Below are 115,343 nucleotides of genomic sequence, written 5' to 3' on the forward strand. Positions count from 1 at the left end.
ATATGAACACACTGATGACGGTTGCCATTATCGGTGCAGCTGCTATAGGAGAATGGAGCGAAGGCGCTGTTGTTGTGTTGCTCTTTGCCATTAGCGAAGCGTTAGAACGCTACTCTATGCAGAAAGCACGTCAGTCGATCCGTTCACTTATGGATATTGCTCCCAAGGAAGCGCTAATTCGACGTGGTTCTGCTGAGATGACCATAAGTGTTGATGATATTCAGGTTGGAGATGTAATGATCGTTAAGCCAGGACAAAAATTGGCTATGGATGGAGTTGTAATACAAGGAACGTCAACGCTAAATCAGGCAGCAATCACGGGAGAATCAGTTCCGGTCGCTAAAACTGTGGACGATGAGGTGTTTGCCGGAACACTAAACGAAGAAGGGCTGCTTGAAGTCAGAGTTACCAAGCATGTAGAAGATACGACTATATCTAAAATTATTCATCTCGTGGAAGAGGCTCAGGCTGAACGAGCACCATCTCAAGCTTTTGTCGATCGGTTCGCAAATTACTATACGCCTGCGATTATGGTGTTGGCTTTGGGTATCGCCATTATTCCGCCTTTGCTAGGTGGGGACTGGGGAGACTGGATATATCGTGGGTTGTCCTTGCTTGTAGTAGGGTGTCCTTGTGCACTGGTCATTTCTACCCCGATTTCTATTGTTACTGCAATTGGGAATGCCGCGAAAAACGGTGTATTGATTAAAGGTGGTATCCATCTCGAAGAAGCTGGGCGCATTTCGGCTGTTGCATTTGATAAAACAGGTACCCTTACTAAAGGATTTCCGGAGGTAACGGATATTACTGTATTTGGAGAACATATTGAGAGCGATATGCTTTCCATTGCTGCTGTAATTGAAAAAGGATCACAACATCCACTAGCATCAGCAATTGTGCGCAAAGCGGAACAAATGGGAGCCGACCTCTCCATTTCAGTTGAGCACTTTCAGTCAATCACAGGGAAAGGCGTCAAAGCTTCGGTGGGACAACAGCTATATTATATTGGTAGCCCTAAGCTTTTTGATGAATTGGAAGCTGAGGTATCCAGTCCAATATGTCAACAAATTATCACGCTTCAGACTCAAGGGAAAACGGTAATGGTGCTGGGGACACAACACGAAGTCCTTGCCTTAATTGCGGTTGCCGATGCCGTACGTGATTCGAGTAAGGCTGTAATTAATGAATTGCATTCTATCGGTGTAAAAAAGACGATCATGCTCACTGGTGACAACCAAGCGACAGCTAACGCAATTGGGCAGCAGTTAGGTGTGGCAGAAATTAAAGCGGATCTATTACCTCAGGACAAATTGGATTACATTAAGAAACTCCGCAGTGAATACTCTCATGTAGCGATGGTGGGTGACGGAGTAAATGATGCGCCTGCACTCGCTGCTTCCACTGTGGGTATAGCCATGGGAGGCGCAGGTACGGATACTGCTCTAGAGACTGCTGATATTGCACTGATGGCAGATGATTTAAGAAAATTGCCTTACACAATCCGGTTAAGCAAAAAAACACTGTCTATTATCAAACAAAACGTAGCCTTTTCCTTAGGAATAAAATTGCTAGCGTTAATACTTATCGTTCCCGGATGGCTTACCTTATGGCTTGCGATTCTGGCTGATATGGGGGCAACTTTGATTGTAACCCTGAACAGCTTAAGGCTTTTAAAAATACAAAAACAAAAGTAATACGATCCGACCGCTGAAAGGCGGTTTTTTTTGTAACTGCTATACTCCTTACTTACAATTGAATTGAACTACCCTACTTGTTAGGTTGACGAAAAACAGCCGACTAATTAGTCGGCTGTCTACTTGAATTATAATATTGCGTTCTATTGGGTCTACAACAAACTTATGCTTCTAGCATTAATTAAAGCATGAAACTCTTAGAACGGCCAATGTACGAAAAACTAAGGGTTGAGTAACATGAATAAATCTCTAAAGAGATGGTTTTACTGTGCCGACACCAGTCAAAACTCAGTTATACAACTGTAATAGTCCCATAATACATATACATCCCACAATTGAAATGATATGTTCCAGGTTTCAAATCATCTAAAGTAATGTAGTTATCTCCCTTTTCAAGGTAAACATCAATATCTAGATCTGTAGACTCAACACTTTTTATACAAGTATAACCTGTTTTTTTTATGAAATTTATTTTTGTTGGAACACCGGCTTTGACGACAATATTTTCTTGGCTAAAACCATTGGATTTTACATCCACTGAAATAACTTGGTAGTCTGTATTTTCTTGATTTGAACTATGTTCATTACTTTGAGAAGAAACTACAGAGGTTCGATTATCATGATACTGATTAAATAGCAGCAAACCCACTGAAACAGTTCCAAAGGCTACCGTAATTATACCCGCAATAAAAGGTATGCTGATCCCACTACTTTTTGTTTTATTGGTTTTAACTGCATCTAAACTTGTTAATTGAAGAACAACACAAAATATAAGGATAAATACGATATCAATAAACAATGCCATGATATAGGTGAAACCAAGCATAGATCCGAGCATGGCTCCCATCATTCCACCCATGATTCCAGCTAACATGCCATCTAACGATGCCAGTACACTAATAGGCTTTCCTGTAAAGTAACCGATCCCCAAACCGAATAAAATAGCGATGATGGAAGGGACAGCCAAGTCGTGATCAAACACAATACCTAGTTGAAAACCAAGGGCAAGACTAGACATCATTCCGATGCTCATGGCAATCATCATTCCAGGCATACCTTTGACTCTATCCTTACGTCTATAGGTATTCAGCACGACGTATCCGGACAAAACGATAATCATTACTATGCTTAATAATGTAAGTAACATTATAATAAGCCTCCCGATATATAAAATTTTAAATAATCATGTACTACACATTGTAGTGCATTTACAAAAAGAATACAGTTTAAATTCGAAAAATTCAGTGATTGTTCAAAAAAAATCCGGTATTTGCACATAGTTATAGACAAATGTACATTGAAGTTCTCGACTTTTGATAAAAAAAGTAGAGAGAACGGATATACAGTATAGGACTGATAAAAAATAGAGAATACATTTCCATTTATTTTTATAACAAAATTATATAGATATGCTTACCGATATCCTCTAATATCTGTATCAATTGTTTTCCGATCCCTTGCCGCGAGGATCACGATGAATTTAAATGGAGAGGTCACCGACACCGTTATAAGCGCTTCTTGAGCTATATGAATTGATAGAATCCCAACCTACCACTAGACTATTCTGTTCGGCTACAAGTACTGAGTAACGCCCCTGGTGCTTGTTAAACCATTCTGACATGTAAGCTTCATCTTTGATATCTGTTTCTAGCGTGGCAATGCGGTCTTCAATACCTTGGTTATAGATAGTTAAAATCCTTCTCAGAGCGTCTTCGGCAGCTTGCCGCTGAATTATCATGTTGATCAATCCTATATTTTGTTGTGTATATGTTTATATATCACAATGTAATTTGAAATGGGAAGGGGATTGAAAAAAAACATTTGCATTTTGCAAATAATAAGGGTATAACTATAACAAGAGGTGAGGTCATTGGAAAACAACGTAAGAGAGATGTTTCAGATCATGACACGACGTTTTGGAATACTGGATAAAAACTGCTGCACCGCAGGAGGGCTGGATATTTCACTTGTTCAAAGTCATATCATTTATGAAATTGATCGTAAGCCTAATCCATCCATTCAGCAGGTGGCAGATGCACTCTCCATTGACATCACGACGTTTAGCCGCCAGGTTCAAAGTCTCGTAAAGTTGGGTTTGGTTCAAAAAACGCCTTTACATGAAGATCGACGGATTTACATCTTATCCTTGACTACACAAGGTAAGTTTGTTGCTACGGTCATTGATGAGCAGATGAATGATTATTTAAAAGAAGTCTTTTCGCATATGTCTGAATTTGAACGGGATATGGTGATTAACGCCGTCAAACTGTTAAATGAAAGTATGGCAAAATCAAGCGTATGCTGTACACCACTGGGATAGTACTTATCCCGTTTATTTTATAAAATACTTGCAAAATGCAACTAATTATGAGGAGGAAACTAAAATGATTAAACATATTCCTGTGAACCAAGTGAGCTGCTGCGAAGCACCAGTACAAGAGAAGGGCAAATTACCTGTTGTAATCATTGGAGCTGGACCGGTTGGTCTTGCGGCAGCAGCACAACTCATATCAAAAGGTGAGCCGTTTATGTTGTTTGAAGCTGGAGATGAAGTGGGGGCAAACATTCGAAAATGGGAACATGTACGACTGTTCTCGCCATGGCAGTATAACATCGATAAAGCTGCTAAAGAGTTGCTGCAAAAGGCGAATTGGGTTGCTCCACAGAACGAAACAATCCCAACGGGTAAGGAGGTTATTGAGCATTATCTAAAACCTTTGGCTGCGCTACCTGAAATAAGTCCAAATGTGCATTTGAATACGAAAGTTACCGCGATCAGTCGTAAAGGGTTAAGTAAGGTGAAAACAAATGGGCGTGAGAAACTGCCGTTTGTGATCCATGTTGAACAAAGCAGATCTTCGTTTATTTATGAAGCGCGGGCTGTTATCGATGCGTCTGGGACATGGTCCAATCCCAACCCGCTTCGTTCAGACGGTGTATTTTCAGAAGAGGAAATAGCACTAAAAAGTCACATTTCATATGGCATTCCTGCGGTATTAGGAAAAGAGAGAAATCGTTATAGCGGAAAGAAGGTGCTTGTTGTAGGGAGCGGACATTCTGCGATTAACACGTTGCTTGAACTTGCCCGGCTTCAAAAAGAGGAGTCGGGAACTGAGATCGTTTGGGCTATTCGCAAATCAAATATTGAGAATGTTTATGGCGGACGAGAATTAGATGGGCTTCAGGCAAGGGGAGAACTGGGTAATCGGATTCAAAAAGTGGTTGAATCCGGTGCAGTAAAGGTCCTGACAGCATTTCATATTGAAAAGCTCCAAAAACAAGGTGAACAGATCCAGGTTTCCGGAACCATTGAAGATGAACAACTGGTTATTGATCACATCGATGAAATTGTAGGTAATACAGGTTCTCGCCCTGACTTATCAATGGTGCGAGAAGTAAGGGTATTAACCGACCCAAGCTTAGAATGTGTTTATGAACTTGCACCATTAATTGACCCCAATGTACACAGCTGCGGTACAGTTCGACCACATGGCGAAAAAGAACTCCGTCAACCAGAAAAGAACTTTTATATCGTAGGTGCCAAAAGTTATGGAAGAGCGCCAACCTTCCTCATGGCAACGGGATATGAGCAAGTCAGATCCATTGTAGCAGCACTAGTGGGAGATATGGAATCAGCGCAAAAAGTAGAACTGGAACTGCCGGAGACGGGGGTTTGTAGTCTAGGTGCGAGTAGCACGGAAAGCTGCTGTGAACCGGTTCAAGTGAAGGAAACAACTTCGGATTGCTGCTCACCTTCAAAAACGGGAAAAGCAGGATCAAATTCTTGCTGCTGATAATCAAGAATGTAGAGCTACTGCACCCGAATCGTGATGCAGTAGCTTTTTTATAGAAGGAGGGAGAAAAATGAAAAACTTGGTATATGATTGCATCGTTATTGGTGGTGGTCAATCCGGTTTGGCAGCAGCCTATTACTTACAGGAAGCTAAACGGAACTTTATCATCCTTGAAAAAAGTGAAGAGCATTTAGGATCTTGGGCAAATTACTATGATAGCTTAACGTTGTTCTCACCTGCACCGTATTCCTCATTGCCAGGACTCCCATTTCCAGGCGGTGCAAATGTTTATCCGACCAGAGATGAGGTTGTTCAATACTTAAAGTCTTATGCGGCTACATACCATTTTCCCATACACTCAAGGCAAGAAGTAATCAAAGTGGATAAGGAAAGTAATATCTATACAGTCCATACCTCAAGCGGAGAACAGTTTCGTACACAGTCCATCATTTGTGCAAGCGGGGCATTCGTGAATCCTCATATTCCAGACATTCCTGGCATGCATGAATTTAAGGGGGAATTGCTTCATGCGAAGGACTACCGAAATGAGAAAGAGTTTAAAAACAAACGGATCATTGTTGTGGGAGGAGGCAATTCGGCGGTCCAAATAGCGGTTGAACTTGCTAAGACGGCGCATGTAACGATTGCATCCAGAAGCCCGATCAAATTCAAGCCGCAGGTTATTGCAGGGAAAGATATTCACTTTTGGCTAACCATACTTAGGCTTGATCAATCCAATTGGGGCAAACGATTATTGCAAAAAAGCAGTGACGGTGTCCTTGATACCGGTATCTATAAAAATGCTATCGATCAAGGTAAGCCGGATGCCAAACTGATGTTTAAAGCTTTTACGGGAAATGGGATAGTGTGGGCAGATGAGACTCGTGAAAATGTGGATACCGTTATTTTTGCCACAGGGTATATTCCGAATTTCGAATATCTTAGTGGATTGAATGTTCTTGACGCATCAGGTGTACTTTTAAAACAAAGCGATGAAAGAATTCATTTTGTAGGTATACCGTGGCAGACCTCTTTTGCTTCTGCGACGATTCGAGGCTCAGGGAAAGATGCGAAAAAAGCTGTACATTCGCTTGTGAAAAGATTGTGAGCTATCGAATCTCAGGAGGATGTTATAATTGGTGATTATAACTATTCTTGAGGTGACTATAATGAAGGGCACACTTTTGTATACCGCAGCACAACTTAATGATGCAATTTTAAAACAATAGCACGTAGAGGTATATTAGCATGATGAATTATTAGATCAAGGTGGAGTCATTGAGTATCAAATTAAAGATATAGTTAAGATAAAAGACGGTCATTATTTTATGAAGTCAAAATGTGAATTTCTAGTTCGTGAGTAAAGTCGGTATTCTTTATTGCCGACTTTTTTGATGCACTAAAATCCTTTATATTCGTGATTGCTTATATAAGTGGTTTGTTATATGCTTATATCATTAAATGAAGCCGACAAGACTAATCACAGGGGGTGTACATATGGAACAAAGAATTCAGGAGATGGCTGAGGCGTATAAGTTATTTGCTGATAAAACACGTTTGACCATAATAGCGCTACTTCAGGAACAGGAACTTTGTGTATGTGATATCACAGACATTATTGGCATGTCACAACCAAACGCCAGTCAGCATCTTCGAAAACTAAAGGCAGCCGGTTTCCTTAATGAAAAGAAAAAAGGGCAGTGGGTCTACTACTCTCTTAATCCAGATGCAGAAGCATATGTTCAGTGTGTGTATCCGTATCTGCCATCCATGAAAGAAAAAATAGCAGGATTGAAAAACTGCTGCGGTCCTCAGGAGGAAGCATGACCATTATCGCGATATTAATCTTTTTGCTAACACTGACTTTTGTGATTTGGCAACCTAAGGGACTTAATATTGGATGGTCAGCTGGAGCTGTCCTTGCACTTCTTTTTGGAGTCGTGAGTCTATCCGATGTAGGTACGGTTACAGGGATTGTATGGAACGCCACGCTTGCTTTTGTAGCTATTATTTTAATTTCACTGATTTTAGATGAAATTGGATTTTTTGAATGGGCTGCTCTACACATGGCAAGGCTCGCAAGAGGTAATGGCAAGCTGATGTTCGTTTATGTTGTGCTGCTTGGGGCAGGGGTGGCAGCGTTCTTTGCAAATGACGGAGCCGCACTGATCTTAACGCCCATTGTGCTTGCTATGGTCCGAGCGCTCAAATTTGATCAAAAGATGATTTTACCTTTTATTATCGCTAGTGGTTTCATTGCAGATACAACTTCACTTCCGCTCGTCGTGAGCAACCTCGTCAATATCGTTTCTGCCGATTACTTTGGTATTGGCTTTGTGGAGTATGCAAGTCGTATGATTGTTCCGAATTTCTTTTCAATATTTGCAAGTCTTCTGGTCCTGTTCTTGTTCTTTAGAAAGAATATTCCAGGGAACTACGAAGTCAGTCAGCTCAAAAAGCCAGCCGAAGCGATCAAGGATAAGAAACTGTTCAACATATCTTGGGTGATCTTAGTCGTACTACTGATTGCTTACTTGATGAGCGAGTTCATTCAAGTTCCGGTGTCTGTTATCGCTGGGGTTATAGCCATCTTGTTTATATTAGCTGCAAGGCGGAGTCACGCTATTCAAACATGGAAGCTCATTAAAGGAGCTCCATGGGCAGTCGTGATTTTCTCCATTGGTATGTACGTGGTCGTTTATGGACTGCGAAATGTGGGATTGACAGATGAACTGGGGAAGGTCATTCAAGCTATTGCCGACCAAGGGCTCTACATCTCCACACTGGGTATGGGCTTTCTAGCTGCAGTATTGTCTTCGGTTATGAACAATATGCCGACGGTGATGATTGATGCGCTTGCTATTGATGGAACCAGCACGCAAGGTGTCATCCGGGAATCGCTGATTTATGCCAATATTATTGGCAGTGACTTGGGTCCCAAAATCACACCGATTGGATCGCTCGCCACACTTTTGTGGCTACATGTACTGTCCCGCAAAGATGTAAAAATCACGTGGGGAAGTTATTTCAAAATCGGAATTGTGCTCACCATTCCAACGCTCTTTATCACGTTAACAGGACTGTATTTGTGGTTACACTTGATTCATTCAACAAACATAAACGTTTGGTTAATGATTGCCGTAATCACAGTAGCATTGGTTGTTGTTGCTGTGATCATAAAAACGTTGATTAACTCAAAAATGAGCGAAGCGAAAATACAAGTAAGCCAAACCAAAGACAAAGGAGATCAATAATCATGAACAACAAACCACTTGTTTACTTTTTGTGTACAGGAAACTCTTGCAGAAGCCAAATCGCCGATGGATTTTTAAAGGCACTTGGTAGTGACAAATATGAGGTGAGAAGTGCTGGGTTAGATCCACATGGCTTAAATCCTCGTGCTGTTCAAACGATGAAAGAAGCTGGAATCGATATTTCGAGTCATACATCCGATGTGATTGATCCTGAGATTTTAAAACAAGCAGACTACATCATCACGCTTTGTGGTCATGCTAACGATAATTGTCCAGTTGTACGTAATGATAAAGCTGAAAGATGGCACTGGGGCTTCGAGGATCCAGCCAAGGCGACAGGTACAGAGGAAGAAATCACAGCTACATTTGCTGAGGTTCGTGATTCAATTAAAGCTCGCATTGAGCAATTCTTGAAAGAAGGTAAGTAAAATGGATCATGCCGAAAAGAAATACCATGCCCTTATTGCTGAACAAGTATTTATGGGCGGAGCTGCCGACGTAGAGGCAATGGTTCTGAACGAAGGCATTGAGGTCGTGGTGGATCTTCGGGAGGAAGCAACAGAGGGCGCGTATCCAGCAGATCATGTGAAGTGGGTAAAAGTTCCGCTTGATGACAACACGAAAGAAAACGAAGCCGAACTTTTTAAACAAGCGATTGATGAGGTTGTTGGAGCGTATAACGCCGGTAAGAAAGTTGCTTTTCACTGTGGGGGAGGCAAGGGTAGAACGGGGACCGTCGCAGCTGGAACACTGTTAGAACTAGGATTAGCCAGTACAATTGAGGATGCTGAGTTAAAGGCAAAACACATCAGAAGTATCATTAATATTAAACCAATTCAAAAGGAATTATTAAATAAAATATTCTGAAACAAGGATTTTAATCATTACGCTAACGGGAAGCGATGGCCTAATAAAACTAAGAAAGCAGCTGATCAATATGATCGGCTGTTTTTGTTCATCTAACGGACATTTTAACAGAACAACTCCTTTATACATAAAACTCACCCATATGAGGAAAAATAAAAAATTCCAACTATGAGGTGATTGCATTTGATAAAGCTAATTTTTTGACAATCGTTTTAGCGCTCGGGTTATCTTCGCTAATCAAAACTCCAGCTAAACGAGAAGAAACTCTGTCTGTATAACACACAACGCAATGCTCGTTAATCCAGAACACTCTTCGTCAAAATATCGCGACAACCTTTTGTACGCGAACCTCCACGTGTTACCGATCCAAGGTTCGGATAATCTTAAGGCTGAATTTATTTTAGAAATGACAATGATGAAAAGAGAGTGGCCAGAAACAGTTGGAATGACGTTTCAACGAAGTCTTAATGGATATAAGGTAGATGATATTGATGTGATTACTACTTAGTGGAGTGGATCATCACGTATAATAAGTTCAATCAATAGCTCTATCGGGTGGTTATTAAGATATTCACTGATATGTCAGGAAGAATTGATCCTTTCTTGAACGTTTAGGGGCGAATACGTGACCGTCATTGAATTGTTTAAAGTCAAAGATATAATAATTTTAAATATTAGATTTTGCAGTTACTTGGAGCGCACATCGAACCGACCAATCGGGAAGTTTACTGAGCAGTGGTCACTTTTGCGAATTACTTTGTGAAATATTTCTCTTTTGTGGGTGTTGAGCTCATTGACTGGCCAAACCTGATATCGAATGTAATGTAGGGCAAGTGTTTCAGAAATCTAGCAACATCTTAGTACAATAATTAAACGGATTTTGAAGGGAGGCAGGGAAGAGATGAGCATTGACACGGTACTGTGGAGCAGGCTTGTGACAGGGATGACCCTGGGGTTCCACGTCATATTCGCGACGATTGGCGTCGGTGTGCCCCTTATGATCGCTATTGCGGAGTTTGTAGGTATTCGCAAAAAAGATAACCACTACATCTTGATGGCAAAGAGGTGGTCGAGAGGTTTTGTTATTTCTGTGGCAGTTGGTGTGGTGACAGGTACGGCGATTTCGCTGCAACTAGCCTTGGTATGGCCTAATTTTATGAAGCTGGCAGGGAACGTGATTGCACTGCCATTATTTATGGAAGTGTTCGCTTTCTTTTTTGAAGCGATTTTCCTAGGCATTTATTTGTATACGTGGGATCGCTTCAAAAATCCATACATACATTGGCTGCTCACGATTCCGATTGTCGCGGGAGCAGGAATGTCCGCGGTCTTTATCACAACGGTGAATGGATTCATGAACCAACCTGGTGGATTTACGATGGAAGGAGGACTCTTCACAGCTGTTGACCCAATTCAAGCAATGCTGAATACAGCCACGTTCTCCAAGGTGTTCCATGTTTTAAGTTCCGCCTACTTAACTGGTGCTGCGCTGTTAGCAGGAATTGCGGCTTTTACGATGCTGAGAAAGGGCGTATCTGGATACCACAAAAAAGCTCTGAAGCTAATGATGGCTGTTGTGATGTTGTTTGGGTTACTCAACACATTAGCCGGAGATGTCTCCGCTAAATTTCTAGCCGAACATCAGCCGGAGAAGCTGGCTGCTGCAGAATGGCATTTCGAGACCGAAAGTGGTGCGGATCTGATTCTGCTAGGCTGGCTTAATGCAGAGCATGAAATTATAGGGGCGCTTCACTTGCCGAAACTTCTCAGCTTTCTGGCTTTTGGAGATTTCAACTCAGAAGTGACGGGGCTAAATGAATTTCCCCTGGATGAGCAGCCGCCGCTACTTGTGCATTATTTGTTTGACATGATGGCTGGAATCGGATTTGCGTTGCTTTGCATCTCCATGTTGTATTTTCTGTTTGTATTCTGGAAAAAACGTAATGAAGTTAACAAGTGGCTACTGCGGATTATTGCTTTGGGCGCGCCACTCGCATTTTTAGGGGTTGAGCTAGGATGGTTTTACGCGGAAATCGGAAGGCAGCCATGGATTATCCGAGGATATATGCGCGTAGAAGAGGCGGCTACGACATCACCAAGTGTAAGAATTCTTTTCTTCCTCTTCTCGTTGTTGTATATCGTATTGGGTACCGTGTGTGTTCTCGTACTTCGACGCCTATTCAAAAATAATCCAGCTGAAACTGAGATGGAGAAGTGGATGCAGCATGTAGGCGACAAAACAACGGTAAAGGGTGAGCACACACAATGAGTTACGAGTTGATTGGAATTTCGGTGCTCTGGTTGTTCTTGTATGGATACTTAATTATAGCTTCGATTGATTTTGGAGCAGGGTTCTTTGCCTTTTATGCACGATTGACGAAACAGGACCATTTGATCAATCGCCTGATTTCCCGTTATTTATCACCCGTATGGGAGATCACCAACGTGTTCTTTGTTTTCTTTTACATCGGCATTATCGGTTTCTTTCCAGATACGGCCTATTATTACGGCTCAGCTCTAATCGTTCCTGGCAGCATTGCCGTTGTTTTGCTCGCCATTCGGGGTTCGTTTTATGCTTTTGAAAATTATGGATCGAAAAACAACATCGTATATCTGTTTTTATATGGCGCTACGGGTTTGCTGATTCCTGCATCGTTGTCAGTGGCACTGACACTGTCTGAAGGCGGTTTTATTTTGCAGCAAGGTGAGACGGTTTCCCTGAATTATTGGGCCCTGTTTACCAATCCGTTATCTTGGAGCATCGTAGGGCTGGCCATCGTATCCGTTTTGTTCATTAGCGGCTCATTTCTAGCCTTCTATGCCTCTAGGGCAGAGGATCACGCTGCGTTAAAGCTGATGCGCACTTATGCACTGTTCTGGAGTACGCCGACGATTATCATCGCGCTCACTGCATTCATCTATTTAGGTCAACACAATGAACGCCATTTTCAAAATATGATGGATTTATGGTGGCTGCTCGCGCTTTCGGTTGCATTCTTCATGGTCGCCATGTGGCTGTTATATAACGGACGCCGTTACGGACTAGCATTCATATGTGTAATGCTGCAATTTTTCTGTGCCTTCTTCGCTTATGGCATTGGTCAGTATCCGTACATTCTTGACCCATATATTACGATTCAGAACAGCGTCACTTCACCATCGATGGGCTTCGCACTCGTTGTTGTGTTTATCGGCGGGATGTGTCTGTTGATACCGTCTCTGATTCTGGTCTTCAAACTTTTCCTGTTTGACGCGGATTATGTGAAGGGCAAACGAAAGTAGTTTCTTCAAGAGTGCATGTGTGGGTGTACCCTCGCATGCCATAAACACCAAGGAGGGGAAGAGTTGAAGAAGAAGAGAAAGAACAAAGGCATCATTTCTCAACAAATGTCTTTACAGCGAAATCGTCTTGTTCTCCTTGCGGTCATGTCGACCGCACTTGGCGTTGCTATCGTGAGTCAGGCTGCACTTCTGGCCGAAGTGGTACAGCGGATTTTCGTGGAGAAGTCGTCTTTTACTTCTGTTGCCATGTTGCTCGGCATATTGTTGTCCGTCATGGCTCTACGCACGGCGTTGTCGTATGCAAACGGAAAAGTTGGCTTGCAGATGGCGGCGACTGCCAAGACGAATATGCGAGCAGCCGTACTGCAGAACTTGATCCATGCTTCAATGTCGTCAACTCTTCACGGGCAAACGGGTGGAAAGGTGAGTGTCGCTTTGGATGCAGTAGATGAGGCTGACAGTTATTTCAGTCAGTACATGCCACGTATGCTGGAAGCCGCAATCATTCCGATTTTAATTCTAATCATTACATTCATCGAGCACCCCAATTCGGGATGGATTATGTTATTTACCGCTCCGTTTATCCCGCTGTTCATGATTCTTGTGGGACTACGAACAAAAAACAAATCAGAAGAAAAATATGAGCAATTGGCTGAGTTTTCCGGTACTTTTCTGGATTCGCTTCAAGGGCTGGTTAGCTTGAAAATATTTGGACGGGCCCATCATCAGAAGCGGGTCATCGAACGCAGCAGCCTAGGTTACCGTGATGCTACGATGGATATTTTAAAAATCGCTTTTACGAATACGTTCATGCTGGAATCGATTGTCATGCTAAGCATCGGCGTTATCGCTCTCGAACTGGCCATTCAGCTGCTCGTCTTCAAATCCATGTCGTTTCACACCGCCTTTCTGGTATTGTTGCTAGTTCCAGAGTTCTATACCTTACTGAAGAATACCGGAACGGCTTTTCATAGCGGGAGAACGAGTATGGGGGCGATTCGCAGAGTTGAAAAGTTGCTGGTTGAAACGGACGACGATCGAAATACACAAACTGAGGGGGAACTGGGGGCACATCCAAGCAGTAACCAGGCCCTAAAAGAACTGTCGCAAGAGTACGAGACATCTCATGAAAATCTATTACCCCTGCCACCAACCATCGAACTGGATCATGTCCGTTTTCAGTATAGGAGCGATTCATTTGAGCTTCAAACGAAGAAGATCTCGATTACTCCGGGAGAACATATCGCCATTGTTGGACAAAGTGGTTCAGGCAAAACAACCTTGTTACATCTCATTGCTGGTTTACTGAAACCAGCGTCAGGCAAGGTCCTTATCAACGGAAATTCAGTCACGACACATGATGAGTCTGCATGGTTCGAGTACGTTAGTTATATTACGCAACACCCGTATATTTTCGCAGGTACGTTCGCTGATAATATTGCCATCGGTACCCGCCGAGACGTGTCTCGAGAGGAAATCGAGCAAGCAGCGGTGGACGCAGGGCTTGCTGCGGTTGTTGCTCAATTCGAACAGGGGTTTGATACCTTTGTGGGCGAAGGCGGCAGGGGGCTCTCTGGCGGGGAGAAGCAAAGGCTTGCTCTGGCAAGGGCTTTTCTGAAGCGATCTGCCATTATATTGTTTGACGAACCTACAGTTGGACTTGATTTACAAACCGAGCGTGTGTTGCAACGCTCCATCGCTACTTTGGCAAAAACAGCGACGATGATTACGGTGGCTCACCGATTATATACGATTCAACAAGCTGACAACATTTTATTTATGCAGCAAGGAGTGTTGGTCGATTCCGGATCACACGCTGAACTGCTGGAACGCTTGCCGCAGTATGCCGAAATGGTCGATCTTCAACGAAAAGGGGGATTCGCGTGAGCGAACTGACTATTTTATCAAAAGCGATGCTTGGGGAGCGAAAAGACATTCTTCTTTCCATATTGGGAGGATTAATTGCCGGCATCGCTGGTGTGGCTCTTTTTTCCGCAAGTGGATACATGATTTCACAAACCGTTTTTGCGCCGCCGCTTTATACATTAATTGTGCTTACTTCGTTGGTCAAACTCCTTGGTTTCCTTCGAGCGGCGAGTCGTTACGCAGAACGCTTATATTCCCATCGTGCGACGTTCTCCATGCTCAGCCGTTTGCGTACATCCTTTTTTGCCAAATTGATCCCACTAGCACCTGGTGTGCTGAATAAAAAGCGAAGCGGGGATCTGCTAGCTCGAATCGTCGGCGATGTTGAAAGTTTGCAAAATTACTTTTTGCGGGTAGCTTATCCGCCAGTGATTGTGGTCATGGTCTTTCTGGCTACGATGCTGTTCACTGCTTCATTTTCAATCTGGATTGCGTGTTTGTTCGTACTTGGAATGCTGGCAACGGCACTGATTGTGCCTGGAATCGTTTTGTTAGGACAGCGAAAAACACAGGGGCGCGTCCGTAAACAGCGGGCACAACTGTCAACAGAAGTTACGGAGGTGTTGTACGGATTCCGGGACTTGAAAGTATACGGACAGATGGCACAGGGCGAACAGAAGCTCCAGCACATCTCCGCAGCATTAGCAGCTGAGCAGCAACGTGCAGCAGGGAACTTGTTGCGTGGTCAATCGATACATGCCTTTGTTACGTTTCTGATTTCATGGGGAGTGCTGGCGCTTGGCGGCTATTTAATCATGGATGGAGCGCTTGCTGGCGTATTTTTGGCCATGCTGGTGATGGCCTCATTAACGGTATTTGAAGAAGCGGCGGCCATGGCAACATTACCTGTGTATAAGCAGGATAGCGAGCATGCGGCCAAACGTTTAACGGAAACGGTAGTTGCCTCCGCCACGCTGTCATCACAACAACCGATCGGAAAAGTGTCCACGGATCATCCCGCCTCGATCGAACTATCTGGAGTTACATTTCAATATGAGGGGGAATGGAGGCCAGCGCTCAAAGAAATCTCATTGCACTTTCCTGCAGGTTCCAAAACAGCGATTGTTGGGCCGAGTGGGTCGGGAAAATCAACGCTAATCGATTTGATTCTGAAACTTCGTACACCAATGGCTGGAGATATTCGATTGAACGACGTTTCGATGGATGAACTGAATGAGACGAGCCTTTGGGAAATGGCGAATGTTGTATTACAACAAAATCATTTCTTTCGGGGAACGATTCGTGACAATCTGCTCCTCAGTCGTGGAGATCATACCGACAAGCATTTGTTGGACGTACTTGCCAAAGTTCAATTGTCCAGGATTTCTTTAACGGATCTAGTGCTCGAAAAAGGGGAGAATTTATCCGAGGGCGAGAAGCAGCGTATCGCTCTGGCTCGGGCTTTACTCCGTCAGGGAAGAGTATGGCTATTGGATGAACCGACCTCCTCCCTGGATTACGTGACAGAACAAAGGGTGATGACACATCTATACGAACAAGCAGCCGGAGATACGCTATTGCTGATCTGTCATCGGCTTACCGGATTGGAACAAATGGACCGGATCGTCGTCATGGAGCAAGGCAGAATTGTAGAAACGGGATCGTATGCAGAATTAATGATGCAACAAGGCTATTTCTATGAAATGAAGCAGATCGAACGGCAAATGGTTGGAGGAGGTGCAGAGACATGATCCATGTTCATAAACGAATTTTGTTGGTAGACGACGAGAGCCGAATTCGTGCATTGCTGAAGAAGTATTTGGAGAAAGAGAACTTCATCGTAGAAGAGGCCGATAGTGGGGGAGAAGCCATTCGGAATTGTTATATCAATGGTGGAAATTATAATCTCATGGTGTTGGATTGGTTGCTTCCTGACATGAGCGGCATTGAAATTTGCGAATATATAAAATACTACCATCAGGGCCTTCCAATTGTCATGTTATCCGGGCGTTCGGAAGAAAGGGATCGACTCGAAGGCTTTAGAGCAGGAGCTGATGATTACGTGGTCAAACCATTTAGCCCAAGAGAAGTCGTACTGCGAATCCAAAGCATTCTGGCTCGGATGGAGGGAACGTCCTTTTTTGAATTCAACAATCCTTCAGACAGCGAAATTCTGATTTCAGACCTTATTATTCAGCCTTCCGCTCGACGTGTTCTGGTGCATAAGAGCGAAGTTCATTTAACGCCAAAAGAATACGATCTGCTCTATTTTCTGGTCACGCATCAAGAGACCGCCTTTTCAAGGGAGGAATTGCTTAAAGAAGTATGGACGTCGTCCCATCAAAAGATTTATGATCAACGTACGGTAGATACCCACATCAAGCAATTACGGGAGAAGCTATTTTTTCATTCTCCTAAAGGAGACGAGTTCATTCGGACCGTATGGGGATACGGCTATATGGTCTGCAGTACAGATAAGACGTAGCCATAACTAGAACAAATGAGCTAAATCATTAGAATCTTGCTCAAATCTTACGAATTGCAATTCATCATATTTATAGCTAACCAACCATTATAATAGAAGAACACTTCGAATGTTAAGGTGCGAACACGATGAGTTATTTTGATTAGATATCTATCTAATGAATATTCAACAGTTCTTTAAACCATAGGAGGCCGCCGATCAACATGAACGGTGGTCTTTGTTCAACTAACGGGAAGGTTAGTTCAATGAAATGAAGCATAACAGTGGTCATAGCCCCGTCAAGTAGACAATAAAAAAGAGATTTTATCAAGCGGCGACTTTTTCACAAACTCAATCGGGGAGAGGTCGCCCAGTTTGTTTTGGAAACGTTCCATGTTGTAAAACGAAATATACTCCGTAATTTGGCTCCTTGCTTGCTCCGGATTCTGAGGTCTCTCCAAATACAACTTCTCCGTCTTTAAGTGGGAGAAAAACGACTCAATATAAGCATTGTCATAGCAGTTTCCACGCCGGGAATGACTTCCTGTAAGCTTCTTCTCTTCCAGTAACTTGGCATAGGTTTGTGTTGTATACTGAAACCCTTGGTCCGAGTGGAGCAAAGAAGGTCCACATTTCAGTTTCTTCACTGAGTCCGTAACGAGTTTTAAGTCATTTCGCTCAGATAGTTCCCACGCTACAATTTCATTGTTGTACAGATCCATCACCACGGAGAGATAAGCAAAATCATGCCCAATCCGGACATATGTAATATCCGTCACGAGCTTCTGCACAGGAGCTGTCGCTGAGAATTCCCGATTTAGGACATTACGGAACAGAACGGACGGTTTCCGGCCAGCAAATTGGCGTTTCTTTCGAATCACGGAACGAATCTGATGTTCTCTCATTAAGCGGCGTACCTTTTTGTGATTCACTACAAGGCCTTCTTTGCCTAACGCGGTTCGCATGCCTTTGTAGCCGAAATAAGGATGAAGGCGATGAATGCCTAAAATATGTGCCTTTAGATCTGCATCCCGATCTGCTCGTTTCTCTCTAAGGGCAGCATTTTTTTTCCATTTGTAGTAACCTGCTCGCGAAATTCCAGCCAATTTACACAGCAAAACCACAGGTGCCCTCGTGCTTATTTCTCGAACGGACTGGTACCGGACTTCGAAATCCAACTTTCCTCTCCGTGCAAATTTGGATTGAGCTTTTTTTAGATATTCTACCTGTGCTTTCAGAAAAGCATTTTCTTCTTCTGCACTACTAAAATGCTTCTTCGTCCAACGTCCATGGTAATCCTCGAAACTTTCTCCATTTTGGCTTTTACGAAACGAACCCATGTGATAATCTGGCTCTCACTCTCAATCCCAAACTTTGTCATGATCCGACTGTACGCCCAACCTTCTTCCACTCGCAGACGAACGGCTTCTTTCTTCGTTTCTTCGCTTTATCGATTAAAGGTATGGCCTTTCTTCGCTGACATAACAAAAATCCCCTCCGGTATCCAGTGTTTGAGTTCATTGTAACATGTCCTCTTTTTTCACTGTCTACCATGAGGGGATAATACCAGCAGGGAATATTTTTTTTGATAATTTCACTTTTATTCCTCCTATTGTTTCAAATATGAACGCATGTGCTTTTATTCATCTATCTACCAATATGAAGGTTATCGTTTAAATGTAAATAAAAATCTAGGAATATGTATATTAAAAGTAAAGAAGAGTGCTTGTCACGTACACGAGTGCTCATTTTTTGAATAATGTCTGGATTAACCTAGAAAGGGTAGGGCATTGTTCAAAACAACACCCTACCCTACACACTTAATTCAGCGGATCAGTATTAATGATGCTCATGAAGAGCCCAGTGAGGTGCCTCATAATGATCATGATCACCGTGTCGATCATAATGTCCAGGTATTGAGATCCAATGGTATCCGTGTGGGATATGTCCTTGTGGTGGTTCACCTGAGAGAGTTTCCATTTTTCCTTCATAATAACCAGTATGCGCTTCTTCATGTTGCGCTAAGTCAAAATGGCCATTGTGAAGTCTCACTTCGTAATGCTCAGGGATGGAAATTTCTTGCATAAAAATCATCCTTTCAAATGGGAGTCAAGACATATTATTGTTAACTGATTATTTTTTAATTCAAGGTTAAATTTGCTAGTCAATTTATTACGAAAACAACAAAATCTTAGATTTATGGAACAAAGAGATGTTTGATTTATCTTTAAATATCATTTGCATAACTTTCATTCATATGGTGGACATTAGAACCATCCATACAATAAAAAAAACCCATAATTGTATGAGTGATTGCCGCATATAAGGAGAGAGCAAATGTCCAGTTATAATGAAAGTCATGATCATACACACAGTCATGGACAATCAGCTAACAGAAAAGTACTTTTAGTCTCATTATTGTCATAACAGGTTATATGCTTGTGGAGGCATTTGGTGGATTTATTACGAACAGCTTAGCCCTACTATCGGATGCAGGGCATATGTTGTCCGATTCTATTGCACTTGGTGTAGCACTGCTTGCATTTACCTTTAGTGAAAAAAAAGTAAATACCGGGAAAACATATGGTTACCGTCGTTTTGAGATTTTAGCAGCTGCATTGAATGGCATCACTCTAATTGTGGTTTCTCTGTATATTTTCTTCGAGGCTATCAACCGATTCATCAGTCCGCCAGAAGTTGCTACATTAGGAATGCTAATCATCAGCGTAATTGGTTTGCTAGTTAACATCTTAGTTGCTTGGGTGATGATGCGCAAAAGCGATACCGAAAACAATTTAAATATGCGTGGTGCCTACCTTCACGTTATCAGTGACATGTTAGGTTCCATCGGCGCAATAGCGGCGGCCCTGCTCATGATGTTCTTTAACTGGAGCTGGGCAGACCCTCTTGCAAGCGTTATTGTTGCAGCTTTGGTTCTACGTAGTGGATACTATGTGACGAAGTCAGCATTAAATGTATTAATGGAAGGAACACCGGCTAGAACAAGTTGACGGTGTTAAAGGAGTGCATGACGTACACGTGTGGTCGATCACCAGTAGCTTTAATGTCCTGACGGGCCACGTCGTCGTAGAAGGAAATCAGAATGTATATGAAACTGAAGTACTCCTACAGAAGGTTGAACATATGCTTGAACATAAAGGGATTAAACACGTGACTCTACAAGTTGAATCAGAAAAACATTTGCATGATTCTTCTGTCTTATGCGTTGTCAAAGCAGATCAGCCTGATGCACATGCTCATCATAGTCATTGATTACCTTGGATTTGTAAGGGCAAATTAATATACTAGCGAGGTTTGTTCCTAATGAAGGAACAAACCTCGTTTTATTTCTAGTTTCTTCCTCAATCATTGGATACCATAGATGAACAAATAACAATCTACAAGTGAATATATGAAAGAACTTTTCAATAGAATTATTAAATATTAATTTTCCAGTTCAAAAGATAAAGTTGATACTTTGTTTGGAATTTTGTCGAATTCACCTCGTTGAATGAATACATGTTCATATGATAGTCTAAACAAGAAGATTCGTCAGGTATGAATGACTGTGGCTGGCGCGATACTTAAATAAAAGGAGGGTAGTGAATGCGTAGATATACAGTATACATGTCTCTACTTACTATAATCCTGATTCTGTCAGGGTGTAGTACACCAATGGCTGGAACAGGGGGTGTTTCGGATATGCAGATCAAGGTTGAACAAGAATCTGAGGATGAATCCCGTATTGAAGTAATTCTCGATGAGTCGATCATTAGTGATGGTTCATGGGTTATGTTTGAGATATGGAGCGCTGAGACTAATGGTTCCGTATGGCTCCAAGCTGCCTATGAAGGTGAAGGGATATACTCGACAGAAACGAAATTGTTATCAAGCAATGACTACACATTATTGGGGCACTTTTATGCCGCTGGTGGATTCCACTTTTCAAGACAGTATGACTCTACAGTAAATTAAATGACTTATTTTATCCCTAGGAAGGTGGGCTCATTCTTCATGAACATCCGTAAATCAACAATACTATTGGCTCTGATTATATCTTTTAGTTTTCTTTTTTTGTTTCCATCTAACTCATATGCACATACCAAGCTGGAATCTTCTTCCCCAAAAGTCGGCGAGGTGGTCACAACGAATCTAGATGTGATCACACTTCAATTCAACACAAAGATTGAGGTGTTAAGTTCGTTTAAATTGTTGGATGAACGAGAAAAAGAAGTCCCATTGGATTCTACTGAAATTAAGGATAATACCATGATCAGGCACATCAGTACAGGAAGCAGTCTTGAAAACGGGAACTACACGATTAAGTGGAAGATTGTTGGTAAGGATGGTCATCCTATTGAAGGAGACTACCCATTTCAAGTGAATCTTCCTATTCAGCCTCCTGTGAGTGATGAAATAGCAACGAATGACATGACCCCAAATAATCCGCAAACTACTCCTGAGTTTACATCGACTGCACCATCTGAAGGTGAAGAGTTAACTCAGAATTCATCCAACTCTAATGCTTTGTGGTATTTTGCTATTGGATTAGCTGTGATTTTGATAATTATTGATCTTTCCAGACGATTTGTAAGAAGGAGAAAATCATGAACTGGTATTGGTTAGGAGAGCCATTTCTTTACATTTTTTTAGCATTATTATTGGGTACGATAATCCTTCCACGAATCCATCCTAATATTCAGGTGCCTAAAATGAAAATGGTTTGGGTCGTTACAGGGATCATTATATTCTCATTTTTTCCGGTTCTTCGGATTATTGTTTTTTTCGCAAATGACACAAACTGGTTCATCATATTTAGAAGTGTTATGCTTTCATTTGCAGAAGGAAAAGCATATATGTGGACATTGATATTCTCAATCTTGTTCATGATGATGATTTTCACGAAAAGACAAATGAGTCGTGTTCACACAGTGGCACTATTACTGATAGCGATTGGGCTTATAGCTACTTTATCCTGGTCAAGCCATTCTTCTTCCTATTTTGGGATGGTCGGTTTTTGGAATCATTTCATTCATTTGTTCTCTGTAACGATTTGGGCGGGGATTTTGATGGTCGCTGGTAGATACATGCCGAATAGCGCCGATAACTGGAAAGCATTTCTTTCTTGGTATCATCCATTTGCGGTAGTAGTGATGATCATGATTCTTCTTTCTGGCCTCTTTCTAAATTTCAGAACGGATCCAGACTATGTTAACTCATGGGTTACTTCGTACGGGCAAGCATTACTTATGAAACATCTATTAATTGTTCCACTCTTAATAATGGCCTTTTTCAACGGGTTTATAATGAAACGCAGAATTAAAAATAATGCCCATTTCAATCCTAAAACATGGCTAATGGCAGAAGGTATTTTAATTTTGGTCATTTATATCATCACCGGTTTTTTGAATCAACAACCAGCACCACATGAACTGAACCCCGAAACCATGAAACTATCTGCTTCAGGTTTGTACAATTGGTTTAACCAGGGAGGTCCCATCTTGTACCCTGTTCAGTTTCATGTTCAAACCTTTACAGTATTTATGTATCTATTGGCCTTGGGTACAATTATCGCCATGTACGTCGTTTTAAAACAAAATAAGAATGTATATGCAGCTGTGGCCTTTGGTGTATTATTTAGTCTAGTGTCATTTGTTGGCTTCATACATTCCGTATCCTAATTTAGTCCGAGAGATTGCAAAAAAATGCTGAGACAGATGACTATTCTTATCCAGGATGATTACCTTTTTAACTTAAATTTCCTGGTACAACAGTTCTACGGTGAGAGGTTCACCGAGTCAGAGCGTGATGTCAGAGAGTCATACCCACGCATTGAAGCGATTAATCCTATGACCAACAAGAATTAAAAGAATGGAGAAAAAGTAGACGAGCCATACAACAATATACTACAGTGTGTAGGGTTACAAATTTTTAATCTTTTTTGACATTCAATAACAGATATTCACCTTCAAAGGAGGAGTAAACTTTTGAAAAGAGTATTTATGATTGCCCTTGGTGCTATATTTATGTTCTCTAACATAGAGTCTGTGTCGGCAAACGAGGTACGTATTGAGACAGAAGTAAATGAAGTGATAGGCACTCCATACCGTCTGGGGGGGACAAGCACTTCAGGATTTGACTGTTCTGGCTTTATTTTATATATTATGAACAAGTACAACATTGATTTGCCGCGCACTTCACAAATGCAAGCGAAATCGGGGATTAAGGTTGAGATGGAAGACCTGAGAACAGGTGACCTTGTATTCTTTAATACGAGCGGGCGAGGAATTTCACATGCTGGTATTTACATCGGAGACAATTCTTTTGCTCATTCCTCAAGTAGTAGGGGAGTTACAATTAGCCGGCTAAGTGAAAAGTATTATAAAGAGCGGTATGTGACGGCAAGAAGAGTCGTTTCACAAAATAACTCCAACAAGATGACAAAAGAAATGCATTAGTAACAGCGTTAGAACTGGATTGATCGACAGGTGATCCGATCTAAATATAAAGTCATGTGTAAAGAACTACAATATGTAGTTCTTTTTTTGCTGCATTTACCCCACAATCGACTAGAAAAAATATAGCTGAAGAATAAAGCATCTGTCAAAGATATAATTAAAGTCCTTGAAAAGACTTCATGACCCCGCTTTTTATGGGAAGGTTTAGATCATGTTGCGGACGATGCGAATTCGTCGCACGACACTAAATTCCACAAAGCTAAAGCCAATCTAGAATATAGGGAATCCAAAAATATAAGTATCTGCTCACAATAAGACCTGCGAAAATAATTAGCAATGTCAGTATACAAAATGAAGTCATTAGAGTAATTAAGGCTGTACTGTCTAACAAATAAACAATTGAAGTTGATCTGTCCTTCCATTATAGAGACTTCAAATGGTACAACCTGTCGCTTGGTGAACCCATTATCCTCTAAATCGTGATTTTTTTTGCTACTGGTTTTAACGTGTTGATTAATGGATAGATATTATTGAGGCGTTTAAAGAAGGGGAGATTGAGCACTCGGAGGGGGTATCTGTAGCCGAGGGGCTTTATTTCGTTGGTTTACCATGGCAGACCTTTTGAGAATACAATGGTTGGATGGGGTCAATATGTTACTCAGATGAATTGAGCAGAGTTAACTATATTCATCTATGTAACATATCTTAATCGTAATCCTTTCGTTTTTTTGACCTTTACTATAAAATAAGTAGTAATGGTGAATAGGAAGGTGATTTATAAGATGACCAGAAAGCCACCCTTATCGAAGATTGTGATACTACATGTCTTGGCTCTCAGGATGATTATAAACAAGCTAAGACTCAAATGATTGAAGAACATGTGGCAGTTCAAGTGGCAGACTGGTTTAAGGCATTTAGTGATCCTACTCGAGTTAAAATAATACATGCTTTATTACAGAGAGAACTATGTGTTCATGATCTTACTGTTCTTCTTGAAATGGGACAGTCCGCGATTTCTCACCAGCTGCGTTATTTAAGAAATATGAGAATCGTTAAGCGCCGAAAAGAGGGAAAGACTGTTTTTTATTCATTAGATGATACTCATATTGAACAAATATTCACACAAACTCTTCAGCATACTATGCATGAAAATTAAACATTAAAGGTATCTGCTTATGGCAGGTGCTTTTTTATTTTGATCTCATACGATTTATTGACAATTAAATTTTCATTTGCGTATAATGAGTTTATATACAAACGTATGAGCATTTGTTCATATATCGAAATTGAATTTATCTCTGGAGAGGAGTGAGCGTTATATGGAAGCACAGCAACAGAAGGTCAGAAAAGACTTAATATTAGATGGTTTAGACTGCGCGAACTGTGCTATGAAGATTGAGAACGGCGTTAAGAAAATTGATGGAGTTAGTACTTGTTCTGTAAATTTCGTAACTAAAACTTTAACTTTAGAGACTGATGAGGGAAGAGCAGAAAGTATTGTATCAAAAGCCAAAGAAAAGGTGAAGACATTAGAGCCTCATATACGTGTAATTGAAAAAGGTGAATCTTCATCAAGAAGTGGCTCCAAAGGTACAGAAGAACATCATAGTCATGAAGATGCTCACGATCATGCCCACGACCATGGAAATGAGAACACCAAACGTATGTTAACCCGGTTAATTATTGGTACTCTTATTGCTGCTGGTGCGTGGTTCTCTTCTTTTTCTGGCTATATAGAGTTCTCACTGTTCGCATTAGCTTATATCATAATTGGTGGCGACATTGTATTCAGAGCAATCAAAAATCTTGTCAGGGGTCAAGTTTTTGATGAAAACTTTTTGATGGCCATTGCAACGGTGGGAGCTTTTGCGATACAAGAATATCCCGAAGGTGTAGCCGTCATGTTGTTTTATCAAGTAGGAGAGATGTTCCAAAGCATTGCTGTAAATCGTTCTCGAAAATCGATCAGTTCACTCCTGGATATCCGTCCAGACTACGCAAACTTAAAAATAGGTGACGAAATAGAACGTGTATCTCCTGAAGAAGTGAAGATCGGAGACATCATTTTAGTAAAGCCTGGTGAAAGGGTTCCGTTAGATGGCAAAGTCATTGAAGGTGTATCTGCTATGGATACTTCTGCTCTAACTGGAGAATCTGTTCCAAGAGAAGTGGAGCCAGGTCATGATGTGCTCAGTGGCTTTATAAACAAAAATGGTGTGTTAACGATAGAAGTAGCGAAGGAGTTTGCTGAATCAACTGTATCCAAAATATTAGATTTGGTTCAGAATGCCAGCAGCAAGAAAGCACCAACAGAGAACTTCATCACAAAGTTTGCTCGCTATTATACACCAGTAGTAGTGATCATTGCTGTACTGCTTGCTGTGGTACCTCCTCTCATTGTAAGTGGAGCTACTTTCTCAGAATGGATTTACCGTGCACTTATATTTTTAGTTATCTCTTGCCCTTGCGCATTGGTGGTCTCCATTCCACTTGGCTTCTTTGGAGGAATCGGTGCAGCATCAAAGAATGGAGTGTTGGTTAAAGGGAGTAACTACTTGGAAGCCCTAAATGATGTGAAATATGTCGTCTTTGATAAGACGGGAACCCTAACTAAGGGAGCATTTACGGTTACAAGCATTCAAACTGGAGGGCATATTTCTAAAGAGCAACTCTTGAAATATGCAGCTTATGCAGAAGCTCACTCAACTCATCCCATCGCCGAATCCATTAGAGCTGCTTATGGTGAAAGTATAAATGAGAACGAGTTAGTGGAGTATAATGAGATTTCAGGACATGGTATTAAGGTTAAGGTCGATGGAAAAGAAGTACTTGCTGGTAATGCAAAACTAATGGTTAAGGAACAAATTCGTTATGATCAACCAGCTGACTTAGGTACAATAGTGCACTTGAGCATTGATAATGAATATGCAGGGTATATCGTCATTTCTGATGAGGTGAAAGAAGATTCCTTAGAAGCCATTCAATCATTGAAAAAGCTTGGAATTAAAAAAACAGTCATGCTCACTGGTGATTCAAAAATAGTGGGAGAAGCGGTTGGACGCCAGCTTGGAGTAGACCAAGTGCATGCAGAGTTGCTCCCACAAAACAAAGTAGAAGAAATTGAAAAATTAGATCAAGAAAAAGCGTCAAAAGAGAAAATCGCGTTTGTTGGTGATGGAATTAATGATACGCCGGTATTGGCGAGGGCAGATGTAGGAATTGCTATGGGCGGACTTGGATCTGATGCTGCTATTGAGGCAGCAGATATAGTCATTATGACTGATGAGCCGTCAAAGATTACAACGGCTATTAGGATAGCAAAAAGGACAAGAAGAATAGTGTGGCAGAACATTATTTTTGCTCTCGGAGTGAAGGTGGTTTTCTTGCTCCTTGGTGCATTTGGTATTGCAACGATGTGGGAAGCGGTATTCTCAGACGTTGGTGTCACTTTGTTGGCTGTATTAAATGCAGTACGAATACTGAAAAGTTCATAAGCATAATTAGGCTTCGACAGAACACCTTAAGTAAACAGGCGAGGGTTACAACTTGTCTTTTCTTAAGGTGTTTTTTTATGGGAGAATTCTTTGGGAAGATCACGCCGTTAAAGTGTTTATTTTAGCAGCTTAGTTGCTCTTTTCTTTTGTCATATCACAAACACTAATCTTTAAAAGGTTCATGTTTTGTTTACAATCAAATCATCCTTAGATCATGGTGATTGACTAGACTAAGGTTGTTTACTTTGTGTACAGGACTTTAGCAAGCGATTTGCATTATGTTACTAACAATTAGATCGACTGTGAACCTACACTTACATAGAGAATTCTAAATAAGTTAACGCTCTTTTAATTGATCTTCTCTGCTGTCAGATAAGATAATAATTTCTGTTTATATGTCGTCGCAAAAGTTGACAAGGTAGTGATAAATAAACTACATTATGTAGGGTAACAAAATTTTAATAATTTCGCCATGTCTCGAATGCAATTATTGATAATTTTAGAGTTTTTAGTAACTTTGTGGCGATGTAGGACAAGCAGCGTTCTATCAATCATAAGGCCATTAAACTCAATGAAAGAAATAATTCAAATCTAAAATATGTACAAGGATGGGAATTAAGTTGAAAAAGACAGCAACTGCACTTGCAATAAGTTTGATTACAATCACAATTCTTAGTCCTGCTTATAGTCATGCAGCATCAGGCATTAGTGATATTGATAATGAGTTGGAAAAGCTCAAACAACAGTCTAATTCGGCAATATCGGAACAGGAAAAAGCTGAAAAGAAGAAGAAGGAAGCCGTTTACTATAAGCAAAAGCAAGAGACATATTTGAAGAGCATCATGAAGCAAATAGAAAATGTAAGTAACGAGCTTGCAACTGTCTCTTACAATATTGAAACAACGGAAGAAAATTTACGCTTTACAAAAAAAGAGTTGGAAGCTGCAGAAGAAAGAATTGATGCTCGTGAGGACGTACTAGCATCCCGAGTGCGTTTGATGTACACCGATGGTACAATTTCCTATTTGGATGTGCTGTTATCATCTACTAGTTTTATTGACTTCCTTCAGCGTATGGATTCTCTGAAAATGATTGTGGACCAAGACCAGAATCTATTAGTTGAGCATAAGAAAGATAAGCAGCTTGTTGTAGAGAAGAAGCAACAGCTTGATAGGCAGTATGCGGAACATAAGCGGCTATATGTAGAGAAGAAAGCCCACAAGACAGAGCTCGCTAGTAAGGAGCAAGAGAAGCAGAAGCTTATTCTTGGATACGAGAAAGAGATTGAAACACAAAGTGAGCTCAGTGATAGGCAAGATCAAATGCTAGTTGAAATTGCGTTAAAGCGGTCGGCACTGGTTCAAGAAAAAAATACGCTGAAAGAAGAGCAGGCTGCAAGAGCTGCAAAAGCTAAAGCAGCTGCAGAAGAGGCTGAAAGAAGAGAAAAACTACAGAAGGTTTCTAGCTCTAGCACTAAATCAAGCTCCAGCAGTTCTTCCAATGGAAGCGGAGTGTTAGGGATGCCAATTCAAGGTGCAACCATTTCATCAAACTTTGGACCACGTGTCCACCCCATAACAGGTGAGTTAGGAAAAATGCATAATGGGACTGATTTTGCTGCTCCTCAGGGTACGAGTATATATGCTGCAGAAGATGGGGTTGTCATTATGGCAGAATGGTATGGCGGATATGGCAATACAGTTATCGTCGATCATGGGGATGGTTTATGGACTCTATATCCTCACATTAGGGAGAACGGTATTCAAGTAAAAGAAGGTGAATCAGTATCCCGAGGTAAAAAAATCGCAGAAGTAGGTTCAACAGGGAATTCAACAGGTCCACATCTGCACTTTGAAGTCCGTGTGAATGGAACTCCACAGAACCCATTAAGCTATTTATAGAGCATTAGTTCAAAAGGTCTTTGCAATGATTATTATTCGTACTAATGATAACAAGGATTACAGGTAGGAATATTTCGGATAGTAGGATAGTTAAAAAGTGCGTTGCAAGAGGTTGAACCTCTTGCAACGCACTTTTTAACATAGATTGGGTCATATTAATCTGAAGATTTGATTGTGATTGCTTAGTTAAATTGGCATTGAACTTTAATTAGTTTAAACTATAGTTTGTAGTTGGAAACAGAAATAGTAAATAAGAACGAAACTTTTCTGGAAGAGGTAGCTAAAATATGCGAGTAAAGAGATTCCATCTAGATGAAGAAGGTATCAATAAATTTTTTGGTTCTTTAGAAGCCAAAATTATGGAGATTTTGTGGAACAATAGCAAGATGACAATTAAACAAGTCCATGAGTTAATAAATGCAGAATCCCCCATCTCATTGAACGCAGTCATGACGGTAATGACAAGACTGACTGATAAAGATTATTTAATAAAAGAATCAAGTGGCCGGGGAAGAACGAGATTAACTTTTTTCTCAGCACCTACAACTAAAGAAGAATTTATTCAGGCGCAAACCCAAGCAGTCACTGATGGACTGATTGCTGACTTTGGTTCATATATGGTTCGTAATTTAATTGAAAGTTTGGACAAAGCCGACCCTGAGCTGATTCAACAACTAGAAAACAAATTGAAGGAATTAAAAAATGAATAGTTATTCGAAGATACTAATTGACCCAAAGCGGGCTTTGTTCGTGGCGATAGTTATATGCAGTTTGGTTATTTTTCAGATGGGCTATGTTATATATCATCAGCTTCAAGATGTACCAAGTAACGATAATATAATTTTATTGCTTCAGGCTACTATTACGGATATGTTTGTGAATCATGTAACTACCGAAATGATTATCAATGCTTTTATTGCCTTTTCAGTTATAACCTTTGGGTATCAAGTATTTAATCAATATTTACGTTATATGAATATGAAGAAACTCCTTTTCCAGATGGAGAAGTTAGAGTTATCTAATGGGTATTCAGAAAAATACAACTCCCTAAAAATAAAAATAAAAGTGGTATCACATCCAAACAAAATAGCAATGTCAGCTGGATTCTTTAAATCAGACATTATCCTTTCAACGAGTCTATTAGATCAATTTAATGATGAGGAAATTAGGGCAATTATTTACCATGAATATTATCATTGTACAAAACGTCATCCCTTTTACACGGTTATTTTAAAAATATTATCTGAATGTTATATTTTTTTGCCGGTAATAAAAAAATTAGCTAGCTACTATGAAGTTGAAATGGAATTAAAAGCAGATCAATTTGTAATAAATAAAATGAAAAGTACAAGACAGATAGGAAACGTTTTATTGAGTCTGATTAAGGAACATAAAAGGGAACCGATGCTTAAAGGTGTTCATTTAGCTCATGTAGCTATAAATTATCGACTGCAACAGATTATTTATCCTAATGCCAAGCTAACTGTCCCTATTTTAGAGACACATACGATTCTCGTCTCTATGATCACACCGATCGTTATGGGAATAATTCTGATAATCGACTGTGCCTAATATATATCTAAGTGAAAGCTTGTAACCTCATGACTTGAAGTTCTCGTTATTAAAAAGAATCGTGTGGGTGACCTCCCGAGAGTTAAACGTATGGCTACATCGGCAGATGGTGGTCCCTATCGCGAAGTAACCGTTGTGCATAGCGAAAAAAACTATGGTGCGCCGTCATTCCTCAAAGTAAATAAACGATTTTTTTCCTTATAGAAAAATGTGTAAATTCAAGTTGGTGTTTCCCTGGAAACTGGAGTGAGTTATCCCGTCGAACTAAAGATGAAAGCCATAGAAATGAGATTGGCGAGGTACCCTTGAAAGAAGTTATGAAAAAGCTGAATATACGGAATATCATATCTGAAAACGTGGATGGGGTAAGAAGAAGTTCATCGTCTGGAGCAACCCATAGGCAAGCATTATAAACTATGGCAAGTTGCACTCAACACAGGTTTCGATATAGATATCTTAGGATCACTGCTTGCTTCGATCAGAAGGTTTCATAATCTTTTAATTAATGATATTTCGTACTATGTCCAATATGTAAGATGAAACCTAAACTAGAAGATATTCCTAATGGAGTCGCTATTTTAGCGGCTTTTTTATGTTATCGGTACAAGTTCGTGTCCCGAGCCAAGGGTAAGAACTTGTACCGATTACCGATAAGGACAAGAACTTTTGATCCCATTATTTTCAATTATTTTTAGGATTGTTGTTGCGCTGATTGCGCAATTTACTGCACATAACTCAAGTTAGGCGTAGTTTATTTGAATTTCTTGCTAATATATCGACATAGTCTCTATCTCTACAACCGTGAACACTACATAACAAAATATTATTTTAATCTTCAAATTACTCTTCAACATAGAATGCTCCTGTTGGCGTGAATTTTCAAGGTGAACTTGAAGTTCAATATTCCTTTTGCTGAATCATGATAAAATAGATTTGTAGAGAAATTTGTTAGACTACGACTTGAGGGGGATAAAATGGAGACAGAGTTGATTTCCATAAGAGAAGAATACGAAGAACTTATTGGCCTAGCTTCCAACGCAACAGGAGTTGATAAAAGGCGCAGAGGATTTGCATTCGAGCGATTACTGTATAAGCTTTTTAATTTTGAACAACTTGAACCGCGCACAGGATACAGACCTTTGGGTGAGCAAATTGATGGCTCTATTTATCTTGACGGACGTATATATCTACTGGAAGCCAAGTGGCATGCAGAGCCACTACCAGCTTCAACCCTCTACCAGTTCAAAGGCAAGGTCGAAGGTAAGTTGGCAGGTACAATTGGAATATTTATTTCAATGTCAGGATATGCAGAAGACGCCGTTGATGCACTAGTTTTAGGTAAGACGCTAAATATTATTTTACTCGACCAAAGAGACTTAGATGTTGCTATAGCTCGTAGTCTTGGATTTACAAATGTTCTCAAACGTAAGCTTCGTATGGCTGCTGAGGAAGGAGCTATTTATTTCCCTTCTGAAGGTGAGATCGTGACCGCTGAAAAGAAAAAACTCGTAGAGATCGATCTTCTTCATTATGACCATGTCTCAGGTGGGGTAGTGACTACGCAAGCAATTGATGCAACTACAGCTGATTTATTAATTGTATGCGAAGGTGATACTGACCGTGAAATAATTGCCCTACTGTCTGAAAGGATTCTAGGTAAAGCGGGTTCAAATCGGTCAATTAAAATTACTGTTGCAAGGGGCAAGATCACAATTCCCCGTGTAGCGAATGCTTTGTGGAATACTTTTTATTCAGAATCTAAGGTCTTAATAGTGACCGATGGTGATGATGATCCTGTTAGGACAAAAGAAATGTTGCAGAAAGGCCTCGAATTTAACGAGTGGATTGCTGCTATCCCTAATCCTTCTATTGAAGTATGGCTTGACCTCGACGTTAGTCTGATGAAAAAATGGAGATTAGAGCATCGCCTTGAGCAATGTCGTCAAGCAGCGAGTAATTTAGAAATTGAAGAATTGCTGAAGAGAGATGAGCAGTTTGCTTTATTCCACGATGCAATCCTCGGGAAATGAGAGATCTTACTAGGTGAGAACTAGGAAATACTGCTGTTATAGAACCTTTATAATTTATTCAGGTAATTAAGAAACGATAATTGAAGGCTGATGCAAAGATGTTCTCACTGCATGTATCTCGCTAATTTTATTTTAAAGGAGTAATACATAATGAAACTATCAAAAGTCAAAGTTCTTAATTTCCGTAACTTAAAATGTATTGATATCAGTTTAAATAGAATTACGATTCTAATCGGTGAAAATAATAGTGGAAAAAGTAATTTACTAAAAGCCATCACACTTCCATTTTTAAACGACGAGGTAGGAAATTTAAGTAAAAAATTAGGATGGCATGACATAAATAATTCAGCTAAGGAAATGTATTTTAACTTTTTAAAGACAAACAAAGAACGAATAACGAACCAAGAAATAAACATAGAAGAGTTTATTAAGATTGTGCCTATAGTTACAGTAGATGTATCATTTTCTCCTGATGGATCAGACGAATATTACATACATAAATGGATTACTGCTATGGATGAAGAAGTGCCACAATACAGTATTCAATATAAATATGCTGTACAAGACCACCAAAAACTATTAGAACTAGTTACTAATATTCTGATGACGAACTCATCCATTGATAATATTAAAATGAACCTCCTACCCATTGAGTTTTACAAATATACGATACAAGTACCTCTCACAGAAGATCCAGTATCCTTTAGTGATCTTATTAATTTCAAATATAACTCCCTCGCTGCGGAGAGAGACGATTTTTCAATTAAGAATAACCAGTTAGGTTCTAGAGCTTTAGTGAATTTATTACAAAACAAGCTTAGTGATGAGCAGAAGGTAGCTGTAGAAAAATCTTATGAGGACTTTTTCTCAGATCTCAAGCACATCAGTAAATTAGAGGGAGTTTTTAATTGGCAAGAAGATTCTGCCTTAGAGAACGCAAAAGACTTTTTCAAAGAAATTACATTGCTCCCGAATATGCCAAGCATGGGTTCATTATTGAACAATCTAAGACTCGGTTTTGGCGAAGAATATTTGAACACTCAAGGATTAGGTTACCGTAACTTAATTTATTTGCTTGTGATGATAAATTCTTTAAAAGTACATACCGACAGTGCTTTAAATATATTAACAATTGAGGAGCCTGAGGCACATTTATGTGTCAGTAATGAGCATCTCCTTGCCAGTTTTTTTAATTCGATTTTGAATTCGAGTAGTAACTTACAGTTGTTCCTCTCAACACATAGCACAGAATTTGTTAATAAACTCGAATTACAAAACGTTGTTGTTTTAGCAAATGGATCTGCATTTTCTTTAAAGGACACAATTACCTCACAAGAATTGAACTATTTAGCCAAAAAGCCTAACTTAGATTTTCTAAAGTTTCTTTTCTCTAGAAATTGCATTTTAGTAGAGGGGCCCACTGAAGAGATGCTTATAAAGGCATACCTGAGTTCTAATGCTAATTCCTTGTACGATATAGAGGTTATAGCCTTGCATAAAGGCTTCACTAAGATGTTGGACATTTGGCTTAAAATAAACCAGTATACTACCAGTAGAATAGGAATTATTAGGGATTATGATGACCAACCAAATGCACAAATAAATCATGAAAGATATAATGAGTATTCAAACATATATGTAACGACAACAACTGAATATACTCTAGAACCAGAGTTCGTAAAGACGAGCACTAATTTTAAGAAAATGAATGAGTATTTTACTCAAAATCACGGGTGGGAGAAGTGCACAAGCCCTGAGGAGTTATCAGAACGTTGGAGATCGGCAAAAGCTTCTACTATGTTGAGGTTTTGTAGGGATTTTGGTAAAAATGAGCTTACCAATATAGTGCTACCTAAGCACATAGCTAATGTTCTTGAATTCTTAAAAAGTGGAGAGAAAAAATGAATATAATAGTTGCTGGAGCTGGGGCTGGGAAAACAACCTCTATGGCTAGTCATATTCTGAACCGGTTGGAAAAAGTTGAGGATGGAAAGATACTCTACGTAATTACTTACACTAATTCTGCAAAGAATAAAATTCGAGAATTGATTATTGAGAATAAAGGGATCATCCCGAAACAATTACGAATTGAAACCATCCATGCTTTCCTTCTCCATGAAGTCATTTACCCATTTCATCATTTACTATTCGAAGGACATTTTAATAGTGTTTCATATATAAATTTACCTACAAATAGAGCATTCTCTGCTGGGAAATTAAAGGAACTAAAACAAAATAATTATATCCACGTAGAGAAAGTGACGGAAACTGCTAAATGGATTCTGTGCAAGAAGACTGGTGACAATAGGTTAATTAAAGAGAAACGCGAAAAAATCATCAATACCATTTCAAGATATTTAGATTGTGTTTATATTGATGAGGCTCAAGACATGGATGAACATATGACTCAGATAGTCAAACTTTTAGATAATAAAGGGTTATATATATTCTTAATTGGAGATCCGAAGCAAGATTTACGTGGTCGTAATTTTTTCTCAAATTTGGTCATACAACATCAAGAGGCGGTTGTCTATGAACCTACTAATCATAGAAGTCCACTATCACATGTTAATTTCTCGAATCATTACATTCCTTTTGAACAAAAGCAAATTCCACTATCTAAGATAGAAGGGGAAATAAAATTTGTGCTCGAAAAAGAGATTGAATCAAGCGAAGATTTCTTTAATAACCAAAATTGGGATAGGATTTATATATATCAAAAAAACAATCGATTTAACACTCATGAAAAAGATAAAGCTAGCAATCATAATTTGATTTTTGAACTCGAGAAACTAATTTCTAGAACAACTGATAATGAGAAAGAAAGAAAATTAATTCAGTATGAATTGCTAAAAGATATTTTCTCTAGACTAAAAGATTCCAACAATAACGAAATATTATTACTCATAGAGAAAGTTTTAAATTTGAAATTGAACTCACAAGACAAAGCCAAGATACATGATTCATTGAAGATTGCTAATGAAAAATCCCATTCACCAGGTATTTTGGTAAACTCAATTGACTCTATAAAAGGACTAGAAGGAGAAAAGTGTTTATTCATTGTTACTACAGAAATTGCAGAGTATTTGCTTGGTATAAAAAAAGATCAGAATAAAATGATGAATTATCTATATGTAGCGCTCACAAGATCAAAGAGAGAACTTGTGCTATTTATCACCCTAGAGGTACACCTGAAATATACAATCCAAAACTGGGAGGCCTTTCTTTCTAGTAAAAAAATAAGTAAATACATCTCAGTTCCATTAGCGCCCTAGGAAGATTATTTAAATAACATGAAAGGGAAAAATAGAGTAATAATTGTACGATCAAAAAATCATACAGAGGAAGTGTTAACTTGATTAAAGAATACATAATACCCAATATTTCTATATATTTGGATTTGATAAGAACTAATGATTTTCACAATTATATTTTCAGAGGACAAAACGAAGCTTACAACGGAATTCAAGCTAGTGGTTTTAGATCATATTCAGGTAGCGCAGAGGCAAGTAAATATTATGATATTGAGGAAATGAAAAAGCAATTCTATAGTAAAGTAGTTAGAAAAATATCAGAAGAAGAGAAACAATATTTTTTAGCATTTTGCCAACATCACGGCTTACCTACAAATTTGGTTGACTTCACTACATCTCCTTTGGTCGCTCTATTCTTTGCTTGTTACGGAAAAGACCAACTTACTAGTAATGAAGCAGAAATCTACCTTATTAATAAGAAAAAGTTGATTGATATTACTCCATTACTTCTGCAGAATGAGAATTTTTTTGAATTGTTAATTCAAACTAAAGATGCTCAATTAAAGTTGTTTTCCAATTTACGAAAAATGTTCGCAAATCAAGCTCATGATTTGCCAAATTATATTAACAAACTGATCGAATGCTATGAATTAAACAATATAGATATCGATGGCGAAGAGCTGACTGAGAGTGTAGATCTGGATGAAGAATTCTTAGAGGATGATTATGACAATCTGAAAAAACTTACTGATTTTAAAGGGAAAAACGACGTTATCGAACTTTATTACTTTCTCGCTAATGAGATTTATGACGAAAATATTACTCATGGGGAAGTATATCACTTAAATAATGCAGAGTATTATTCTAATGAGGAACTGGGTATAAGAGTCTTTTTTGCTTTATTAATAAATTTGCTTCAGCTCCAATATAGAAACATTGATAAGCCCCTTAAACTGGATCTTAATGTTTACTTCACTTATCAACCTCCAGATCTTTTTGATAGAATTATTAATCAAAAGGGAATGTTCATTTACCAATTATATTTGTCAAAAACGGATGAACATAATAAACATAGAATGCTACGTTTTCAATCTATACAACCGGATTTTATTATTAAGATTCAGAATCATCAGGCAATTTTAAATGAACTCAACTTATTAGGAATAAATATCGAAAGTATTTATGGAGATTTTGATAACATTGCTAAATCGATTAAATTTAATCAACAGTATACTTTGAATTCTTAAAAAGAAAAGTCACAATTTAACGAAGTGAACTTTTTAATAATGTTAAGAAGATCATTTTTGACTTATTATTTAGAGACTAAGAGCATCTAACAGATCTAAGTAGTGGGGTCTAGCACATTCCTCCAAAAAAAAGAAACGTAAAGCTTAGATCCCTAGAAAGCTGCCGTTAGGCAGCTTCTTTGTTTTTTCTTTACTCAGATGATGAATAAATTTAATTTGAACCGTCAATACCATTCACTATCTTAAAAAAGGAGTAAACACATAGTGAGCATAGATAAAATAAGTCATTTTGTTCAATCACCCCACTACGAGGAGATGTTTTTCTCTGGAGCTAAAGTAAATATTCTAAGACAACTAATCAGTGAATATCAGGCTTCTCTTGGATTACAGCGGCTTGAGTGGGCTGAGCGGAATGTGGTCGGCAAATTCATTGCAACTAAACATTACGATTTGAATAATGATCAGTTATATGAGCTACTAGATAGTCATGGTGTGCTCCCTAAGACTGTTCGAATTAAATGGAATAGTTTAAATGAGCTGGAACAACACTCACTTCAGGAGAACTGTTTAGCCAGCAAGCCATACTTAAAATTCACTCCAAAGAGGATCAATCAAGAGGAACGTGATGGGGGACACATCAGCTACAGAAATGACTTGGTGAACTATGGCATAGACGGGTTATTAGCTAATTGGAAACAACAAAAATGGATCTACTCTAGGTTGTTTGATCAATGGAATGCTTTACGTGTTTCTGCTCTAACGGAGATGCTTAAGACCAAACAAATCACGATATCCCTGTCTGAAGGAAAGCTAAGTGTAGTTATACCTGATCCATGCGTCGATACTAACGCTGCATTTCAATGGGGAGGAACAGAACTACTACAGCGATGTGGAAAGATTGATATGGAACAAGTAAAGTTATTAGCAGCCAAAGGCTACTATTCGATGACTGAGGTTCAGAAACACTTAAAGGTAGTGGATGTAAGGACAAAGTATATTCTCCTGACATTAACAAGTGAACGTAATATGATGGAGGGAATGATTCAACAATCTAACCGGTATTCTTGGGTGAATCTACGTAGCCAAAAGGGATGGGAAGTTTAAATTGAATATGTAATAAAAAGCCGACGTCTAAAGACATCGGCTTTTTAGTTTAGTTATCAAAAATTTCAGATAAGAGCAGGTTAACCTTTTTGAGATCAGAAGACTTCATTGGCCAGAGCTTCTCATTGATCTCGTTTAATAGCTTTTCCTTGTCATTGTTTCCAACTTTAACATACTTACTGTAATGAAAAAGTTCGTGGACACTAACTTGGAGCGCATCTGCAATCTTTTGAAGGTTTAACAAGGTTATGTTTTTCTCGGCACGCTCAACGCCCCCAATATAGGAGAAGTGGAAGCCCGCCATTTCTCCTAATTCTTCCTGCGAATATCCTTGTTTTTTCCGTAATTCCCGGACACGTTGTCCCACTAATCTTAATACAGGTTCGTTCATTGCTACACCTCTAATTTAGTCTAAACAATGCGAAACCCTCGATACATTAATGTATATAGATTATTTTTAAAAAATGATAAGTTTATATATCATTTCAAATGGACATAAATAATAGGGGAGGTGGAGAGGATGAATGAAAAACTCAAACTCAAAGCAGGTATTGAAATTGCTACGGTAACGGCAAATGGAATTTTGTTTAACGGAAGAATGTATACCAATCGAGAAGTGATCAAAAAGAAGTGGTTTGACGCAGCTAGAGATCAAGGAGAGTGGAAGATTCCAATTGTTCATATCAAAGACTATCAAGAAGCAATTCTGATCATTTCTATAAAGTTTCAAGAGGTCAGTGTCGCTACATGGGTAAGCTTAGAAAAGAGAAACGTAAAGGATGTGAATGAGTACCACGATCGATTGAATCAACTAAAGCAGCTTAAGAAAAGCATTAGAAAACAGATAAACTAAATATAGAAAAAAAGCCTTGCTTAAAGCGAACAAGGCCCAATAGATCTATTATTTATTCATGTAAGCTCGACAAAATAAAGTACTTCTCAAGAGATTCAATATTTCGTTGGGCTAGCTGCTGTTTCAAATTGCGGATATTATTTGTTTCTGCATACTGAAAACCAAAAGAATGAGTAAGCTGGCGAACAGTAACCTCTGAAGTTCCAAATTTAGAAGCGTATTTTTTAACCATTGCCTGAATAGTACGCTTTGAAATTCGTTGACCATGTGATTCTCCGTTAGGTTTTGCTAAAAATAAGGCCGCCTCATCAGGATTAGGGGCATAAGTGCCAATTCTAACTTTCAAGTACTCATACAAAAAAGTTTTGGCACTTTCTCCAAACATGATTCGATGTTTCTTTCTTACTTGTGACTGTTGCCTGGTCACCATAACGTAGCCATCTTGGATGCAAATATCATTGAGATCCAGATTGACAATATCACTTACTAAGATTCCAGATTCCAATAACAAGGTGATGATGCTAACATCCCGGTTTCGATTTTGGTTATGAAACCATTGTGCTTGAGGATTATTTAGTTTTGACACGTCTTGTTGAACAAACTTAACGAATGCAGGGATTTCGTTGACACGTAGAATTTTGTCCTGCAATTGATGTGCGACTTCACTAGTGTTTTTAGGTCTTTTCATGGTAAAACTAGCAAAAACATTACGTCTTAAAATAGGGTTGCCGTCGTTATCAAATTCTTGATGTAGGGACCCAAACATGGATCGTAACGATAGAATTTTCCGGCACATAGAGGAATGTTGTAATTTCTTGGAATACGTTAAGTGATTCATATATTGTTTTACATGATCTGCATTTATATCATTAAACAAAGCTAAAGTCAGCTTACTTATTTCAACATGTGGCCATAGTTTTGGCGATATCCAGTTAAAGAATATACCAAAATCTCTTACGTACTCTAAAGCAGAAGAGGGAGAAAGGTTATTGTCTAACTTATTTTTTATGAAAATTTGTACGGGTTGAGGCATCTCATTCAATCGGATTAAGACTAGTTCTAAATCTTTACGTTCTTGTACTTTCATATTATCACGCACCCTTTGGTCCTTTTTCAGGTTGTGTTCCCACTGTGCTTATGTTTTATACATTCACGAGGTAATTTCTTAGGTCGGGTTATCATTTTGAAATTGTATTTTTAAACAATGTTTCAAGAGGCAAATTCAACGCTTCTAGAAGTAAATATAGATTATAAGCACTAATTACACGCCCACCTCTTTCAATATTAGCAATTGAAGATCGGGCAAGATGAAATTCCTGACATAGCTCCTCTTGTGTTTGATTCTTCAGCTTTCGAAGATCACGTAAACATCCTCCAAGCCATTTATAGAATTCTTTTTCAGACATCTTAGACTCCTCCATCTATCATTCTATTACTATTTAGTATGTTCATAGAGAGACAACATTTATACATAGATGTGTATAAGAATTTAATTTTTTGTTCATACATTAGAACAAGTAGGAAGGGATGATCATGATGGACAGAGGCGGATTCATAAAATATCAGCCAATTAAGATCCCGAGAGGAACAAAATATGGAAATAATTATTGGATTCCACGGGGAAATAAGATAGGAAAACGAACTCTTGATCTCTATAGTGATTTAGAATTCGAGCATTGGCTTACTGTGGAAACAAATCCTGAAGTAATTGGATACTGTGAGCAGCCTTTAGAGATATCATATCTCCTAAATGGGAGGCTGCGTAAATCGATCTTTGATATGTGGATTCTATATCGAGATCATTCTGAAACGTTTGTCGAAGTGAAATATGAAAAGGAATTAACTTCAACAGAGCCGAGGTATGATCGAACTAAACGTCAGATTGAGGCTCAACGAGAGTGGTGTAGAAAGAACAATATAGCTTATGAAGTTCGTACAGAAAAAACAATCAGAAAGGGGAGACACTCCATTGAAAATAGGATCGCAATTACGACCGCAGTACTAAACAGTAGAAAGCCAGTATGTACTTTAGAAGTACTACATAGCGTTTCTTTGCACAAGAAAACAATTTCAAATGTTTTTTGTGAATTACCTCAGTATCCAGAAGATCAGGTCAACCTAGCACTTAAATGGTTGTATTATGAAGGGCAGGTTTGTGCGAACATTGAAGATCAAATCTTTGGAAAGAGTTTGGAGGTTTATAGGAATGAGTAGAGAACGAGTGTATGAACAAAGCGGCTTAGCAATGGAACAAACGAATTTAGAATATTGGCCTACAGTTGATGAAAGCACTTTAGATGAATCAGAACGTTTTATATACATTAACCGTAAAAAAGCTGTGACAATGTATTTTCAAAGAGTCAGCTTAGAAGAAATCAAACAGGAAACCGGAATAGTGCGTCAAAACGTTAGGAGATTCACTAAACGTTGTATGCAATATGATCAAACAGGTATTGTTTGGGGATTTAGAGCATTGATTCCTCAAAAGAATGTAAAAGAATATCAATTGGATTTATTCACTAAGAAGCAGAACAACTTGCGAAGGACAGGAGAGTTCAATCGTTTCCTAGACAAATATCCTGATATTCGAGAGCTTTTAGAAGACCTTTTTCGTGGAAGAAAGGGACGCTCTATAGAACCAGTCATGAAAGTAAAGTACATTCATAAACGTTTCGTTGATGAATGCCGTAAGAAAGGAATTACACAAGCAGAATACCCCTTGAATACAGAATGGATGGGATATAAAGCAGTACAGCGGTATGTAAAACGGATTTCTTATGAATATTTTTCTAGATCTGCCGAACGACATGGGGACGATGCATTACAAAAAGCGAGACACGTTGGTGAAGGACAACAAAATCAACTTTCCAACTTGTTCCCCTTTCAGAAAGTCCAATTCGACGCCCACAGAATTGATGGTTACTTTGTGGTCGAAATACCTACTCCTGATGGGGATATTATGACTGAGGTATTAGAACGTTTCTGGGTTCTGACGATTATTGATGTAGCGACCAGAAATATTTTGGGATACCACATTAGTTTAAATCATGAATATAGTGCAAGTGATTTTATGCAATGCGCACGTAATGCTGTAATGCCACATAAACGATTAGAACTTACGATTCCAGGATTGTCCTACCATCCAGAAGGAGGCTTCCCATCAGAGAAGTTTCCGGAAATAGCCTGGGCTGTATGGGATGTTATTTGCTTGGACAATGCTAAAGCCCATTATGCTCGAATGGTGAAAAATCGCCTGGAGAACTTAATCGGTTGCTTCATGAATTTTGGACCGGTAGCTCTTCCCATGAGAAGAGGAATTATCGAACGTTTTTTTCAGACTTTAGAGGAAAACGGGTTTCACCGTTTACCTAACACTACAGGAAGTGGACCAAAGGATCCGAGAAGAAAAAATCCGGAACAACAAGCCATTCAATTGAATATCACTTATGATCATTTAAAACAACTCATTGATGTATTAATCTCAAATTATAATGGGACACCTCACGGTGGAATCTACCATCAAACTCCATTAGAACTCCTTGAGAAAAGAATGAACACCTCGGGGCTAATGCCACGAATTTTAGAGGAAGATAAAAGATCGGAGATACTCTTTATGCAAACGATACAAAAACGAACAATACGTGGATCATTAAAATCAGGTAAGAAGCCGTATATAGAATACGAAGGAGTTCCTTATCGAAGTGACAGACTTGCGAATTTAGCTTACTTGATAAATACCGAGATTACACTTCATGTGAACGTTGATGATCTTCGGACACTGAAAGCATTTCTACCCGATGGAAGCGAACTTGGATATTTGACAGCAAGCGGACGATGGTCTTTAACTCCACACTCTCTGCAAACAAGAAAAGCTATCAATTCCTTAGTAAGGAAGAAATTGATACATCTAACCACTTGGGATGATCCGATCTTTGTTTATACTAACTATATTATGAATCAAAAAAAATCTAAAAAAATGGTTAATAAACAGATCAAGATCATGGAGGAGAGTACGTATAAGCCTGACAACGCACCCAGTGAACAAAAAAAGGCTTTGGAAGAAGCTAGTTTCCAACATGAAAGGTTGGATAAAGTACGTCAAGAGCAAATGTATAAAGAACAGCTCAGTGAAATGGAAGATTACGATCGACTGGCCAAACAATTCAAAACCAAGATGTACTAATAAAGGAGAAGATCTACATGGATAAACAAATTGTACCTATTGGGACACACCCTATTGAAGTGGGCTTCTATAAACTCCCGACTAAAGAAGTGGTTCGATTAATGGAAAACATAAAAAAAATTGTAACGAACCGATTACCTGGGATGATTGTATATGGGCGCCCACGTTTAGGAAAAACAACCGCACTGAAGTTTGCATTAGAGAATTTACCAAATTATCTTCAATCACCAATCCCCATTTTTATAGCCAACAGTAACTCATACAGGGTCCCTAGTGAGGAGAAGTTTTACTCTGACCTACTGTATGATTTTAATTTCCCGTTTGTTGCACGTAGAAAACCTGGTGAAATGAGAAACCAAATTGTGAACTTGCTAAAAGAGAAAGCAGAAACTTCGGGTACAAGAAGAGTCATCGTAATTATGGATGAGGGCCAAAATTTAACCGAAGCTCATTATCAATGGTTAATAGACATCTATAATCAACTAGATCGTTCAAGGATCAGTATGTCAGTGATTTGTGTTGGCCAAGAAGAATTATTGACTAGAAGGACTTTTTTCCTTGGGCAAAGGAAATCACAAATTATCGGTCGTTTTATGACACATGAGCACCGTTTTTTTGGTATTACATCACAAGGAGACATTAAAAGTGTACTTCGCTGCTACGATTCAGCTGAAATTTCGGAGTACCCCGAAAACAGCAATTGTAGCTTTACGCAATACTTTTTTCCGGAAGGTTATGAAAAAGGACAGCGTTTAGAGAAAGACACTAATATTATTTATCGTCATTTCACTGACCTTCGTAAGCAGCATGGTGTAACATCAAAGCTTGAAATTCCAATGGAGTACTTTACCTATGCCGTGGAAAATGCTTTGAAAATATACGGAACTCATGGGGAGAAACTTGAATGGATTACTTCACAGCAGTGGTTGGAGGCCATTAAATTAACTGGTTATATTGAATCTGAGATCTATATGACACTGGCTCATAAGGAAGTTAAGGAATGAATATTGTCTGGAGGAAAGATTGGATACATGAGTACGAATCACCTTGGTCAGTATTTGAAAAATTAGCTTTAGTTAACCTAATAAATCGAAACGAGATTTTATATGTTTTTGGCAGCAAAAAAGTCAAAAAAATCAAACAGCACATTGGTGATACTCATCGTGATCTTTTGCGATTAAACGGATTTGATCTTGAGAAACTTCATCAAACACTGGATTACAAACTAAAAGAACATAGTGATAACATCATTATGCAGTTGCTTGCACCTTTTTACGATTTTTATGGCGTTTGGGATCCTTGGTTTCACGATGATTTGCAGTGGTGTCCGCAGTGCATGGAGGGGGGGTTCCATTCTTGGTTACATCAGTTTAAGCTCTTCGATACATGTGCATTTCATGAAAATAAACTTATTGATACCTGTCCAAAATGTATGCAGACAATACCTTTCTTATTGTCTAACAAACAGCTGGAAAGTGCTTTTCAATGTAAGTGTGGACATATACTTGCTACTCTTGGTTTTTCAAATTGGAACGATTGGAAGGAGTCCCCTCAATTAAATCAGTCTATACTTAGCTGGCTTGAATTTAACATGAATTCAGTAAACGAGCAGCAAACGAAATGGATTGTTCATGAACAACATTGTAATTTAACATTGTTACTTCAAAATGAGCCTGAAGAAATTAAGTATTTTGATCCAATAGAACCTATTCAACAAGATTATCTTTATTCAAACTTGTTTCGAAAAGAACAGCAAAAAATTTGCTCAAATGCCTTTCAAATAGTAGAAGAAAGTTTATTACAAGAATTCCTTGGGAACCATCAGGACTGCATCACTCAATTAATAGATCTAAGAAAAAAGGATGACATGTCTGATTTCCCAACAATTTGCCCCTATGCATATACTTATGTTTTTTGGAGAAAATCATTATTGATGGAAGAGCGTTTTTATGGATTTAATCCTTTCAATAATGAATTGATTTCTACTAAAGCTCCTTTATTAATTGAAGAGCATCTAGAGCACTTTACAACACAACTTATAAATTATCAAATAAAGATGCACAATAGTATTGATAGAAGAATTATATTGTGGGTTCTTGAAAAATTAGTCACTCAGTTTAGTGAAAATTTCTTCGATGCATGGTTTGATATAGCAGGGAAGGGATGTGAAGAGATCAGTGTTCCTCCTTGGAAAGAAGTCATTAAAATGAGAGACCGAGCGTTTCCGAATATTGCTCTCAAATGTAGAACTGATGAGCTAGGAACTTACGTCGAGTACCATCATGGTGAAAATACTGAGACGACACTGTTTAACAAATACGAATGCATATATCAAAATGAAAATATTCGACTCAACATTAAAGAAATGAGTTCTTATACACCACCAGCAGTTGCGCTAATGCTCAGAGGCAACACACCTGATGAGGATAAAAAGATACTCCAAAAATCAATTGAAGCATATGTGAAAAAATTAAATTTTTAAAACCGTTAAATCTTGTGATATGATGATATAACGGTTTTTTTGTTGTAAGAAAGGGCAGAATAACAACAATGGAACAATGTTCTTGTCCTTTAAGGAACAATGTTTTTGTCCTCAGACACAAAAAGTTGCCTACCAAGTGCCTAAGAAAAAGGCGTTTATACATATGTACAAATGACGGCTTTTGTGCATATGTATAAGGCTAAAAAGTCAAAGTTAGTCAAAGTCAAAATTATTTTTCATTACGACCCACCTTTTATATGCGATTTCAGATGGCTGATCTTCAATCGGAAACAAAAAACACTCTTTTTATAGAGTGTTTTAAAGCTATTCACCATGCTCCAAATGCTGTACAGCCACCATCAACGTTGAAACAGCTTCCTGTCACAAAACTAGCTTCATCTGAAGCTAAGAACGAAACCACGTTAGCGACCTCATTACTAGTTCCAAATCTCTTCATTGGTGCACGATTGATAATATTTTTTTCATCCGTATAACCGCCATCTGCTTGATCAGTTAGATCTAGTTCTGTTTTGATGTAAGCAGGTGCGCATTAACACGTGGAGTTTCGATTAGCGAAGTTAACCCAAGAGTTAAAACGAATGTCATAATTAACTTTATCAAATGCAAACACCTCATAGTTGGGATAATTTATTTTTCCCAAAATGAGGAGTTGAATACGGTTTAATTGGAATTAACCTGCCCGTTAACTTAATGAATTGAAGGGTAAGATGCCGATTAGATACACGCCTAATCGGCAACAGGAACATGTTCTTGTCCAATACGGTAATCGGTACAAGTTCTTGTCCTTGGCTCGGGACAAGAACTTGTACCGATAATATTTTTACCCCGTAATGCCTTGTTTTCTACCGTTACAAAATGTCGGAGGAAACAATGAAGCAATAAGGGTTACGGCATTCCCGGTCGTAACACTTATTTGTATAGTCAGACCATAGGCTGATAACTGCGTGCAACAGGCCAGTGTTTATTTTTCTAACGAACGGACGCTTTTTCTAAAGAAGGTAACAAAAGCCCCTATCAAGATTAGGCAGCCGGTCACCGTCAGCACCACCGCTGTTCCCGCTCCCGTTCCGTATTGATGCTGCAGCCTAGGCTCCAGCCAGCGATCGACCAACGGTCCTGTAATGATAAACGACAAAGGTGCGGTCAAAGCGTTGATTTGCCCTATTGCAGCGAACACTCTCCCATGCAAATGAGCGGGTATATGGATTTGAACGAGTGTGCTGAACAGCGCGCCCATCATCGGCAGCGGAATCATAAGCAGAAAGATGGATACAGCAAGAACCCATTGACGGTCCGCCAAACTGAATACGACAAACATAACGGCCGTCACAAGCGAACCGGCAAACATCGGGGTAAGTCGCTTGCGGAAGGTCAAGCCGCTCAGAACGAGCAGCGCTCCGCACAGCGCTCCCGCGTTCATAGCAGCCAGCACCAGCGAGGTTATCCGGTCGCTTCCGGTCCGGGCGAGTAAATGCGGGATTGCCAGCTCTAACGGACCGTTAAGCATCAGATTCCACCATGCCATGAAGAAAACGAACGCCAACAACCCTTTTCGCCTGAAGATGCAGGTGAATCCTTGAAGCCCTTGTTTCCAGAACCCCGGCTTATCTGCGGCTCCCTCCGTTTCTTGTTTGTGGACAGTCGTAGAGACCGGCAGCAGAAACGTCCCCACGGCGGCCGCCGCAAAAGCGGCTAAATCGATCAAGATAATACCCCGGATTCCCAACGGAGCATATAACATACCCGCCAGAAAAGGGGCAAGGACACCGGCCAACGGAAACATCAGCTCCTTCAACCCGTTGGCCTTATCCAGTTCATCCTCGGATACCAGTTCGTAGGTAAAGGCGGAGATCGCAGGACCTTGGAATGCTGCAAATATACCTTGAAGCGTAACGATGGAGTACAGCTGTGCGAGCGGCAGTTTACCGTCCGCGACGACAAACAGGAGCACCAGAGTTCCCGCCGCTTGTCCGGCGTCTGCGAAGATCATCAGCTTCTTTCGGTCAAAACGGTCAACGGCAAGCCCAGCCCATACGCCAAGAAATAAAGCCGGCAGTTCCTGAAACAAGGGAATCAGCAGTAGAGGCGTAACCGATCCATACGCCTTCACCAGCCAAAGTCCGACAGCAATGCCGGAAAGACGGCTTCCCAGCAGTGAAACCCCTTGTAAAATAAATAACAAATAAAGTGGCGATTTTAGTCTTAAAATCATCGATCTTCTCCTCATTTTGCGCAAACAAAAAAAGCTTTCATGACGAACATGAAAGCTTCGGACGACTATCCCGAAGGATACCTTGCCGTTTTGCGTTCTATTGGTTTCGTTATGACGGAGTCTGAACGGACGCATGAGAAAATAAGCCTTTACAGGCCTAAAAAATTGACGCGGCGTTCACATATGAAATTAGCTTAGTTTCTGTCATAACGAATAATGAGGGTCATATCGTATCGATTCTCCTTTGCAAGGCAAAAGGTATTTACTGAATAAATATAGCATGCATTCTGTCTTTAGTTCTAGAGGTCTTTCCAAAAGGCAGCATATTTTTTTGTTTCAATTTTTTCACATACATCTCAACTAATTTTTAAATCACCTTCTGCTGATTACATTACTTCGTATTTTGTTTTTTTCTTGCCCAAATATACACTGCTGTTGAGCCTACTAACGCAATAACCAAACTTGTTATCGCTATGCCCGTGTAACTGTTTTTCGACGTATGAGATTCGATTGCCGGGTAACCCCCAGCTCCGTCCACATTCGGATCGGCTCCTTGGGACTGTACCTCTTTGAGGAAACTAATCGTCTTGGCAGAATCCCATAATTGATTGTTGTCCATACCTCCCATGAGTGATTTCTTTTCTGAAGGTACGTCTGGTAGATTCACTTCTTTCCCATTGACTTTAGCAACCAGATAACGGATGTTTCCATCTTTAATCAACACCGGATTTAGAGTATCTATGTCAGTGGATAAAGACTTCGTCATTGTATTTAATGATCGATCCAACCTAGATGCGTCTCCTCCTGCAAGAACCACCCTAAACTCACCTTCAAATCGTTCGATACTGAGAAATGATTTGCCAACACCCTTGGATTGCACAATAAAGTCATACTGCCCTGTCGGCTTAGATACATCAATTAGACTGTCAGATACATGATTAAATTTTTCGGAGTCAAATAGGTGTACTTCAAAACCCGGGCCCAAAGTTACAGCCTTAACCTCCTCTTCATTCGCATAACCGTATCCTGCAGGGTCATCTAAAACTAATGTTTTAAACTCTTCCAACCCTTGCCCCTTAGCATAAATCTGAACATCTTCAGGTACAGTGCTGCTCGCATGAATACTTGGAGCAATCATGTAACTGACCATCAGACCAATACATATCGTTAAGAACATTCTCATATGTTTCATTATTATAGTCCTCCCAATTTAATCCTTATTGATAATGCCAAAAGTCTTTAAGTCCCCATCTCCATGTTCTATCCGCTCCTGTGCCACCGTTAAATTTTGAGTATTCCATTGAAGTTTTCACTCCATCCCATGGATCAAGATAATGCATATAATAAGTATATGTTGGTGTATTACTATATCCATAAATAGCAACCGCATGACCTATAAGAGCTGTAGGACTGTTCCATTTCCAGCTTACATAGACAGGGCGCCCACCATCAATTTGACTTTTAACTTGGGCAACATTAAGATTTCCGGAGTAATAATTGGAAGATACCCCGTAGTCATGCATTCCACTTTGTGCTTCTACCGTGGATGCGGATACATTAGCACACGAACTGGTTGACTTCACTGTCTTTACAAAGTCGCATTGATACACATTTTTTTTAGCCATGAACTTGAGTACACTTGAACTTACTGCAGCCCAGCACCATTCATCTTTCTCTTGCTTTGCAATTGGATATGACGGCAAATCTGTAGCATACGCTTGTGACATGAAACTTAGTGTAAATATTAATGCAAATACAGAGAATATCATCGATTTTTTATGTTTCATTTTAAACCTTCCTCCTCATTTCATCGAAATTGAATTGAAAAATTCAATAGCTCTTACCTGTGCCAATCTTCATGCAGCCCTCCCTTCTCATTCATCCAAAGTCATATTTTTCTTACACTATAAAAAACGCCCCTTTTAGTTGAAAAGTTTCCTTTTTTATCAATTTTTTATCAAAAAAAATATAATCCCTAGAGGGTCTGAATCTGAACAGATTGCTCCAAACTAAAAGGCATATCCCGGTAATCTGTACAGGTTCTAGCCTTTGCTCGGGACAAAATCTGTACTGATAAAATATAAAAGCCGCTATTTTAGCGGCTTCAATGGATTAGCAATCGGTACAACCCTTTATCCTCGACTTGAGAACCGATAACCGTCATATGAAATTACACATATGAAACTAAAAAAGCCACCACAAAAGAGTGGTGACTCATAAATAGTGAGTTTTAGAATTACAACCCTTTCACTACTTCTAGCCTTTTCATAACTTCCAAGTGTGCCATCCTATAATCTTCTAAAGCTTTTTTACCTTTCTCAGAGAGACCCCTTAACTCTTCTTCCTGCTCTCTAGCAGTCACATGATTGCCTAACCAATCTAAGACTGACTCTAACCATCTAGTCGTCTTACTCTTTCCCATCTTATCAAATGCAAATTTGTCAGCTTCTAACTCAGCGTAGTAAACATCCCCACGTGCCATGGCTTCAGCACGTTCTAAACCATCATAATCCTTCAGATGATTCAACTTAATATGACCTAATTCGTTATAAAAGGTGCAGAGCAGGTTGTCTTTATCTTTTTTTGTATCATTGAGCACAATAAATGATTTATCTATAAACTGATCACCAGCTTCAATAGCCCCATCAAAGCTAAACCTATGCATTGCGAACGCATGTCCAAATTCTTTTGCATGCATAACAACGATATCCTCGTACCAAAAATACTTATAAGGACGACTATGTCCATTAGTGAACGTTACAATCATTTCTTTGTCGAAATTAAATATAGGTTCCATTTTGACACCTCATCACATTTTTTTCGCTTTAATCGTTAAATCATCCTGATGTTTTAGAAGGACTTGGGAGCTTATGTTAAAACACTCGGTTTGGAGATCTTGATAATAATGCCTTCTTGATCGGCATCAAAACTAACACCAAGCGCTTCCCATAGATCAATAATGACTCTTCCAAAAGGCAAAAAGTCCCTTATACCATGCCAGTCAGGATAACTATTATAAAGTTCCTCTAATTCTTCACTGAAACGAACAAGATATGGAGTGTAATAATCCATTCGCATGCTTTCTAAGTATTCCTGCAATTTTAGACCATGAACTCTGCCTAGTAGATTTCCTGTAATATTTAGCAATAGATTTGATTCCTCTTGTATTTTGATAAATACCTTATACGAGTCTCCATCCATAACATATTCATGAAAAGTGTTACCCATTGTCTCTACTAAAGATAAGGCCAGACTTCGTACATCAGCATCTCTTAAACTGGTGGTTTCAGTGAATGAACTAATTGCCAAACGGTCTGCAATAAATTCCATCCACATAAATTCTCCTAACTTACAAGCGATGGTCATAAAATCATCTGTACGAGTGATCTCAAATGGTTCATACGAATGGAATCTCAAGCTATGATCATGAACATGCCCTAATTCGTGGTGCAGTGTATGAACAGCCCAATTTTTATATTTCTCATTCTCTTGGTTAAATAATGCCCAGAATAGAGGGGAATCTAAAAAAACCACATATCTCTGCTGAATACCCTCTTTATAACTGATAACCTTAGCTACTGCTGAACCAAATGAGGCTTCAGTGTATCCCTCCTGAACGTTCTTTAAGCGTTGGAATGATAAGATATCCTTTTTAAACTCACTTGTGTATACAACTGAATCGAGATAATTTATATTTAATTTCGAAGTTAGGTGAAGGACAAGGTTATATATAGATTTTGTTGCATCCTCTCTTTGCTGTTGATCCAGATCATCTATTCTCAAATCAATATCAAACATTTTTTCCTCCCACGTTTCCTAATTAGTTATTTAAAGAAGTTGTTAATCGATGTATATATGCTCTGGTCAACGGTTGAGTTCTCAGCGTTAACAACATAATTTTACAATATTAAACCTACGATTTAAACGCTGTAACCCCGAGTTTTCTTATGTTCTGCAAGAAATTAATGGTTCACATAAAAATCGGAATTTTCCAGCCTAAAGTTAAGGTGTGTATAAACTAAAAAAGACGCTCCCCTCATCAAAGATAGGGAGCGTCTTGATTTTCATCTTACTTAAGCTTTTTGTAATAAAAGCTCTCGAAGGCGATAAATTAGTGTAGCGGCCTCTGCACGTGTTAGACCCTGTTTAGGCCTGAAAGTATTATCTGGATATCCTTTTACTAATTGCTGTTCCATAGCCATCTTTACATCCTCGGCAGCCCATACTGAAATATCCGATTCATCAGAAAACTGCTGTATAGTTACTCCAGGTGCTACCCCTTCACTTAATAAAACATTGATTAGCATTTTAGCAGCTTGCTCACGATTTACAAGAGCCTCTGGACGAAATTCGAGTGTACTAAAACCTTTTGCTATCCCATTTACGATAGCTGCATTTAGCTCTCTCGCGTACCAAGCAGAATCCTTTATATCCTGAAAGGTTAATGTGATTGACTCGTCAGGATTAGCAGACATGGTGCGTACAATTAATGCTGCGAATTCCATTCGTGTAATCTGCTTATCTGGAGCAAACATCTCGAATGAAATGCCTTTAATTATACCGTCTTTGGCTAAGCTTTCAATTTCATTTTTAGCAAAATTAGTTGAGATATCTTTGAAGATATCTTTATCTGAATTTGTGTTACCTGGACTTACATTGTCGTCTGGTTTAATCTCATTTTCCTCTTCCTTAGTCTCTTCAGTATTCGAAGATGGATTTGGATTTGTGATGGTCGGTACAGACTGTGTCGAAGCTGAAACGGTTGTTTCTTCTAAGCTCAAACCGCCTGGATTCAAAGCTTTAATTTTGTACTCATATGAGGTTGCGGGATCCAAACCTGTTTCTGAAAAATGTTTTTGTCCGGCTTTTACTCGGCCAATTTCCTTGCCGCTGCGGTAGATGACCAGAGACGTAAAGCCTTTCGTATCTACTTGTATAAAATCTAACGTCACAGTTTGTGTTGTGCTTGTCGCTGTGATGTTACTTGGAGCTAGTGGCAACGTCCACAGCTCTACAAGTATGCTCTCTGATGGAACACCATCGCTATTCTCCACGATTATATGCACTGGATACGACGTTCCTGGTTCCAAGCCATCAATGCGGATCGGCAGCGTGTCTCCACGCCACAACTCCGTTCCTTTCTCATCGATCACTACATATTCTTGAGCGTGATCTACTTCTGGGAATCGAATTTCAACCCAATCGTTCCAGCTCTCTACTTCCAAGTCTTTGACGGATACTGGGTCCGTGGCCGTGGTTGTGATCAGTTTGATTCCTTGGCCTTCACCGCCCTGGTTTACTGGCTTAATCTCGTATTCGTAAGCCGTTCCTGGTTGCAAATCCGTATCCTTGTAGATTACTTCTCCGCTACCGGCGTCCACCTTGGTAATTTCTTGTCCATCACGTAAGATCACGTATTCCTGAATTGCTTGTCCCACCGTCTTCAGCTCAATCGTTACCGATGTGGACTTAACCTCCGTAATTTTCGCATTAGCTTCATTTAATTCAGCTTTGGTAACTAGATGTACCTGAACGCCTTCAGAAGCATCTCCGGTCTTATTAATTGAGTACAATGTTAGATCATATGCATGGCCAACTTGCAATTGGATCAGTTGTGTAGCTGCTTGCGATCCGTTGTAATATACATGGCCATTAGCTTCATCTTTCAGCAAGTACCGCATGGATCCATGTGGCTCTGTCCATGTCAGAGATGCCTCAGTATAATCTGCATCTACCTGCAGTAATTCCGGTGCCTCGGTTTTTGTGCTCCACATAATCTCGGATGGTTTACCCATGCCAGTTACGTTTTCGGCAGCTACTGAAAATTGATACTCGGTACCTGGCTGTAGATCGGATATCCGAAGGGACGGTTCTGTAACCTCTACACGATTTCCTTGCTCATCCGTCACCCAGTACCTCTCAGCTGTTGTATCTGCAGTCCAGCCCAGTACCAACTCTCTTTCGCCTACTGTCTGAACCTGCAAGCTAGATGGCCGAGCTGGTTTCGTCGTAAAGTTAAAGGAAAGTGGTACTCCGAAACCCGAATTGTTCCCTGCTTGCACAGTACCTGTATATGCTGTGCTGCCCTTCAGCTGCCGCATTACGTAATGTACGTCAGAAGAGATAAACTGAGTACCATCATGCAGTTCAATCTTGTAGAAGGACGCTCCTGTGACTGAGCTCAGTTGTACCTGGGCTTGTACTTCCTCAATGTCACTCACCAGAATTGATCCAACTTGCTCTGGTAAGGTTAATGTTCGAATCAATTGGGCCTTACCTTGACCAGTGTTGTTAATTGCCACAAGTGATACGGTGTACTCCGTGCCCGCTGTTAGTCCAGTAACGGTGTACTGAAGATTTGGTCCCTGGTAATCTGCTACTGGAAGTCCGTTAAGATCAAACACCTGTAGATGGTACGTGTGTGCGCTTTGCACACCATTCCATTGCGCTGTAAATCCTGTAGTGCTGTAGCTATACAAGTTCAAGGATTTATCTTGAGCGGGTAACGTCATTAAGTTCAACGGATCTGATACCTCTCCCTCACCAGTCTCATTACCAGCAGCAATTGTATAAGTGTACGCTGTACCTGATTCAAGTCCCGTATCTTCATAGCTAAGGTCTTGATCTCCTCCGTTAAACACCAGAGTATCACCCTGGTATAAATCATAGTATGTGGCTGTGGTTACGCTTTGCCACTGGGTCGTAATGCTGTTTTCTTTAATCTCTACTGACGTGAATCCCATTGGAGTAGATGGTAAGGTCAAAAAGCCGGTGCTAGTTGCTACGCTTGCTCCTGTTGCATTTATTGCCTGAACTTGCAACGTATATAGACTACCCGGATTCAAGCCAGTTAGAGTGTGTTGTGTGTCCGAAATCACTGTGTCTTGTCGAGTCTGCCCCTGATTATCAGTCAGTACCAATCTGTATTCCGTCGCACTTTGGACTGGATCAATTGTTACATTCATCTCACCAGGCGTCCGGTAGATAGGGTTAATATTCACTAACGGGCTGTCCGGATTTGTCAGCACTTCGGTGCGCGCTTCAGCTGACCCCACATGATTGTTTACCGTCAATTGGTAAGCATAATTTTCCCCACCTACCAGGTGCTGATCGATATATTCACTTGCCGGATATTCCAATGTTGTTTCTTTACCTGTGTTTAAATTTTTGACTGTGTATGTGTAACCATCCGTATATCGATTGCTTGGTAGGTTCCATTGCAGTCTAACTTCGGACGCGCTCAGCGCAGTCGCATCCAACGTAGGAACATCTGGTACATCTTGCAACTGATATGGATTGGATGTATGTGTTCCAACATTGCCGGCATGGTCAGTAACTTGAGTATGAACAAACCAGGTTCCTTCTCCATCATCCACACTCACTTGTCCATTGCTAGGCAGTGTTTGCCATGAACCGCTTGGTGTAGCATTCTGACTTACCTCATAATAGATTGGATCGGCCACCCCAGATAAACGATCTGTTGCCGTAATCTGTACATCAGTGCCCTGTGTAGACCAGTTCAGGCCATTAGGTCCGAGTACTACTTCTGGGAGTTCTTTGTCTATCTGAATGGTAAATTTGATTTCCGGACTCGTAAGCCCAACTGCATCTACTGCCCGAGCAGTGATGATAAATTCTCCAGAGTCCGTCAGAGTACCCCGGTCACCGCTAAGGTACGATCCGTTTCCAATTTTGTATTCATATGTGACATCGGTTGCATCCTGGCTACCGCCTAACTCAAAAGATACGTCTTGATTGGACCAGGATGTATCTGAGACGGTGTGTATTGGAGCTGTTGGAGCTGTGCGGTCGATAAATACCTGCGCATGTGCCTCTGCACTAACATTTCCAGCGTTATCGATTGTCCGGCCCCAGACATCAGTGATACCCTCAATATCCACTTGTACAGGACCTATATATGGCTCCCAGTTACCTCTTCCCACTTTGACTTGGCTATTGGCCACCCCGCTCAGATCATCTTGCCCATCGATCAATGTGATTTCAACTGGATCTTGAGTAGGCTTATCTGAAGTTAGATTCAGTTCTGGTGTACCTGGTGCTTCCTTATCGACTTTAGCAATCACTTGGGATGATTCTCCAATGTTTCCTGCTTTGTCAACGGTGCGAACTTGATATGTCCACTCCCCCGAATCCTGAATAACTACAGGCGCTATATACTTCGTCCATGTTTGTCCGTCTCTTGTAAACTCGGTATAATCTGGGCCGCTGTCAGCATCGGCACCATCTGAAGCAACAAGTGTTACGTTTGTATTCGTCCATGAATCATTGGACAGGTATACATCCGGACGGCTCGGCAATGTCTTATCAATGCTTATGGTCTGATGTAATTCTGTACCTACATTTCCGAGCTTATCGATTGACACAGCCGTTAACTCATGAACACCCTCATCTTGTAAAACAATGGTTCCCTTATAATCCTCCCAGGAGCCATTATTCAACTTATACTGTGTTTTCTCTGTCCCTACACCGGTATCAACACCTGGCGTTAGAACGATCGATACTGTTTCTTTCGTCCAGTCCCCACTAGGTGTTACAGTAATTCCTGGTTTACTCGGTCCAGTGCGGTCTATTTTAACGACAGCTGAAGCCGTAGCACCAGTATTGTTCGCCTTATCGGTGGTTGCTGTCTCAATGGTCGTATGTCCTTCTTGATCTATTTGAAACGGGGAACCATTGTAATCTTGCCAATTACCCCAGCTTCCATTGTTAATTCGGTATTGCGTTCCCTTAACTCCGCTTCCGCCGGCTTTATCAGTTCCCGGAGTGATCGTAACAGTTACGGGTGCTTTGGTCCAAGCTGTCTCGGACAAACTTACACTAGGAATTGTAGGTGCTGTCTTATCGATCAAAATTTGCCCAGTGTAGTTAGCTGTTGAAACGCCACCATTAGGGTCAGTGGCTTTAACAACAATGTTTGTATAAGCTCCCTCAGCAAGTTGACTTCCACTCCATGTTAACGACCATGTTTTAGTGCTCGCTGTACCGGTAACTGTAACATTTTTCTCCACGCCATTTATTGTCGCGGAAACAACGACGTTATCATTATCCGGATCTGACACAGTCCCTGTAATACTCACATTACCTGCACTTCCTAATTGGTTAGTCTGAGTTATCTGAATTACCGGGTTACTGTTGAGAATCCCGTAATATACGTACCTTGTACTACCGGAGTATCCATTGTCGGGATACGCATTCCTACTTTGTGCAGTGACTCTCCCGTCATAGACTTCTCTAGATGAATACGTTGGGCTTACCCATTGCTGCCCAGTTGCGTATGCCGTACATGTTGCAGTACCTCCACCAGGAGGCTGAGTGTATTGGGTACAATATTGATAGGACTGATAATATCCACCGCCAGTTTGGTAAGATTCAGTATGATATGTGTCCCATGCGTATGTAGCCGCAGAAGCAGGTGGAGGAGGAAAATAACTGAATATCATGGCAGCTATTACAAACAGAATCAATGATTTTCTCTTCATATCTTTTCCTTTCTATTCAATCTCTAAAGAACTAATTGATTAATAATAGTAGACAGTAACTCAATCCTATTGTTCACAGTCGCATCACTGAGAGCACAAAACCTCCTTTCGATAAAAACAAAAAAGCGGCATACTGAGAGTTCCACAAAATAAGAGAACTCTAGCACGCCGCATCTACGGTAGTGTTAGTGTGTATTCAATTCATTGTTTATAAGTATATCTTGATTTACATCTAAAATCAATTTAAACTTCCATCCAATCAACAAAAAGAGAAATTTATAGATTCTAAAATTTTGACTCATATTGATTTGCTTTATCCGAGATAGTGTCCTTCAAGTGTCCAACTTTAACACAAAGAACCGATCCTCATCTATCAAGGATCGGCATACCCATCAAACTGAGAGAGGGAAAAATGGTCATAGTCATAGCATATCCCTCCTGATCAGATATATACATTGTTATGAATAAATTTTTTATCAATAAGTTTAACTTTGCAATTCAGTAATATCAACGTTCATGTACTCTGTAAGCATTAAGGTAATGTCTACTTTAACTTTACTCCACAACAATGTCATTTTATGCTGGTATCCTCTTATGGAGTAGTCTACCGATAAACTGAGATCGGATCTACTCTCCTCAATGATTTTTATTTGATGTTTCTTTAGACTTAATTTTGTTTTGTACATTTCTAAGGCAATCTTCTTCTGAGTATTGTCTAGATAATCGACATACACGGATTTCATCTTAAAATTTGAAGACGAAATTTTATTTTTATCAACTTCTAGACAACTCAATAAATACGGGAGTTCTACAACCTTCTTTACGAGAGCAAGTTGTTCAGAAGTCTGCCTCACCGTACTCGCCTCCACCTTCCAGTTTTACCGAAACCAATTGATCAAAATCAACAAATTCAAACCCATTATCCATCTCTATCTTGATTTTCTTTCCCATCGTACTAATGGACGTGACAATCCCATGCAGATACCAGTTACCCGACTCGTTAAAAACTTCAAAGTTTGCTGATAAAGTATAATTTAGCGACATCTCTAAATTTTGTGCAATGATCTCCCACTCATCTTCATGAATATGCGGTTTGGACTGATAATGAATCTGTGTCCGATGCTCATTAATTCGTTCTTTATGTTGCGGCAACATCATCCGGTTCGACTCCCATAACCCATTGGCTTCAAGCTTTTTACTCATTTGTAATGTCCTCCAATCTTAGATGCTCTATCGATCGCTTGACCGGCAGCCGTAATCGAGCTTGCTCTTAGTATGGCAATGTCGCCAAATCGATCCTTAATGTCGTCCATTACCTGATCAATGGCCCGTTTCTGCTCTTGATCATCAAAGAAAGATAGTTGATATGTATCCGCGTTGGATAATTGAGAAAGGGATACACCTACACGCCGTACAGGTTGCCCGTCCCAGTAGTGATGGAATATGCGTTTAGCTATCTTGCATACATCAACTGTTATGTTTGTAGGGTCAGGCAGTTTAACTTGCCTGTGGAACCCTGTTGGATGGTCGAAATCGGCCCCAGACACACTTAAAGACACCACACTACCCATAAGTCCCTTTTTACGGGCCCTTCTGCAGACTTCTGTGCAAATGTCCTGTATAACCACTTCGATCTCCCAGGCCTCCGCATAGTCTCTAGGCAGGGTCATTCCGTTCCCGATATCCTTTTGTGTACTATGGGTGTCGACGGTTACCGGTGAATTATCGAGTCCATTGGCTACTCTCCAGATAACTTCTCCGTTTACTCCCCACTTACTTCTAAGTTTAGATAACGGCGTATTCGCAAGATCTTTAATAGTACGAATCCCCATCTTCCATAAATGTTTTTCCATCCTTGAGCCAATACCCCACATATCACGGATGGGTTTGTCTCCAATGTGAAGATGCAACTCCTCTTTCTTTAAGTGGAATATACCTCCATCAACTTTTTTAGCAATCATGTCGCAGCATAGTTTACTTATGATTTTGTTTTCGCCAATGCCGGCTCGAGCATAAACGCCAGTCTCGTTATAGATTTTGTCTTGGATTTGTTTAGCTAAATCCATTGGATCATTGCCGAAGAGATGCATAGACCCTGTAAAATCAGCGAATAATTCGTCTATACTGTACGGTTCGACCAGATCTGTAAACTCCTCAATTATAGACATGATTTGGGTAGATACTTCGATGTATTCCTGCATATGAGGTTTTACAATGATTAAATCAGGACATTTCTGAAGAGATTGCCAGAGAGGTTCAGCGGTAGAAACACCTTTAGCTTTGGCTAACGGACAAGCGGCAAGAATAATTCCGGAACGTCTTGCTGGATCACCAGCCACAGCTAAAGGTCTGTTTTTGTGTTGAGGCATTTTTGCCTTTTCGACTGAAGCATAAAACGACTGCATGTCAATAAGCATAATGGTTCGCTGCTTAGTCACGGTAATCACCCCTGTACATTTAGAACGTATGTTTGTATATATTATAAACCGAACGCACGTTCCTTATGCAAGAGGTAAATTTTATATTTTCAAGGAGACGTCTAAATTAGATCAAAAAAACGACCAGCTCAGTGGCTGGTCGTCGCTTATAATTCCTTGTATACCATGGTATAGAAGCTATTTTTCATTTTCTCATTGTATACAATCGCTTGTGGAACCTTACTCTCTACCATTCCCTCAGCCAATTCAATAACTCGGCCCCCGTAAACTTCCTTGCGAACGGAAGGTGGAATGTCAAAAAGGTCCATCCATTTCCAATGTATCTGAATTTTAAGGGCATCCACTAATCGGCTCTGTATTAATGATGCTCCTGCAGGCGCTTCTTTTCTTCTTACAGCCCTTTCTCCCCAAGCTTCATCTAAAACTTCTTTGGACGGACCATACGCTTCCACATGTGCGCTTTTTACTATTCGTTTATTAAACAATTTTACTTTGTTCTTATCTGTTACCGGTCCATGAATCATCATAATTTTTTTACCATATAGATTACTCGGTTGTTGATTAATGGGATGACGTTGAGTTATTACTATAGCCACCGTTTTTGAGATTGGAATAAAATATCCCTTTCCTCTACCATATCCATACCGATCTGCATTAATCGTTGTATACCCTAAGTCACTAAGAACAAATGGGATATCAGTTCTGTTATGTAACACTCTCCATTCTGCATTGCAAAACAAACCACAATAAATTTGAAAATCAATGAGTCTATTCATATTGGTGTTGTCTTGACTATTAAACTCTAACTGTTTATTAAGAAGTTCTAATGATGGTGCTCGATCGAAGAGTAATTTTTCAAAATCTTCTCCACGACAAAAGAGTTGCGACACGAAGGGCACTAGAACTGTTACCCATAATACTCCATCAAAAGTTGGTCCTCCTTTATGTTGCTCTAGAGCTTGAACAGCTAATGATAAGTTTTTTTCTACATAGGTCCACGTTCTGTCAACATATCGTTCATCATCGAGATAAGTTGTATCTTGAATGGTATAAATATGCTCTCTAAACCCCACATTGCCCGCTTTTACTGGAACGGCCGTTTCCATCCCATCTCGTCTAAAGAAAACGGGGCGGCTTCGTTTACGTGGAATAGTCTCATTGTTGGAGAAATTCGCAATGTGAGCTGCTGGTATAACGTGTTGCTTTCCTCCAGGTTGGCTTGATTGTACTGTCAAAGAATCTCCTCCTCAAAAATAAAAAAGCCGCTAATAGCGACTTTGAATGCGACAAATTTCCGATGGGAAACCGGTAGTTTCGTCGTAGTCCAAACTGCAGCTTGTCTAATTAAGTTTGCTAAATAGAAGTTTAGCTTCAATATTTTATGCAATTACTCAATCTCTAGCAGCCGCTCTCAGTTAATAATTTCCCACCTTAAATCGGGCAATTTAACGAGATACGTTGGTGCTAAAGTTCTTATGTTCCCATTCCATGACCATTCATCTCTGTAATTCCCCTCTCAACACACTATAAACATATAAATTCAACTACATCCTATTAAGTAGCACTTACACTCGTAGGTTAGCTCCCTATACCATGATTACTCACTTGAAGTTTCCCTTCCCTTCTTTTTTAAGTGTAATCGTGCTTCAAGATCATTAAGTTTTAATTTATCCGCCCATTCCGTGGCCATTCATTATCGATCACTCCAGTACATTCGACTTTAGGTAAATTATATAATAAGTAAATATTTAGGTCACGCCACTTACTGATTCTTAATCAGTTTAGATCAAATTTTTTTTTGAAGAAGTGAAATGTCTTAACTTTCGTAGAAATTCTGTTCCAAAATCCGGATACTACGTGGAATACTTTCTTTCCGAGTGATAAACCCCTTTTTCTCAAGCCGTTCCAAATAACTATAGGCGGTGGAAGATGAGGTCAAACCCAGCAAATCACCAAGTTCTCGTGTTGTTGGAGGATACCCATTATCACGATAGTAATCTTTAATGGCCTGAAAGGCTTCCTCTTCTCTCTGGGTAAGTTGCAGCATGAGTCAGATCCTCCTTAGGTGTATAACATTATAAGAACATGTGTTTGTATTATACCATAAATTTTATTTAGCAACCTAAAAAACGGCAGCATCTTTCGTAACGAATTACTGCCTTTCACAATATATTTTTGTACTTTATTCATGTGATACAATATAAAAAAATGAAAAGGAGAGTATTTAATGCCTAAGGTTTCATTGGATCTGGCACACCTGGAGTACATACAGTCATTATTCCCTGAAAAATCTGCTTCACCCATTGGCGAACAAGCTATTAAGTTGATTCATGAAGCTATTAACTCATCCCATAGAGCATGTGAGTGTTTAGAATTCGATTGGTTTTTTAATCAGAAGAATGATGACAGATTGTTAAAAGATTTTATAGACCTACCTATGCAAATCAAGATGATGAATGTAACTGAGTTTTTTGGAAGTTTTGAAGAACGGGTATACATAAGGGTAATTAATGCTTTAAAGAGAAGAGGCTGCAACTCCATGAATCAACTTATGGATCTTTCGATCTACCAAATTTCCTGTACCCGTAACTTAGGGGATCGAAGTCAACTAGCCATCCTACGTGCTCTACAATCACTAACAGAAAAAGAGCCCTCTTAGATAGGAGCTCTTGTAGTTATTTCTAATTTTTCTTTAATTGCCGCCTCATTAGAAAGCCGCCACCTTTTCAGAGGTTGACGGCTTTTTTGGTGGAATCGATATACACTATATTTTAATGACTAATCAAGATACACATACTCTTTTGAAATTAAAAAGTTATAAGTGATAACAGGGTTCATACAATTCTTTAAAATCTTTAACCATCATCTTCTTTGTTAGATACTAATCTTACTGATCTACCACAGTGGTTTATGTAATTTTATTATCTTCTGGATAGATCCCTGTTATTACTATTTCGGGATTTTTTAATTCCACCTTTTTTCCAACATTAAGGTTGAGTACGATATTATAAGGATCAGTCCCTACATATTTCGATGTTTTTATCATAATACTATTCTTATCAACTTTGACTAATAAATCTTTTTTACGAGGCTGCCTTCCACAGGGTTATAGTTACCTACTGAAATTATCTACTTGAGATTTTTTGAGTATTCTGAGGTAGATATAAAGTGGCAGCGTAGAAGCCATCATCAACCCCCATTTTAGCTGGCAGGCCGGTAACCCATTTTGCTTCAATGTATGCCTCATCGATATCTATGTATTTGACATCAGTATCTTCCTTCAATGACACAATTCCCTCTCCAGATTGATTACTTGTATCAGACAATTCCACTGTAATTCCCTTACTTGAAAAATGGTATTCTTTTATCTGAAGACGGAGCAACGGCAATGCGGGAATGTAATCATTTACAATATGTTCACTGACCCATTTTGCGATTTCAGCTTGTTTGGATGCTTCAGTAAGTTCAACAGGTTTATTGGTTCCTTGATATATGGCATAACTAAACAGTCCTGCTATTAAACCAATGAATACACCCGCCACTACTGCTCCAATCCAATCATCAAAATCTAAGAATTCGTGAATCCCATAGATTATCCCTATAATTACGAGAATGAAGAACAACGCAATAGGAATCCAAAACCATGTATAAACCGGTTCGCCTTGAATAGGAATATCAAGTGTTTCTCTAAACACTTTAAATGTACTGATAATCTCTTCTTTTGACATGTGTTTTGGCACACCTGCTTTCAAATGATTGTATCTGCATAATATCATCATGATATCAAAATGTAAACCAAGATATACATTATTATTGTTTTTGTTTTACGAAATTTACAACAAGAAAAAGAGCTACCTTATTTGGCAGCTCTGGTGGATAAGAAAAACATCTGAGTTTGATTATACAGGTTGGGATCTAGGTTCCCCAGCCATGACCCATGGTAGTTAGAATTTGCGAAGAAGCAATGGCTACACTAGATAGGACCAAGAGATACTTCAATTTTCTGAGCATTAAGTTTATACACCTCACTAGTCAATTGATTAAACCTTTTCCTCGCCTCATTACCGGCACATTCCCGATACATTTCGAAGAGGGACATACTGTTAATTAGGTTTTTTACACTATTTATTCTAATAGAAACGTCAAAACTTTCTAATACATATTTTAAGGCAGTATCGTAATCTTCTTTCTCATTGAAATAATAAACAGCCAATTCGTTCAAAAATTGAGCGTTGCTCTCATTTAAGATTATCGCTTTATATTCTGATTGTTGGGTCGGAAGAATGTGTTCTGAAAATCTGTGAAGGACATGGTCTACGTTCATTCTATACTTATTTGCTGCTTGAATAATATTCTGAAGAGCTATATAGATCTCATCCTCATGAGAGGCTATGTAATCAGCATATTCATTTAGAATATCTACTTCACCAGCCATTAAGCGATACAAGTAAGTATTTGCTACTCCCCATTCTTGGAACTGAGAAATAAACCGCTGAGCTTCTTCATCCGTTTCTTTAATCCATTCATCAGCAGTAGAGTATAAACCCACAAAGTGTAATGCCCTATTATAATCCCCACAGTGCTCACTTGCAGTAGAGCGGGCTAAATAAGCATATAGAATGTAATAATAGGTTGGACGTGACGATAGGGGCTTCTCCTTCCTCCTGAGTGACGTATTGTACTGTAAATCATATTGAATCTTTGCTCTATCTAACATCAGTTTGGCTAGTTCATCAACCTTGATCCACTTATGTACAGAGCCATAGACATGCATGAGTTGCTTCAATGCATCGAGTTGATAGGATTCATCCAGGCGGCTTATATAAAGTTCAAATTGTGCTGCTAGCCTAAGATTCTCCTCTAAGTTTTCTCCTAGCTTAATGTCAAATAACCGATACTGACAAAGGGCCAACCTTTCCGAGTGTTGCATTTTTTCAGCTTCGCTAACCATTTCATAAATAACTTCAGCGGCTTTTAAATTCCCCTGAGCATAGAAATCTTCAGCATAATCAAAAAGAACTTTAACGTAGCTTAAATTGTCCCAATAGGCTGATGCTAAACTATGAATGCAATCCATTCGGTTTAGTTCCGCACATTTTAATAAAAATGGTCCTATTCTTCGTAAAGACGGTTGTTTGATGCAAATATTGACGTAAGACGAAAAGAATGTGTCTTCAGGCAAACCCATGCCTGCAGTAATCGCAACCAACTGATTAAAGGAGATGGGCCTCCCTTGCAAGATACGGCTCAATGTTCCTGAATTTAAGCCGGATTGTTCTGCAAAATGGGAAACCTTCATTTCATGTTTTTCCATATATGATATCAATGATGACTGAATGAATTCTGGAGATTCCAAGACAACACCACCTTAAAAATAAAAAAAACATAATTTGGCTTAAAAATGCAATTAAAGTATATTAGTGAATTAAACAGTGGTCAACTGCACGCAGTAGTTAATACGATCTAACACGATTTACATCGTTTCGTACAGTAAGAACTATACAATAGTAACGATTACTGTACTCAATCACTAATTATATACATGACAAATAATTCGTGCAATATAGTACGCGTATTATATTACGTGATATATAATTTGAATCTCCTCTATCATTATACGTAAAAAGGGAGATCTTGCATTGAAATTGAGGGACGCCCGAGAATCGGCTAATTTCACTCAAGAATCATTAGTATGGGAAATCAGTAATTATACTAAATGTTCTTTGCGGAATTATCAAAAAATTGAAAAGGGTCTGGTATCACCAAACATAACACTTGCTTTGGTCATCTGTGAAATCTTAAAGGTTGATCCAAGGGTAATTGATGAATGGAAATATTAAAAAAGAAAGACACATCAAAGTAACGATGTGTCTTTCTTAATGCAGTCTTCTCTGGCTCTTTCACCCAGCGTTCCTTAAAGAAGTCTTATCCGGTAATACGCTCACTTTCATGGTCTTTACGAATCTCATTAGCCAGGCGAATTAACAAATTTGTATCTACCGCATTAAGAACATCATTTTCAAGTTGCGTATATTTTTCTTGAAGCTGAGTATTCAAGCGGTTTGCTTCTGTTAATTCATCAGACAATAAAACGGTTAATTGTCTAAGTTTAGTTAACTCGTTAGTTATAAAGCTAATTGTGTCGTTAATATCGTTAACGAATTCGGAAGAATTAGGATGCACATCCACTGTATTTGTTGTTACCAGATCCTCTTTTGGTTTAGGTGTTTCTAGTTCTGCATGATTAATTGAAACAATATGCTTGTTTTGCGAACGTTTGGCCTTAGCTTCTTCAATTTTATCGCTGTATTGTTTTCGTAGTGTAGAATTCCATCGAAAGCCACAAGCCTCTTTCGTTCGATAAAGTTTCTCTGCTGCCTCAACAAAAGCTTTTAATTGAGTACTTCCGGATTCTATGTGGAGTAAGACTGTCTGTGCTAATAAAATATCTTCTTCAATTCCCCAAATATCTTTGCGTGTTTTCATTCCAATCGCCCCTTACTATTGATATAGTTAATCTCATTTATATCCATATAGAAGTCCATATATTCATACAATCTACGAAACGTGATAGATCAATTTTTCCACTCTAAATTCCGCACTATAGATTAAACTTGTAAATCAAAATAAAAGCTTGTACTTAAAACAAGCTCCATCCTGCAGGTATGGCATATTTAAATGCAATAAGACTCCCCAGGAATCGAAAAAGTAATCCATTTGATAATAATACTCGATATAGATTATGATAATAAACGAATTGGTTTATTATTGAAGTTTGGAGGTATTCAGATTTGGCCATCGTAGACGACATGCGGAAAAAGATCGAAGAACTTGAAGCTAATATAGCGGTTTATGAGGATATTAGCAGTAATTTACCTAGTGACATTAATTATATTGTTCAGAGTCTACTTAACCATCAATTAAACGACCTACGTTTCAGGTTGGAACGTTTCACTTTTCTTAAATCAGAAAAACAATGTAGCCAGTGTCAAAACTGGATCAAGGAACATGAGGAACCGGTCCTACTCAATTATCAGTACAATAAGATGAAGCCTCTTCACATGACCCTCTGTACTAATTGCATGTCTGCTATGGATAAAGTGATGGTTACCAATGAAGCTGAATCTAAATGGGGATTGCGGCCAGGAACGATTAAGCAAGATCGGCATCTTGGGAAGCTCAGGGAATTTGAAGATATGGGGCTTATCGTGAATAGCGGGAGATATATAAAAGTACACGAACTTGTAATGCGGGCATACTATGAACCTAAACAGCTTGAAAAAGTAGCAAAGAAAGATAGAAAAACCAAAAAAACTAAAAATGAAAAAGAGGCGCCTCAAGAATAAATCTTGGGACACCTCTTTATTTACGTTTTATCGGGGGTCGCAGTACATACTACACAAGGTCAGTCTTCGCTCTTTTTTCTTCTTATCTTGAAAGATAAATATCACTCGGTCACTATATGATCGGATGTCCTTAATGCCTTTGATAACGATACTTATTCCCTCACTTCCCACTAGATATAGTGTTTTTCGTTTCATGGCTATGGAGCAAAGATTGAAGGGCTGACTCAATATTCCTGTTACCCAACTTTGTAATTCACTGAAATATGCTTGCATAGTCACTCCAATTAACCGATTCTGAACTTCTTCTATGGGCATATTAACGTTATCATAGGTTTCTGGAAACATACATAGTGGAGGATCTGCAGCAGGAATATCGCTCACTTTAAAATATGCTTTTGAATTAGATTCATAATCAAAATAACCTTCAAACAAGTACTTCTCCTCATATTCCAATAAAGAATGTACCGGTTTACGCAAATTCATATATGCTCGCTTTCTTCCCCATTTAATTGGCGAGGGAATACTTGTATCAAGAAGCACTCTCGAATACCACATGTGATCAAGAACAATGGGAATCGAGAACTCAATATTCTCATCCTCATAACAGACGGATCCTGTTTTTCCGCTCCATTGACTCATTTGGTGAAGCATGAGGTAAGATTCATATATTTGAGTCCGGTGTGTTAGAGTGTTTGTTAATTGAGCAGCGGTATCTTCTAAAGTCATCTGTTCCATAGTTAGTCCCTCCAATTATCGATTAATATTGGAATTCAATTTGATCCAGTAGCAATTCTTTATGGTCAGAACTGTTTAAAATGAACAGCTCAAGCAAATCTTCAGGTGAACAGTGATTTGGTAATGATAGTTTAGTAAAACACTCAAATAAACGTTTCCAATATGGATATTTTTCTGCGCCCAATAACCAATCGAAATCCGGACGGCCTAAAAGTATTGAAAACTTTTGATTGAAGAAAAAGTATAAAGGCTCATAGTGAAATGAGCTCCCATAAAGCAGTATCTCCTCAACGCTCTCATTACCTGGATAGGGATACAGCTGCAGGTATCTTCTAATTTCTTGTAAAGGTACTTCTAGTGGATGTTCTTCATTTGCATCAGCTAGCTGTAGACGATCAGACTGCACAAATATGGTAGTTAAGTTGTCCTCCATTTGTACCGCAACATGGTCATAACCGTTGCAGCCTTTGGAAATACCATATCTTTGGGTTAGACCATCAATTGTTGTATATACCACCCGGTTACCTGGATAACGGACAGAACATATGTCGGGGAAAAACTCCTCGTTTAAGCAAGGCTGTACCATAAATTCTGTTGAGTTCATGATGAACATTCCTCTCTTATAGAAAATAAAAAAAGTCCTTAATGGCTAGTAACAGCCTATTAAGGACTTTTTGGTGCTGAATGTATCAGTGTAGAGTTTAATTTAGAAATTCCATGAATCTTGATAAAAATTAGATTTAGGAATTACGTAGATTTCCGAGATTAATGGAATTTTAATTTCTGTGTGTCCCTGCGGAAGATTTAAAATTACCGATTGGGGTCTACTCTTGGTATATAGCACCTGGACAGCTTTCCCTGCGATCATCATCCCTTTCACAACCATCTGAATGTCATCTTCAGGCTGAATCGATCTGGCAGCCATACACACAGCCTGGTACCGTTCTGCCCATGCTATATCACCATGACTCACACGATCAACACCAACGGTTTCGAGTTTCACTTTGTTGTTGTTTTCATCGATTAGAAATCGTGGTTCCCATGTAGCATGGAACATGGCTGATGAGAATGGACCTGGATCATGGGGAAAGAATCGATGAATGATCTCCCAAAAACGATGGGATATCGCCAATCCTTCCGGAAGCTCACGGGCCTTAACTTTCTTGATGATTTCTACCACCTCAATTTGAGAAAGGGGCAGATTGTATTCTCTCCAGAATGTAAGAAGAATCGTGCGTATATCGATGGTTAAATCCCCATAACCGGTACTAAAACCACCTCTGTTTCGGTAATACCCTGTACAGCCACCATATCGAATTTCTTGTACACCTTTTAATAGCCTCCTCATTTTGTAATGAGGACCCAGCTCTTCAGGATATGCATCAACGAGATTACTTAATGACTTATCCTCTTTAACGACTGTGCATGCCCAGCAGCCAAAGCGGGCAGAAGATCCGGAACACCCTTTGACGGCATCATTTTCATTCTGGATGATGGCTCCAATGGGGCACTCCATCATTCCTGAAGCAAGCCCGTAGATATTGATAAGATTGTGATTGGAGTACTCTTCGTTCCAAGGAGCTGGAGTCCGGACTAAGTAAGTGGCCACATCAGCAGCGGTCCAATGGCGTATCGGGGGCGCAGTTCTTAATCCCCCTCTCAAAACATGTACACCATAAAAATCATTGCTAAAATGGTGTTCAATGGACTTAGATCGATTACTGGATTCAGCTGATCTCACTCCGAGGACCTGGCAGACTAACTCATTGTTAGAGAAGCGTTCAAGTAAATCATTTTGTCCTGGGTTTATTTTAAGTCGCTCAACGCACCACTTAAATGTTGCTGATGGTGGAATGAATCCATCTCCAAACACGCAAGCCGTGTAAGTTTGGTCTGATTCGGGTTCTACTATAGTAAATCGATCGATACTAAATCCGTTAATAAATAATTGATCAAGCTTATTCGTTACGACTGATTGCATTGTACGAATATGTTGCTCGATGATCGGGTTCTCTACTCCTGTACTGGCTGAGATAATATAAAGCTTGTCCTGATACATCGGATTCGCTAATACAAATTCCACACATAACTGTAGTAGTACGCTGGAGTCTTTCCCTCCGGAATATGCTATGACTACCTTCTCATTCTCTTCAAAAATACGTTTTACAGCTTCCTGTGAATACGCAATTAATTGAGAATCGATGGTATCTTGAATCACCATAGCCTCTTTTGGAAGAGGTTCTGTGTCTACAAGATATTCAGTGATATCAAATAGAGCCTGGCTCTCATACTCATTTGTATGTCTGACACGTATATTTGGCCACTCATTTGGGAGGTTAACGCCATAAGGGGGGATTTGTTGAGTTGTAAAGAAGATCTCAAGCAAGAAGGAAAACTCACTTGAAACTCTAAACCAAAGCATAAACTTATGTTTCGGAGATTGAAGGTGCACACTGTATGGTTTTTGGAATGCGTCGATAAAGGTTTGTTCTGGCACACAACATTGTGTCTGCAGATTTCCTTCCAAATCTTCTATTAGTTTAGCTAAAGGATGGTACTCAGGTTCCGATAGAACACTTGACCAGTGCACGTTTGTTTCTTTTCCAATCAGTTCTTCAATCGGTTCCTCATTAATAAAATGATGTATCGCAACATAGAAATTTGATAACTGAAATACGGAAGTCCATTTTCTAACGGTCCCGAAGTACACACAGCCGGCATCTTTTAGTAGCCGCCATAACTGAACAGATTGTTGGTTATGTTTGTGTAAATGCAGAACAGGTTTAATTTTACTAACCGTTTCTTTGAATTTGTAGGTGTCTTGTTCCATAGTAATAACAGCTCAAATAAACAAAATTAACGAAGGCAAAAAGCCCTCATTAATAATTCTTATAAGAGCTTTCCTCCATTTAATTGTTTTTTAAAAGAAAAGAAGCGCACTTCGTTATGAAGTGCACTTCTTATGGATTTATTTAGTTGCAGCAACCTGGTTGTAAGGTGATCGTCTTAATTCCTCAAGATCACGAGAAATCACATCTTTAGTCATGGAAGGTGTTCCAGCAACCCAGTTTGAAGATATCCGTCGCTGTTGCACCTCATGAAAGGCTTTAATTGTATCGTAATCAGAGGAGGAGGCAGGACGACGAGCGTTGACTTGTAATTGTCCTTTAAGCATTCGCTTCATTAGTTCCACTCCTTCAAGTAAAAATTCCGAATTTTGAAAATCTCCAGAAAAGCCAAACTTATTTGGTAATATAAATTTACCACGATCCGTTCGGATATTCAATGAGATGCGGTAGTCCTCAACAAGTGACTCCTTCATCACGTGTAGCTTGTCCCACACAGATATGCCGCCAAAAACCGGATATCTTTTATCGACGTTATCAAGATAACCGAAATCGCCGAACCAGGTATACATTGCTTCAGCGTTATAAGGCATAATGTCTAATGTTTCGAACTCCCTTACATTCAGCACATGTCCGAATTCATGTTGTAAAGACTGAGCACAGCGCTCATGTAAATTTAACATGTTCAAGTTTTCCAGCAGAAAACTTTGAGAGTCAGGGCTCATTAGCTCTTTTAAGACAAGTTGAAAGGCTTCATTCTTATACAAAATTTTTTCTTTTTCAATCCTTAACTCTGTATTATCAGGTAGTAAAATGATACATTCTTTGTTCATGCTTGGTGATTTATACATTAGTGCAATCCCATCTCCATGAAGATGAGAACGAAATTTGAAGTAAAGATTGAATACCTCTACCTCCTGCAGCATAGCGCCCCGTTGGATTGCCTTTTTGATACCACCATTCATTTCATATTTGGTTCTAGGCGGCTCTTGATTCGGTAATATTTGATCCGTATGTTGTATGAGTTCCAGAATCAAACCTAATTTGGCTCTTACATTTTTGAACCTCGGTTTTTCGAACTCTAACCAATCTGTTTCCTCCATAATTGCTTCGATTTCATCATCTTCTGTATTAATGACTACTTCTACATCATCATCAAACTCTGCAGGAGTAATGTTGGATACATAGTCAAATTTAAGGTCCTTATTCACTGTTTATTCTCCCTTAACTGGCCTTGTAATAGCTCTATTATAGTATTTTATTTGTATAATTAATATGATCGACATGGCCAAACATCATAACTACATGGCCACTTTTCGTTGTATAACTTCCGTTTGCAGTTTCCAAGTTCCAATCCATAAGGACTGGGGTTAGAGTGTTTTTTAAATCATTTAAAAAATGTTCATCGAATAAATCGTTCCGCATAAATCCATAGGCGACTGAATTACATTCCGCCTCTAAACTGTAGGGGATCCATTGAGTTGTAGTAGATTCATGTTCCGCGATCTTCATAAGTTTAAACCAATGAGATGGAAGAAGTCCTTCATCCACCTCAACGATACACAGGACTGCTGCTTTTTGATTATTCACGAAATACCTCTCCTTTGTTTAATAAATTGTTGAAGTACTGATCGTAATATAATTTGAGTTGTTCATATGCAAGGATCGTATTGTTGATTTGACCTTTACCATATTTCTCATGTAACTCACTTACAGTGAGTGCATTAAATGACGCAAGTAGCTCGTTGAAATAGCTGGTATCTACAATTTCTTCGATATCCAATTCAGCTGCTTCTACTACAAGCAGGTTGTACATCTCGTCTTGATTCATGATCTTTTTCAACCTATGAAAGTGATATTCATATTCACTTTTCTCAGCTAATTCCAAGACCCACTTAGGAATCTCTTCCATTTTCAGTACCCCCTTTGTTGAAATAAAAAAGAGCTTGCCCGTAAACAGGCAAACTCATAAAAATTATTGAATAAATAGTATTATGCACTTTAGCTCATATCAAATTATTAATGGGTAGAAGTAATCTACTGCTCATTGTTTCAGACATTTGCTTCGTATCATCTTGGAATTGATGCCTCAAGTTCATACGTAAACTCAAATTCGTTTACTTCGTAAAGAAAGCAAACTCCTGCGGAATTTTAGTGAATTCTAATTTGAGTCTTCATAATAGCATTATGCATCCACTATACAAAATTGTTATACCATTTTCAACTGAACATGATATTAGTCACAATGAGCTCTTAATTGATGATCTATGGATTGCCCCAAAATCTTCGCCACCGGAAAAGCAACACCATTTCCAATGAGTTTATATTGATTTGTTAATTTTACGTCATCCGGAATCACAAAAGAATCGTCAAAACCCATTAATCGGAGAAATTCACGTACAGTAATCCTGCGGTCTTGAACGGGATGAAGGAAGGCTCGGCCATCCTTCCCGATATTAAACCCTATCATTGGACTGATGGAGTTCCAATCTAACCTCCGAACCCCTACCCACTGATTGCGAGGATGTTCTATTAGATCATGGATGCGCTCTGGCGTTGGACTAGTCCAAGTTACCACGTGATTCGGTATATGAATTCGTTGATGTAATTCTGTAGGGAACGGTAAATCTCCAATTGCTTCTCCTACTGTCTTATGGATGTATGGTGGGCGCGGGAATTGAAATGGAAAATTTAGATCCTTTCGTATACCCACAATAAAAATTCTGCTCCGGCTCTGGGCCACTCCAAAATCTGATGCGTTGAGAGTACCTACAGTTATGATATATCCGTATTCCTCAAATGCATCAATCAAATCTTGAAGTGCAGACTTATATCGTTGATACAACCCAAGCACATTTTCAAAAAGGAATGCCTTTGGTTGGATCCGCTTTATCCCCTCAAGGTAGGCCCACACTAATTTACCATGCCTACCGAATTGTCCTCTAGCAGCAATATTGTTTGAGGTATAGTCAAAACACGGCGGTCCCCCAAAGACAACATCTACAGTTGGAAGACTCGACTGAGTGAGTACTTGTTCGAAATCCCCTACCACAATGTGTTCGCCAATATTATGCTTATAACATAGTGCTGGCTGAGCATGGAGTTCGTTGGCCCACACAATGTCAAAAGAATCCTTTAGTCCATAATCTAAGAGTCCACCGCCTGAAAAACAGGATAAAGCAGTGAATTTTTTTTCGTTTTGTAGTTTTTGCATTTATTAGCCCTCTTTTTTAGAAACTCACAGTTTCTAAAGAGGGCAACCAATCAAGTAATCCTGGGGTGGATTACGTACACTTGCTAAATGGCTTTCTTATACCCCGGTCCATTTGCTGTAATGGTTTTATGGATTACTAAAGACCCAGTCCGGTATCAATCATATTCAACACTGTGGTATAGATACCAGATTGTTCATCCAACCCGTTAACCGGGAAATGCTTTGCTACGTTTCCTTTCCTTCCGAATAGTTCGAAGTACATCAAACCAAGGGCTATCCATATATTGGTCCCTGTCATCTTCGTAGCATTGGTACAAGTTAAAACAGCTGGGTTGTCCTTGATATTCACAATTTGAACATTCGTTCTCAATAAATCTAGCTGCTTCATCATTAGACATCATGTACAGTAGCTCAAGAGACAGAGTACCCACGAACCAATCACCCTGTTGGAAGTTATCATCATTCAGTAAGGCACCTGGGATGACAAGAATATGCTTTGCCACACCAAGCGGGACATCGCGGTCACATTTCAATTTTCGTTTACGCCCATCTAAAAAACCGCGATTATATATCGCGGTTTTTAGCTTGCCATCCAACGGCACAAAATAGAATTTCTCTGTACCGGATATGATTTTTTGAAATAACAGTTGCAATCGTCCTTTACTATTTACGTGAACTGAAACGAGTTTCGCTTTTGGCATATATCCTCCTTGAAAACTAATTTAAAGCTTCCAGCTCCAACGTCATTCGCTGATTGAGTTTTTTGATTTTGCTGTTTCCCATAGCAATGAGATTTTTTATTTCGGTTATTGTTAAATGTTGTAGCAAACGAGGTTGGTCCAATATAGCCTCAATACCTGGTAATCGGCAATTTGAAGCTAAGCGATTAAGCTCAATACTTCCGTTGGCATGGGCAATATCAGTTAGCCATTCTCCAAGCTTAACTAAAGCCTGATCCACTTCTTTCATTTGTAGAATTATTTGCCGTCTATTCATACGCCCACCTCTTCTACACAATCGCGATCCTCAAAACAGTGGATAACGAAGTAATAGTGGTCTACCATAGAAAGATAATAGCCAAACCTTTTCAATTGAGATCCCAGATCAATCAATAAAGAACAATCACGTTCACCTGTATCCGGGTTTATTAAACCGTAGTTTATAGCTAAACTTGCTTGTCCTTCATACGTAACTGTAATGGTATGTACATTCGGTGATGGAACATAATCCGTAGGATCGATATATTCATGGACTTCGTCCTTCCCGCCATCTCCAATGTAAGCTTTGCCATTGAAATATATAGTCACATTGTTAAAAAGGCTATATTTCTTAAAAACATCTCTTATACCATCTGCAATGTTCTCCATGGTACATCGATGAGCTTCGCTTTTAGATAGGTATGATTTATCTAAGATCCAAGAACTATCTGAAAGAGTTCGATATTCCAGACCAACTGAAGGTCTATAGCGGAATTGAACCGGACAATTATAGCTATCTATGCCCGTCCAAAAAGTGTGCTCTTCCTCTGGGATAGTAATGTTGTACACGCAATTAAAGCGTTCTTCAATGTATTGTTGAACTTCGGTTGTCAAAATGTCTCCTCCTCGTTTTTCCCTTTATTGAAGGTGGTTCCCTGGCCGAAGAAATGTAAGCCAGCCATCACCAACATCTTTCATAATGATTCTGTCTAGTGAACGTTTAGATTCGTACACCCAACCAAAGAAGTGCTCTTCAGTTTCATATTGGTCCGGGTAAACCTCCCAGACATGCCCTACACCTTCATATTCATCTAGAAGAGCATGGCTAGAAACCGTACCGATTTGACGAAGCTGGTTGTAATGTAGCTCAATTGAAACGTGACTGCAGATGTAGTCCATAATTTCTCCTTGTACGAAATTGATTCGATTTGGTGGATCTTTCTCTTTTCTGTTCTTGCTCTTTTTGGGCTGCAGCTAACTTCAATCGTTCTAACCGAAGTTGTTCTTTCTTTTGTTCCCCCCGTCGAAGCATCTCCAAAATGTAAAATCGATTCACACCAGAGATTTTTTCTCCGTTGTACTTGTATTCATCAATTGGGTGGAGCATCAATTGTTCCAAATCCGTCATCACCGGTAGCCATGGTCCACAAATATCACCGTAATCTGGGTGATAGCTGCTGTACCAAAACGATCCGTTTTCCTCTTTTTTGATTGCGTACAAAGAGGCGTTTAAATCTTTTAATCCATGAAGCAAAATGACTGCTACATCACAGAGAAAAAGCTCAAAATCCATTGTTTTCTTCATCGAACTCGCCTTCCTTCCGTTTTTATGTATAAAAAAAGACGCCTAGCTACTTTTCAGTAGTTAAGCGTCTTATAAAACCGTTAAGGGTTTGGTATATTATGAATTAAATCTGAACTGACATTTTAATTGGTAATTAGCTAGCACCCTATTAGAAACTGGGCGATCTGAACTAAACTTACTTTCGTGCCATCTTTTCAGAATAAAAAGTACACACATTAACCCTCAATCCATATGTCCTATGCGAAATTAGATAGCTGTCATCATGCTAATACATGTTCACAGTGTAACCGCTCTGAGGGAAATCATTTAATGTAATATAACTACATTCTATATGAAAATTACCGATTACTCAACCTGTTATTACACCTGCTCTTCGTACAACTTTTCAACATCAGGCCATTCATCAGCGGTTAACAATTCTAAATTGTTATTGTCATCAAGAACATAGAATAATAAATCATAAGAATCGTTGTGTTCATCTTCCAGTTTGCAGAGAACGATGTATCTTTTTGATTCACCCGCAAGTATGTTCAAGACACGATACTCCGCGATGAAATCTGTAATCTCGTTTCTTAAGGTCAAAATATCCGACAGCTCAATTTGAATTGTGTTTGTTTCCGGAACTGGTTTTGTAATAGCATTCAGAACTATATATTCGTTGACCTTCATAATGACACTGTCGGGATCCATACCCGTAACGTCAAGTCCGAAATGAAGTGCTTGGGTTTCCGCTTCTTCAATGTTTTCAACAATAGATAGATTATTAATCATATATATGTCCTCCAATATTTAAATGTATTGTGCTTAACATGGTCCGCCTATCCCATGACGGAAAGCACCTGCGGGATAGGTCCACTTTTCCTTATCTTCTAAAATGATGTCTGAAGGTGTGATTTCACCTGTTACTAACTGGTGAATAGCTTTTTGCTGATTATGCTGTACACAACTTGGCGCATTCCCCACATACTCATTTAGACTAAGCTTGTTATCGAGTGTAAAGTTTAAATCAATCTCAGCCAGTACGATATTTTCGTAATAATCTGGGAGAATCTCTTTTATTCCAGCAAAGTGAGAGGGGCTGCTGAAAATACAACAAGCACAAGAAGCCCTTCCCCATCCGACAACATAACAAGGATGTGGGATCACTCTGTTTCGCTTCAATACTTCCCATACATCCTTTTCAGAATAGTCAATAATATTTCTATAATGGTGGACAAACCTCTTTTTCCTTGAAGGGGCATGTGCTCTGTGAAGTTCCATCATATTGTATTTAGCACGGTTGTTGCTTTCTCCCCTACGTTCACCACTAACAATTAGGATTTTACAATTTTCCTGAGTATCTAATTGTTTTTTGATAGCTACATCACTAACTTCAATTTTTAAGGCACTACTGCAGTATCTGGTTTGCAAGTTCGGGCTTTTAGCAGGGAAACGATAGCGATAACCGTAGCTCTTCAATTCATCTTCAAGGGTTTGTTTAGTCTCTAGGTTTCCTTCCTCCTCAGCTCGTTGAAGAAGCATCTTTAGTTCCTCGCTCCTTGACCAGGCTCCAGGCTCTATACGTTTCATCTTGGCATCAGCATCTTGAAACTGTACAGGACGCTTAGATCCTAGCCTGTACACTTCTCCCCAGAAACCTTCTTCCCGATAAGAGAAACGAATTTCTAAACCAAATACTGCTGCGAAGGCAGTACAGTATGGTTTGGTTGCTGGCCAATCCATTTTTTTATTAGATCCGCCATCAATGTCGTGATGTAGAAGGATAATTTTAGATCGCGGAACCCCTTTTTCAAGGAGATCTAATACGGAAGCAACGGAATCTTTCCCTCCACTGAAAAGCACAAAAATTTTATGATAACTTTCCAACGGATCAATATGATCCAAGTATATTTTCTGCATATGAGGTGTATCCGTTCTTCCAGGTACGTTAGGAAAAATGTTTGTATTATTACCGTATATCCTGTTGCTTTTGTAACCATATACCACCGGTGTGGCTTCGTTACATTTTCGGTCACGAACTAAATGAGGTTGATCTTGAAAGATATCCTCTAAAAATTCAAACGATAACTGTACATTAGAGTTGGCCAATACATAACCTCCTACATTTTATTAGACATAGAACAGGTATAGCTTTAAAAGCTATACCTGTTTTGAATTATTGTGGTTTAGATTAGTCTGCCGTTCTGTTTTAAAACATAAACCCGAGTTGTCCCTTCTGATTCATTTGAATGCCGAATGGTTGCGAAGTAGTCTTTTTAGAAGTATTTTTACTTCTGAAAAACATCTCCGCAATTTTATTTGCGATAGATTTAACGATTCGACAATCTACGCTTTGACCAAGCATTTCATAGATGCGTGTTTCTGGAACATATGGTGGAAATACAAACCAATCCGGAACAGAAAGAATACGCCGAATTTCTTCAATCGTCAGAAATCTGAAGGACTGTTTATCCTCTGAAAGAAGATATGTACTTGATGCAGATTGGGCTCGGTATCGCTTAGGGATGCACTGTATTTCTGTGACCTCAGGGGTGACGAACGTCTTTTCAAGACTACGATTTTTCCAACTATTATTCTTTTCCGCCTTTGACTCAAAACTTTCCATGAATTTATGGAGTGGTTTCCAAAGATGGGAAACTCTTTTGCCATCTAAGTAATCTCTCAGTTTTCGCTTTCGGATACTCTTTGGTGTCTTTGGGAATGAAAATGACTTAAAGTCTTCTTCATTACGAACTGCAACAACATAGGTTCGTTTTCTTCGTGCGATCGAACCAAAATCATGCGCTTCTATCGTTGATTCGCTCCAAAAGGGAAACTCATCTGAAAGTAAATCTTTAATCGTTTTGTAAGCGTCAGTGGAATAGAAACCAGTCACATTCTCCATAAAAATTGCACGGCACTTTGTACTACGGATTAGCTCCGTTGTTGCTAATGCAAGGTTGTTGAATATCCCAGCCTCCATTAAACCCAATGTTGAAACCTCATTACACGGCAACGTTACAATGGTTATATCCGATTCAGCTACAGTGTTACAATCAAGAAGATCCCCAGTGTATAAGTAGCTCTGCGGGAAGTTTTCGCGATATACGGCACTACTATCGTCATCAAGCTCTATAGCTCCAACAGATGAGAAATAGCCCGTGTCTGAAAAACTGCTGCTCACGATGCCTGCCCCACTACAGATGGTGAAAGTCCTGATCCGTTTGTCTGAGCTGCTAACCAAGGAATCTTGAGTAAATAATTCAAAATGAAGAGGTCGAATGAAGACCCTACTCATGTGATCATCCTTGAAGACACACATTTCTACTTTGTTCTCAACGTCAATAATACTTCGATAGCTTTCCTTCGCAGTATCGACAATAGGTCGTAAAACGCCATTACTCTTCCGTGATGACACATGCACGACATGATCTTCATCTGTGATAGGCTCTGATTGTATGATGATTTGTTTTGAATCTACATCAGTAGCTATGAACAATTTTTGTCCAGGTTCAAAGCCAGCTGCTTCGCATACTAAAGAATAAAGCCAGAGACGCGGCTTCATCGCTTTCTTGGTTACTTTGTAAACTTTCTTAAGCATTAAATTCATATGGATTTCCCCCTCTGTGTATTGGTCCTAAATTAGATAGAGTAATAACGACGAATGTTTTCTGTTGTCGGCAGATAATACAAGTCTCGAATCAAAGGATGATCATCATAAGTGACGATGATATCGGCGCCAGGCATTCCTTGATACAGCGACTCCAGTAGTACATTCAATGCAACATGTTCATTTTTTTTATAGAAGTGGCGATACAACTGGTTACCTTTTTCAACAAAAGGGGGATCCACAAAGATGGTTGTTCCCTCAAGTGACCAGTAGTATTCTTCAATGACATGTAATGCATCTTCATTTAGAACAGTTATGCGATCACTTAATGTATGAATCTTTTCAATTCGTTGAATCAGACGATCCGGGTTCCACCGGGACAATCGTTTGACTGCTTCGCCGTTTCTCCCTCCAAGGGGGTTGGCTTTATAGATACCGGAATAAGCTAAACGATTGACAAGTAAGGTATACCAGGCTGCATCTAAGGTTGTGCAGTTGGGGTAATCCTTTTTAATGATTTTTTGAGCATTAAAATAGTCCTTTTCGGATGGTGATGAGCTAGATTGCAACCGATAAATTAAATCATATGGTGCATGTTTTATCGTCCAGTACAAAGCATAAATACCGAAGTCCACATCATTAAGAACTAGCCTTTTGACTACTCCTGCTTCAAGTAGTGCAAATTCGGCACTCGCACCGCCGGCATAGGCACCAACAAGGCATTCAGATTTTGTCTCCCTGATTTTCGAATGGATAGCCGGTATCATTTTTGATTTTCCACCAGGATACCGAAGGCAAGAAAGCTGCTTATTAAATTTTATTTTGGGTGCAGCGAGCCTAGGGGTGGATTCCTCCTTCTGTCCTTTTTCTTCTAGTAATAAGGTGAACCGGTGTTCATTACTAGAATTGAAATAGGTAAAACCATCGCAGTAATCGCACCAAAACCCCTCTTCACTTGAATCAATATCATCAAGCGTGTCCTCTAAGGGTCCACAAAACCTACATACCAGCTCCATAGACATCTCTGAAGTATCAACCCTTTCATTGGAAAATAAAGAAGCTGAACAAGATGTTCAGCTTCTTTATTGTTTAGTGATGTTAGTAGACATAATACGATTCAACTATTACGCCATACCTTTGAATGTCCTCGATAAAGTACACATGGGATCTATACGCCTTAGCATTCATTGCTGTCCCCCATGTATCTGCATCTGAAGTGAGTGTATTTCCACGTATTTTATCTGTAGAGGAGATAAACTCTCCAGCGTCACAAACCGGTAGTGTAATTCTTTCTGTCTTGTCATAGAGCGCTATCTCCACATCGACGGGATCTATAGGTGAAAATTGTTCCAAGATATATTTTTGGGTGATTAAATGCCATTCAGCAGACGAAACATGCTCTGCTTTAATATTAAGACAGTATTCAAAATCAATATCTGTCCAAACCTGGATGACATGCTCCGATGTTTCCTTTTGAATTCGAGACCGGCTTAAACTGATTAGAAATTCTAAACGCGACTCATACTCGTTTTGTTGACGATTCTCAAGCGTAACGATCATTATTGTATTATTTTCTCGAACCAGATAGAACCAACCAAAGCCAGTTATGTTCTTTATATCAAGACTGTCGTCTACAGAGACGTGATAAAAACGATACTGTTGATTGGTCATATACTTATTCTCTACATTAAGAGCTTGTTGCAGATAATATGAATCCTGTTGAGAAATAACACGAAGTTTAAGAGTAATAGTATCAGTATCAGGTTTTTCAGTTTCGGAATTTGCATGTGAAGGTGGGATAGCTATTGCTAGTTGAGTTTCTTGTCTGTCACAGTTCAAATTTAGTAAATCATCGATTGAATTACATTTTTCAAACATAGTCCCCTTTAGTAAAGCTTTAATGACTATGTCATCAATCATCTTCTCCTTCGAGATATAATTGTTATTAAACAGGTATTGGCCCAGCTCTAAACAGCGATTTAAATCTTCTTCAAAACGGATACTTGCAGCTACACCATATTGTTCACCGATAAAGTACTGGCTATAGTCATTGAACTTTTGTTCCCAAATTTCGTCCTGTACAGTGATCATACAGTTCATCTCCTTATGGTTTTTAGTATGTACTAACAGCTTCATAAAGGTTCGCGTAACGAATGTCCTCTTCAATAAGATTGATCCACTCTGCTACTTTAGCTCGATTATTAACATTGATATAATCATGAATTGAATCAAATTGATTCTCCTCACGAACTATGGAAAGGGCGAAAATAAGATCCATTTCTGTATACCTATCTACTAGATGGCTTTGATCTGTGTCGGAATATACCGGGTAGGCCCGATAACATCCATCTACTTTGCTAAAACACATTCCAATCATTTGTTTTACTTTGAACTTCTCTTCCCATTTGACGGGATTTACCTTCAGAATTAACATCTCAGTGTCCTGTACTTTTTTCATTTAAATTTTTCTCCTTTGGCCTAAACGCAAAAAAACGGAATCCTCAGATTAAGAGAATTCCGTTTATAAATGCGATAGCAGTATTAGTTTTTTAAAATAAACAAACAAAAAATGCATAACCCACTGGAATCGTAAATTAAAGCTAATATCGGCTTTCCAGAAAAGAACAACGCCGTCATACCAAATATGTTCGCGTTTTCTTACATTGTTTCCACGATTCCAAAAAAAGAACCATGTCCGTTTCATTAGGTTAACATCATCATACAATAGTATGTACATGTCTCAGATGAAAACAATGAAGAAATGGACTTGTTATATGACTATAATTTTATCCTAATCGTGGATGGATTTCAATTAAGAATGTATATTTTTTAATTCCGGGTCAATGACAAGTTCAGGTAAGCTGAATAAATAATTTATTTTGAAAATTTTATTAATATGAAATAGAACAATACCCCTCCTATAACTCCAAAAAAGGCATATAAATCTGTAAACATATACGCTATAAAGATTGAGGTTACAATTGTCACAACGGTTCCGATAATAATGTTAGAAAATCTATAGACCATAAATCCTAGAAATCCAGAGATCAAAGTCACGAGTAAAAAAGGAATAAAAAGGTACATTTTTGCTAACCTCCTAACTTGCACTAAATTTTTACAATGATATACTCGGTTCATACTAAATATTGGGAGGTAATAATTTTGATCAGAAAGATTCCAGCTTTTAGAACAATATCCTTAGCTCTTATCCTTTTCTTACTGGGTACGTTCGTTTACCCCTTATCTTATTCCAGTGCTACTGCTAGCTTCTCAGAAGAGGACTACCAAAAAATTGCTGAGCATATGAGAGAAGATGGGTCCTCACAGGATGATATTAACAGTGTAATTAACAAATTAAAAAATGGAGAAATTTTAGATGCGGATAAACCAAACTCAACTGCTTTTAGAACATCGGATTCCAATAACAACGGAAGTCTGACGGTCACTTCTGAAAATCCAACGATACACCAGAAGTTCGAGGATGGTTCATATAAGAAATTAAGATTAGTAATAGAACCTACGGATGTATCTACTACTGCTTCCAATGGAGCATCCTTATATTTCAAGGTTGAAGGAACAAGTGTCTTTGGAACAGCGAGTTTCAATACCTCTGCATTCATAGACACGCACATCGGTAGTAGCTACATTACTGGTGTGTCGGGCACCTCCATTCATTCCATTATGGGAGTATATTCTGACGAAAAGTTGGTAATTGATAGACTTACTGAAATTAGGAGTAAAAGTATCCCTGCAGAAGCCCATTTATCTTATAAGCATACCAGTTTCGGTGGTGTATCAGCTAAAACAAGGGAGCTAAGAGTTAAAATTGGAGATCATATTGACGATCGTTACGGAATAGCAGTTACTTTTACTGATGGCAGAGGTTCTTATCAGTAAGTATCAACCGGCCGATAAAGTCATATTCAACAAATTCAATGTTCAACGATCCCAACCCGCTTATGTACTATTAACCTTTTTAATCTAGGTTCAATATAATAATTGGTAGAACCCTTGCCCGCTTCTGCGAAACAAGGGTTCTACACATGTTTGTATGATTGTTTCTTTTACCACAGATAATTTTGAATACAAAAAACCGCCACACTATAAGGCGGCGGTAATGAGTGCATGCATGCTATTGATGATATTTTCTCCTTGGTACTATTAATGTGTTATTGGTCTGAAGACTGGCTTACCATTCATAAACAGGTAAATCCGGACGTATTTCAGCATCTCTCTCCAGCAAAATCCATTCGGAATCGTGGCTTTGAGCATATCTAAAAATGCCTTCTACACAGTCAGGTAAATCAAAACTCTTAAGATTTTCATCTTTATGTGGAACATAAATGAAGAAACCATTAATGTCAAAGCCAGCCTCTTTCGGGTAATATGAAAAAGTTCCAAATTGACCTTGAAGTAGTGCGTTATTAATCTCTTCGGTAATGTGACTGATACTTAGTACAAGCATTGTTTCTTTTTCAGGTTGATGCTGCAGCAATGAAGGGTCGTCTTCTGCTGTCTCAAACATGATTGTTGAACCAGCTTTATCTTCACCGAGTATTTCTTCAGATTCTTCACCCTCATCTGAACGCTTTTTATATTCAGCATATGAAATACCGGTCCAAGCTTCGAAAGCAGCAGCTGCCCTTTCAAATGCATTAGCCCCGATATAAGGTTTGATTTCTTCGATAAGGTCTCCATGTATACATACAAATAGAACGATCTGTGTACTCATTTTATTCCTACTCTCTATTAGATTTCTAGATTTTAATTTTTTTGAGTAGCTATCAATCTGATATTTACTTGTTGGCTGAGTCATTTTTCTTGTTGAGTAAATTCAAGAGATCATCTAGCTCTACTGATTTCTTGATCACGTGCTCATCTTGAAAATTAAAGTCATGTTGAACTACTAAACATTCTAATTCTCTTCGCCTAACTTCAATGAGGTCATTCAATTCAATATTTTGCAACATTGGTATTCAGCTCCTTGAAGAAGAATGAAAAAACGCAGACGAGTAACGTCTACGATTCTTGTTGTTTTATTCTGATTCACTTTGATGTGACAGTATCTGTTGCTTCTCGATAGGGTATGTTTTTACCTTATACTTATGTTTAAGATTTATATACGACTTGTGGTGGGCTATTCGCTGTTCAGAGAACAGTGTATTGAAATAGGAAATCACTTCAAGAGCCGCATATTTATTGGTAAGGAGTTTTTGAGGTTCCTTGCTAAGCTGCTGTATGCATGCTGCACCTGGGGCAATCGGGTCATCGTCTAATAACATATCGGGAAATGCTGAACAGACAGGATCAAGAATAGTCTCGTCGTTCCAACGAATCCCGCAGACAATTTGTCCGGTCCAGCCGGTAGCATTATAGGCTTCTCTTTCTTCAGAAGTCCAGGAATCCATAGAACGTTCGTCCTGAGGCACACGAGAACCTTCAACCCCTGCATCCACATAAATCATATAAGGTTGCGACATGAAGAAGGCATGCATGAGCTGGCGGCTAAAGTTATTATCCACGGTACCAATGAGTACTGGGATTTTCATGTTACAGTAGTAGTCCTTAAGAAATGCATCATCAAATAATGCTTCCATTGTTTCTAAGGTACTTACATATTGCTCTGCATAAGAAAATACAGGTACTTCATAATGTCTCCCGTATCGCCTTGCTAGAACGTCTGCCTTCTTCTGTCCTACATCGGAGGGTAGAAATAATTGATTTTTGAGATTATGTTTTTCAACGATATCTGGATCAGCTAGAAGATAACTACCCTTAACTGAGAAGATATTCATGAGTTGCGTTAATTGTTGAACCACAGCAGATCCGTTTGCACCGGTTCCTAATTGAACGATTTGGAAAAGGGGTTTCATGTCTGGGTGAAAGATGATCATAGCGCACTCTCTTTCTGAATGCGATAATCATAAGCATTTGTTGCTGGAGGAAAAGGAGAAGTAAACACCTTATTGAGGTCTACCAATTGATATTGACCATCTACAAACACACGACAAGAGATCTTAGGAAAAAAACAATCTAGTCTCCCAATAATCGTATATAAGCATCTGCCAATCTCACTGTTATTGTCCTGCTCTGATGGGGTTATTTCTAAAGTGTGATGAGAATGTAACTCCATTACTTTTATCATTTGAGCATCATCAATTTCGGTTTTCTCAGGGACAACATTCTCTGATGAAACTACTTGATGTGGGATTGAAAGATGATAGCCTTTGACATGATGAAAGTAAATCTCACCATAAATTTCTAATTGATCCTTACTGTATTCCCTACATAGAGAGATAAATTCCTCAAGGATAATATACGGGATTGGCGGTAATTTAAACTGTATACCCTCATGCAGTTGATCACATACAGGCACGTATGATGCTTTTGTACAGACCGAGTAGACTTCACCATCCCTGATGTGATACACATGTCCGTCAGCAGAGGGAACATACATATTGTATTTCCGATCAGCAGCAGCTTCCTTTAGAGACGTAAACACTCCAGTGGATGCTCCTCTTTTACGGCCGTGAACCTGCGGTATGATTAGGTTATTAGGGAATAAGGTTAACGTTACATAATCTCGATCGCTCATTTCGCCGTACTCTTCAGCTAGTTTAAGCCTCAAGTCTTCGGTATTTATAGTGCGCCGGCCATCTTTTGCTTCCGGATCTTCAATACCTTGTTCAATTTCCTCGTTACTAAAGTATTGGGTTATGGGAGTCAACTCACCATCATATTTAATGTGTGTTTCGAGATTAACTTCTAAAGTCTCAAATGTTATATTTTCTTTCTTGGTAGCCGGCTTATTCATCGAAAGTTGATTCTTTCGTTGTTTCCGTTTTTCGTTTTCTACAGTAGTTGTTGTTAACGTTGTTTGTTCCTCCGGACTCAGAAATCCGAACAAATCGCCTTGAACAAAAGTATTATCAGTCATTATTAAACCCTCCAATTAGATCTTCGTTTGTTTTTCTAATAATTGTTGAATTGTTATTTTTTCAGTGAGAAGCCAGGCATCCGGGAAATCTGTATCCTGCATCTTACTGTATAACTCACGTAACTCTGTGATCCCAGAAGTGTTTCGATGCCCATCAAAGTAACAATTTGTACTTGGAGATCCAAAAAACAAATTGTGCAATGTAGCGCATTGGTTTATATCTGTTATCGTGGGTAGTGAATTACCACCCATACAAACAGAGCCGTTGGTCACATTGGCATAAGGGTACTTAAATAATTCAGTGTCTGAACTGATTCGGCTCTGCTTTACCGCAAAGCAGAACATTTGATCTACCCTTCTGCTTTTCATATCAATTAAATAAACAAATAACAAATGAGGGTGACCTATCTTTTCTAAAGGATCATTGTAATAGTACATATCCCATTTTTGTTTTGGGACACTGCAGACTACAATTTCTTTTTTTGATTTTTCCATACGGATATACTTAACAATTCCTTTATTCATGAAAGGTGTCTCGTACGAAGGTTTTCCTACTTTCCTTATCCCGCAAATACTCAATCTTTCCATACCTTTTCGATGACCTATGATAGTAAGAGGATGTAATTCTCTCAGCTCGGTATCGATAATGGCTTCAGCAAATTGGTTGAAGGTCATCGAGTAGTCAGATAAGACGACATTATTTTGATTCTTTATTTGAACTTGGCACGTTGGTATAGAAGAGTGGACTCCTTCACTCCAAGTAACACTATAGTGTCGTCGGGAATCTCTATTATTCATGTATATCGTCCTTTTCGAGATACTCACTGATTAAGGCTGCCATCTTCATTAAATGCTCAAGAAATTGGCTGTGGTATCCATAGTAATTTTCTTCAAGATGAAGGGTAATAGTGTCGTCGATTATTTCAATGTTTAAGCTGGCCATCGAATAGTCACAGTTCACCCTTGTTATGAAAGGTTGAATGGATTGCGTGTATTCACTCTGGCTCTGTAATACCAATGACAGTTCTCCACCGGATATAGCATATTTAGCTTCGTCTTCATTGTGAGGTATTCTTTTTATATCGAACTTATGAAAAACCAGTCTAAGTAACTCGTCGAAAATATCAAATGTCGGGCCAATTCCGTAAGTGTTCCAGATTCGCCATTCCTTTGCTGCGCTTAAATTTGTCGGGTTTATTCCATAATCATGAGCAAGCTTAAGCATCCGAAAATTATCAGTAGATGACCTTATAGACTCTATATCTTCATTATTGAACATCAGCATGAGAATGTTTCCTTTCTCTTTTAATTAAATGAAGTCATCATTACTTTCAGTTCGCATATATCTGAAGTGTCCGCAATAATGTCTATGATTTGTTTGTTCGTAGAATATGTTAAAGTAATTGTTTTTTGCATTTTGTTCATAATCCCATGAATATGCGTTGTCGTATGAATCTAGATAAAAGGATTGATTCAACACGGTGTTAACATCCTCTATGGAGAATGATGAGAAATCAATTTCATTTAGCGGTGTATCACTAAAGATCAATTCAACGATTTTATAAAGCTCCTCCTTCGTTGAGGTGCTATTCTCTTCATGTTTCTCTTTTAATGATTTCTCGAATTTATTCCAGTCCAATCGGAGGAATTCCATATGCTCGCCACCTTTGAAGTAGAATAATAATGGATGCTCCCTTCTATAAAGGAAGCATCCATTCATACTTGTCTATTTTCTACGGTACGGTAAGATAATTTGAATATTACCCTTACTCTCTTGTGGCTCTATAAGAACTGGACTTAGTTCTCCAGTAAAGCTGATCCGGACCATTTTCGAATGGTAGGCTTTAATTGCATCCAAAAAATATCTTGTATTAATCGAGATATCAATTTCGTCACCAACGTAATCTTGGACAAAAATCTCTTCAGCTACGGATGCAAATGAAGATTCATGCGTTTTCAGCTCAATAGATGCAGCATTGTTAGGGTTGGTTTTTATGAGGGTAATTCCCCCATCGTTGCCTTCCGCTTTAACAATATACTGTCGTTCTAGAGAAGCAAGTAGCTCGGTACGATGTACCAAGAAACTAACTTTCATTGAGTCCCCATCAGGACGAATTCTACTTACATCAGGATAACTTCCCTCGAGAATGGTTGTACTGAAGGTTGTATTTCCTGACTTAATCACTAATCTCCCTTTAACTAAAGAAATATCCACCTTGTTACTTCCAATAAGTCTCGATATTTTTTCGAGGGGCTTAGCTGCTATAGTTATTCCACCATTCCCGAACTCTTGAATAGAATCCGTTTGGTAAGAGGCTATGGCTAATCTATGCCGGTTGGTTGTAGTAAAGACAAGGTCTTGCTCCGTCAGGTTAATATTAACGCCAGTAAGAATAGGCGTGTTTTCGTCCGTGGAGGCTGCGAATAAGGTTTTATTTAATAGATCCAGAAAGTGAGAAGAATCCAATTGAAGGAGAGCCTTCCCCTTCGGAATGACAAACTGGGGGAATTCTACAGCACTCAGACCCTGCATTTTAAAGTTTGCGTTCACTTTTTCATCAACTGACGTTACTTTAATCAGTTTCTGATCCGTCAGTTTTTCATCAGGATGATCAGAAACGGTAATACAGACTGCGGACCCCATTTTTCTTACAATTTCAATAATGAGTGGTGGGATCATTACTGACCCTACCTCATCTACGCTTAATTCATTTTCCTTCGACGGTATGAAATGCTCCGTTGAATTCACGGTATTATCCGTAACCAAGTTTAGTCCTTTTTTTGTTGCATGAAATTTGATATTCATACAGATCGGTACTCTTTCAGATTTCTCTAATGTCTCTTTAACTTTTGTTAAGCCATCCAAGAGTGTCTTCGTTTTCATTGTAATTTTCATGTTAAAATCTTCCCTTCTTTTAGTTAAAGTAAGAATAAAAAAAGACATAGCCTACTCTTGATCAAGTAGATTATGTCTTTAACTTTTTCGTGTCCCAACTCCTAAAATAGTAAGCAGGCTTGCAAGTAAACCATTAAACTGGATAACATCCATTAGACCGACAAAGTAAATACGCTTTTCTACTAAGTTGCCAGTCCGTTTCGTTTGGGTAGCAAAAATAATCTTCCCGTATTCTTCTGATACTTCTCCTACCATAGAAAACGAATTCTGGGATAGGTTGTATTTCGCCATACATATCTGATGTGCTAAGAATAGATTGTCCGGACATATAGCACGGATTAACTTAGCTTTTGATTTCTTCCAAAGCTTGCTTGCTAGCTCATTTGCATGTTGTAAGTGTTTATAGCAAGTAGAGATAAATGTCACCACTCTGGTACGTCTGTCTACTGCAGCAGCTAAACATAATATGGACCATGAATCTTCTGACATATCTGAGCCAATTCTTCGCCAGATCTGTATTTCAGTATTCTGATCAGCCTCATGACTTGCTTTCAAGACTTCGCTTGTGATCTGGCTTTCTTTACTTATGTAACTACAGACCTCTTTGTTTTTTACCCAATATGATAACTTCAAGGTCGGCATACCTGGAACGATTGCGGAAATTGCGTCCCAACCGTATTGATTCCTCTTTTTCAAACGAAACTTGAACATCTGTGATAACCTCCTGAAATTTTGTTCAATATGCAAAAAAAACGCATGATTCCGCTTTGTAAAGCGAATCCATGCGTTTAGATGCCAAATATTGAGTTTTAGACTTGTTGGTGAAATAAAAAAGATTCTTAGCATTGAATCAACTTGATTATTGATTCAATATGTATTGCCATCACTCTATTCAATGAAATAAAGTGTACACAATCTTATTCTTCATCCTAATGAAAATACATTAGTCCCAAAATGCTATCCAATCCATTATCATCTCGTGGAGTACATAATTTAAATAGCATTGAAGAATACAAAAACAAAAGAATTAGCTTTATTTTACACTAATATTTATGAAAAATAAAGTTTCATTCTTGAGTGTTCAATATGGTATAGATTAATGTCGGTCCTGAACTGACTAGACAATAATTAAATATCTAATAAGTGACTTCGAAATAGTTGTCTTACTCCGAATACATGATACTCTCGATCTGTAAGAAACATATTGACTGCGGAGTTGAGAAAATAATGAAATACCCATATATGGATCAAGCATTTGTACATAAGGCAAAGCAAGTAGAGAAGAGATTTAGAAAACGAATTCAGTCAGGGGAGCATTCCTATAGGACGGGCATGGGGTGTATTTTAGGGGTAAAAGAAATCACCGCTCAGCATATTATCTTTAAAATCAATTCGACCCAGGGCGTTCATAGAATTACAAGAGTTCGATTTCGCCAGGCTCTTACATATGCGTTATTTTATCGCAATGTCAGTAGAAAAGAACTGGAGAAATTCGACCCATTCACGTCACACTTAATGGCTTTGTTAAATGCTGCATTAAGTGACCTTAGCTCCAGGATTATTACTCTAGCTAATCGAAAATTATGCCTGGTCATAAAAGGTGTTCGATACTTTTTTTCGGGTTTAGAGGCATCACCAAAAGATAGAGAGCTGATTTCTAAGTTAGGTGGTAAGTTTGTACTTCTAAGTAATTACTATCTACGCGAGTATAGTGAAGAGCGAATCTACAATATACTTAATCACTGTCATGATCTGGGGCTACATATCATTATTGATTCAGGTACTTTCAGCGTGATGAAAGCTCAACGTAGGAATAAGGATGTTGATCCGATATGCCTGAAACAATACAGTACCTTGATTCAGAAGATTAAACCACTCATTATCGGCTACTTCAATTTGGATGTTGAGAACCTTAAACAGACAGAGGAGAACTTTGAATATCTCTCTCAATCCGTAAAGATCCCACCTTACCCTGTCTGGCATGAATCTTATGGTTGGGATACGTTAGAGCGTTGGGTAAATAGCTCAATACATCTTACCATTGCAATCGGTGGAACAGTTTTTATGTTATCTCAAAATCAAAAACGTAAGTTCTTTCAAAAGATATTCAGTCAGTATAGTGATCGGCAGACTTTTCATTGGTTGGGTGGATCCAATGGGCTACTACATGAATTCCCGTTCCTTTCTACAGATTCTACAGGATATAATGTGGGCAGAAGATTCAAGCGTTTGCTGCCTCTAAACTCATCCCAGAAGATAGCTGCAGCATCTATGACATCCATGGAGTGCTTGGAATATAACATCAGGCAAATGGTTAAGCTGGAAGATTCCCACGTACCGTTACAAACAGAATTTATGATTTAAACATAAATACGAAAAAAAGAGGTTGGACAAATGTCCAACCTCTTTAATGATTAAAAAATCAAAAATCAAATACTAACTGATCTTGAATAATAGCCTCACTATTTTTCATCTTTATCCGTACAGGTGTTGTTTTGTATTGGATGATATCTATCTTTAATGTTTTCTCTGCTTTAGAAACGGAAATCCCTTGAATATGATCCATACCAATAGAATTCTTTTCTTCCACTTTTCTCGGTATTTCTGGTTCAAAATCAGAAACACCACATAATCGTTTGGTCTCTGCTGTTAAGATTTTGAAGGCTTCACTAATAGCCGCAGGATAATCTTCTTCGGAAACAACGTTGAGTTTTTCATCAATATCTTTCTCAGCTGCACTTTTCCAAGTCTCCGTAAGTTCCGCTGCAGATAGATTGTTCGCTAAATCCCGTGTTAGTCCGGATTCATTGTCCGTTGCGAATTTTGCAATCTTATCTGAACGTTCAATTCTACCTTCTACTAATAAAGCAGCAATTCTTTTCTTCATCAGATGCTCGAATTGTTTCATCTGATGCGTATTTTTAGCGACATAAAATCGTACTGTACATTCCTTGGTTTGGCCTATTCTCCACGCTCTACGTCCGGCTTGCCGAACGGCATTTATATCATCATTTAGCTGCCAGAACATAAGGTTCGGCCACTCTAGCAAATCTAAGCCAACTTGGACTAACGCTGCATTCATGATCAGCACCTTAGTCCCTTGTTGCTTTTGTTCCTCTAACCAATCGAACCTGCCCATACTTGTTGTAGTGGACTTGTCCAGGATGGTAGCGTCGATGTTCGCCTCTGAAAGGATCTTTTGTATTCGCTCATTGGTCTTATATTTGTTCGTGAAGTTGGTAAAGATAATACATCCTCGATCATTAGCCAGCTCTTTCCGGATATCCTCTACCAATTTCTGTTCTACTGCAGTTGTATAACTTTCATCAAACACTTTAGGGGAAACTCGTGAGAGTAGTTTTCCTTTATCATCAGTAAACTCAACAGTACAATCATGGCTTGGTTGTGCAGCATAATTCAAAACAGCAGAAGTGTAGTAAGACCAAGCCTTACTTCCTAAATCAGACTGTATTTTCATACATGTATCGTACAATTCCTGTTCAAATTCACGGTATGCTTGACCATGTTCATCTTCCAGATCGACAATTACAGGTTCTTCTCTTAAACTCACCAAAGGTAATCCTAAATCAGAAAGCTCAACGAATACTGACTTATGAAGTAGGTGCTTCGCGACCAATTGAGGGGCGATGCCCGGTTTCTCTTTTAGAGAGACCTTTTCAGCACGACGATTCGTCGTACGGCCGGCATTTCCATCATTCACATCATGGTAAGTCACTTTTTCAAGAACGCCGTATTTTTGGGCCCATAGCTCTTTAGATGTGGAGTGTTCGAAACCCTCGTTAATAAGGGATTGAGGATCTGATCGCCACAACGTAGATTGAATAGATGATGAAATTCCGCTGGTTAGTGTTCCGGTGAGAAACATTGCTTTGCTACAGCTTTTTAATAGTTTGTGAAAAGAAAGTCCCCGCCCACTATTTGAAGCCTTCATTTGTTGGATCTCATCAAATATACCTAGCTTGAAATGGCCCTTCAGGTGTTTTTGGAAGATTTCTGCAATCATCCAGCGAACCTTGTTTCGGTCCTCTCCCCGACTTTTTAATGCTGGCCGGGCTAATGTACAATTTTTCTTGATCTTGTGTTTTTTTGGTTCCTGATCATCTTTGATTGAAGGGGACTTGCATTCACATTGGAGTTGTCTTATGAAGGAAGTATATCTGTTGACATAACTGCGTGGTAATCCAGCAGGTGTAATTGTTTTATCTAAGCGTGCTTCGTTTAATTCCTCAATTGTTGGTGGGTACTTCGGATATTCAACAATATCTTTCCACGAAGCAACAATGCCAGCTTCAGCATCTTTTGGTTTAGGGGATTTAATTGGTTGATAACAATCTGGACAACGCCAATTTTGTGTTCTATGGTTCCAGATCGCGCTACAGATAAATTTATTAGCGGTAAGCTTCATTCGATCCGTTGAGACTAACACAAATTCAATGGTACCGGATGGGACTTTGCTTTCTTTACTCTTGACCTTGCGTACGTAATCAAGAGCATCTTCAGTCGAGTTAATAACCCGTATCCGTGTATGATGTTCGCCTAACACCTTAGGGATCTCTTCTCCTGCCCATTTAGGTATCGTTATTGACGGGGCAGTAATTAAAACAGAAATTCCCGAATGACTCCCCCGACTATGTTGTTCTTGCGATAATACGTAAGATGCTGTTAAGGACATCTGCGTTTTACCACACCCCATGTCAGCATTTAAGAAAGCGGAGTATCCCTCTTTCAAAATTGTTAGGATCCCCATTACTGCTCTTGCTTGTGCAGGAAGACAGATGCGATTGGTCATGCCGATATACTTCGTGTATGTCTGTCCATTATATAGTGGCTTTAAGTACATCTCCATCTTGGTAGAGAGAATTTCTGCATTTTTCCGGAGATAGTCTTCAGTTGTCATTCCGTCATCAAATACCACATTTGAGGTCGTATTGGTCGAAGAGAAAACATTGAGGGTACCATCAATGATAGCCTGGTCAATACAAGATAAGACCTCCTCTTCCTTCATCGTATTAATTTGAATGGTGGTAATCGTTTCTTCCATATCATCAAGATCCGTTTGAATTGTTTTTATGTTAGTCCATTTATCCTTTGGAATAAGCGAAAGGTATAAATCTGCCCAATCACGAGTTTTTGGTAAGTTGAATTTTTGAGCAATGAATTGACCTGCAAGTTCATTGATGTTTCCTCGAGACATTAATATTCTTGGTGGATGAGCCTTATTGTTAGCGTCCGCCTCCAAACAAGCTTCATTGTATTCTTGGACAATGGCCACTCTTGGAAGTAAAAAGGTATGACACACCTTGCTATGAACTTCTTCGATCCTTCTATAATTTCGTGTACTTTTGTAGAATTTCACCTCACCAGAGAAGAAATTGGTTACCATAACCTCTTTTTGTTCGTAAAACAAAGCATGAATCGCGCGGCAAGCACTTAAGCTGCCGGCAAGGGAAATCCCAATTAAAGTTAAGTCATCTTCATTTAGTAGAATCATTTTGACAAAGGCCTCAAATACTTTGCCTTCCTTTTCTGTTCTAATAATGCGTAAATCCTTTGTTATATAGAGTAGAAATGCCTCAAATTCGCTTGATTCGGGCCTATCCATGCTACCAGAATACATTTCATATAATGAAGACACCGTATGAGGACCAATCGGATACTGTTGAATAGATTCCCACCCTTTACGGGAGGGATTACTACAGTATTCTTTGATACTGGCAATCATCGGTCTGCTCATTTGTTTTAAGGAAGGATTCATTTCAATTAAACTCTCGTTTTTTTCTAAGATGGATGTTGTCATAAGTTGCGATAGCTCTTAATTTGAGGCTATCTTTCCTCTCTTTCAATTATGGATTTTAATTATTTTAGGTCGATATGTCCATTTGGAGTGAACACGCGAATTATTGACTTTCTTGTATAACTTTCTATCGTTTTAGATGTTCTTGTTTCCGGATCGTATTCGGTCCTTTTACTAAGGTGGGATTCATCTTTAGCAACCAACAAGTGGTCTCCCATATGTTCAGGAAGAGCTCCGGATTGGATTGCTTGAACCTGGTGAGTGATCTTAAGTGGCATTGCTGGGTTCTGAATATGATCGCTTTGTAGACGTACATCATCTACTAAGGAGAAAATTTTATCTAAGAATCGAATTTCCTTACTTGAGTTTTTCACATCATCAATCGTTACAATTGTCGATGTGAATATAGTTGTGGGTTTGACTTGTGGGGGAACCACATAGCTTACATCGTCCTCGGTATCTAATGGTTTTAGACACTCTGGACCGCGATATGAAATGTCATTTAAGTATTCTATGAGGTGTTCTTTGTTGGTGGAGTTTTTTTGATGGTTTTTCTGGGAACCACGTAGATATCCAAATACAATCACTTGCTTAAAGTCATAGTAGTTGTCGTCTGTAAAACGATACACTTTTATATCCTCGAGTCTGGAAACAATGATCTTAGACAGTTCCGCTAATGTATACTGTGGCACATTTAAAATAACAAGTGCTGATGTAGAAAGCATGTTATTGGATTGGGTAAGATCTTTAAAAAACCGATATTCACTTCTTTCATTCTTTAACTGCATAAATGGAGGGTTTAGATACATTAATGAAAATGTATCATGACTTATGCGTGTGTCTTCATATCCACACTGTAGCAGATGGTCAACATTCCTTTTAGCTTCATAAGCTCGAGTTTTTTCGATCTCAATCCCATAAGATTCAACCAAGTCCTGGTTTGAAAAGTGGTTTTTAATTTGAAGTAATGCTGAGCCGGTACCGGCACAAGGATCAAATATAGAAAACGGATAATCGTGTTCTTGATGCACACGTCTTAAAATTAGTTCCATTTCTTTTGTAGGGGTAGGATAAAATCCTCCCTTTGATTCACTACCAAGTCTGGCCATTGTATATCCTCCTCTGATTGTTTGTTGTTGAACATTAAAAGAAAGAGCCCACTTAGTTGTGGACTCTCATTTGAATTTTTAGAATTCACCTCCAGGCCGTAGTAAACCAACAACCTTTATTTGTTTGAAGGTACTTGGATAATCTGTCCTGGATGGATTGTTGCATTGATTTTATTGATAGATTGAATGAGGGACACAGCTTGTCTTGGATCACCATTGTAATAACGCTGGCTGATGTCGTACAACGTATCACCACTCTCAACAACGTAACTTACGTACTCTGTGTCTATTTGATTGACATCAGTGAATACATTGATGGCAAAAATCGAGATACAGACAATAGAGACAGAAGTCATCCAAACTTTAGTCCTGCGGAGAGAACGTTTAAGTTTTAAACAGATTTCTTCGAGCCCCTCAAGGATTTTAATCATTGTAAGTGCGAATAGACGAACTGTTCTTCTTTTCATTTTTAATATGCCCCCTTATTTGGAATAAAAAAAGGCAGTGTCCTGTTTTAGACACTGCCAAATTTATAAAAAAAGAGAAGTCTTCCGCCTAATTGGACAGAAAGACTTCTCTTATATCAATAGATGATTTGAGATTTTAAAAAAAACTTGATATTTCAACTTAATGGTTTGTTAGCAAAGGTTTACTCATTTATGAAGTAATACCATGCGTAACCGTAACGTCTTCACAGGCGATGCTGCAAACGTCCCCTCAGAGATCTATACTTTAAAGATAAAAGTATATCCTGAATCAATTCCTAATAGTTATCTTCATCTGCTTGATGTTCATAACGTGCACGAATTGAGTTTATCTGAGGTAAGAAAATGATATATGCCGCTATTGTATCATCATTTTTCGGTTAACTTCAAGCACATCATTGTTTACATATCGGTGGCTAAAAGTAATGTCTTCTGATTTCTAAATTAACTTTAAGAAAGTTTCTAAATCAAATAAAAGGGTAGATATTCACTTTAAATAAGCGATTATCTACCCTTTCTTTAATTGTTATTGAAGTTTGCAAGCAATGACGCGGTTGGGAATCCAGTGATTTGTGTAGACCCGTCTGTTGAAATAAGAATTTCTACATCACGAGAAACAAAATCAGTGTAGGAGTATCTGTTGCTGATGAAATGTAATGTTTGATTATCACTCCCATGTAGTCCCTGAAAAGAAGCAGCTGTTGAATCAAAACGGCCATCAATCAGAACATCGATGTTGGCCAAGATATCATTGCCGTATTTCAAATTACGAATCTCATTCATATAGAACCCGCTAAATACAACGATCGTATACCCAAGTCTCTTTAGTTTTGTGGTCATTTCAAGCAATGCTTTCGGTTGAAGGAAAGGCTCTCCCCCACTTATTGTGATATCACTTACTGTATCCGGAATGGAACAGATGATCTGGGATAACGACATACTCACTCCGCCATCAAGGGAATGAGTTTTAGGGTTAAAACAACCTGGACATTGAAACTTGCACCCTTGAAAATGGATAACCGTTCTAACTCCAGGTCCATTCACTTCGGAATAAGGAGTTATTTCGTGGATCTTTATCATCATCTTAGGGTACGGCCTCCTCTTGTTACTGACTTGTTTTTGGTGCGACTTGAAGCAAGTTTATACTCACTTTTGAATGATCGCTCGGAAACCTTACCAAGGCCTTTTTCATAAGGTTCTGTTGCAGCTTCGCAACCGTCCCCGTTATATCCGATAGCTTCGATCGTTAACTCACCATCTGGACTGATTAATATGATTACTTCCTTCATATATACTCTCCTCTTTAATTAGCTTTGTTGAATTCTCATTTTGATAGCGCCGTTAGGCAGCTTTTGTTTAATGATGGTATGCCCCTGGCTTTGAGCAACCATGACAGCGACTGCAATCTGATACTCCTGCAGTAACCGGCCGGCATTCTTACCGATCTCCTTTTCAACGTGTCCTCCCCACCAATCGGTACGAAGTTCATATTTCTTTTCGACTTTAATGACACCAACGTCATAGGGACCTTTTAACTGAATAACGTAGTCGGCGTGAAATTCTTGGGCCTTACTGTACGCTCGAACAACCCCACCTTTAACAAATGTCAGTTTTAACTCTTTGACTGCACGCTCAAGTGCAGGAATGTTTGTAATGATTGTTTCGATACGAGATGTGTGTGACATGTGAATTCCTCCAATAAGTTAGATTAATAATGTGTTAGATTATGAGAGCCTTCTGGAAGGTCTACTTGTTGACTCAACTTTTCTACGTTGTGGCTTTTTAGTCACCGGTGCTGATGCACTACGAGCATATTGATTAGCCCATTCCCGCATAGCACTGATTTCATCTCGTCGTTGGCTGGACAGTGGAATCGTTTGATCTGCAGCCGATATAAGATGTTCAGTGAGAAGTTCACTTTTTTCGAAGAATGCTAAGGCAATACCGTCTACAATGACTTGTTCCAGCTCAGCACCTACAAAACCGTCTGTGACCTGAGAAACACTGTCCAAGTCGAAGTCCAGGGCAGTACGTCCGCGTTTCTCGAGATGGATACTTATAATCTCTTTCCTTTCATTCGGGTCAGGAAGATCGAACCAGAATATTTCATCAAACCTTCCCTTCCGTAGCAATTCAGGAGGTAGATTGGTAATATTATTGCCCGTGGCCAATACAAATACATCTTGTTCTTTCTCTTGCATCCAGGTGAGTAATTCTCCAAATACACGAGAGGTTACACCAGAGGAATCGTTCCCTATACCAGAGAGCGCCTTCTCAATCTCATCAATCCATAGAATACAGGGGCTCATGGCTTCAGAAGTTCGCAGAGCGGTCTGCATGTTGGCTTCGGATTCTCCAACATACGAACCAAATACTTTTCCGATATTGAATCGTAAGATGGGTAATTCCCACAGGTTTCCCAATGCGCGGGCTGAAGCGGACTTTCCGCCGCCAGAAACACCACAGAGTAGAACCCCTTTAGGTGACTGCACACCAAACTCCTTGGCTTCTTCGGAAAAGGCTTCCTTTCGAATGGCTCCCCATTTCTTGAATTCACTAGCTCCCCCGATATCGGATATTTTATTGCTAGGGGGAATAAATTCTAAAATACCAGTCTTCTTAATGATACTTGCCTTTTCTTGTTGAATAGTTTTAACCGCTTCTGCAGCAAATTCCCGGTGTTTGGTCCAGGCTAATGCGTAGACATTTTCAGCTTCCGTCACAGTTAATCCTAAGGAATTCTTTAGAATCAGAGATCTATATTCCGCATTAATCTTGACATTTTGTGGTTTGGTAAGCCGGTCTAAGATTTCACCGTACTCACCAATAGTTAACGGACTAAATGTTGTAACAGCGATTTCCTTCTCAACTTCTGGAGGAATCACTGTTTTAGGGCTGACAAAAACGATGTAATTTGTAGCAGCCACGCATCCCTTAATCGAATCCTTAAGTAGTTGAAGAATATATGGATTGTCCATGTAATGGTGGAAGTTTTTAAGGACGTAAATTCTGTTAAACACGTCCTCTTCATTGATAAATTCCAACGCCTCTTGTGGGGTAGTCTTGGTTGTTCCAGCAGCATCTTCGGATATAAATTGTGATGAGTCTTGTTCTTCAGATTGAATCGGTTCACTGCCTTCTTCAACGAAGTCTTCGGTATCTGAAAAGGATTCTTTAATGTGGTCCACAAAGCCATTAGTACAGGACCAAACTTTCATGGATAGATGAGGATCATTAGCAACGATATCGGATAGAGAATCAAGACATCTTTGTTCCTCGAATGTATTGATCCAAATAGCCGGGTAGCATGCATGGATATAATTCTCAATAGTTTTAGTTTCACTCATTTTTGAACACTCCTCAGTTTTTTTGATTTTTATAAAAAAGAAAAGAGACCTTACCCCTTTTTCGGGATAAAGATCTCAGTGTGAAAACTATAGTTAGTCGAATAAGGATAATTGACGTGTGCCACGACTTCGAGGCTTTCGTTTGGTTTTTAGTGATGAAACGGCGTGAAGCATACGTTTCATATCAGTAATGGATGAGTTCATCTCTTGTAGATCGCTAGTGAGTAGGCCTTGATAATCTTGAATGACATCAAACGAAAGGTTGGTCTCATTCACAATACTTGAGATTTCAGAAGGTGTTAAACTTTCCCGATTCTCATAAGCATTTCTTAAATTTGTTAAAGCCGAATTCAACTGACTCACTGTGGCTGTACGGACCAGGTCCATTGTATCTTTGGTTTTAATGAGAGGTATCATATATGCTGAGCTACACTCCAGAAGATTTACAAATCTGACGAAGGCACGCAATGTTTCCTCATGTTTTATAGGGATAAAGTAAACGCCCCCAGATGTCTTTACCATTACCGGCGACATATTTTTAATGGACGATATACACATGTGACGTACTGCAGAATCGTCATGGGTAGTTTGGTATTGTACAAATAACTCTTGTACCCTATCTACCAACGGTTTAATATCCGGATTGATAATATCTGAATGTAATAGACGGATATCTCTCTCGAAAGTGATGACGGCCTCGTTTGTGTTATACTGCAATTTTTCGTCTTGTTGGGGATCAATTACCTCCCTTACAATGCTCCGGACAATGCGTTCAGAGTCATTAACAATTTCACGTACGAGAATTCTCTCAGATCTCTTACCATCCTCCGCTGCTTGTTTGCTTTCTATCGCTTTGGTGGATCTTCGGAATGCATCGGGGATCCTTATTTGGCCAGGCAACAAGTCTTCATCAATTCCCGAAACTCTAACGTGTGACTCTAATACGTTTCGGTCAATTAGTTTTAATCCGATAGAGTACCATACTAGGTAACCCATCAGCTCCACATTATCTTTGTCTTCCATTCCAACTGCAGTAATTTCCTGTGCCATTTCCAGCGACATTTTTCTCATATTTATCGATCCCTTCAAGGTTAGTTATTATGGATATTGAATGAGAAGTCCAATTGTTCATAATGGACTGGCTTCATTCTGGTTGGTAAGATGATTTTTATTTGTGACTGCACCTCGGCTGATGAGTAAGGAGCAGCTTTTACTTGTGATTGTCGGAATTCATTGAAAAAATCAAGCGGAATCGTTTTAATCAAGTCTGCAGATCCATCTTCATTTAAACGTAAATATCGAACAGATTTTGTGCGCAAACTTGCGATCCACTCAACTCCACATTCCGAACAGTACCACTGCCTACCACCTCGGTAGAAGCAGTTCCCATGGACGATGTGTTCAACGTTGAATGGACAACACCGGACAGAAAGAATTCTTGGTTGTAATGAATCTATATTGATACTGCCTTGGTAGTTGCCATGAATCCTTGAAGATTTTTGTTTCTTTCTCGGCATTACAGGCATCTCCTTTGAATAAAAAAGGGAAACCCTTCAATGAAGAAGGATTTCCCTTTTGATATTTTGGTAAATTCATTCACAAGTATGATTCAGAGAATCAATGAACCTGAATTAGAATGGCAGATCATCGTCAGAGATATCGATTGGCTCTGGATTCCCATACTGTGAATTATCATAATTTGAGCGTGAATTAGATTCAGTTTGACGATTAGTCTGATGGTTATTATTGCTTCGGTTTGATTCAAGAAAACGAACATTATCAGCAATAACCTCTGTAACGTAGACCCGTTTTCCTTCATTATTTTCGTAGTTTCTGACCTGTAATCTACCTTCAACCGCTACTAATCTACCTTTTCTACAGTAGTTTGCTACGGTCTCAGCGAGTTGTCTCCATACTATAATCGGAATGAAATCTGTCTCTTGTTCACCTTGATTCTTATATGGACGGTCTACGGCAAGCGTAAAACTCGTTACAGCTACTCCCGCCGGCGTATACCTCAAATCCGGGTCTTTAGTTAATCTACCCGTCAGGATTACACGGTTCAACATAGGTCACTAGCCTCTTCTCTTATCATTGTCTTAATGCTGATTGATATACATCTATAAGGCCTCGAGAAATATTGTTTACTCCTTCAGCCCAGGTAGGTGATTGATTACCAGAGCCATAAGCCTCCAATACTTCATCCACCAAATTGTAGTCCAGTTCTTTAGATAGGTTCTCCAGGTATTCAATACCTTGCTGAAACTGGTTATTCTCAATGCACAAAATTAAATGGACCAATGCATCTCTTTTTTTGGAGTCGAGATATTGAAGCCATTCAGCCCAGATCCAATCATGGATTTTTTTTATATAGTTCTTGTCACGAACTTTCTTTTGAGGGGTTCTATTATCTAAAAAACCGATTAATTTAAGCTGAGTAGCACTTAATAACTCAGCGGGATGCTTTTTATTTCTCCGCTTCTGGAGCTTCGCTAAATTAACCCCGTTTTTCTGACGAAGGTCATTTAGGATCTCTTCTCGAGGTCGGTTCTCTACTTTTTGGATAAAATCAAGAATCCCCCCGTTTTCTGCGCAAGTGAAGCATTTGTACACACCTTTTAAGCGGTTTAATGAGAGTTTATATTTGCCTTTGGACAAGCTATCACCGCACCAAGGACAACAAAATTCAGTTTGCTCTTTATTAAGTGTATTGGATCTTACTTGCAGACCGGCCGATACAGCATAGTCCACAATATCAGGCAAGTAACTTGCGGTGCTCATTTTGATTCACCCCTTGGATGTAAGAATGCGGGATCTGAACCCAGTCCCTTTTCATCGTTATCTTTTTAGACATGAAAACAGTTCTAGCTGATGCAATCTCTGGCTGATGACTAAAGATAGTCTGGAAGATATACAAAACCACCTCTGTATGCCAGCACGATCGTTTAAGTTGGATTGCGGGACATTCATGTGCAATGACAATCTGACCCTTTATGTAAGTAGCTGCAACGAGATAGTTACCTTCCCCTTTTGAAGAAGATAATGCTACAAAAATAGTGAGCGGGTTTGTCTCGTTCTGATTTTGTTGTGTAAATACAGCGTGTACTTGATCAAGTTTTTTTGGTTTTTCACTCCTCACAGGAAATTCCTCCTTAATTTTTTTATTTATAAAGTAAAAAAAGCCCACATCCGTTTGGGATGTAGACTTTTTGGAAGATCACCTAAAGTGATTATGTATATAAAATTAAATTATCGAAAGCATGATGAAACCAAGTAATTAAGATAGGAAAAGTAAACTCTTAACTGATCCTTCCACATAATATTGCCCTTTCATAAATGAATCCGCAATTTTACCAATGACTCTTGATATACAATTTGTATATCGATCCATTAATTTCACTATAGTATTATCATCGTCTTATAGACGTTCATAATGATGTGAAATAGTATTGGTACCAGGAAATTAAATATACGTTAATTATACTGAGATATTGTTGCTGTATCAAGTGAAATAATGTATTTCATCTTGTTACGTCATCTTATCTTGGATTTAGCATATGAACTAGGAAAGTCTCTAATCTCCCAAAATCAGTTTCTCCGTAACGAGTTTTAATATTCGGTGCTAGTTCTAATTCGCTTTTCCTTTGTCCAGGTGCTGTCTCTTTCGATCCTTTGTGTAATTGGAATATTTCCCAAGGGACTGCGTTTGTGATTTGATTAAACTTCTTATCAAGTTTATCACAATAACCGGTAGCATTTATACTTTGGACTGGAAATGCAAAGTTCCGATATAGCATGAAATTGTTCTTCGTATAGTTTTGAATTTTAGTTGAAAAGTAGGCAACTCCATCATATTCTTCAGATTGTTGAATCCACTGTAAAAGTAATTGAGGAATTATATATTCAGGTTTAAAACTGTCTTCAGGATTCAAAACACGAACCGAACAGCATAATATTAATGGATAATGAAGAATATAGGTTCGAATCATATCCTTGTAGCTTTTAGTTGTTGAGTCTGAGCAATCCAGTTTAAGAAATTCCTCGAGAGAGTCTGCAATTACCGCCGGAGGAATAGATATATCAAAGCTTCTTAAATTTTCAGTCGGTAAGAAGAGGGAAGTGTGCGTACGAATTAAGTCTGGTCGCCCCAGTTCTTCCCAACAGGTAAGTGGAGTTGATCCTAGATATAGGCAGGGTAAGCCAGGGATACTGTATCTATTTGTTTTTACCCACCCCCTATGTTCAAAAGGTATGTGAAACATTTGATTCCTACTGTACTGGTTATTTGAATTTCCAATTCTCATTTTGAAATATAATGTGTCTTGATTACCGTACCCTTTAAGAAGAGGAGTAATATTCAAACCTGCAAGTTTCTGCATACAATCGTCAAGTGCCTTATAGGATGAACCTGGTAATCCTTCGTAATAGCTATCTAAGGCCGATTTTAAGTCGTCACAAATTTTTTGTATTGTGTCTATTTCCTGTTCATTTAAGATTATTGAATAACACGAACTCTGTTTTATACTTGTGCAAAAAAAATCAAGCTTGTCTTTCATAAAACGTATAAAATCTACCTGTGATTTCTCTCTGCTTAAAGGTAGATTTAAATCATTTCTCAGGAATTGAACTAATGGTGAGAATACTTTAGCCCAATCTAGAAGATTTTTCACATGTTGCCTCGATTTGAACTGTTCCATAACACCAATCTCTCGATTATGAAGGGAGAATTCTGGACGAGGTATTAGCTTACCGTATAAGCTAAAGGCGATTTTGCTAATCTCATCCTCACAATAATGTTTGCTCTTCATTTTTTCTTCAATTTCATTGACTAAATGTGTGTAATCTTCTTGCAATCTAATCCCCCAAACAATTAATGTAACATTAGTATAATCCTTGATCGGGAAACTAGCCTAGCATTCTCAAAAAAAGCATCCATTCTCTTAAACAAGAAAAGGATGCTTTACGTAGGTTATTCGGTTGTACAATTAAACCGAGAGGGACTGAGAGGTTAATTGAGCGTGCTTAACAAACGTTCGGCTGCTGGATTGGAAACAGGTTGTATTGGTTCCTGAATCAGTTTTGGACGACTTTTAAATGGAGGGATAAGCTCAGATTTTAACTCCCCGTTTTCAACATAAGAGAAGCTAACAGAGAGATCTTCTTTCAGAAGATTATGGTCCGTTGTTATTCTAAATAAATGAGTTTCCTTAATATCTAGAAATGCGTTTGCTTCAGTTAACTGACTTGCGACAATAAGAACCTTTTCCTTATTATCCCCGAACCGAATCTGATTCAGAACCTTCTCACGCTGGCCCTTGTCTCTTAAGGTAGCAATCTGAAATTGCATGCCTCGGACTGTGCAAAGGGCATCAAATGGAACATGTGAAGCATCCATCTGGGTAGCTGGATCTACTTCGTAAAAACGTGAATAAAACTGGGAAACCATTAATTTACTTAGAACCTCTACCGTTAGAGCCTTTTGAAACTTCGGATATCCAAGTAACTTACGAGCCGGATTAGATAAGCTATAGATTGGTAACAATTTATTATTCTCTTTTCCTGTCATCGTGTGCTCAACCAGGTATCCTTTATCCAACAGGAAAGAAACGTTCTTTTTTCCTCGTCTGATGTTCCCAGGGTTCAATATTTTCGCTAATTGTACCCTGGTTGCAAAGTAGAGGAACCCCATCTTCTCTACCACCAGTCGTTGTGCGGTATTCAATGTTGAGGGCTTTAGTTTGATCGTATCAGAGGGCTGCCGTCCCCAACTTATAAAATACTTGTTGCCTATATGAAATGGCGAAAGATCCGAACTCATGATGAATGTCCTCCCTGTTTTAAAGGGGAGACCATGTTGGCCTCCCCTTCGTTTGGTTTTAATCGTAAAGGCGTTAAATGGCAAATCAATCAGAGTTAAATCACTTTACTTTGGATACTGCCACCCATTTCACTTTTCGTAACATCAATTCGTTGCACTCGAACACGCACGGTATCTCCCTTTTTAACTTTACCTACCTTCGGTTTCGGCTGCCGGCACAGGATGTCTACCCCTTCTGATAAGTTGACGAACACACCGTACTCAACAACGCCCGAAACGCGGCCCTTGTAGATATTGCCCTCCGTGTATCGGGTAGCGCATTCTGGCCAAGGGTTTTTGTAAAGCTGTTTGCTGCTTACTTTCAGCGTCTTACTTTCCTTCTCCAATCCGATGACCTTAACCCGAATGCTCTCCCCAGTTTTATAACGATCATGCATGTTGTCGATCCACTCATAGGATACCTCGTCCGCTTGAAGGTATGTTTTGATGGCACCAACATCCAGATGCAAAGAGCGATTATTGACTCGAGTAATTTTAGCTTCAATGATCATATTCTCTCGTAGCCGATCCCAAGTCAGTCCTTGAAGATGGTCAATAGCCTGTTTGCTTGATGCGCCAAAAATTGCTGAGTTACGGTCAAGTTGAAGAACTTTATAATAGATTGTTGTACCGACGGCATCTCTCAATTGTGCCCCATTTTCAAACTCAGTTTCGTCGATAGGGATAATTCCTTTGATATGACCTACGAATACAATACCGCATACCTTGCCAGCGTGAGTTTCAACACCATCCAGTTCAGCTTGCATAATACTTCGGTTCTGACGGGCTTGATAGACCAATTCCCAGGCTTCTTGCTCAATTTGACTTTGCAGCTGCTCCTCATTTTCGTTTACAACCTTCAACAGGACATCATTTTGGACAATATTACTCATTACTATCTCCTCCTTGAAATGGGTTATTCTTTAAATTTCCAAAAACTATTCGTGGTATCGGGTATTTCTTCTTCAATAACCGTTGACTGATCTGATGTCTTCTCTTGTATATCCTTTTGGGATTCTTGTTGAGCATCCGTCCTGGATTCTGATTTGATCCTTTCCGGATGGGATTTGTTCAGGCGTCGATCAGGAGGTGGCTCTGGCAGAGGAGCTTCTGCATAAAATCCTGAGATTTCTTTTTCACTGATCGCTGGCTTCACCTTTTCCTGCTGGGTCTGTATCGGTTCCACTTTTGGCTCTTTGTCTGCTTGATAGTCAATAATTTTGAATTCTGAATCTTCTTCAACTGTTGTAAATTCGTCATCTTGGCCATTAGTATCAAAGAATTCATTCTTTTCTACCAAGATGTTGTTATTATCCAATGTATCTCTCGCAAGAATGGGAGTTTCCAGAGTCAGTTCTGTTTGAAGAACCTCTTCGGTTGGAGAAGGTTTTTCTTCCTTGCGAGAAAGGATCAGTTTAGTTTTAAGAACAGAAAGTGCAGTAAACTTATCAGATAGATTTTGTGATATTATCTTCCATTGCTTCTCGTCTTTTTCGAGTCTCTTTTTAAAATCAAATTCGAAATCTTCCCAGGTGTATATGCGGTTGATGGGGATTTTCAGACTCTTCACAGATTTGACGTAAATAAAAGATAGGATCAGCATGCCAATTAGACATATCAGGCAGAATACATTAGTTAACACAGGCATCGTATTGCCAGAAAAGTTACTCATCATCCGGTTGATTATGCTTCCGATCATCCAGTCAAACGAAAGGATGCAACCATAAAGTGACAGGTAATTAACTTTTTTAACGCACTTGTATACGACAATATGTCCTGTTAAGCCAAGGATCCATATGAAGAACGGGATACCAAACCCCAATGGATATAATCCAAGAAATAAAGCCATTAATCCGATTATTGAAAAGAAGAACAAAGATGGTATGTAAAGCCGTAAAGCGATGGGTACGTATTTTAAAAGGATTTTCACGACATTAATTTGTACCTCCTTCAATAGCACCATCGACGAAGTTAACAACAATCTCTGATCCTGTAGCGTCAGAATATGCTAACAATGGTACATAGACAGAACAAGCTTTTTCGATTTCATGAGATAAGATTGTAGTGAGCTGTTCCCTCTTATGTGGGGATAGTTGATGGATTCTTTCAACCAACGAATGGTCACTTACACAATTTATAGCAAACTGGACTGCATTTGCTGCGTTCGTTTGGGTATTCAATGCCAAATCACTCCTTTCAATAGAAATAAAAAATGCGGCGTACTGAGAGTCCACATAGTAAGAAGACTCTAGCACGCCGCATCTACGGTAGTGTTAGTTAAAGTGTATTCAATTAATACTTCACTAGTTTATCATGATTTACATCAACAATCAAATTAAACTTGATATACCACTCACACTTAACCCTATCTGTAGTATAAATCTATCCTCAATACCTGTTAGTTTAAGGAGTTACCAAGTAAGCCAACCACTCGTGCGTTTATAATTATGTAAGAGCTCGTATTGCTCGCTACGCATGAGTCGTTTCATTTTTGTTCTATATTGTTGGTAATCATGCTTTCTATCAGCTTTACTTTCTTTGTTATAATGAACACTTTTAATTCCCTTACGGAAATCTTTGACCTTCTCTCTTCTGGGATCTTTGAGTTTATTACGATTTTCCAGACTTTGCTGGAGCACCTTTTCCCCAAGATATATCTCTTCCCATGTAAACATCTTCATCCCCGTTATGCCGGGTTAGATTTGGCTTTTGAAGCCATGACCTAAGCATAACTAATAGAAGAAGATCTTTGGATTAAACATGTAATCACCTCATATACTTTCTACCCTTATTTTAATATATAACGTAAAAGTTATTCACTTGTTTACTCACAACAAAAACTTTCTTCTAAGGTTGTATAATGATGCCTCAATTCTCCTTATAAGTGAGGGAGAAAACGGCAGCCGTCAGATGTTAGGGAAAAGCACTTGACGATTGATTCCCCCATTTCTTCTACTCTAAGTTGCCTATTGATTTAGGTTACTACAGTAAAACATTACACAATAATCGTTCCCTAAGGAGGAAATTAATCATGTCATGCTCTCAAACTAACCTAACACCTATCACCATGTCTCCTATTCCATCACCTGTTCTTTCTAGTGGCTTTACTGCTATCTCAGGTCAACGTCTTTACGTTTGCGATAATCCTGAACCTTTGGCTCCTAGCACTTTTACCACACCGATCATTACTCTATGGCAGGATTCTGTGCCAAGTTCGACTTCTGTTCGTTACCGGGTATTTATGTGGCACCATAATGACACTGCGCAAACAATTAAATACGGGTTGACCGTTGGGAATGGTGGAACAAATCCCATCACAGTAGGCTCAATTAAATACGAAACCACGGTTACATCTAACAATGGAGATATTTTGACTAATGCTGGTCTTTGTCTCTCCAAAGCACTTTTGGGTCAAACGTTAACTGCAGACAGTACAACAGTAAGCGTACCAGGTAATTCGGTACGGACTGTTAAAGAGTTCACACTCGCAGCTGGGCAAGTTCGGGGTCTAGTAATGGAGTTTACCCTTTCCAGCGCATCTGCCATGTCAGCTAAAATTCGTACTGTTGCAGGTAATAGTACTTCCGCTGTTCTAAATACACACCAAGGGGCTGTTGTAAGCTCCGTAAAAACACACCCACGAGGAACTTGGAACTATGCTGATGTCCAAGGTAGTAATGCGACACTTACTCTAGATAGCAGCGGTACATCTAATAGTGTTTCTGTTCTTGACCAACCTTCTGTGTTCCCAGGTACACTACCGAATAGTGCTGCTTATGGCGGTATCTACAAAACAAACTTAACAATTAAAAATAATTCTGGAGCTACGCAGACTGTAAACCTTTATCTCAATCCACGTGGCGGGCTATTTGCAGGCGCTGTCAAAGTAGGCAGTAATGCTGTGAACGGCGTTTCCAAAACCAGACCAACGGAAGTAGTGAAAATCGGAGCCTTCTCTCTGTCCAATGGACAATCGATCACTGTACCTGTTCAAGTGACTGCAGGTGGGGGTAGCTCGACACCGATCGCATTCTTTGCTAAAAAGGCTTAATTGTTTTACCAATAATACAAGCGATTCCTAATTTTAGGGGTCGCTTTTTTGCTTTTCATACCATTTTCCCCTATTATTTAGATGAATTGAAACTTTTTGATAACTCACAGCGTTTAGATTATATCTTTCTTTGGAGGCGAAGATTATATGAAACGTATTGTTAAAATTGGACTCGCAGGGGTGTTGCTCACATCCGTATTCAGCGCAGGCGCGTATGCAGCATCCGTAGTTCCTAAGGTCTTTATTCATGGTAATGACATTAAAAGCGGCAGTACAGCTCCAAAACTGATAGATGGTTCAGTATATGTTCCGCTTCGTACCATTTCGGAGGGACTTGGAGTAGATATTCAGTGGGACAATAAAAACAAAACAGTACATGTGAATTCTGACCCACAATTTAAATCCGAAACTGGTAGTGTGACTTATGTGAATCAACGTGACTTAGCTTTTAATTGGATCATGGCATATGATGATCGACGGAAAGAAGATGTGCTTGCCTTAAATGCACCTGGATTCAAAACAGATATCTACAATGAAAGCTTTCCTTCTGGAACCTATAACATGGCAAGTATTGTTGATATGCAGCCTGTAGATCGTAACGATACAAGCATCACTGTACGAATAGTTCAACGAGTCACTGCAGAAGATGATTACAATGTGAAAGTTGAGAAATGGAAGTTTACCTTTGAGGGAACAGATAAAATTAAATCAGTTATGGTTGTACCTAAATCAACGCAATATTTTGATCGCTATACTTTGTTCCCTGGAACCAGTTTTGGAGAATGATTGGAGAAAGCCGGGTATTCCCGGCTTTTTTTGTTAGCATGTGTAAAGTAAACTTCTGGTAATATTAATGCAATCCTGATTGGATACATAATAGTTCTTCATTTATTTTCTCTTTTAGATACGAATTGCTCATGATCGAACGATACAAATCGCCGTTAAATCGATGGATGACCTTTGCAGCAACCCTACGGCCGTAAATGTCATTTAAAGCATCAGATGCTTGGCCCTTGGTCCATCCTTGATCATAATCAATTCGATTTCTTTCGAGTTGGTCTCGTTGAGCAGGACTCATCGCTAGATTACGCCACCTTGCCTCTTTCAATATTATTTTTGTCTTTATATTGCTAAGGAAATTCTCCGCAATTCCTTGAGCGTACTCCAGGGATAATGGCTCGTGATGTAAAGGATATAACTGCTTGTTTTGATTTTCGAAGATGATCCACCAGTGCTCTTCCTCTTTAATCAGGTAACAATACTGTTGGTTTCCGATACTGATATAGTACGCTCGATCCGAAAATGAATTCCAAAGGTAGATCGTTTTGGTGGAGAAAAGGTTTATTTCGCGCATTTTTTTGCCATACTCGAATGCTATTTGTTTTAACCTCTCGTGAAATTCGACAACGGATTCTCCTTCTTCCATGACAACACCAAGGAATAGGTCAAGTTCCTCTTCCTCTTCTTCCTCCAAGTCCAATCGTCCAGGAGGGAAAAGATTGCTCAATGTCATCAGGGAGTGATCTTCAGTGACACCTACCACATCTAAAACCAAACAATCCATTTTATCCGGATATAGACGGGTACCACGACCAATGCACTGAATGTAAAGACTTTCGCTCTTCGTTGGACGGGCCATGAGGATACAACTGACACTTGGTTCATCGAAACCTTCTGTAAGGATCATGCAATTGACCAGCACTTGAATAACACCGGTTGAAAATTCCTGGAGTATTTTAGACCTGGCCTCCTCTGGCAAAGATCCATCTATTGCTTTAGCCCTAACATCATACTTGGCAAGACCTTCTGCTATATCGTAGGCCTGCTTAACGTTAACAGCAAAAACAATGGTTTTACGAGATTCACCGTGCTCCAGATAAGCTTGCACGATCGTGTCAATGACGCTCTCTTTACCCATCTGTTCTCCAAGCTGCTTCTCATTATAATCTCCAGCCATCGTTTCAACAGACTGAAGATCTAATTCATCAATGACGATTTTTTTTCCTCGGACATCACAAAGGTAACGTGCAAGGATGAGATCCAGTATGGATTTTTCCAACACGATTTCTTCGTAGACTTGACCCAATGCTTGTCGATCCAAACGATTAGGGGTAGCTGTGATGCCTAACAGGGGGGGACCGTCTGCCTCAAAACAACCTAAACTCTCCAATACTTTCATGGATCCTTTAGATACACTGTGATGAGCTTCATCATAAATGACCAGGCCTGGCTTTACCATTTGTCTCCCTCGGATAAGGGTTTGGGTGGATGCAACGATTACGTCAGCTTCTTGTTCATTATCCACCCCTTTGACTTTGCCGACTTTAACGTCACCCCAGACCAATTTCATTTTTTCTGCAGTCTGTTTGAGCAGTTCATGACGGTGGGCGATAAAGACGATCGGCAAGCCGTTATTGTATCGGTCCCTGAACAGCTTAGAGATGGAGGCTGCAACGATCGTTTTACCTGCGCCTGTTGGCAAAACAATGAGCTGCCTTTTTACACCCAGTATCAGTTTGTTGAAAAAGGTCTTTTGAGCCTCTATTTGATAATCTCTTAAAGCGATTTCCAAAGAAACCAACCCCTTTTATTCATTTAGCTGAAATGGATCAGCCTCAAAATCCTCAATCTCTGTAACTCCATATAATGCTCGGAGTGAGTCAAATTCCTCAGCAAAGTTCGGATCCCCACCTCTTACTCTCTTAAGATAATCTTCTTCTTCAAAGTAGAAGATCTTATCGACTGTGGCCGCATCAAGATAGTCAGATATAATAAGGGCCTTTTGCGGATTGAGGCGTCTGACCTCATCTGATGTGACTGCCTGCCTTTCGGCCGTAGAAACCGTCTTTTTATCCGGAACCAAACCAAAAACGCTAGACGATACGCTCTCAATAGGTATAGTAGCTGTTCCACAGAACCAAGAAGCATACTCACTGGATACTTGGGAAAGACCGCTTAAAAATACTTTGGTCTTCAAGTTGTTTAAAAGGTTGGCTGCCTTATCCTCTCCATACTTTTGTCTTAGCTGTTCCACCCCTTGAATACCCAGGGCCAGACCCATACGTCTCGAGCGTGCTGTTGCTGCGACCGTGTCAATGATCGGAATAATTCCCAAGTTTGCAAACTCGTCCAAAAAGAACAGAACTGGGAAGCCATCGGTGATGTCCTGGAGCCTTTGGAGGAGCTGTTGGTACAGTACAGCCATAAGTGGGGCAGCATAAAGCGATTTGGTCTCTGGAACAGATACAAAAAGAACCACAGGCTTCTTTTGGTCACCATTCATTCCATACCTTAAATGCCGTGGTTGGATATCATTTCGTTCAGCAAAATGGACTACTCGATCATCCATAAATAGCTGCATATTCGTAGCAATAGTCACTTTGATACTCGCTAAAATCTTTTCAGAACCCGCTGCTTGTTTAAAGAGTGCATATTCACGCCGGCATAATTTATACTTGGCAAATAGAACGTCCATCTCTTCCATATCCATGAAGAGAATGATGTCCATGGCTTCCCCGATTCGAGGGCATTCCGGATTACGATATTTAACATAGAGGAAAGCTGAAACTAAAAGCGGTAATGACATATTAAGCCATGTTGAGTCCCCTCCCCCCTTCCCTTGTATTTCGAAGGCCAGACCCCCATTCATCAATATGAGTTGGGCTATTTCTTTGATTTCCGCATAATCCTTTGCAACAGCAAGCGGATTGTATCCTGGGAAATGATTTTCAAATGGTGATAAACGTATCGTTTCGAAACCACGGCGACGCAATTCCGGACCGGTCTTCCAGTACAGTTCTCCCTTGGGGTCGGTGACAACTGCAGATACTCCTTCATCTAAATCTAAAAGGTTAGGAATAAAAAAAGTACTCGACTTACCTGAACCGGTAGGTCCTACTAAGGCTAGGTGTTCATAGGATAGTTTCTGTGACATTCGAACATTTTGACCGAGGATAAACCCACCTTTCCCCATAATCGGTCGTAAGGTTCTGTAATCCATCAGACTTGCGGTACCGCGGTTATTTGTAGATGCTGCAGCTGAGCTCATTTGGACCTGCCTCCTTCGTTTATTGAAGAACAAAAAAGGCGTCTGAAGAAACCAGGGGATGCCCTGTGTCTCTCCAAACGCCTTACTTGGGGTAGTTTGGTTAAGGATATGTCTTTGTACAAATTCTAACCTATAACCAGTGGCGGTGACAACTGTCCACTATTGGTTACTCAGAAGCATTGTCGGAACTCACTCGTTTCTCTCGGGTCTGTTTACGCTTCTTTTTTATGGCGATGTCCATCTCAATTACGATGATGAAGACAACTGCAAACAATAACACCGTTAGCCAGGGGATATCGATACCAAAAATAAGGCTGCAAAGTACAACAGTAACAACGTAACCCGAGATGTTCTTCAAATATAATCCTGATCTGCTTTTAAAGAATTCTTTCATCATTCTGACCCACTCCCCATATAAGAACATTCTACAGGAAATGATGGTAGTAAGTATGTACCGGTCTCTTTGGATGAACGAATTGGGAAAATATCAAAAAGCATACGAAGTTCATAAGAAGAATCTAGATGATAGTTCTCTCTAAAATATGAAATGAGTTCAGAGGTGACTTCTGGTGTATCAAAGAAAGAAGGATCTACATAGACGGATAGCTGCTCAGTCATATATCCATACTGTATGACACTAAAGAGGATCACATCTACATACTGGCTTTGATTAGTGTTGTGAGAATGACGGCTACTAAGAATGACATTTTTGTTCTCAAATTGGCTTCCTACATAAGTTGGCTTTGAAAATCGAGCTCTTTCAATGAAATAATTCTTTTTTTCAAAGATGGGCTTGCCGTGAAGCGTGGTGAATT

At 39.3% G+C, this 115,343-nt stretch carries 105 protein-coding genes and 4 pseudogenes (1 of these 109 running past the window's edge); 40 read left to right on the plus strand and 69 right to left on the minus strand.

The features are described from left to right. Window positions 1-1,694: heavy metal translocating P-type ATPase (locus P5G61_RS21300; RefSeq protein ID WP_301248431.1), on the plus strand; the 1,694-nt coding region annotated here is incomplete at its 5' end. 292 nt (window positions 1,695-1,986) lie between these two features. Here the strand turns inward: P5G61_RS21300 and P5G61_RS21305 are convergent. Both P5G61_RS21305 and P5G61_RS21310 read right to left on the minus strand, forming a co-directional pair. Next, a complete protein-coding gene (locus tag P5G61_RS21305; protein WP_175393891.1) occupies window positions 1,987-2,841 on the minus strand; it encodes a cupredoxin domain-containing protein in 855 nt (284 codons plus the stop codon). A gap of 333 nt (window positions 2,842-3,174) precedes the next feature. Then, the gene (locus P5G61_RS21310) at window positions 3,175-3,432 is read right to left on the minus strand and encodes a GNAT family N-acetyltransferase (protein WP_175393890.1); all 258 of its coding nucleotides are present in this window, start codon (window positions 3,430-3,432) and stop codon (window positions 3,175-3,177) included. Between the two features lie 153 nt (window positions 3,433-3,585). Here P5G61_RS21310 and P5G61_RS21315 point away from each other — a divergent pair, with 153 nt between their 5' ends. The 12 genes from P5G61_RS21315 (at window position 3,586) to P5G61_RS21370 (ending at window position 17,242) form a co-directional block, all read left to right on the plus strand. Further along, window positions 3,586-4,014, plus strand: coding sequence for a MarR family winged helix-turn-helix transcriptional regulator (locus P5G61_RS21315; protein WP_029881704.1), 429 nt, complete (start codon window positions 3,586-3,588; stop codon window positions 4,012-4,014). A gap of 64 nt (window positions 4,015-4,078) precedes the next feature. Continuing rightward, complete coding sequence (locus P5G61_RS21320) at window positions 4,079-5,488, plus strand: NAD(P)-binding domain-containing protein (protein WP_175393889.1); 1,410 nt, start codon at window positions 4,079-4,081, stop codon at window positions 5,486-5,488. Window positions 5,489-5,558: 70 nt separating this feature from the next. Next, window positions 5,559-6,596 carry a flavin-containing monooxygenase gene (locus P5G61_RS21325; RefSeq protein ID WP_175393888.1) on the plus strand — a complete coding sequence of 346 codons (1,038 nt, stop codon included), beginning with the start codon at window positions 5,559-5,561 and terminating at the stop codon, window positions 6,594-6,596. 389 nt (window positions 6,597-6,985) lie between these two features. Beyond that, window positions 6,986-7,315, plus strand: coding sequence for an ArsR/SmtB family transcription factor (locus tag P5G61_RS21330; protein WP_175393887.1), 330 nt, complete (start codon window positions 6,986-6,988; stop codon window positions 7,313-7,315). Continuing rightward, window positions 7,312-8,742: an arsenic transporter gene (locus P5G61_RS21335; RefSeq protein ID WP_301248433.1), complete on the plus strand. Its 1,431-nt coding sequence runs from the start codon at window positions 7,312-7,314 to the stop codon at window positions 8,740-8,742. The genes P5G61_RS21330 and P5G61_RS21335 overlap by 4 nt, the downstream gene beginning before the upstream one ends. A gap of 2 nt (window positions 8,743-8,744) precedes the next feature. Next, window positions 8,745-9,170, plus strand: a complete 426-nt coding sequence (gene arsC, locus P5G61_RS21340; protein ID WP_024634574.1) for an arsenate reductase (thioredoxin) — start codon at window positions 8,745-8,747, stop codon at window positions 9,168-9,170. A 1-nt stretch (window position 9,171) separates the two neighbouring features. After that, window positions 9,172-9,609 carry a protein-tyrosine phosphatase family protein gene (locus tag P5G61_RS21345; protein WP_029881670.1) on the plus strand — a complete coding sequence of 146 codons (438 nt, stop codon included), beginning with the start codon at window positions 9,172-9,174 and terminating at the stop codon, window positions 9,607-9,609. 901 nt (window positions 9,610-10,510) lie between these two features. Continuing rightward, the gene (locus P5G61_RS21350; RefSeq protein ID WP_024634575.1) at window positions 10,511-11,878 is read left to right on the plus strand and encodes a cytochrome ubiquinol oxidase subunit I; all 1,368 of its coding nucleotides are present in this window, start codon (window positions 10,511-10,513) and stop codon (window positions 11,876-11,878) included. Further along, the gene (locus P5G61_RS21355) at window positions 11,875-12,891 is read left to right on the plus strand and encodes a cytochrome d ubiquinol oxidase subunit II (RefSeq protein ID WP_024634576.1); all 1,017 of its coding nucleotides are present in this window, start codon (window positions 11,875-11,877) and stop codon (window positions 12,889-12,891) included. Before P5G61_RS21350 ends, P5G61_RS21355 begins: the two co-directional genes overlap by 4 nt. Window positions 12,892-12,996: 105 nt before the next feature. Beyond that, complete coding sequence (gene cydD / locus P5G61_RS21360; RefSeq protein ID WP_029881671.1) at window positions 12,997-14,778, plus strand: thiol reductant ABC exporter subunit CydD; 1,782 nt, start codon at window positions 12,997-12,999, stop codon at window positions 14,776-14,778. Continuing rightward, window positions 14,775-16,508 (plus strand): thiol reductant ABC exporter subunit CydC, encoded by a 1,734-nt coding sequence (cydC, locus tag P5G61_RS21365; RefSeq protein ID WP_024634578.1) that lies wholly within the window; start codon window positions 14,775-14,777, stop codon window positions 16,506-16,508. The genes cydD and cydC overlap by 4 nt, the downstream gene beginning before the upstream one ends. Next, window positions 16,505-17,242 carry a response regulator transcription factor gene (locus tag P5G61_RS21370; RefSeq protein ID WP_024634517.1) on the plus strand — a complete coding sequence of 246 codons (738 nt, stop codon included), beginning with the start codon at window positions 16,505-16,507 and terminating at the stop codon, window positions 17,240-17,242. Before cydC ends, P5G61_RS21370 begins: the two co-directional genes overlap by 4 nt. A 278-nt stretch (window positions 17,243-17,520) precedes the next feature. Here P5G61_RS21370 and P5G61_RS21375 read toward each other — a convergent pair. After that, a pseudogene (locus tag P5G61_RS21375) lies at window positions 17,521-18,704 on the minus strand (IS3 family transposase). A gap of 356 nt (window positions 18,705-19,060) precedes the next feature. Continuing rightward, window positions 19,061-19,306 carry a hypothetical protein gene (locus tag P5G61_RS21380; RefSeq protein WP_024634529.1) on the minus strand — a complete coding sequence of 82 codons (246 nt, stop codon included), beginning with the start codon at window positions 19,304-19,306 and terminating at the stop codon, window positions 19,061-19,063. A 252-nt stretch (window positions 19,307-19,558) separates the two neighbouring features. Between P5G61_RS21380 and P5G61_RS21385 the strand changes: the two are divergent. The 16 genes and pseudogenes from P5G61_RS21385 to P5G61_RS21460 all read left to right on the plus strand — a co-directional run bounded on the left by P5G61_RS21385 (window position 19,559) and on the right by P5G61_RS21460 (window position 38,281). Then, window positions 19,559-20,494 (plus strand): annotated as a pseudogene (locus P5G61_RS21385) (cation diffusion facilitator family transporter). Between the two features lie 333 nt (window positions 20,495-20,827). Continuing rightward, the gene (locus P5G61_RS21390) at window positions 20,828-21,196 is read left to right on the plus strand and encodes a hypothetical protein (RefSeq protein ID WP_024634528.1); all 369 of its coding nucleotides are present in this window, start codon (window positions 20,828-20,830) and stop codon (window positions 21,194-21,196) included. Window positions 21,197-21,235: 39 nt separating this feature from the next. Next, a complete protein-coding gene (locus P5G61_RS21395; RefSeq protein ID WP_024634527.1) occupies window positions 21,236-21,832 on the plus strand; it encodes a copper resistance CopC family protein in 597 nt (198 codons plus the stop codon). Further along, entirely contained in the window at window positions 21,829-22,902 is a 1,074-nt protein-coding gene (locus P5G61_RS21400; protein ID WP_024634526.1) for a copper resistance D family protein, read from the plus strand. Before P5G61_RS21395 ends, P5G61_RS21400 begins: the two co-directional genes overlap by 4 nt. Window positions 22,903-23,208: 306 nt before the next feature. Then, on the plus strand, window positions 23,209-23,679 hold the full coding sequence (locus P5G61_RS21405; RefSeq protein WP_024634525.1) for a C40 family peptidase: 471 nt from the start codon (window positions 23,209-23,211) through the stop codon (window positions 23,677-23,679). An 802-nt stretch (window positions 23,680-24,481) separates the two neighbouring features. Continuing rightward, complete coding sequence (locus P5G61_RS21410) at window positions 24,482-24,835, plus strand: ArsR/SmtB family transcription factor (RefSeq protein WP_029881674.1); 354 nt, start codon at window positions 24,482-24,484, stop codon at window positions 24,833-24,835. A gap of 127 nt (window positions 24,836-24,962) precedes the next feature. Then, a pseudogene (locus P5G61_RS21415) lies at window positions 24,963-27,173 on the plus strand (heavy metal translocating P-type ATPase); the annotation flags it as partial. Window positions 27,174-27,793: 620 nt separating this feature from the next. Beyond that, a complete protein-coding gene (locus P5G61_RS21420; protein ID WP_024634432.1) occupies window positions 27,794-29,074 on the plus strand; it encodes a murein hydrolase activator EnvC family protein in 1,281 nt (426 codons plus the stop codon). A gap of 287 nt (window positions 29,075-29,361) precedes the next feature. After that, entirely contained in the window at window positions 29,362-29,784 is a 423-nt protein-coding gene (locus tag P5G61_RS21425; RefSeq protein ID WP_024630797.1) for a BlaI/MecI/CopY family transcriptional regulator, read from the plus strand. Window positions 29,785-29,824: 40 nt separating this feature from the next. Further along, complete coding sequence (locus P5G61_RS21430) at window positions 29,825-30,646, plus strand: M56 family metallopeptidase (RefSeq protein WP_161634268.1); 822 nt, start codon at window positions 29,825-29,827, stop codon at window positions 30,644-30,646. 234 nt (window positions 30,647-30,880) lie between these two features. Then, window positions 30,881-31,012 (plus strand): annotated as a pseudogene (locus tag P5G61_RS21435) (IS3 family transposase); the annotation flags it as partial. A 608-nt stretch (window positions 31,013-31,620) separates the two neighbouring features. Further along, window positions 31,621-32,676, plus strand: coding sequence for a TOPRIM nucleotidyl transferase/hydrolase domain-containing protein (locus P5G61_RS21440; protein ID WP_024630799.1), 1,056 nt, complete (start codon window positions 31,621-31,623; stop codon window positions 32,674-32,676). Window positions 32,677-32,826: 150 nt separating this feature from the next. Beyond that, on the plus strand, window positions 32,827-34,581 hold the full coding sequence (locus P5G61_RS21445; protein WP_024630800.1) for an ATP-dependent nuclease: 1,755 nt from the start codon (window positions 32,827-32,829) through the stop codon (window positions 34,579-34,581). After that, window positions 34,578-35,951: a UvrD-helicase domain-containing protein gene (locus P5G61_RS21450; RefSeq protein WP_024630801.1), complete on the plus strand. Its 1,374-nt coding sequence runs from the start codon at window positions 34,578-34,580 to the stop codon at window positions 35,949-35,951. Before P5G61_RS21445 ends, P5G61_RS21450 begins: the two co-directional genes overlap by 4 nt. Before the next feature lie 80 nt (window positions 35,952-36,031). Then, a complete protein-coding gene (locus P5G61_RS21455; RefSeq protein ID WP_024630802.1) occupies window positions 36,032-37,177 on the plus strand; it encodes an FRG domain-containing protein in 1,146 nt (381 codons plus the stop codon). 264 nt (window positions 37,178-37,441) lie between these two features. After that, on the plus strand, window positions 37,442-38,281 hold the full coding sequence (locus P5G61_RS21460; protein ID WP_024630803.1) for a hypothetical protein: 840 nt from the start codon (window positions 37,442-37,444) through the stop codon (window positions 38,279-38,281). Between the two features lie 49 nt (window positions 38,282-38,330). Here the strand turns inward: P5G61_RS21460 and P5G61_RS21465 are convergent, their stop codons facing one another. After that, complete coding sequence (locus tag P5G61_RS21465) at window positions 38,331-38,672, minus strand: helix-turn-helix domain-containing protein (RefSeq protein ID WP_024630804.1); 342 nt, start codon at window positions 38,670-38,672, stop codon at window positions 38,331-38,333. 129 nt (window positions 38,673-38,801) lie between these two features. Between P5G61_RS21465 and P5G61_RS21470 the strand changes: the two genes are divergently transcribed. After that, window positions 38,802-39,134, plus strand: a complete 333-nt coding sequence (locus P5G61_RS21470; protein ID WP_024630805.1) for a hypothetical protein — start codon at window positions 38,802-38,804, stop codon at window positions 39,132-39,134. A gap of 52 nt (window positions 39,135-39,186) precedes the next feature. Here the strand turns inward: P5G61_RS21470 and P5G61_RS21475 are convergent, their stop codons facing one another. Next, window positions 39,187-40,221, minus strand: a complete 1,035-nt coding sequence (locus P5G61_RS21475; protein ID WP_024630806.1) for a tyrosine-type recombinase/integrase — start codon at window positions 40,219-40,221, stop codon at window positions 39,187-39,189. Between the two features lie 91 nt (window positions 40,222-40,312). Further along, the gene (locus P5G61_RS21480) at window positions 40,313-40,540 is read right to left on the minus strand and encodes a helix-turn-helix domain-containing protein (RefSeq protein ID WP_024630807.1); all 228 of its coding nucleotides are present in this window, start codon (window positions 40,538-40,540) and stop codon (window positions 40,313-40,315) included. Between the two features lie 127 nt (window positions 40,541-40,667). Here P5G61_RS21480 and P5G61_RS21485 point away from each other — a divergent pair, with 127 nt between their 5' ends. From P5G61_RS21485 to P5G61_RS21500, 4 genes are read left to right on the plus strand one after another with little or no spacing between them, the layout of a single operon-like run. Further along, window positions 40,668-41,348, plus strand: coding sequence for a TnsA endonuclease N-terminal domain-containing protein (locus P5G61_RS21485; protein WP_024630808.1), 681 nt, complete (start codon window positions 40,668-40,670; stop codon window positions 41,346-41,348). Then, window positions 41,341-43,317, plus strand: coding sequence for a hypothetical protein (locus P5G61_RS21490; RefSeq protein WP_024630809.1), 1,977 nt, complete (start codon window positions 41,341-41,343; stop codon window positions 43,315-43,317). The genes P5G61_RS21485 and P5G61_RS21490 overlap by 8 nt, the downstream gene beginning before the upstream one ends. Before the next feature lie 17 nt (window positions 43,318-43,334). Continuing rightward, the gene (locus tag P5G61_RS21495; protein ID WP_024630810.1) at window positions 43,335-44,321 is read left to right on the plus strand and encodes an ATP-binding protein; all 987 of its coding nucleotides are present in this window, start codon (window positions 43,335-43,337) and stop codon (window positions 44,319-44,321) included. Next, the gene (locus P5G61_RS21500) at window positions 44,318-45,799 is read left to right on the plus strand and encodes a hypothetical protein (RefSeq protein ID WP_024630811.1); all 1,482 of its coding nucleotides are present in this window, start codon (window positions 44,318-44,320) and stop codon (window positions 45,797-45,799) included. Before P5G61_RS21495 ends, P5G61_RS21500 begins: the two co-directional genes overlap by 4 nt. A gap of 328 nt (window positions 45,800-46,127) precedes the next feature. On the opposite strand, the gene P5G61_RS31950 is transcribed toward P5G61_RS21500, so the two are convergent. The 12 genes from P5G61_RS31950 to P5G61_RS21550 all read right to left on the minus strand — a co-directional run bounded on the left by P5G61_RS31950 (window position 46,128) and on the right by P5G61_RS21550 (window position 62,017). Further along, window positions 46,128-46,334, minus strand: a complete 207-nt coding sequence (locus P5G61_RS31950; RefSeq protein ID WP_081717988.1) for an SDR family oxidoreductase — start codon at window positions 46,332-46,334, stop codon at window positions 46,128-46,130. 447 nt (window positions 46,335-46,781) lie between these two features. Then, window positions 46,782-48,032: an MFS transporter gene (locus P5G61_RS21505; RefSeq protein ID WP_024630812.1), complete on the minus strand. Its 1,251-nt coding sequence runs from the start codon at window positions 48,030-48,032 to the stop codon at window positions 46,782-46,784. Between the two features lie 391 nt (window positions 48,033-48,423). Then, the gene (locus P5G61_RS21510; protein ID WP_024630813.1) at window positions 48,424-49,224 is read right to left on the minus strand and encodes a hypothetical protein; all 801 of its coding nucleotides are present in this window, start codon (window positions 49,222-49,224) and stop codon (window positions 48,424-48,426) included. A gap of 25 nt (window positions 49,225-49,249) precedes the next feature. After that, on the minus strand, window positions 49,250-49,819 hold the full coding sequence (locus P5G61_RS21515) for a papain-like cysteine protease family protein (protein ID WP_024630814.1): 570 nt from the start codon (window positions 49,817-49,819) through the stop codon (window positions 49,250-49,252). A gap of 449 nt (window positions 49,820-50,268) precedes the next feature. Then, window positions 50,269-50,829 (minus strand): hypothetical protein, encoded by a 561-nt coding sequence (locus P5G61_RS21520; protein WP_024630815.1) that lies wholly within the window; start codon window positions 50,827-50,829, stop codon window positions 50,269-50,271. Window positions 50,830-50,900: 71 nt separating this feature from the next. Continuing rightward, on the minus strand, window positions 50,901-51,830 hold the full coding sequence (locus tag P5G61_RS21525; RefSeq protein ID WP_024630816.1) for a hypothetical protein: 930 nt from the start codon (window positions 51,828-51,830) through the stop codon (window positions 50,901-50,903). Window positions 51,831-52,105: 275 nt separating this feature from the next. Continuing rightward, window positions 52,106-57,532, minus strand: coding sequence for an OmpL47-type beta-barrel domain-containing protein (locus tag P5G61_RS21530; protein WP_081717990.1), 5,427 nt, complete (start codon window positions 57,530-57,532; stop codon window positions 52,106-52,108). A gap of 485 nt (window positions 57,533-58,017) precedes the next feature. Then, entirely contained in the window at window positions 58,018-58,401 is a 384-nt protein-coding gene (locus tag P5G61_RS32120) for a YhjD family protein (protein WP_488199304.1), read from the minus strand. Continuing rightward, window positions 58,370-58,735 carry a YolD-like family protein gene (locus P5G61_RS21535; protein WP_024630819.1) on the minus strand — a complete coding sequence of 122 codons (366 nt, stop codon included), beginning with the start codon at window positions 58,733-58,735 and terminating at the stop codon, window positions 58,370-58,372. Before P5G61_RS21535 ends, P5G61_RS32120 begins: the two co-directional genes overlap by 32 nt. Further along, window positions 58,732-59,970, minus strand: a complete 1,239-nt coding sequence (locus tag P5G61_RS21540; RefSeq protein ID WP_024630820.1) for a DNA polymerase IV — start codon at window positions 59,968-59,970, stop codon at window positions 58,732-58,734. The genes P5G61_RS21535 and P5G61_RS21540 overlap by 4 nt, the downstream gene beginning before the upstream one ends. 146 nt (window positions 59,971-60,116) lie before the next feature. Continuing rightward, on the minus strand, window positions 60,117-61,205 hold the full coding sequence (locus tag P5G61_RS21545) for a DUF4238 domain-containing protein (RefSeq protein WP_024630821.1): 1,089 nt from the start codon (window positions 61,203-61,205) through the stop codon (window positions 60,117-60,119). A 581-nt stretch (window positions 61,206-61,786) separates the two neighbouring features. Continuing rightward, entirely contained in the window at window positions 61,787-62,017 is a 231-nt protein-coding gene (locus P5G61_RS21550; RefSeq protein ID WP_024630822.1) for a LexA family protein, read from the minus strand. A 180-nt stretch (window positions 62,018-62,197) separates the two neighbouring features. Here P5G61_RS21550 and P5G61_RS21555 point away from each other — a divergent pair, with 180 nt between their 5' ends. Then, entirely contained in the window at window positions 62,198-62,629 is a 432-nt protein-coding gene (locus P5G61_RS21555; protein WP_024630823.1) for a DNA-directed RNA polymerase subunit alpha C-terminal domain-containing protein, read from the plus strand. A gap of 466 nt (window positions 62,630-63,095) precedes the next feature. On the opposite strand, the gene P5G61_RS21560 is transcribed toward P5G61_RS21555, so the two are convergent. The 3 genes from P5G61_RS21560 to P5G61_RS21570 form a co-directional block, all read right to left on the minus strand. After that, window positions 63,096-63,698, minus strand: coding sequence for a hypothetical protein (locus P5G61_RS21560; RefSeq protein WP_024630824.1), 603 nt, complete (start codon window positions 63,696-63,698; stop codon window positions 63,096-63,098). 245 nt (window positions 63,699-63,943) lie between these two features. Then, window positions 63,944-65,326, minus strand: coding sequence for a helix-turn-helix domain-containing protein (locus tag P5G61_RS21565; RefSeq protein ID WP_024630825.1), 1,383 nt, complete (start codon window positions 65,324-65,326; stop codon window positions 63,944-63,946). A 569-nt stretch (window positions 65,327-65,895) separates the two neighbouring features. Further along, the gene (locus tag P5G61_RS21570) at window positions 65,896-66,456 is read right to left on the minus strand and encodes a hypothetical protein (RefSeq protein ID WP_024630826.1); all 561 of its coding nucleotides are present in this window, start codon (window positions 66,454-66,456) and stop codon (window positions 65,896-65,898) included. Between the two features lie 305 nt (window positions 66,457-66,761). Here P5G61_RS21570 and P5G61_RS21575 point away from each other — a divergent pair, with 305 nt between their 5' ends. After that, window positions 66,762-67,316, plus strand: coding sequence for a hypothetical protein (locus P5G61_RS21575; RefSeq protein ID WP_024630827.1), 555 nt, complete (start codon window positions 66,762-66,764; stop codon window positions 67,314-67,316). A gap of 27 nt (window positions 67,317-67,343) precedes the next feature. On the opposite strand, the gene P5G61_RS21580 is transcribed toward P5G61_RS21575, so the two are convergent. From P5G61_RS21580 to P5G61_RS21660, 17 genes are all read right to left on the minus strand, one after another. Then, window positions 67,344-68,051 carry a hypothetical protein gene (locus tag P5G61_RS21580; RefSeq protein ID WP_024630828.1) on the minus strand — a complete coding sequence of 236 codons (708 nt, stop codon included), beginning with the start codon at window positions 68,049-68,051 and terminating at the stop codon, window positions 67,344-67,346. 22 nt (window positions 68,052-68,073) lie between these two features. Next, entirely contained in the window at window positions 68,074-68,655 is a 582-nt protein-coding gene (locus tag P5G61_RS21585; protein ID WP_024630829.1) for a hypothetical protein, read from the minus strand. Between the two features lie 102 nt (window positions 68,656-68,757). Beyond that, the gene (locus P5G61_RS21590; protein ID WP_024630830.1) at window positions 68,758-70,881 is read right to left on the minus strand and encodes a phosphoadenosine phosphosulfate reductase domain-containing protein; all 2,124 of its coding nucleotides are present in this window, start codon (window positions 70,879-70,881) and stop codon (window positions 68,758-68,760) included. 138 nt (window positions 70,882-71,019) lie between these two features. Continuing rightward, entirely contained in the window at window positions 71,020-72,108 is a 1,089-nt protein-coding gene (locus P5G61_RS21595; protein ID WP_301248437.1) for a hypothetical protein, read from the minus strand. A gap of 37 nt (window positions 72,109-72,145) precedes the next feature. Then, window positions 72,146-72,487, minus strand: a complete 342-nt coding sequence (locus tag P5G61_RS21600; RefSeq protein ID WP_024630832.1) for a hypothetical protein — start codon at window positions 72,485-72,487, stop codon at window positions 72,146-72,148. Further along, entirely contained in the window at window positions 72,480-72,809 is a 330-nt protein-coding gene (locus tag P5G61_RS21605; protein ID WP_024630833.1) for a hypothetical protein, read from the minus strand. The genes P5G61_RS21600 and P5G61_RS21605 overlap by 8 nt, the downstream gene beginning before the upstream one ends. Window positions 72,810-73,133: 324 nt before the next feature. Next, entirely contained in the window at window positions 73,134-74,111 is a 978-nt protein-coding gene (locus tag P5G61_RS21610) for a DNA cytosine methyltransferase (protein WP_024630834.1), read from the minus strand. 206 nt (window positions 74,112-74,317) lie between these two features. After that, a complete protein-coding gene (locus tag P5G61_RS21615; RefSeq protein WP_024630835.1) occupies window positions 74,318-74,812 on the minus strand; it encodes a hypothetical protein in 495 nt (164 codons plus the stop codon). A gap of 16 nt (window positions 74,813-74,828) precedes the next feature. After that, on the minus strand, window positions 74,829-75,107 hold the full coding sequence (locus tag P5G61_RS21620; RefSeq protein WP_024630836.1) for a hypothetical protein: 279 nt from the start codon (window positions 75,105-75,107) through the stop codon (window positions 74,829-74,831). After that, a complete protein-coding gene (locus P5G61_RS21625; RefSeq protein ID WP_024630837.1) occupies window positions 75,104-75,703 on the minus strand; it encodes a hypothetical protein in 600 nt (199 codons plus the stop codon). The genes P5G61_RS21620 and P5G61_RS21625 overlap by 4 nt, the downstream gene beginning before the upstream one ends. A gap of 253 nt (window positions 75,704-75,956) precedes the next feature. Then, the gene (locus tag P5G61_RS21630) at window positions 75,957-76,394 is read right to left on the minus strand and encodes a hypothetical protein (RefSeq protein ID WP_024630839.1); all 438 of its coding nucleotides are present in this window, start codon (window positions 76,392-76,394) and stop codon (window positions 75,957-75,959) included. Window positions 76,395-76,754: 360 nt separating this feature from the next. Continuing rightward, entirely contained in the window at window positions 76,755-77,165 is a 411-nt protein-coding gene (locus tag P5G61_RS21635) for a hypothetical protein (protein WP_024630840.1), read from the minus strand. 33 nt (window positions 77,166-77,198) lie between these two features. Then, entirely contained in the window at window positions 77,199-78,482 is a 1,284-nt protein-coding gene (locus tag P5G61_RS21640) for a phosphoadenosine phosphosulfate reductase domain-containing protein (RefSeq protein ID WP_024630841.1), read from the minus strand. Between the two features lie 100 nt (window positions 78,483-78,582). Beyond that, on the minus strand, window positions 78,583-79,983 hold the full coding sequence (locus tag P5G61_RS21645) for a DNA cytosine methyltransferase (RefSeq protein ID WP_024630842.1): 1,401 nt from the start codon (window positions 79,981-79,983) through the stop codon (window positions 78,583-78,585). A 32-nt stretch (window positions 79,984-80,015) separates the two neighbouring features. After that, a complete protein-coding gene (locus tag P5G61_RS21650) occupies window positions 80,016-80,999 on the minus strand; it encodes a DNA adenine methylase (protein ID WP_029881003.1) in 984 nt (327 codons plus the stop codon). An 82-nt stretch (window positions 81,000-81,081) separates the two neighbouring features. Next, the gene (locus tag P5G61_RS21655; RefSeq protein ID WP_024630844.1) at window positions 81,082-82,074 is read right to left on the minus strand and encodes a hypothetical protein; all 993 of its coding nucleotides are present in this window, start codon (window positions 82,072-82,074) and stop codon (window positions 81,082-81,084) included. 22 nt (window positions 82,075-82,096) lie between these two features. Continuing rightward, window positions 82,097-82,441: a hypothetical protein gene (locus P5G61_RS21660; protein WP_024630845.1), complete on the minus strand. Its 345-nt coding sequence runs from the start codon at window positions 82,439-82,441 to the stop codon at window positions 82,097-82,099. A gap of 704 nt (window positions 82,442-83,145) precedes the next feature. Here P5G61_RS21660 and P5G61_RS21665 point away from each other — a divergent pair. Further along, window positions 83,146-83,880, plus strand: a complete 735-nt coding sequence (locus P5G61_RS21665; protein ID WP_024630847.1) for a hypothetical protein — start codon at window positions 83,146-83,148, stop codon at window positions 83,878-83,880. Between the two features lie 292 nt (window positions 83,881-84,172). Here P5G61_RS21665 and P5G61_RS21670 read toward each other — a convergent pair whose 3' ends face one another. The 8 genes from P5G61_RS21670 to P5G61_RS21705 all read right to left on the minus strand — a co-directional run bounded on the left by P5G61_RS21670 (window position 84,173) and on the right by P5G61_RS21705 (window position 90,527). Then, complete coding sequence (locus P5G61_RS21670; RefSeq protein ID WP_152532904.1) at window positions 84,173-84,799, minus strand: DUF5983 family protein; 627 nt, start codon at window positions 84,797-84,799, stop codon at window positions 84,173-84,175. After that, window positions 84,780-84,953, minus strand: a complete 174-nt coding sequence (locus P5G61_RS21675; protein WP_081717991.1) for a Spo0E family sporulation regulatory protein-aspartic acid phosphatase — start codon at window positions 84,951-84,953, stop codon at window positions 84,780-84,782. The genes P5G61_RS21670 and P5G61_RS21675 overlap by 20 nt, the downstream gene beginning before the upstream one ends. Before the next feature lie 66 nt (window positions 84,954-85,019). Continuing rightward, on the minus strand, window positions 85,020-85,877 hold the full coding sequence (locus P5G61_RS21680) for a ThiF family adenylyltransferase (protein ID WP_024630849.1): 858 nt from the start codon (window positions 85,875-85,877) through the stop codon (window positions 85,020-85,022). After that, the gene (locus P5G61_RS21685) at window positions 85,874-86,920 is read right to left on the minus strand and encodes a hypothetical protein (RefSeq protein WP_024630850.1); all 1,047 of its coding nucleotides are present in this window, start codon (window positions 86,918-86,920) and stop codon (window positions 85,874-85,876) included. Before P5G61_RS21685 ends, P5G61_RS21680 begins: the two co-directional genes overlap by 4 nt. A gap of 15 nt (window positions 86,921-86,935) precedes the next feature. Continuing rightward, window positions 86,936-87,718, minus strand: coding sequence for a hypothetical protein (locus P5G61_RS21690; RefSeq protein WP_024630851.1), 783 nt, complete (start codon window positions 87,716-87,718; stop codon window positions 86,936-86,938). Continuing rightward, window positions 87,711-88,205 (minus strand): hypothetical protein, encoded by a 495-nt coding sequence (locus P5G61_RS21695; RefSeq protein ID WP_024630852.1) that lies wholly within the window; start codon window positions 88,203-88,205, stop codon window positions 87,711-87,713. The genes P5G61_RS21690 and P5G61_RS21695 overlap by 8 nt, the downstream gene beginning before the upstream one ends. Before the next feature lie 441 nt (window positions 88,206-88,646). After that, window positions 88,647-89,816: a DNA polymerase III subunit beta gene (gene dnaN / locus P5G61_RS21700; protein ID WP_024630854.1), complete on the minus strand. Its 1,170-nt coding sequence runs from the start codon at window positions 89,814-89,816 to the stop codon at window positions 88,647-88,649. 78 nt (window positions 89,817-89,894) lie between these two features. Further along, window positions 89,895-90,527: a hypothetical protein gene (locus P5G61_RS21705; protein WP_024630855.1), complete on the minus strand. Its 633-nt coding sequence runs from the start codon at window positions 90,525-90,527 to the stop codon at window positions 89,895-89,897. A 516-nt stretch (window positions 90,528-91,043) separates the two neighbouring features. Between P5G61_RS21705 and P5G61_RS21710 the strand changes: the two genes are divergently transcribed. Further along, window positions 91,044-92,180, plus strand: coding sequence for a hypothetical protein (locus P5G61_RS21710; protein ID WP_024630856.1), 1,137 nt, complete (start codon window positions 91,044-91,046; stop codon window positions 92,178-92,180). Between the two features lie 58 nt (window positions 92,181-92,238). Here P5G61_RS21710 and P5G61_RS21715 read toward each other — a convergent pair whose 3' ends face one another. From P5G61_RS21715 to P5G61_RS21800, 18 genes are all read right to left on the minus strand, one after another. Continuing rightward, the gene (locus tag P5G61_RS21715) at window positions 92,239-95,634 is read right to left on the minus strand and encodes a hypothetical protein (protein ID WP_024630857.1); all 3,396 of its coding nucleotides are present in this window, start codon (window positions 95,632-95,634) and stop codon (window positions 92,239-92,241) included. 59 nt (window positions 95,635-95,693) lie between these two features. Next, a complete protein-coding gene (locus P5G61_RS21720; protein WP_024630858.1) occupies window positions 95,694-96,740 on the minus strand; it encodes a DUF6094 domain-containing protein in 1,047 nt (348 codons plus the stop codon). A gap of 116 nt (window positions 96,741-96,856) precedes the next feature. Then, the gene (locus tag P5G61_RS21725) at window positions 96,857-97,207 is read right to left on the minus strand and encodes a LysM peptidoglycan-binding domain-containing protein (protein ID WP_024630859.1); all 351 of its coding nucleotides are present in this window, start codon (window positions 97,205-97,207) and stop codon (window positions 96,857-96,859) included. A gap of 537 nt (window positions 97,208-97,744) precedes the next feature. Further along, window positions 97,745-98,308, minus strand: coding sequence for a 4Fe-4S single cluster domain-containing protein (locus P5G61_RS21730; RefSeq protein WP_024630860.1), 564 nt, complete (start codon window positions 98,306-98,308; stop codon window positions 97,745-97,747). Continuing rightward, entirely contained in the window at window positions 98,305-98,514 is a 210-nt protein-coding gene (locus P5G61_RS21735; protein ID WP_024630861.1) for a DUF2997 domain-containing protein, read from the minus strand. The genes P5G61_RS21730 and P5G61_RS21735 overlap by 4 nt, the downstream gene beginning before the upstream one ends. An 18-nt stretch (window positions 98,515-98,532) precedes the next feature. After that, the gene (locus P5G61_RS21740) at window positions 98,533-98,910 is read right to left on the minus strand and encodes a DUF1257 domain-containing protein (RefSeq protein WP_024630862.1); all 378 of its coding nucleotides are present in this window, start codon (window positions 98,908-98,910) and stop codon (window positions 98,533-98,535) included. 39 nt (window positions 98,911-98,949) lie between these two features. Beyond that, a complete protein-coding gene (locus P5G61_RS21745; RefSeq protein ID WP_024630863.1) occupies window positions 98,950-100,572 on the minus strand; it encodes an AAA family ATPase in 1,623 nt (540 codons plus the stop codon). A 93-nt stretch (window positions 100,573-100,665) separates the two neighbouring features. After that, window positions 100,666-101,634 carry a DUF6744 family protein gene (locus tag P5G61_RS21750; protein WP_301248439.1) on the minus strand — a complete coding sequence of 323 codons (969 nt, stop codon included), beginning with the start codon at window positions 101,632-101,634 and terminating at the stop codon, window positions 100,666-100,668. A 29-nt stretch (window positions 101,635-101,663) separates the two neighbouring features. Further along, the gene (locus P5G61_RS21755) at window positions 101,664-102,089 is read right to left on the minus strand and encodes a hypothetical protein (RefSeq protein ID WP_024630865.1); all 426 of its coding nucleotides are present in this window, start codon (window positions 102,087-102,089) and stop codon (window positions 101,664-101,666) included. Between the two features lie 114 nt (window positions 102,090-102,203). After that, on the minus strand, window positions 102,204-102,641 hold the full coding sequence (gene ssb / locus P5G61_RS21760; RefSeq protein WP_024630866.1) for a single-stranded DNA-binding protein: 438 nt from the start codon (window positions 102,639-102,641) through the stop codon (window positions 102,204-102,206). A 22-nt stretch (window positions 102,642-102,663) separates the two neighbouring features. Further along, a complete protein-coding gene (locus tag P5G61_RS21765) occupies window positions 102,664-103,353 on the minus strand; it encodes a CHC2 zinc finger domain-containing protein (RefSeq protein ID WP_024630867.1) in 690 nt (229 codons plus the stop codon). Further along, window positions 103,328-103,711, minus strand: a complete 384-nt coding sequence (locus P5G61_RS21770) for a hypothetical protein (RefSeq protein ID WP_024630868.1) — start codon at window positions 103,709-103,711, stop codon at window positions 103,328-103,330. The genes P5G61_RS21765 and P5G61_RS21770 overlap by 26 nt, the downstream gene beginning before the upstream one ends. 400 nt (window positions 103,712-104,111) lie before the next feature. Further along, window positions 104,112-105,425: an RES domain-containing protein gene (locus P5G61_RS21775; RefSeq protein ID WP_024630869.1), complete on the minus strand. Its 1,314-nt coding sequence runs from the start codon at window positions 105,423-105,425 to the stop codon at window positions 104,112-104,114. Window positions 105,426-105,580: 155 nt separating this feature from the next. Beyond that, window positions 105,581-106,390, minus strand: coding sequence for a hypothetical protein (locus P5G61_RS21780; RefSeq protein ID WP_024630870.1), 810 nt, complete (start codon window positions 106,388-106,390; stop codon window positions 105,581-105,583). Window positions 106,391-106,485: 95 nt separating this feature from the next. Further along, window positions 106,486-107,322, minus strand: a complete 837-nt coding sequence (locus P5G61_RS21785; RefSeq protein ID WP_024630871.1) for a S1 RNA-binding domain-containing protein — start codon at window positions 107,320-107,322, stop codon at window positions 106,486-106,488. Between the two features lie 23 nt (window positions 107,323-107,345). Continuing rightward, on the minus strand, window positions 107,346-108,359 hold the full coding sequence (locus tag P5G61_RS21790; protein ID WP_024630872.1) for an MFS transporter: 1,014 nt from the start codon (window positions 108,357-108,359) through the stop codon (window positions 107,346-107,348). Between the two features lie 4 nt (window positions 108,360-108,363). Further along, window positions 108,364-108,609 carry a hypothetical protein gene (locus P5G61_RS21795; protein ID WP_024630873.1) on the minus strand — a complete coding sequence of 82 codons (246 nt, stop codon included), beginning with the start codon at window positions 108,607-108,609 and terminating at the stop codon, window positions 108,364-108,366. A gap of 231 nt (window positions 108,610-108,840) precedes the next feature. After that, window positions 108,841-109,104 (minus strand): hypothetical protein, encoded by a 264-nt coding sequence (locus tag P5G61_RS21800; RefSeq protein ID WP_236642196.1) that lies wholly within the window; start codon window positions 109,102-109,104, stop codon window positions 108,841-108,843. 356 nt (window positions 109,105-109,460) lie between these two features. Here P5G61_RS21800 and P5G61_RS21805 point away from each other — a divergent pair, with 356 nt between their 5' ends. Then, the gene (locus tag P5G61_RS21805; protein ID WP_024630875.1) at window positions 109,461-110,480 is read left to right on the plus strand and encodes a hypothetical protein; all 1,020 of its coding nucleotides are present in this window, start codon (window positions 109,461-109,463) and stop codon (window positions 110,478-110,480) included. A gap of 147 nt (window positions 110,481-110,627) precedes the next feature. Beyond that, window positions 110,628-111,266: a stalk domain-containing protein gene (locus P5G61_RS21810; protein ID WP_024630876.1), complete on the plus strand. Its 639-nt coding sequence runs from the start codon at window positions 110,628-110,630 to the stop codon at window positions 111,264-111,266. Between the two features lie 64 nt (window positions 111,267-111,330). Here the strand turns inward: P5G61_RS21810 and P5G61_RS21815 are convergent, their stop codons facing one another. The 4 genes from P5G61_RS21815 to P5G61_RS21830 form a co-directional block, all read right to left on the minus strand. Beyond that, window positions 111,331-113,052 carry a DEAD/DEAH box helicase gene (locus P5G61_RS21815; protein ID WP_024630877.1) on the minus strand — a complete coding sequence of 574 codons (1,722 nt, stop codon included), beginning with the start codon at window positions 113,050-113,052 and terminating at the stop codon, window positions 111,331-111,333. A gap of 15 nt (window positions 113,053-113,067) precedes the next feature. Continuing rightward, window positions 113,068-114,528, minus strand: a complete 1,461-nt coding sequence (locus P5G61_RS21820) for a type IV secretory system conjugative DNA transfer family protein (protein ID WP_024630878.1) — start codon at window positions 114,526-114,528, stop codon at window positions 113,068-113,070. Window positions 114,529-114,694: 166 nt separating this feature from the next. Next, complete coding sequence (locus P5G61_RS21825) at window positions 114,695-114,925, minus strand: hypothetical protein (RefSeq protein ID WP_024630879.1); 231 nt, start codon at window positions 114,923-114,925, stop codon at window positions 114,695-114,697. Continuing rightward, on the minus strand, window positions 114,922-115,343 hold the 3' end of the coding sequence (locus tag P5G61_RS21830) for a hypothetical protein (protein WP_024630880.1). Its footprint extends 604 nt past the window's final position; 422 of the gene's 1,026 nt are visible here — the last part of the coding sequence; its start codon lies beyond the right edge, outside the window; the stop codon is at window positions 114,922-114,924. Before P5G61_RS21830 ends, P5G61_RS21825 begins: the two co-directional genes overlap by 4 nt.

The sequence above is a fragment of the Paenibacillus vandeheii genome, assembly GCF_030433635.1.
GTDB classification, from domain to species: Bacteria; Bacillota; Bacilli; order Paenibacillales; family Paenibacillaceae; genus Paenibacillus; species Paenibacillus vandeheii.

Excerpts from the sequence above, each read along its gene's own strand:
- P5G61_RS21550 (WP_024630822.1), bottom strand. The coding sequence starts at position 62,017 with ATGCTGCAACTTACCCAGAGAGAAGAGGAAGCCTTTCAGGCCATTAAA.
- P5G61_RS21530 (WP_081717990.1), bottom strand. The coding sequence starts at position 57,532 with ATGAAGAGAAAATCATTGATTCTGTTTGTAATAGCTGCCATGATATTC.
- P5G61_RS21720 (WP_024630858.1), bottom strand. The coding sequence starts at position 96,740 with ATGGCCAGACTTGGTAGTGAATCAAAGGGAGGATTTTATCCTACCCCT.
- P5G61_RS21585 (WP_024630829.1), bottom strand. The coding sequence starts at position 68,655 with ATGAACTCAACAGAATTTATGGTACAGCCTTGCTTAAACGAGGAGTTT.
- P5G61_RS21310 (WP_175393890.1), bottom strand. The coding sequence starts at position 3,432 with ATGATAATTCAGCGGCAAGCTGCCGAAGACGCTCTGAGAAGGATTTTA.
- P5G61_RS21515 (WP_024630814.1), bottom strand. The coding sequence starts at position 49,819 with ATGAAACATAAAAAATCGATGATATTCTCTGTATTTGCATTAATATTT.
- P5G61_RS21635 (WP_024630840.1), bottom strand. The coding sequence starts at position 77,165 with ATGATTAATAATCTATCTATTGTTGAAAACATTGAAGAAGCGGAAACC.
- P5G61_RS21825 (WP_024630879.1), bottom strand. The coding sequence starts at position 114,925 with ATGATGAAAGAATTCTTTAAAAGCAGATCAGGATTATATTTGAAGAAC.
- P5G61_RS21610 (WP_024630834.1), bottom strand. The coding sequence starts at position 74,111 with ATGCAAAAACTACAAAACGAAAAAAAATTCACTGCTTTATCCTGTTTT.
- P5G61_RS21335 (WP_301248433.1), top strand. The coding sequence starts at position 7,312 with ATGACCATTATCGCGATATTAATCTTTTTGCTAACACTGACTTTTGTG.
- P5G61_RS21475 (WP_024630806.1), bottom strand. The coding sequence starts at position 40,221 with ATGAAAGTACAAGAACGTAAAGATTTAGAACTAGTCTTAATCCGATTG.
- P5G61_RS21785 (WP_024630871.1), bottom strand. The coding sequence starts at position 107,322 with ATGAGTAATATTGTCCAAAATGATGTCCTGTTGAAGGTTGTAAACGAA.
- P5G61_RS21730 (WP_024630860.1), bottom strand. The coding sequence starts at position 98,308 with ATGATGATAAAGATCCACGAAATAACTCCTTATTCCGAAGTGAATGGA.
- P5G61_RS21495 (WP_024630810.1), top strand. The coding sequence starts at position 43,335 with ATGGATAAACAAATTGTACCTATTGGGACACACCCTATTGAAGTGGGC.
- P5G61_RS21425 (WP_024630797.1), top strand. The coding sequence starts at position 29,362 with ATGCGAGTAAAGAGATTCCATCTAGATGAAGAAGGTATCAATAAATTT.
- P5G61_RS21505 (WP_024630812.1), bottom strand. The coding sequence starts at position 48,032 with ATGATTTTAAGACTAAAATCGCCACTTTATTTGTTATTTATTTTACAA.
- P5G61_RS21445 (WP_024630800.1), top strand. The coding sequence starts at position 32,827 with ATGAAACTATCAAAAGTCAAAGTTCTTAATTTCCGTAACTTAAAATGT.
- P5G61_RS21655 (WP_024630844.1), bottom strand. The coding sequence starts at position 82,074 with ATGATCACTGTACAGGACGAAATTTGGGAACAAAAGTTCAATGACTAT.
- P5G61_RS21750 (WP_301248439.1), bottom strand. The coding sequence starts at position 101,634 with ATGTCGCTGGAAATGGCACAGGAAATTACTGCAGTTGGAATGGAAGAC.
- P5G61_RS21305 (WP_175393891.1), bottom strand. The coding sequence starts at position 2,841 with ATGTTACTTACATTATTAAGCATAGTAATGATTATCGTTTTGTCCGGA.
- P5G61_RS21680 (WP_024630849.1), bottom strand. The coding sequence starts at position 85,877 with ATGATCATCTTTCACCCAGACATGAAACCCCTTTTCCAAATCGTTCAA.
- P5G61_RS21695 (WP_024630852.1), bottom strand. The coding sequence starts at position 88,205 with ATGCTGATGTTCAATAATGAAGATATAGAGTCTATAAGGTCATCTACT.
- P5G61_RS21440 (WP_024630799.1), top strand. The coding sequence starts at position 31,621 with ATGGAGACAGAGTTGATTTCCATAAGAGAAGAATACGAAGAACTTATT.
- P5G61_RS21780 (WP_024630870.1), bottom strand. The coding sequence starts at position 106,390 with ATGAGTTCGGATCTTTCGCCATTTCATATAGGCAACAAGTATTTTATA.
- arsC (WP_024634574.1), top strand. The coding sequence starts at position 8,745 with ATGAACAACAAACCACTTGTTTACTTTTTGTGTACAGGAAACTCTTGC.
- P5G61_RS21740 (WP_024630862.1), bottom strand. The coding sequence starts at position 98,910 with ATGTCACACACATCTCGTATCGAAACAATCATTACAAACATTCCTGCA.
- P5G61_RS21450 (WP_024630801.1), top strand. The coding sequence starts at position 34,578 with ATGAATATAATAGTTGCTGGAGCTGGGGCTGGGAAAACAACCTCTATG.
- P5G61_RS21370 (WP_024634517.1), top strand. The coding sequence starts at position 16,505 with ATGATCCATGTTCATAAACGAATTTTGTTGGTAGACGACGAGAGCCGA.
- P5G61_RS21660 (WP_024630845.1), bottom strand. The coding sequence starts at position 82,441 with ATGAAAAAAGTACAGGACACTGAGATGTTAATTCTGAAGGTAAATCCC.
- P5G61_RS21755 (WP_024630865.1), bottom strand. The coding sequence starts at position 102,089 with ATGCCGAGAAAGAAACAAAAATCTTCAAGGATTCATGGCAACTACCAA.
- P5G61_RS21570 (WP_024630826.1), bottom strand. The coding sequence starts at position 66,456 with ATGAAAACACGCAAAGATATTTGGGGAATTGAAGAAGATATTTTATTA.
- P5G61_RS21580 (WP_024630828.1), bottom strand. The coding sequence starts at position 68,051 with ATGGAACAGATGACTTTAGAAGATACCGCTGCTCAATTAACAAACACT.
- cydD (WP_029881671.1), top strand. The coding sequence starts at position 12,997 with ATGTCTTTACAGCGAAATCGTCTTGTTCTCCTTGCGGTCATGTCGACC.
- P5G61_RS21605 (WP_024630833.1), bottom strand. The coding sequence starts at position 72,809 with ATGGAAGAGATTCCTAAGTGGGTCTTGGAATTAGCTGAGAAAAGTGAA.
- ssb (WP_024630866.1), bottom strand. The coding sequence starts at position 102,641 with ATGTTGAACCGTGTAATCCTGACGGGTAGATTAACTAAAGACCCGGAT.
- P5G61_RS21390 (WP_024634528.1), top strand. The coding sequence starts at position 20,828 with ATGCGTAGATATACAGTATACATGTCTCTACTTACTATAATCCTGATT.
- P5G61_RS21560 (WP_024630824.1), bottom strand. The coding sequence starts at position 63,698 with ATGTCAAAAGAAGAGATTATCAGTACATTTAAAGTGTTTAGAGAAACA.
- P5G61_RS21615 (WP_024630835.1), bottom strand. The coding sequence starts at position 74,812 with ATGCCAAAAGCGAAACTCGTTTCAGTTCACGTAAATAGTAAAGGACGA.
- P5G61_RS21345 (WP_029881670.1), top strand. The coding sequence starts at position 9,172 with ATGGATCATGCCGAAAAGAAATACCATGCCCTTATTGCTGAACAAGTA.
- P5G61_RS21675 (WP_081717991.1), bottom strand. The coding sequence starts at position 84,953 with ATGTTGCAAAATATTGAATTGAATGACCTCATTGAAGTTAGGCGAAGA.
- P5G61_RS21820 (WP_024630878.1), bottom strand. The coding sequence starts at position 114,528 with ATGAGCTCAGCTGCAGCATCTACAAATAACCGCGGTACCGCAAGTCTG.
- P5G61_RS21320 (WP_175393889.1), top strand. The coding sequence starts at position 4,079 with ATGATTAAACATATTCCTGTGAACCAAGTGAGCTGCTGCGAAGCACCA.
- P5G61_RS21620 (WP_024630836.1), bottom strand. The coding sequence starts at position 75,107 with ATGAATAGACGGCAAATAATTCTACAAATGAAAGAAGTGGATCAGGCT.
- P5G61_RS21400 (WP_024634526.1), top strand. The coding sequence starts at position 21,829 with ATGAACTGGTATTGGTTAGGAGAGCCATTTCTTTACATTTTTTTAGCA.
- P5G61_RS21805 (WP_024630875.1), top strand. The coding sequence starts at position 109,461 with ATGTCATGCTCTCAAACTAACCTAACACCTATCACCATGTCTCCTATT.
- P5G61_RS21555 (WP_024630823.1), top strand. The coding sequence starts at position 62,198 with ATGCCTAAGGTTTCATTGGATCTGGCACACCTGGAGTACATACAGTCA.
- P5G61_RS21745 (WP_024630863.1), bottom strand. The coding sequence starts at position 100,572 with ATGAGTGAAACTAAAACTATTGAGAATTATATCCATGCATGCTACCCG.
- P5G61_RS21380 (WP_024634529.1), bottom strand. The coding sequence starts at position 19,306 with ATGCAAGAAATTTCCATCCCTGAGCATTACGAAGTGAGACTTCACAAT.
- P5G61_RS21465 (WP_024630804.1), bottom strand. The coding sequence starts at position 38,672 with ATGAACGAACCTGTATTAAGATTAGTGGGACAACGTGTCCGGGAATTA.
- P5G61_RS21710 (WP_024630856.1), top strand. The coding sequence starts at position 91,044 with ATGAAATACCCATATATGGATCAAGCATTTGTACATAAGGCAAAGCAA.
- P5G61_RS21520 (WP_024630815.1), bottom strand. The coding sequence starts at position 50,829 with ATGGAACCTATATTTAATTTCGACAAAGAAATGATTGTAACGTTCACT.
- P5G61_RS21765 (WP_024630867.1), bottom strand. The coding sequence starts at position 103,353 with ATGAGCACCGCAAGTTACTTGCCTGATATTGTGGACTATGCTGTATCG.
- P5G61_RS21330 (WP_175393887.1), top strand. The coding sequence starts at position 6,986 with ATGGAACAAAGAATTCAGGAGATGGCTGAGGCGTATAAGTTATTTGCT.
- P5G61_RS21810 (WP_024630876.1), top strand. The coding sequence starts at position 110,628 with ATGAAACGTATTGTTAAAATTGGACTCGCAGGGGTGTTGCTCACATCC.
- P5G61_RS21725 (WP_024630859.1), bottom strand. The coding sequence starts at position 97,207 with ATGAAAAGAAGAACAGTTCGTCTATTCGCACTTACAATGATTAAAATC.
- P5G61_RS21705 (WP_024630855.1), bottom strand. The coding sequence starts at position 90,527 with ATGTTCAAGTTTCGTTTGAAAAAGAGGAATCAATACGGTTGGGACGCA.
- P5G61_RS21470 (WP_024630805.1), top strand. The coding sequence starts at position 38,802 with ATGAATGAAAAACTCAAACTCAAAGCAGGTATTGAAATTGCTACGGTA.
- P5G61_RS21490 (WP_024630809.1), top strand. The coding sequence starts at position 41,341 with ATGAGTAGAGAACGAGTGTATGAACAAAGCGGCTTAGCAATGGAACAA.
- P5G61_RS21485 (WP_024630808.1), top strand. The coding sequence starts at position 40,668 with ATGATGGACAGAGGCGGATTCATAAAATATCAGCCAATTAAGATCCCG.
- P5G61_RS21735 (WP_024630861.1), bottom strand. The coding sequence starts at position 98,514 with ATGAAGGAAGTAATCATATTAATCAGTCCAGATGGTGAGTTAACGATC.
- P5G61_RS21535 (WP_024630819.1), bottom strand. The coding sequence starts at position 58,735 with ATGAGTAAAAAGCTTGAAGCCAATGGGTTATGGGAGTCGAACCGGATG.
- P5G61_RS21645 (WP_024630842.1), bottom strand. The coding sequence starts at position 79,983 with ATGAATTTAATGCTTAAGAAAGTTTACAAAGTAACCAAGAAAGCGATG.
- P5G61_RS21325 (WP_175393888.1), top strand. The coding sequence starts at position 5,559 with ATGAAAAACTTGGTATATGATTGCATCGTTATTGGTGGTGGTCAATCC.
- P5G61_RS21355 (WP_024634576.1), top strand. The coding sequence starts at position 11,875 with ATGAGTTACGAGTTGATTGGAATTTCGGTGCTCTGGTTGTTCTTGTAT.
- P5G61_RS21480 (WP_024630807.1), bottom strand. The coding sequence starts at position 40,540 with ATGTCTGAAAAAGAATTCTATAAATGGCTTGGAGGATGTTTACGTGAT.
- P5G61_RS21525 (WP_024630816.1), bottom strand. The coding sequence starts at position 51,830 with ATGTTTGATATTGATTTGAGAATAGATGATCTGGATCAACAGCAAAGA.
- P5G61_RS21630 (WP_024630839.1), bottom strand. The coding sequence starts at position 76,394 with ATGAAGAAAACAATGGATTTTGAGCTTTTTCTCTGTGATGTAGCAGTC.
- P5G61_RS21590 (WP_024630830.1), bottom strand. The coding sequence starts at position 70,881 with ATGGAACAAGACACCTACAAATTCAAAGAAACGGTTAGTAAAATTAAA.
- P5G61_RS21315 (WP_029881704.1), top strand. The coding sequence starts at position 3,586 with ATGTTTCAGATCATGACACGACGTTTTGGAATACTGGATAAAAACTGC.
- P5G61_RS21800 (WP_236642196.1), bottom strand. The coding sequence starts at position 109,104 with ATGTTTACATGGGAAGAGATATATCTTGGGGAAAAGGTGCTCCAGCAA.
- P5G61_RS21500 (WP_024630811.1), top strand. The coding sequence starts at position 44,318 with ATGAATATTGTCTGGAGGAAAGATTGGATACATGAGTACGAATCACCT.
- P5G61_RS21510 (WP_024630813.1), bottom strand. The coding sequence starts at position 49,224 with ATGAAACATATGAGAATGTTCTTAACGATATGTATTGGTCTGATGGTC.
- P5G61_RS21715 (WP_024630857.1), bottom strand. The coding sequence starts at position 95,634 with ATGACAACATCCATCTTAGAAAAAAACGAGAGTTTAATTGAAATGAAT.
- P5G61_RS21350 (WP_024634575.1), top strand. The coding sequence starts at position 10,511 with ATGAGCATTGACACGGTACTGTGGAGCAGGCTTGTGACAGGGATGACC.
- P5G61_RS21395 (WP_024634527.1), top strand. The coding sequence starts at position 21,236 with ATGAACATCCGTAAATCAACAATACTATTGGCTCTGATTATATCTTTT.
- dnaN (WP_024630854.1), bottom strand. The coding sequence starts at position 89,816 with ATGAAAATTACAATGAAAACGAAGACACTCTTGGATGGCTTAACAAAA.
- P5G61_RS21685 (WP_024630850.1), bottom strand. The coding sequence starts at position 86,920 with ATGACTGATAATACTTTTGTTCAAGGCGATTTGTTCGGATTTCTGAGT.
- P5G61_RS21650 (WP_029881003.1), bottom strand. The coding sequence starts at position 80,999 with ATGGAGCTGGTATGTAGGTTTTGTGGACCCTTAGAGGACACGCTTGAT.
- P5G61_RS21670 (WP_152532904.1), bottom strand. The coding sequence starts at position 84,799 with ATGACTCAGCCAACAAGTAAATATCAGATTGATAGCTACTCAAAAAAA.
- P5G61_RS21690 (WP_024630851.1), bottom strand. The coding sequence starts at position 87,718 with ATGAATAATAGAGATTCCCGACGACACTATAGTGTTACTTGGAGTGAA.